Source organism: Drancourtella sp. An12, from assembly GCF_002160935.1.
GTDB lineage: Bacteria > Bacillota > Clostridia > Lachnospirales > Lachnospiraceae > Sellimonas > Sellimonas catena.
Genome location: NZ_NFLO01000006.1, coordinates 1 through 115,343 on the forward strand (window position 1 = coordinate 1; position 115,343 = coordinate 115,343).

Consider the following 115,343-nt stretch of genomic DNA (forward strand, 5'->3'; position numbering starts at 1 on the left):
GTGGTTTGCCTCCGGCTTCCTTCAGACCCCACCTCACGGTGACGCCCTTGCCTTTGGCTGCACCCTTCCCACTGCCGGGCGGGTCAGGGACTTTCACCCCTTAGAACGTGTGCCCGCCGGGCGCACATCGAAAAGAGAAGAAAGGCTGATGCCCTTCTTCTCTTTGTTCCTTATGCTGTATGGTACACGATCTTTTCAAGCTTTCCGACCCTCTCCTGCAGATCAGATACATTTTCTACAAGAAGGTGAATCGTCCCCGTCTCCATCTGAATTCCATTTACTAATTTTGTTAGATTGTCGATCTTCATATCCAGACGGTTGTAATGCTTCGTACTGATTTCCTGGACACGATCCACCTCTTCCAGGATACTATTTTCCAACTCCCGTCCCTTTATATCCATTCTGGCTATCAGGTCATCCCGAAGCTTTTGGTTCTGTTCATCCATTCTGGTTGTCAGGTCATCCCGAAGCTTTTGGTTCTGTTCATCCATTCTGATTGTCAGGTCATCCCGAAGCTTTTGATTCTGTTCATCCATTCTGGTTGTCAGGTCATCCCGAAGCTTTTGATTCTGTTCATCCATTCTTACTACAAGTTCGTCTCTGAGTTTCTGATTCTGCTCGTCCATTCTTGCTACGAGTCGATCTTCCAGATTTCGATTCTGCTCGTCCATTCTTGCCACGAGCCGGTCTTCCAGATTCCGGTTCTGCTCATCCATTCGGGCCACAAGCCGGCTTTCCAGATTCCGGTTCTGCTCATCCATTCGGGCCACAAGCCGGCTTTCCAGATTCTGGTTCTGCTCATCCATTCGGGCCACAAGCCGGCTTTCCAGATTCTGGTTCTGCTCATCCATTCGAGCCACAAGCCGGTCTTCCATACCAAACATCAAGTTTTGAATACTTTGTAAATCTTCCTGTGTTAATGCCATTTTTCTCTCCCCTTTCTCCCCCTCTACTAGTTATTAAGTATAGCATACTGTTTGATACCTGTCTATTTTCCTTCATTATAATTTTTTCATCATCCAGTATGCATCCGCATAGGTTCCGTCCAAATATTTCATATTATCAGGCAGCTTTCCGTACATCTGAAAGCCAATGCTTTCATAAAGACGAATTGCTCTTTGATTGTCAGCAACTACTTCCAGTTCCATCTGTTCGTATCCTTTTTCCTTTGCAATCTCCAGAAGTTTTTCGATCATGGCACGTCCGATTCCCATGCCTGTGTATTTCTGGTAAAGCGCAATTCCCATCGTTGCGCGGTGCTGATAGCGGGATGTCGATACACCGGTAAAGGAGCAGTTTCCTATATAGGTTCCATTCAAAAAAGCAAGAAGCATCAGATCTGTTTGGGAATCATTGGTTCTTTTTATAAATTGTTCTTCCTGCTCTACTGTCATCTGAATTTCCTCCGGTTCTTTTGCAAGAAATCTGGTTTCCGCACAGGTCTTTTTCAGATAGTCAATCAGCATCTGTGCATCCTGCTCCGTGGCAGTCCGTAAAATAATCGCTTGCCCTTTTGCACGAATTGTCATTTCTGGAACTCTCATTTTTCTACGCTCCTTCCCTTTCCTGTCTAAGAAGCGGAAATCTCCGCCATTTTTTCTTCGATCTCTTTCTCACCAGCCTGCATGGCACGAAGTGTTTTATCGAACAGATCGTTTAATTCCCATCCAAGCTGCTCTGCTCCTGTCCGGATAATTTCTCTGGAGCATCCGGCCGCAAACCGTTTGTCTTTAAATTTCTTCTTCACACTGGATACTTCCATATCTGACACACTTTTCGATGGACGCATCAGAGCTGCCGCCCAAATCAGTCCGGTCAATTCATCTGCTGCAAAAAGCACTTTTTCCATCTCATGCACCGGCTCCACATCACTGCACACACCATATCCGTGGGAGCAGACCGAATGAATCAGCTCCTTACTTGCTCCTCCCTTTTCCAGAAGTTCCGGCGCTTTCTTACAGTGTTCTTCCGGAAACTGTTCAAAATCAATATCGTGAAGCAGACCGACGATTCCCCAGTATTCTTTCTCCTCTCCATATCCGAGTTCCTCTGCATACCAGCGCATAACAGTCTCCACGGTAACCGCATGACGGAGATGAAACTCCTCCTGATTATAAGTTTTTAAAAGATTCCACGCTTCTTCTCTTGTAAGATTGCTTTCCATTTCTTTTTCCTCCCTTTTACTTTCTGACTTATTATATTCTAAATTTCAAATTAAACATTACTATCGTCCAGATACCATTTTAACTCCTTTGCCGGAACAATCGTATATTGCTCCGGTCCTTCTCCGGTTCTCATAATGACATTCCGCATCCCTGCCTGAATGATACTTCTGGCGCACATCGGGCATGGATTCGCCTTATGAATCGAATTATCTTCCGGATTGACACCGGCTTCCCTTTTTCCGGTTTTACCATGCGAATACACCCCCTTTACTTTCGTAATGCAAAATCGCTGGCTTCCTTTATCCAGTCCATTAATTCGTCATCCACTTCCTCCACACTGGAAATCAGCACATGATGTGTCCATCTGTTCGGATATGGTTCCGTAGCTGCATCAATTCTTGACGACTCCACTTTGTACTCCAGACCAAAAGTCACAACAAGCCATGGATCCGGCCTGTCCTTTACCTTTCGCACTTTTACAAACGAAACACAAGCAAAAAAGTGCTTATTAATAAAAGAAATCTGTGTCTTTTGCACTTTCATCTGCACACCCGGAATTTCATCCAGAATCCGTTCTTTGAGTTTCTCATATAATGGAAGCGCATTCGGATATTTCTCAAAAAACAAAAGTTCTGCATCATTCATGTTTTTCTCTCCTCCCGCCTAAAGGATCATATCTATAAAATTCAAATACATCTTGTTTTTTATAACACTGAAATCCCGTTTTCTGATAAACATACTTTGCCGGATTTGTTTGAATTACGGTTAGAAATACTGGCATTGACATTTGTTCCGATAATTCTTTCAACTCATTTAAGAACCATGTGCCAATCCCGTTTTTCTGCGCTTTTGGAATGATTCGAATAAATACATTGTCTATCATATGTTCCTTCAAATCATATCCTAAAAACCCGATATTTTCCCCATTCCACTCTAATTTTTTGAAATATTTCGTATGCATTTTATCTATAAATGAATTTTGCAAAATCGTTTCATTCCATTCGCCAAAAAAGTCTTTGTGCATCGCTACATACTGGTAGTGTGACTCTCTCTCAACTCTGATAAAATCCACTAAATCTTCTGTTTCTACTTTACAAATATCAAATCCTTTTTCTTTCAGCTTGACTGGCAATTCCATTCTTTTCCTTCCCCTCTTCCGTTTCTCTATATTATAATCCAATTTTTGTTTTCTGTATATGAAAAAGAACTGATCTGCTACCAGCTATCTTTTCTTTTAGCATGCATGTATTCACTTTCCATACACGAAAAAAAGCACAGAAAGCCTTAGGCCTTCCATGCTTTTTCTTTCAATTCATTTTTAATCATCTGTTGAAGTTTGTGTGCCAATCAAATGATGTTCCATATCTTCAAACATCTCCCTTACTGTCATTGGCTTCTGCCCGGTAAGTGTTTCAAAATCATTCGTGAAGGTAGACATCTGTCCCAAACGGATTGCTCTTCCAAATGTCACCATTCCGTCTGAGCAGAATGGGAAGTTGCTTGCCGTCTGTTCCCACATTTCTTCCGTTGTTCTTGGAACACCGATGGAATCGAAAAACGCATACTGCTCTTCATCGCTGATATAGACATATTTTACATCATGACCGGTCACTTCGTTGGCGATAGCAATATATTCTCCAATGGACAGCATCTCCGGTCCGTTGACATCGATAACACGATCCTGCCAGTCGCTCATTGCTGCACATGCTGCCGCAAGAGCACAGTCATCTCTGGAAATGAACGCCATCTTTCCATCGCCCATATTATTGGCAAGAACATTGTCTGTATTTTCATATGCGTTCACATAATTGGAAACCATCGCCTCCGCATACTGGGAGTCCCGCAGGAACAGGTAATGGATCGGCTGTTCTTTTACATATGCTTCAAACCATACATGGTCATTGACTTCATATGTATCAATATCTTTTTCTCCTGCACCAACGATCGACGTATAAACAAGACGGTTAACCCCTGCCTTTACCGCTGCGTCCAGCGCCGTTTTCTGAGCAGCTCTTCTTTTTGGTCCGACAAACGGCATGGAGATTAAAATCATCGTATCCGCGCCCCAAAAGGCGTCTGACAAATTTTCGCTGTTAAAATCTGCGATTCTTGTCTCAATCCCCATCTCTTTGTACTGCTCCAGCCCTTTCTGTGTCGGAGCAGTAAAGATCAGATCTTCATGAGGCCATCTTTCAAGCAGCACTTTCGCCGCTCTTGCACCAAAATTTCCATCCACTCCGTTTAACAAAATTTTCTTCATGTTCGTCCTCCTCCATCTGGTTTCTCTTTGCTTCTTTCTGGTTTTATTATATGTTAAAAAACAACAAAAGAAACTGACGAAAAAGTACTCTTTTTCCATAACTTTAAGTTATGGAGTGAAAATAGGAAAGTGTTTCTTGTATCAATTTCTGAATCTCAAGATTTTTCAATTCTTTCTTATAGGCAATCACATAGTTGCTGGAATGATGACTGTTTTTTAGATCGAGAATTCTAACCTCTTCTTCGCGAACCACATTTTTGGAAACAATGGCAATTCCCTCACCTACAGAAACATTAAAAATCAGTTCATCCAGTGTATCTACTTCTTTTCGAACATTCGGACTGATTCTGTCCCGTTCAAACGATTCCATAAAATCCCGGTAAAATCCTTTTCCAAATTTTCGGGACAGACAGATCAAATTCTCGTTCCGGATTTCCTTTACATCAATCTCTTTCCTTTTTGCCAAGGGATGATCAAAGGAGGTAATTACACACATCTCATATGAATGAAGGAACTCATACTCAATCTCACTGGAAAATTTGTAAGTGGATTCAATACCAAAGCTTACATCCACCCTGTCCTCCAGAAGATCTGTGAGGCACTCCTCAAAACTATTTTTTACGAACGTAACGGAAACCTGTTCCTTCTGTTTGAAATGATTCAGCAGTGTCAGAATCTCCCTGTTTTCGAAGGAACCGGTAAACCCTACTCTTATCGTGCTTCCAGCTCTCTCATGAAGCTGCCGGATCACCGACTGGCATTTTCTCTCCAGCTTGACACACTCCTGATAAAAAATCTTCCCCTCCTCTGTCAGTTCCGCCCGGTATCCGCTCCGGTCAAACAACCGCACTCCGATCTCTTCTTCCAGCCTTGTCATTTGTTTTGACAAAGTCGGCTGTGTAATATAGAGTGCTCTTGCCGCAGCGGAAAAAGAGCCCGTATCTGCCACTTTCAGGAAAAACCTGACTTTTTTATCCAGCATCCTTATTCCTCCCATTGATTCACTTCTGCTGCTTTTCTATCTATTATACTGGAAAGTAAAACTTCTGTATAGCAAAAGAACCCTGACATTGCAGGATTCTTTTCGTTGCTTATTGTAATTTTGCGAGTGTCTTCTTAAATCGGAAGTAAAACAGTATTGCTGTAAATGTAACGGCAATGATATCGGCAATCGGTTCTGCCATGTAGACTGCTTTTACCGGATCGGATGACAGAAGCACCGGCATCAGATAGATCAGCGGAATCAGCAGTATGAATTTTCTTACTACCGCAACTACGATAGATTCCACTGCATTTCCCAGCGCATTAAAGGTCATCTGACATGCAATCTGTATTCCGAAAATCAATGTCGCCGCCATATAAATACGAAGTGCGGTTTTTGTAAATTCCATCAGTTCCGGATCTGTTGTAAACATTGCGGCAAATGCCTGCGGGAACAGCATAATCAGAAGCCACAAAAGCGCAGAATATGCCAGACTGACTTTCAGAAGCAGCTTATACGTTGCCCGTACCCTGTTCACGTTTTTGGATCCGTAGTTATAACTGATAATCGGCTGTGCGCCCTGTCCAAGACCCTGAAGCGGGAGCATTGCAAACTGCATAACACTGGTCAGAATGGTCATCGCTCCAACTGCAATGTCTCCTCCGTATTTCTGGAGGGAAGAGTTAAAGCACACAGAAATAACACTTTCACTTGCCTGCATTACGAAAACCGAGGTACCAAGCGCAAGACATGGAAGCACAATTTTAGGCTGTATGCCGATATTTTTCCGGCGGATTTTCAGTGTTGTTTTCTTTCCGCAGAGGAAATGTACGACCCAGATACAGGAAAGTGCCTGAGAAATAATTGTCGCAAGGGCAGCTCCCCGGACATCCATATTAAATCCGAAAATAAAGACCGGATCCAGGATAATATTGGTAACTGCACCGATCAGTACAGAAAGCATTCCCGTCTTTGCAAATCCCTGAGCAGTGATAAAGGAATTCATTCCCAGTGTTACTTCTACAAACAGGGTTCCAAGTGCGTAGATATTCATATAGCTTACACCATAGTCAATCGTATTCTCACTTGCGCCGAATGCCATCAGGAAGTCTCTGTTCCAGATCAGAAGAACCACTGTCAGGATAATGGAAATAATAATCTGAAGCGTAAAGCAGTTTCCCAGGATCTTTTCTGCTGCTTCATTATCTTTTCTTCCCATTGCGATAGATGCTCTGGGAGCACCGCCGTAACCTACAAGTGCCGCAAAAGCAGACACAATCAGAATCAGCGGCATGCATACCCCGACTCCCGTCAGAGCTGTCGCTCCGATCTCCGGAATATGTCCGATGTACATTCGGTCTACGATATTGTAAAGCATATTGATCAGCTGGGCAGCAACCGTGGGAAGTGCCAGTCTTAACAGAAGCTTCCCGACCGGTTCCCTGCCTAGAAATTCTTTCTCGTCATTCATGGTCATACCCTCTTTCTTCTCCGATTTTCACATTTTCAAGAATACGCCCTTTCAGGTGAATATAAGTTTCATATTCTTCTTCTGAAAATCCATCCAACAGTTGAGCCGCATAGGACTCCTGCACTTGTTGAACATCATACATAATCGGCTGCGCATCTTCTGTTAAAATCAGATGTACTTTCCGCCTGTCTTTTTGATCCGGATTTCGTTCCAGAAGCCCTTTTTGAATCAAAAGTTCCGCTCCTTTTGAAACAGCTGCTTTAGAAAGCATCCTGAATTCTACAATATCCGCCGCCGTATCTTTCATGGGATGATTTTTCAGAAAAGCTATAATATCTACCTCTACCATCGATAAGCCATATTTTCTGCATACATTTTTCATCATTTTTTCATATAGCCGCAACATACTTCGAAGTCCGTTCCATAGTTCTCCGAATTTATACATGATTTCACCTCCCGGTTCATTTTTAGCGAAAATAATAGTTCACTAAGAAACCGTTTCTTAGTGAACTATTATAGTACGGTAATTTCATTTGTCAACAGACTCTGTCAGATTTTTTCAAAATCTTCCGCCCCATGCTTGCAAATCGGACAGATAAAATCTGCCGGAAGTTCCTCTCCTTCATAAATATATCCGCATATCCGGCATCTCCATCCGGTCTTTTTTGTTGTTTCCGTTTTTGGTTTTATCACATTTTGATAATATGCATAGGTTGCAGACGGGCTTTCCGATATTACTTCGCCATCTTCCACCTCTGCAAGAAAAAGCGTATGCGATCCCAGATCTATCGACTGAATTACTTTAGCTGAAAGCCATGCATTCGTTCCTTCGGTAATCACATACAGTCCATTTTCTTTCCGTTGAACATTTTGAAAATCTTCGAATTTATCCTTGTCTTTTCCACTTTGAAACCCAAAATGCCGGAACAGATCAAATGAAGCCTGTTCAGAAATCACGGAAACACTAAATTTTCCTGTATGAAGAATCATATCATGTGTGTAGTTTTCCTTGTTCACTGCGAGAGAAATTCTATTTGGTGATGAGGTCACCTGCATTACCGTATTGGTAATACATCCATTATCCTTTTCCCCCTCCTTTGCAGTTACAACAAAGAGTCCATAGCTTAATCGATACATTGCCTTTTTATCCATTTTTCCTCCTTATCTCCCGGCAGTTTCCGGGTACTTCTGCATAAATACTGCTGCAGCTCCGGCCAGATTGGCATCTTTCCGATAACTGCATACTCTTACATCCGGAACAATAACTTTTGTCCCTGCAGCTTTTTCCACCTCCTTCGCAAGATCCTGAAGATATTTCTGCACTTCATCCGAAAAGTTTTCGCGGCTACTGATTCCTCCGCCAGCAAAATTCTCTCAGGATCATAAACATGCTGAATATTATAAATTCCTTCGGCAAGCTTTCTGTAAAAGCAGGAAACGGCAGCCCGGCAGACGGAATCATTCTTTTCCGCTTCCTCAAACACCCGTCTTCCATCCCATTCCTGATCTGGATAAACCTTCCGGACTCTTCGCACAAGTGACATTGTAGAAGCCTGTAAAGAAAACGTACTAAGCTTTCCCTCGTCATCTCTCATCACCATACAACCAAATTCCCCGCCATACAAATGTGAACCATGACAGATTTTTCCATCTATCACGACTGCTCCGCCAATCCCCGTACCGCATACTACAAAAGCCAGATTTTTACATCCTCTCCCGTTTCCAAAAGTTACTTCGGCCATAGCGGCACAATTTGCATCATTTTCAATACTTGCCGGCAGTCCGAAGCATTTCTGAAGTTCCTCAATCCAGGCTGGCCCGTGAATACCTGAAACCGCACTTTTTCCTCCAATCACTCCTGTTGATACATCAACTGCTCCCGGGGCACTCACTGCAATTCCCAGAATCCTGCCTTTCCTTTCCGACTTTTTAACAAATGCCTGAATTTCCTTCATCAATGCTGCAAACTCCTGATGAATCGGGAGAATTTCCTGACCTGTAATCCTTCCTTCCATATCACAGACTCCAGCTTTCATGGAAGTTCCTCCAATATCAATACATACCAGTAAATTTTTCATTCTTTCCTCCCTTGTTTCCTTACTTTTATGGTTAAATTGTACCACATTTTCGTTTTCTTATCTATCCGCAACGTTTCTTTTCAACTTTTGAGTTTCCCCTTTTTATTTGCATATTTATGCTCTTTTTCTACGTTTTTTCAAATGTGTCTTCCTTCATCAATCGTCTTTTTTCCCCTTTTTATCAGTTTTCGTCAAATTAAAACATTGACGCGCGAAATCGAAAATGATAATATATTTGTTGTAGTGTAAAAATATACAAAACAGGAGGTATATGCATGTTAAAAGGATTTAAGAATTCACCAGAATTGGATTTTTCGATTCCAGAAAACAAAGAAGCAATGCTCAAAGCATTTGAACAGGTAGATAAAGAAAAAGGCCAGGATTATCCTTTGATTATCGGCGGCGAACGCATTATGACAGACAAAAAGATTGTTTCTATCGCGCCATCAACGAAAGAAGTCCTCGGACAGGTCAGTTCCTGTGATCAGGAGCTTGCAGATAAAGCGATTCAGACAGCACATAAAGCATTTCAGACATGGAGCAGAACTCCTGCCGAGGAACGGATCTGCTGTGTTCGCAGACTGGTGGACCTCATGAAGAAAAACCGTTTTCTCATCGATGCCTGGAGCATTGAAGAAAGCGGCAAAAACTGGGGCGAAGCAGATGGAGAGCTCTGTGAAGCTCTGGACTTTTTCAACTCCTACATCATGCATATGCGTGAGCTTGATAAAGGCCTGGAACTGGTAGACACAGAAGAAGAATGTAAATGCATCTACATTCCGATCGGAGTCGGTGTAGCTGTTCCACCGTGGAACTTCCCGCTTTCTCTTCTTGCAGGCATGGTTGTTTCTGCCGTCATCACAGGCAACACTATTGTTTGCAAGCCGTCTTCCGACACACCGATCGTAGCTTATAAATTCGTAGAACTCTGCGAAAAAGCAGGTTTCCCGGACGGCGTTATCAATTTCATTCCTGGATCCGGTTCCGTCATCGGGGATTATATTGTACAGCATCCGCTGACACGCTTCGTAAACTTTACCGGTTCGAAAGAAGTGGGACTGCGCATCAGCCAGAAGGCAGCAGAAGTTTCCGAAGGCCAGATCTGGATCAAACGTGTCGTAGCAGAAATGGGTGGAAAGAATGCGATTATCGTAGATTCTTCCGCAGACCTGAAACGTGCCGCTGCCGGAATCGCAAATTCAGCATTCTCTTTCCAGGGACAGAAATGCTCCGCATGCTCCAGAGCAGTCGTATTAAGCGATGTATATGATGCATTTGTAGAAGAAATCGTTGCCTGCGCAAAAGAACTCAAAGAAAATCAGGGAAGCGGACGTGATGATCTTCCGATGGGCCCGGTCATCAACCAGAACGCATTTGACCGGATCTCCGGCTACATCGAAACAGCACGCAAGGAAGGCACGATTGTCTTTGGCGGAAATTATGACGATTCCAAAGGCTTTTACATCGAACCAACCGTTGTCCGTGACATTACAAAAGACGCTGTCATCGCAAAAGAAGAAATCTTCGGACCGGTACTTGCTGTGATCCGTGTGGATTCCTTTGACGAAGCACTGGAAGTTGCAAACGGAACCGAGTATGGTCTGACCGGATCGGTATATACAGAGGACAGAGAACATATCCAGAAAGCAAAAGTAGAATTCCATGTTGGAAATCTCTACTTCAACAGAAAGTCCACCGGAGCTGTTGTTCTGCAGCATCCATTCGGCGGCTTCAATATGTCCGGTACGGACGCAAAAACAGGAACCAGAGATTACCTCACCAACTTCCTGAATCTGAAATCCGTATGCGAGGATCTGACATATTAAATTCATATCAAGACAGACATATGGCAGGAAAATTAGATTTTCCTGCCATATCTGCGTTTTGTCATTCTATGTATTTTTATAAAAATGTTTTGTAGTCTTCATAGTTCCGTTTCAAAAGCTCCGGTGTATTCAGACCGTACGGACACTTCTTCATACAGCTGCCGCAGTGGAGACAGTTCTCGATCTTTTTCATCTTTTCCTGCCACTCCTCAGACAGCCACGCTTCCTGTGGCGCACGTCTTAACATCAGACTCATTCTTGCGCAGTTATTGATCTCGATTCCTGCCGGACACGGCATACAGTAACCGCATCCGCGACAGAACTCTCCCGCCAGCTGATCTTTATCTTTCTGTATTTCCGCCAGAAGCGCTTCATTTAATTCCGGAGCCTGTTCCTGATAGGAAAGGAATTCATCCAGTTCCCATTCTCTTTGGATCCCCCAGATCGGCTCTACATGGGCAAACTGCGGCTGGCACATAAATGCATAAGCAGAAGCAGAATTGTGGATCAGGCCTCCGGCAAGTCCTTTCATCGCGATAAATCCGACTTCTTTCTGACGGCAAAGTTCTACAAGTTCCACCTCTTCCTCAGATGCAAGATAAGAAAATGGAAACTGCAGCGTCTCATAAAGACCGGACAGAACCGCTTCTTTTGCCACAGCGATCCGGTGGTTGGTAATTCCGATATGCCGGATCTTTCCCTGTTCCTTTGCCTCCAGTGCCGCCTCATAAAGGCCGGAACCATCCCCCGGCTTCGGGCAGAATGACGGATTGTGGAACTGGTACAGATCAATATAGTCGGTCTGGAGCTTTTCCAGACTCATTTCCAGATCCTTCCAGAAGTCCTCCCCATTCTGAGCCGCCGTTTTGGTACTGATAATGATCTGATCCCGCACCTCATGAAGTGCTGCTCCCATCTTTTCCTCACTGTCGGAATAAGCCCTTGCTGTGTCAAAATAGTTGATGCCATTCTGGAATGCCTTCTGCAGTAAAACAACTGCGTCCTCTTTGGAAATCCGCTGAATCGGCAGCGCGCCAAATCCATTTTTGTTGACTTTCAGGCCTGTCTTCCCTAATACTACACGTTCCATGTTTCTTCCTCCTTTTACCATGCTGTAAACTCATCTTCATGCTCTTTAAAAAACTGATAATACGCCCTCACATTTTCCAGCTGCGTCCATTTTTTCACATCCACGGGATCCTCATCCAGGTCATAGATTCTGGCCCCCTTCATGGACAGTAAAAATGGTGAGTGCGTAGAAATCACAAACTGACATCCGAAAAAACGTACCGCATTTTCAAGAAACTGCACCAGTTCCTGCTGTTTGACCGGTGACAGACTGTTCTCCGGCTCATCCAGCAAAAACAGTGCATTTTCCGTAATCTTCTCTGAAAAATACAAAAAAGCACTCTCTCCGTTGGAATACTCCCGGATATTGTCCATCAGCTCCGACCTTACAAACCGGGACTGGGTTTTGCTTCTTGCTTTATTCACCCGTTTCAGCTGCTCATAATCATCCAGTGAATTCATCCGGAAATGAGAATATTTCACATCCAGATAATCTTCAAACAACTCTTCCTTCTTCCGGTCGATTCCCTCGTTCATACTCCGGATATTGAGCATATAGTCAAATACATCGTCACTTGTAATGATCCGGCTTCCCTTCGGAACCGGTATCTGTGTATCATAATCACAGAAATCCAGATAGTCTCCAAAAAAACTGGATTTATTAAAGACCGAATCCCTCTCCAGATTCAGTTTTTCCGCAATGACATTGATAGCTGTCGTTTTTCCGCTCCCGTTTCCTCCATAGAGAATGGTAACCGGTGCAAAATCAATTCTCCGGAAATGATGCCTGGACAAAATCTGAAACGGATAGTAGGAATCATAACAGGTACGTTTCTGCTTCAGAAAAAAGTCAAATTCCTTTTCACTGTCCGGAAATGTAAACCACTCCAGATAGATCATTATCCTTCCCGCCTTTCCATATCTTTTTCACTCATTTGGCCCATCAAATTCCTTCTGTCTTTCTCAATTTTCTATAAAATCTGCCTGCGACAATCAGGGAGATAGTATCCACAATCGGCTGAACCCACATACATCCATTCAGCCCCAAAAGCGCATTCATCAAAAACAGAAGCGGAATATCCAGAACTCCTTTTCTCAAAATGGAGCAGACCATAGACTCCTTGAATTTTCCCATCGCCTGAAACTGGATAATCATTGGATAGCAGACCGACATCATCGGCATGGCAGTCACCATTCTGCGTAAAAATCCTGCGCTGTACTGAATTGTAACCGGATCCTTGATAAACAGACCCGAAAGCTGCGGTGCAAAAATCTCGTAAACAACCAGGCACAGAAGCGAAAAGGCAAGAGAAATTGTACTTCCCAGCCGAAATACACCCCTTCTTCGCTCCTGATTGCCTGCCGAATAATTGTATGCCAGAAGCGGAAGAATCCCGTTTGACACTCCGATCGAGAAATATAAAGGAAGCTGATCCAGTTTCTTGACTATTCCAAGTCCTGCCACCGCTTCCGTGGTGTACTGTGCCACAAACCGGGACTGTGCCGCAATGGCAACCACCGTCAGGGCATACTGCACAGCCGACGGGAATCCTGTTGCCAGTATCGGCCCAAGGAACTGTCGCCAGTATCGAAGTTCCGCCGGTGAAATGCTGATCACAGATTTTCCTTTGTTCCTTGCAATATAGACGAGAAAATAAATCGTTGCCGCCACATTAGAGACAGCCGTGGCAAGCCCCGCTCCTGCTGCTCCCATGGAAAGGAATCCCGGAAGTACAAAAAAAGGATCCAGAATGATATTCAAAATTCCTCCCATGGATACGCCGATGGCAGCCTGCGCTGCACTTCCCTCCGCACGTACCAGATTCGCCAGCAGTGTATTTAAAATCGTCCAAGGTCCTCCAATCACAACAACCCATCTAGCATAGGCAAATGCAGTCTCATATGTTGCCCGGGTTGCTCCGCAGAGAAACAGGACCGGACGGGCCAAAATCAAAAATACAATCGCAAACAAGATACCGCATCCCAGTCCTCCCCAAAAGGAAATTGACGCAATCCTTCTGGCATCCTCCGTCTTTTTCCCGCCAAGCGCTCTTGAAAGGGCACTTGCACCTCCCACTCCAAACAGATTTGAAATAGCAGTCAGCATCACGAAAGATGAATACACAATCGTGATGGCTGCTGTCTCATTGGGATCATTCAGCATCCCTACAAAATATGTGTCCGCAAGATTGTAGATTAACGCGATCATCTGGCTTGCGATTGCCGGTACGATCTGCTTTCTCACTGCCTGTGCAACCGGCATTGACTCCAATACCGCTGTGTTCTGGTTCATGCTGTCTTCTTACCTCCTCTGATTTTCTCTACTCTGACCAGTTTTCACAGTCCTTATCCTTTCAGTACAATCTGCTCAAGTTCTCTTCTTTTCTGTTCCTCTTCCGTATGAAGCTGTTCCTGCATCTTCCTTAGCTGTTCCAAAATACCCTGTATCTGGCTGTATGTCTGCTCAGCCCGTTCCTTTGACACTTTGATCTTGTCATAGACCATCCAGTCTGTAAAAATCCCGTCGAAAAAGTAGTCTGCAAAATGAAGGAACTCTCCAACCTCTACCTGAATCGGCCCTTCAATCCGGCTTGAAACATCTGAAAGTTCTGTCCGGAACGTACGCAATGCCATTTGGAGCGCACTTGTTCTGTCCTTTACCGATTTCAGTTTATCATATTTGATAACATCCGACATAATACCACCGCCGATGAGATCCACCATTCCCCAGTTTTTAGCACTTTGCAGACCTTCCAGCGTCTCTTCTGCAATGGAACGTGCTCTTTCCCCGGCGCTGATCGCTTCCTTCACTTCTTTTCTGCGATTTTCTATAGCGGCAATCTGTCTTTCCATTTCCAGGATTTTCTCAGCTTCTATATTGCCCGATTCTTTGATCTCTTCCTTTTTCGCCTCAAGCATCCTTTCGTATTGGAGCTTGCAGTCCGGAAGACCTGATGCCTGTTTTTCATAATATGCAATATCTTCTTCGACAGCCTGCAGCTCCTTTGCGGCAGCATCGTATTTTACAGCAGCCGCAAAGGCCTCCTCTTCTTCCTTCGAAAGCTTTTCTCCCATCTTTCCGGATGCCCGGTATAAAAACGCAGTAAGACTTTTTCGGTTCAGCCGGTCCACATCCTCCTGCTCATCTTCCATGATCTTCTTTAGATCTGCCGCCTTCTTCTCCAGCTCATTCTGCTGGATATAAAGATCCGCCAGCTTTGCATCTGCTCTTTCTTTTTCCATCATCTCCTGCTGGAGACGCTGAAGTTCCTCGTCATAATAGTTCATACTTTTCCCTCCTTTACTTCTCTTTCCTCTGTTTTCTGTTTCTACTGCTAAGCCCGGAAATTCATTCGCTTAATATTCTCACCAGATTTTTATATCGCTCAGAGTTCTCTTCCACATCTTTTCTGGTAACACTATAATACCTGTAAAGGTCTTTGACGATCTCCTCTCCCTGTTTCCATGTTTTCCGGTTACCCTGATGAGAAATGTTCAGGATATTCCAATAAAAATCAACCGCCATTTCAATTTCTTCATTTCCCTTCCGTATTTTATATAAATGGAAATCCATCGGTAGTTCATCCTCTGGATCGGGTCTTTTCAGAAATACAAGTCCTTCTTTGTGCGACCTGCGTACCTCTATAAAATTCCTTGCATCAGAGGTTAACTCCACTGCATGATACTTTGCCTTGGCATATCGTATCACTTCTTCCATGCTATGCGGATTTACCGTAATTGTTTTTTTGATCTTTTTCTGCTTTCTTTGATTTCGCCAGTCTCTGAACCATTCTATCAACGACAGCCTTTTTCTTTTTTCTGCAAGGAAGATACTTGTAGGTCCGTCCGCTCCGCTCAGAATTACCACATTTTTTCTTCTTTTGGTCTTCATCTCTCCTCCCTGCTTTCCTACCGGATTTAAAGTTCAAGATTTTTTAATTTATTCACTGTACTCCCTGTTTTCAGTACAGATTCCAGATATTGCAAATCATTTTCTGCAATATCTATATAGGTATTTTTTATCTTTCTATCACCTCCAAAATTAATTTTTTATCTTTCTCTACTTCTCTTTGAAAAACCTGACTGGACAGACATCCTTCTTCATAAGTAAACAGCACATCCGTCCTTACACCATCCAAGTCCTCGTCTAATGTCCATCGAACATCTGCCTTCAATGACCTGTCCATGAGCTGAGTTTTCGTTACAATCAGGAGGTCGATATCACTGCTACTTCGAACTTCCCCTCTGGCGCAGCTTCCAAAAAGATATATTTTTTTCAATCCTGGGATTTCCGCATTTATCAGGTAGTTCAGGTCGCTTTCCAGTTTCTTTTGAAACCTTACTGGAAGTTTTTCATATTCTTTTTTGTATACTTTTACCTGTTTCAAAAAACAACCTCCGATCCATCATACTATCAACTGACGTTTCTAATATTATATCATCCAGGCTTCGGACTGTCATTTCTTTTTGCCAAATCAAAAGCACAAAAGGAACGCCCCGACGAAGCGTTCCTTAATGACTATAAAATAATTTTCTTCTCAAGCTCTCATATTCTTCCAAATTCTATTGCCGCACAATTCGGATTCCTTTTCTGGAAAACAGGTTTTCTCCAATCTTCATGCTCCCTTTTTCCCTGTTGATTCGAAACTCCTGAATCGGAAATGTTCTGTAATAGCTTCCGTTTTTTGTAATAACCTGAATCGAACAGGATTCCTCTGTTTCTGACAAATGCACAGCCGGAATGACAGCCATGCTCCCGTCTTCTCCCTGACACCGAAAATACCATCCGTAAAAATAATTATTCATATTGAATTCCCTCCTGCGCCGGCCCGTCTAACAGATTTCCTCTAACATCAAACCTGGAACCGTGGCACGGGCAGTCCCAGGACTGTTCATCCGGATTCCACGTCAATTCACATCCCAGGTGCGGACAGACAATATCTACCTTGAACAGTTCTCCTTCTTCTGATTTGTACACTCCCATCTTCCCTTGAGATGTCTCTACTACAGCCCCGTGTCCTCTCTCCAGCATATTTGCAGTCTCTTCCGGCACGTGAAAAAAGCGTTTTGCCAATCCTTTCACTGCATGTCCGCTGTCTCTTGCTATCTGCGGGATCTCTTCTGTCGAAAATCTCGATGACACAAAGGTTTCAGCATACGGATTTTCGATGTTACAGATCTTGTCCCGAAGAAGCATTGCCGATACCATCGACGAGCTCATACCCCATTTCTGAAATCCAGATGCCACAAGCCATCCGGGTCTGTCAGACGCATACGCTCCGATAAACGGAATACTGTCCGCCGTAATACAATCCTGAGCAGACCAGCAGGCCGCCACGCGGCTGTCCGGGTAATATGCCTGCGCGGCTTCTTTCAGCTTTTGATAGCATCCTCCACTTTTATTTTCTCCGGTCCGGTGCCCCTGTCCGCCAAGCAGAAGATAACGATCATACTGCCGGAATGAAAGCTTCTCTTCTCCGTCCCCAATGTACATTCCCTCTATTCTTCCGGTATTCTCCAGCGCAAGTACATAGGAGCGCTCCTGATGCATTCTTGTAAAATACATACCCGGGAAATTAATGAATGGAAAATGTGCAGCAAAAACGATGTAATCTGCTTTCACGCTCCCAAGGGAGGTTTTCACCAGATGGTCTTCCACTTCTTTTACCTGAGAGTCTTCGTACACTTTCAGTGTATCTGCCAGTGCATAAAGGAATTTTAATGGATGAAATTCCGCCTGGTTTGGAAAACAGACTGCCCCTGCGCAAGGGACGGGAATTTCGATCTGTTCTTTTAGATCTGCACGGATTCCCAGTCTCTGCGCCGCTTTCGTTTCCTGTCTTAATTTTTCTCTGTCCGAGGAATAAACAAATGAATCTGCTTCTGTCAGGTCGCAGTTAATTCCTTCTTCCTTTATGATTCTTTTGTACTCTTTCACCGCCTCCTGATTGGCCTGCACATAGTTTCTGGCTGTCTCTTCTCCTTTTTTCTCAAGAAATGTATGACAGAACAATCCATGCTGAACCGTAATTTTAGCAGTGGTATTTTTCGTCTGTCCCTGACCGATCTGATCTGCCTCCAGAACAACGGTACGGACTCCGGCCTGTTCCAGCTGCCATGCAGTCAGAATCCCCGCCATTCCTCCGCCGATTACAGCCACATCCGTCTCTATCTGCCTGTCCAAAGCCGGCCTTTTTTCTCGATGATTACAGGTCTGAGTCCATATCGATTCCATCATTCGCCTCCTGAATCCTTTTACTCATAAGATTTCCAGGAGGAAAAGATTTCATACTTGTTCTTTATTTTTCCTACCAGAAATTCCGGCTTAAGAACAAAAAAGAACATGGTACAGATATCATCCTGCATCCATGTTCTCTTTCCATCCTATTTCCCACTATTCATTCCAAAAGCATCACACAGTATTGCGCTTTTTATATATGATAATTTCAGGATCTGTACCATTGCAGCCGTATTCACATACAAGCAGATAAGATTCATCCGCGACAATTCCATAGCAGCGGTCCGAACCAGGCCTTTCGATCTGATTTCCCAAATAGATTTTCTTATCTTCAAGCAATTTTACAGACTGACCATTTGCGAGCGGGTATTCCAAATTCACAAAAAAGCCATTCAATAAATGAAGCTCTTTTACTTCAAGCCCCTCTATTCCTAATGCATGGAATTCCGAGATCAGTGTATCTTTTAACTTCAAAAACTCTTCCTGTCCACCACGTTTAATACATTCAGCAGCAATGCATGTTCCGCCAAAAGGATGTCCGTCTACTTTTTGGCATCCGCCACATTCTTCTCTTCTGCTGCATTCCTTGCAACAGTCCAAACCACAAATTGAACACATAAAATGCCTCCATCTATACTCATTTCATCTGACTTACTTTTTCCGCCATTCACATGTGCCATATAATTGATCAGTATCCCCATGTGAGTAATTCCCAGTCTTCCTTTCCACTTCTTGCCAGATACCATTGCCATCCTGTATAATCCTGATCCGGATTCCATGCACCACTATCTTTCTTTGGGGAATGAAAAACAGATTCAAAAACAATACACTCACTAAAATCCGCACCATCTTTTAATTCATTACAATAAGAAAGTTCTTCTTCTGCCCGTTTATCATCCGTATATGACACCGAAAGAAGCTTTGCTCCTTTCCAGGTTTTGAATTCTTCTTTTATTTTTTGAATTGCAGAATCCATATCTTCCCGCGAATATATCGAAGATTGTCCATAATCAATCTGTACTTTACTTACATCCCCTCCGTTACTGCATCCCTGCAAAAGCAACAGGATCAAAAAAACAATCCCAAATCTTTTTCTCTTAAATAGCATTGTCTTTCTCCTTTCAGTTTGCCTGCTTAGCGGTCACTTTTTCCTGTTCTTCTACATACCTGATAAATTCCGGTGTTTTTGACCAGTACCTGATTTCCCAGTTTTCAAAGTTCCACTCTTCCATATAGGCATTACATTCGTAATCTACATAGTACAGAATCCCATCCTGCAGGATAAAATTAGTCGGGAAATAATCAATATTGGTTTCTTTTTTATAGAGAAGCCCGCACATCTTTTTCACCTGTTCCAGACAAGTGTCTGGCAGACAGTCTTTTCGCACCATTTCAAATACTGTATCTCCGGCAATATATTCTTTTACAATTCTCTCTTTCTCTCTGTCAACATCCAGCATTTCAGGAATCGTTATTCCAATTTCCTTCAACCGCTTATAGTCCCTAATCTCCGCTTCCAGTTTATCGCCAAACCTATAATAGGAACACGGCTCATGATGAATCTGTTTTACCACTACTTCCTGTTTCCCGTCTGATGCCAGGTAGGAATATCCGCCTTTACCTTTTCCCAGAAGTTTGATCACTTCATATGTTTTTTCATTTACATCCAGTATTTTGTCCATACACTTTTGCTCTCCTTTTTAGGGGCCCATCCTGTCTAAATTTCCTTGAGCAGAAACAGCTCCATCGGCTGTGCATAAGCAGGAATATCAATCACAAACCCTCCACAGTCTTTGTATCCAAGTTTCCGGTAAAAGTGCTGTGCCGTTTCGTCCACCTGTGTAGATGTAAGCAGCATGCCATATCCCTGCCGTTTCATATCCTGCTCCCAGTACTCCATCAGCTGTTTTCCATATCCTTTTCTCTGATATTCTTCTTCGATAAAAAGAAGCGTACAAAACGGCGTATTGTCCCAGAACAGATTATATCTTAAAAGTCCGGTCGGTTTATCGTTCAAGTATAGAATATAGGCCCTCTTTGTCTGCACTTTATATTCAAATTCCGATTCCGGCATATGCTGGTCAACACTAAACCAATATTCTTTATCGGAGTATTCCGCGTATCTGATTTTCACCATCCTTATCCCTCCTGCTTTCTGTTCCCGTTCTTATCAAACATATTCTTCAGCGCCCTTTCCGTCGGCCAGATCGGTTCCACCAGAAAAATCATCTGGATCACACAGAGAATCCCTCCGGCTGTTCCAATTGTATCTTCTGATTTTCCAATTACGAACAGCATGACAAGAATGGAAGGTAGCAGTAATATACTTCCGCAAATATACCAGAGTTTTCCAAAATAGTTGTGGGCAAATGTCCATGTATCTCTGTTTTTCATAGACCGCTTTGTACGATAGCCAAACGCCGCATTGATCTCTTTCGGCGCCTTTTTCTGAAAATATCTTCCAAACCCAATCATGGTAAGAGGTATCCACAGAGTCATCAGAAACATAAAAATCCAGAATCCCATACAACTTTATTCCTTTCGTTTCCATTCATAAGAAGGATGATATAATCCGGTTGGTTCATAAAATTCATCCCCGGTATATTGAAAGCCAAGTTTTCCAAGAACTTTTTGGGAGGCTTTGTTATCCGGATGATGTCCTGCAAACAATCTTTCCGCTCCAAGTCTGGTACACGCATACTCCATCACTGCCATCGCCGCTTCGGCTGCAAACCCCTGCCCCCAGAACTTTGGACGTAAATGGAAGCCAATTTCATATGTCTTTTCCTTATAGGGCCTCAAACCGCAACATCCAATCAGTTCCTTCGATGCGAGTTCAAAGATTGGCCAATACTGAACATGGTAGATACTGTTACGTTCTATCTCACTCTTCAGGCGGTTTTCTATTTCCTCCTGACGAAATATCCCGCTGGCACAGATAAACCTTGTCACCGTAGGGTCACCCCATAACAGTTTCGCCAGTTCGATATGTTCCTCTTTCCATTCTGAAAAGCCGATTCTCTTTGTCTTCATGAAAAATTCTCTTTCCATCTTCCCTCTCCAAACTACTTATTAAAACTGACACTCGATCGTTTTCATCATCTCACGAAAGCCGTTCCGTTCATAAAACCGGATTCCATCTGTATTTTGAGGGAAAACCTGTGTTCTGATAAAATCTGCACCGTACTTTTTCCCATACTCCTTACTTGCATTCATAAGAAGTGTTCCAATTCCCCTGCTTCTCTCACTCTCCATGACATCCAGGTCCTGTATGTATACAACTGTCTGCGGCCTTAAACACGCCACTTCTTTCTGTTTCAGAATCATGACATGAGAAAATCCAATCACTGCTCCCTCTTCTTCTGCCACAAGAATATCCTGATTCCCGCTCTCGAAAATCTCTTGAAAAAATTCATCACTCCGATATCCAACAACAAAATGTTCCGGCTGATACTTTACCCCGTCAGCCTCCAGTTCCCGGTACAGCCTCCTTAATGACTCCACGTCATTTTCATTTGCAATTCTGATCTGCATCAATTTTTCCCTCCGAAGATATACGCCAATATGTTTCTATAATTACTTTTGCATTCTTTTCCAGTGAATCTTCTCCATTGAGTTTCAGCACCGGGCACCCTATCTGATTCAACCATAACTCATGCTGGCTTTTGTTACAGGATGCCGCATTCCCGTCATAATTTGATGCATCATTCAGAAACTGCTGATGTTCCTCATACATATCTCCGCCAGGCAGAATCCGCTCTCCAAACTCTTCTTGTTCTCTTTCATGAATACGTTTTACACGGACTTTTGCATCTGCGGTCAGGTAAACTGCCAGAAGAAACATGGGATCGAAGTACTCATGAAAACTGTTCATGGAACCGGCCATAACAAATTCCTTCGCTTTTTGTACCGCTTCCATAAGATTACGGATTTTTTCCTCTTTTGAATACATGACCGAATATGGCTTTTCCGTATCATTCCGCCAAATATATTCATCAATATCCAAAAAAGCAATCTCCATTTTGTCGGCAACAAACTTGCCCAACGTCGTTTTCCCCGATCCTGCGGGGCCAAGAATAATCATTCCATGCATAATAATAATCCGCCTTTCAGTTCATCTATTTCTTCCCTTTTCCGTTGAAATCCGGCATACATCCAAACGCTACACCCAGGCATAACCCTAGTGCCAGATTGTCGAATAACAGGCCAAATGAAAGTCCAAGGCAAAGTCCAATGGCGAGTTTATTATTCTCTTTATTATCATCGGATTTTTTATTCTTCACAGATTTTCCCTCCTTCACTTCTGCCACTGTTCCGCATCTTTTCTTCCAGTTCTATTTTTTATTATTCTTCCTGCTGTCCTTCTCTTTGGAAAGATAGATATCTTGTTCCCTGAAAAGAGAGCTTTCCCTGATCCCCTTCCACCAGCATTCCATATTCGCTTCCGCTGACCGAAAACTCCATTCTGTCTCCGCTCTCCACTTGAAAAGTGACGTAATAGATCGTGTTGGAAGCAACATGAGCGGTATGGTTTACATTTGCATGATGATGATAAGACACATCAGAACGTTTTGCGACCACAACAGCCGACACTGTCAGTCTGGGAGAGTTGTTATTTTTATTCCAGGTGCTGAGTCCTTTTACTGCCATGACAACAAATGATCCAATCACCAGAATAAAAACAATAGCAAACATGCCTTCAAATAATCCATATGCTGTATCAAATTCTGTATACATCTTCTTCCCTCTTTCTGTATAAATAAACTTTTCCCTGTTACCGTTTTCCCACCCACTCAAGGAGGAATTCATCTACATACTCATGCATAAACCTGTCCCGGTGCTCTGCAATTTCTTTTGCAGTCGAGGTATTCAAAAGCTCTTTTAAGCGAAAAAGCTTCTCATAAAAATGGTTTATGGTTGTTGAGATATGCTTTCTGTATTCGTCTCTTGTCATATTCAGAGACGGTTCTATCTCAGGATCATAAATGGCTCTATTATGATTTCCGCCATAGGAAAAGGCACGTGCAATACCGATTGCCCCGATAGCATCAATTCTGTCTGCATCTTGCACACACTTTCCTTCCAAACTCTGTGGTGTCATGGAATTTCCCTCATAAGAAACATCTTCAATGATGGTACAGACATCAGAAATAATTCTGTCATCTATGCCGCATTGTTTCATAAAAGAAACTGCGTTTTCCTTTCCTTCATAAGTATCGGGAGAAATTTTTCTGTCATCTACATCATGCAAAAGTGCCGCGAGGCGGACAACAACAAGATTCGCATGCTCTTTCCTAGCAATTTCTTCTGCCAGTTTATAGACCCTGAACGAATGCCAGTAATCATGTCCGCTGTAGTCATCAGCAAAATATTCTTTGATATACTGAATTGCTTTCTGAATCACAGCCTCTTCCATAAGCGGGCCTCCTTTTTCAATCAGCCTGTGTAGGCATCGCTGGCATCATTTTTGAAATTCTGTTTTTCAAGCCATTCCTTTTCTTCTTCCGTTTCCGGAATGTCAATTCTTTCAATCTTGAAGATCACCGGTCTTGTACCGTCGTTACAGCAGGCAATCATCATTCTGTCATCATTTGTCCAGTTGTGCATGATGGAGCCTCCCTGTAATGCGGTATAGACATATCTGCTGATCGCATCCCACGCTTCACCACAGAATTTTCCATTCATCAAATGGTAAAAATCATCCTGTTCATTTGTTCTTTTTAAAACAAAAGTATCCCCTTTCTTGAAAAACGGGCAAGGGCCTGATTTCGGATCAGCAAGATACTTCTCCTGATACTCAGGGAATACTTTTGTTTCTAATACTGTAATTTTACATTCATGCTGCATCGCTTTTATCTCCTGTTCTTTATAAATTTGGATTTCCTTTTCTGATTTATATTCACTATTATACCATCCATCATGCAGATAAACATCCTCTTTTTACAACAGAAAGCAAGAGAGCAGACCAGACTGTCCGCTCCCTTATAATGTTTCTATTCTTCTTTTTTTATGTTCTATCCGGCCCACTGCTCTGCAGTGCGGAGCATCTGCTGTCCGGTTTTCTCCTGTCCGATTTGAAGCAGTACATATTCCTCCGGATTCAAGGCTTTCTCTTTTGACCCCAGATACGCAAAAGTCTGATCCATCACTTTTTGCGAACATGGACGATTTAATTTTTCCCATGTTTTTCCAAGGAACTCCTGAAACCACGAAACCGAATCCTCACCTTCAGGAAAATCTGCATCTGTAACAGGAATTATCCATACATTTTCCAGAGTAGAACAAATCATTTCAACGCTTCCGCACCGTCCGGCGTCGGATAGACCGGAACCGGCTGCATCGTACTGTCAAGCCCTGCCACGATCGGGATCTCTTTCCCCACAGTCCTGCAGACTGCGTCAGCAACCGCCGCCCGTTTTTCCGGCTCACCACAGACCGTTGTGATCCCAATCAGATCACACTGCGGCTCTTTCAATAAGTAGGCAAGGCATATCGCATCATCGATATCTCCACCAATATCTGTATCCAGTAAAATTTTTTCCATTTTTTAATCTTCTCCTGTATTTTAATCATTGATACAAGAGTGTACTGAAATTCCCATGAGCCCCCTCCTTAAATATTATTTTTAATGACCGGCAATGTTTCTGCCAAGCATGTAAACCCCAACCAGCATCTCTCCCACGGCTAATCCCAGGAGAATCCCGGAGAGAAAGTCTTTTATATCGGTTCCTCCCAACGTATAGGAACAGGCCTGCAGGGCAATTCCCATTACAATCAGCAGAATCCCATATAACAGCTTTTGCTGTTTCTCCAACTCCTGTGTCCGCCTCAGCAGATCCATAATCTGATCCTCATCATAGGAACGAACACTTTTCTCTTCTGCTTCTTCTCCGTCCATCAACTCCGCCACGGTGATTCCCAGTTCCTCGCATAAGCTTTTCACAACAGAATAATCCGGCATACATTTTCCGTTCTCCCATTTTGAAATCGTTTTATTCGATACACCGATCTTCTCAGCCAGCTGTTCCTGCGTCAGAGTTTTCTCTTTCCTTTTTCGCGCCAGAAATTTTCCTGTAGTAAGTTGATTCATCCGATCTACCTCCATTTTCTATCAATCTTAATGGAAGAATATCCTTTTTCCACTCAAAACACGACCTCTTGTTTGGAGAATTTACGTGGAATTGCGGATTCTGATCAGACACCCGATCCTACTCCCAATCCCAGCGTTCTATTAATTATTATACCATCCGGTAAATATTCTGTCATTGATTTCCTTCCATCTGAACAGGAGCGGAACCAAAAAGAAAAACCGCCACTATGGTGTTCCCATACAGCGGCGTTTATGGTTTTAGATCAGGAATGCTCCAGTGAAATGCTGAAAAGCCAGTATGCTTAATATAATTCCAACTCCAACAATGGTCCATGAACATTTTCTGCTACTTATAAAAATTCCAAGTTTCATCTGTCATACCTGCTCTGATCCAACTTTCCATTTACTATTGCACAAAATATTTTTCTTCTATTTTATGATAATACCAAACAACGAAACCGATCCCCACAGTACAAGTCAGCACTAAAATTAAAATCGAAGAAATTGGTAAAATAAATTCCACAATTCCACCTACAAACATAGGTATAGAAAATACACACCACATCTTCCCTATTGCTCGATTATACGCTTTCACGTCATTGATGTTCGATTCAGAAATTGGGGAACCGGACCAAAGCCACATCGGTTTTTTTCTGTTCATTGCATAGATACCAATGATAATAAATAGTATTGCTGCTATCCACATTACAATTAAATACATAAGATTATCCATAACCATTCCTCCAATCTCCAATATTTAGTTTGACATTTTTAAATTTACAGAACTATTTTTATATATTATAAAGCCAGATTATTATTTTGTCACTTTATTCATCCGCTTTCCAGATAGAAGAGCAACATATTATGCATTTGTTCTTATGATCTCTTTTTACAAATGGTACTTGAAAGAACCATAATAACAAAAACGTCGACGCAAATGATTCCGATTGCAACATATGCAAATTCTACAGGCAACTTCTCTTCATACATGCCCATCACAAACAGGAGAACCGTGATCACTGCCATCCCGCCTCCCATTGTTCTGCATAGTCTCTTCTCATGATATTTTGCTTTTTCCTCTTTTGTCGCTGTATTATATCCTGCAATCATCCAGCTTCCATGCCCGGAAAGCAGTGTAACCGATATTGCGAAAAGCGCCACAATCAAAATCCAGATCAGCCAGTCAGGTCCCGAAGAAACATCTGATAATTTCATAAATTCTTCTCCCCAGAAAATTGAAACAAGTTTATTAATACTACAATACCTTCAATGTCCCATCTTCAAAGTAATAAATATTTTCCCACTTATAACCGAACATGGAATCCGGTCTTGCGATATGCGGCTCAAAAGTGAAGTATTCTTTATCAATCAGTTTCGTCTGATTACCTTTTTCTATGTATATCCGATCTTCACTTTTTTTCTCAATCGAGTGACCTAAATTTCCCAGGAAATCAAGGTTGATAAAGTGCGCTTCTGTAATCTTCCTGTTCATATGGTAATATAGTTCTTCAAATGTTGTGGCATCGTTTACGAAGTCTATGAGCTCCTGATGAAGCATCTGCTCCAGAGCCAGGCCTTCTCTCCATTCCTCATTTTGAACAGCATCCAATGATTCAATGACTTTGCCTTCTTCAATGATGATTGTTCTGGCATAGTCTCCCCAAATATGATTGCGTTGAGGGCTCAGATCAATGGTCACTATGTCAGTCTCTTCTATATATTTGTCAGCAGTCTCATATTCTTTTCCTGAAACAGATTTTGTTGTTTCATCGCCCGAAAAAATAAATGCTCCAATATCCCAATACCAAAAAGAATCTGCACCCAGTTCCAGCATTTTCTCTTCACACATTTCCCTTACTTGCGTCAGTTTCATTCCAGGCATTATGACATTTTTGATATAGTCCATGGTCTGTTTTGCAATGAACTGCATTTCTTGATTAGTCATATTATACCTCCCGTAATATATGATTGACTCTATTCATAAGTAGTGATTATAGAAAAACTTATTTAAACCAAATTACATATTGGTCAAAATCAGCATCGCTATAAACGCAGTTAAGACGATTGCGCAACTGATGCTGACTATATTAATTATTTTTATCCAGTGTTTTGCTGATAGTTTCGAAATAATGACTGCAATAATGATTCCGATCATTCCTCCCAGAGAATTTGCGATCACATCCGTAATATCCGTTGCTCCGACAGCAAAAAGGAATTGAATGATTTCATATAAGAGGCTTACAGCAACAACAGGGGCCATCTGCTTTATCATGGACTTTTCTTCCCAAAGCACATGCATCAATACGCCAAAAGGTATAAATGCCAACGCATTTTGAATAATTTCGCCGAAGTCCATTTTCCCGTTTATAATGACAGATTCGCCAAATGGAATTAAGTTTATATTTCTTATGTGCGGCAAATTTTCAAAGGAAAACTGTAACTTAAAAATGATGATCCATGTCAAAACAATTAAATAAAATATCAGCAGTCCCATAGTAAATTTTTTGGATTTCATTCTGATTCCACCTTTCTTTTTATATTAAAAATAGCAAAAAGTATTTGGTTTCCCTTTAATGATTTCCAAATAATTTATAAAGATCCGCTCTCCATCATGTTTTTAACTGTGCAATCCCCTGTTCACCTGCAAGGCGGCTCTAACGATCCAGTTCTTCCTTTACTAATTTCAGAACAAAATCACCGAAATCCTCTGCCAACGTTTCAATGTGGATATATTCCACTCCATTATATTCCATCATCACAATACACGGTTCCCCTCCATCTCATCAAGATGATCAGGATCTGCGCCGAAAATCTCATTTCCATAGAAAGACAAGTAACCATATTTCGCATTAAAATCCCAAAACTGATTAGAAAATTTTACACCCAGCAGTTTTTCAGCATTTTGAATTTCTGCTGTCGTTTTTCCAGATGCAGTCGTATAAAATCTGCATTTTTAGCCAATTCCATTGCATTTTCATAGTTTTCCCAACTCATCCTTCTCTTCCTCCCCCTCATCTCATCTGACAGTCATTTTTTCTTTATTATATCACCCGCCATTCTTCCTGTCATATCCCTTACGTGAAAAAAGAGAGCAGATCCTGATTTGTCTGCTCTCCCTTTGCATCTATTTTCTCCTATTGTTCTCTATTGCATTCGCAATGGCGATCACCGCCGGGAATAATACGGCAGCTATCACCCAGACAATCCATCCTTCTTTCCAGCTTTCTGTCGGAAGACTAAATGACAGATAAATTGCTGTTGCGACCAACCAGTATACGGTTGTAATTACTGATTGGAAAGAACGATGCTCTTTCTTCGTTCTTGTGTAATCTCCTTCCTGAAGCAGTTTTTTAAAGCTTTCCCAAATAATCCCGACTGTGATGAAGAAAACAACACCAATTCCGGCGATTACAAATGAAATACAAAGCATCAAAGCCATAAGCAGGTCGTTGTCTTCATTAATAACTACACCGCCAAACAACGGGATCAAAGCCGTTACGCAAAGACATGCACCGATCATATTGCTTCTCACATAATCACTTTTAAACTGGTCTCTACGCTCTTTTACCATCCCGGTCACGCCGTACTCTGTCTCAAATACTTCCTTTTCCAGATATTCATACGGCGCCGTTTTGCTGCCGCTGTGTATAAATATTGCCACAGCGATTGCAACCATGACCAACATAACAATCATACCGATACCGCCTGCAGTATTCTCCGACACATTCAGGCTTGCGATTTCACTGGCAGCTCCTAATAGAAGGAGGCACACCGGTGAAAGAATACATAAAAATGTAGCCCCGGCAATCGTCTTTGAAGTTTCTGCCTTTACTGAAAGAAACGCGTTGGCTTCTTCCATGGACACATTTCTTACCGATGTTTCTTCCATATCAGTAAGAATCGCTCCCGTCTCTTCGATCTCGTCTTTCAATAAGTAATCTGTGCTGACACCGAAAAGTCTTGACAGGCGTATCATTTTCTCCAGGTCAGGAACCGACTGGGCTCCTTCCCATTTCGAAACGGATTGTCTCGATACATTCATCTGTTCTGCCAGTTCTTCCTGTGACCATCCTGCTTTTTTACGAAGCCGGACCAATTTTTCTGCAAAAATCATATAGAATCCTCCCATGCATTATTTTTTATAGCCTGATTTTAGATTTTTTTGCAGTTGCATGCTACCAATCGGTGCTTTTCAATGTGTCAACTGGCAGTTGCATCTTCTGTAAACCCGCTTTTTTCGCTTTCTTTCATCTCTTCTTTATTTGATTGTGCACATGGCGGATTCCCGTGCCGATTCCCATTCCGATCAGAGAAACCATTGTACCTATTGGTATCATAATAAATTCCGGCAGATTGATTTTTTGAAACGTAATCATATTGGCCGCACTGAATGTCCCATATTCCGCAAGCATATACATCAGTCCAAATCCGAAGGCAATAAGCCATTTTTTCTGTCCCCAATAATCGTTCTTTCCGATGATCAGCGAAAGAATAAATGTAGTTACCGGGAGCAGTATCCACAGATACATAATACTGTACCCCAGCGCATCCGATCCGCTGCCGAACAACCAGAATGAAATCAGCGAAACCGCCCAGATCCCAAGATATACGCCAGCTAAAATCATCATCGACAGCTTATTTCTGCTTTTTACGATGTTCGTGCTCTCTTCCTGATAATTCAGATAGTTTGACATCGGTTTTTCCTCCTTTCTAAAGAAAAACCCCACGTTTACAATACTTTTACTCTATAGAAATTGTATCATAAACGTGGGCGTGTTATCAATGATGGACTAACCTAAGTCTACACCGAAATGACCGTCCGTCCCGCATATCCGCAAGGCCGGAAATCACCTGATAATCCCCCTATTTCCACGCTCCCGGAATTGTGATAAAATGGAACCATAATAAAAAAGGGGCTAGATAGTGGAATAAACCATTTAAACCGGCGGACTTTAACGACACCATTGCGTAAGAACTAAAATGGGATTTAACTGAAGTTGCCAAATTCAAGGGCAGCCGTTTAGAACGTGGAGGAGGGACATCAATATGGCAAACATAAAACGCAAATGCGTTCTGATAGTCGTGATGCTTTTAGCGCTTGTTTTAGGTGCTTGTAATAGCAATACTGCGAAATCAGATCCTTATTCAGAGGTAGTGGAAATTGATGGACAATCTCTGACTATCACATTGGATGAAAATAACTTATCTGCCGGAACAATTACTTCGGAAAACGGAACGTATACATTTGAGTATGGAGTTTCCGGAAATAGCATTGTTTTTACAGTTAACTACCCCGATGGATATGTATTTTCCCAAACAGAAATTAACGGAGGATTTGCCACGCCGGCAGAGTATAATTCGATTGAAAGAAAAAACAAAGGCTATATTGACCTGTTCTCCCTCAATTATAGTATCGAGGGAGTAATGGACAATGCACGAGGAACCAGTAATAACGGTTCACCATCCATACTTCTTGCATTAGCACTAATTGGCGTTGGAGCGTGGAACTTTTTTGGAGCAAGAAGCGTATGGTATCTCTTTCGTGGTTGGTGGTATAAAAACGCAGAACCTTCGGATCTGGCACTCATGTTGTACCGCCTAGCAGGAGTATTTTTAATCTTCTCAGGTATAATATGTGCAATTGCGTCATTTTAATAAGCGATCGTATGGCAAAGCACGTTGCAAATTTGCCATTTACATAGGCCGCAAAAATCTGTGTCGCGCGGTTCAGTTCAAGATACCAAAAATACCGTCCATACGCATTGAGCAAAAATTTATTATTTAAATACCAGTCAAAATGCATCCCTGTAATTGCAAATTGTATCGCTTTTTTATAGTCCTTTTTTCGCAAGTCTCTGATTTCTATTCTCAAAACTTTCCCCCGCTTATGTCTCAATTTTTAAGCCGTTTTCCTTATTATATCATTCACTAGGTATCCTGTCATTTTCTTCTATAACATAACTTTTACCAGCCTAACTGAAATCGGTATGAAATCATTTTTCAATTTCTACGTTTTCATTTTCAGTTCCTGGATTTTTTTGAATAACCGTATAAAATAATGTTTTATGTTCGACTATATCTTCTCCATAGGATTTCTCATAGCTGAACCGTGGAACCTGATGAAATTGTGAAACTGCAATATAATCTGAAACTGTAAATATTCCAAATAACACAACAGCGCATCCGGCAATACATACTATTCGCAAACTTCTTTTCAGCAGCACGGGTTTCAGTCTAAAATAAATTCCTGCTGTTAGTATCATTCCGCCAATTATTGCATAAATGCTTCCCCAACTACTTTCACTTGGAAAGATTGCAAAAGAAGATATCATAATAAATGCCCCAAATGTCATGAGAAAAACACTTATTATTTTCATTTTTTCTGTATTAAGCTCATTTTTACTGTATTCTGCCATTTTTATTGCTGTATCTTTTGTTTCCTGCTCCACTTTCTCACTTTTCCTTTCTCCGTCAATGATTTCAGGTATACTAACTTGATAGAACTCTGCTAGTTCGACAAGCAAACTGATATCCGGCATATTGCTTCCTGTTTCCCATCTGGATACTGTTCTGCTGGATACATTTAAAGCTTCTGCCAGCACTTCTTGCGTGATATTTTTTTCTTTACGCAGCGTTTTCAAAAACTGACCTGTCTTTTTCTGATCCATTCACCATACCTCCTTGAGTAACAGAGTATGTCAAAAGTCCGATTATTTACACGACACAAAGTGAGAAAATGCCGTATTTTCAACCCGACACGCTTGTCTGGATGTCTCAAATCCGTTTTCTATAGAATATCTTTCCTATTGTATTTCATATAGCCTGCAGCAATCCCGCATGCTCCATAGAGCATTCCCAGCACTACCATTACTCCGTCCAGGCTTATATTTGTTACAATTTCTGCACCTTCTGCGTAACCGTACGGAGAAATATACTTCAGAAATTCAGCGGATTCAGATATATTTGCAATAATATTAAGAAAATAGAGTATAATCGCAAGTCCAAGACCGACTCCCAGACTTCCTTTCCGCAGAAAGGCTGAAATACCGAAACATATAGAAGCAATCTCTATCTGCAATAGAGCATAGGCCAGATGAAGCAGGAGAATCTCTTTCCAGGGAATATCTTCTCCCACCGCATAAATGGAGATTATTGAGATGAGCAGTACAAAGGCATTGAGGACCATAATCTGAAAAAATAACGCCGCAAGTTTTCCGCTCATGATTCGTCTCCGGCTGACCGGGTGGGTCAAAAGGAATTCTGCCGTATGCCCCTTTTCTTCTTTAGACAGCATTGAGATCCCGCACATGGCGGCATACAAAGCTCCTCCAAGTCCAAGGATATTTCCACATTCAATAGCGTAGAAACCGGTCAAGGTACCAAAGCTTACCTGATCCATGCCAAAGGCAGCACTGAAATTCCCCATGGTCGAAAAAACGTCACTGACCTGATCCATTTCCCCCTTCATCTCCGGAAATAAAAAAACACATACCGCAAAAAGAAATGCGATGGATACAGTCCATATAATCAGAGCTGTCCGGCCCTGACGCAGTTCATGTCTGAAGATTGTCATACCTGTTCCTCTCCTTCCGTATAATAATGAAGAAAAATCTCTTCCAGATCCGGTTCGGATATGCTAAGATCCATAATTCGCTGCCGGCTAAGTCTGTCCAGAAGCAGATTGATATCACCACCGTACAGAAAACTGGTGGAGTCATCAGCCTTCTGCAGATCCCGTACATCCGGCAGACCGGAAGGGTCAAAATTTCCCCGGACAGAAATCCGTTTTGCGTTTGTACGTGCCAGTTCCTCCACACTTCCGGAAGCTATAATTCTGCCCTCCCGTATAATCGCAGCCCGGCCGCAAAAGCGCTGGACTTCGGAGAGGATATGTGAGGAAAGGAATACTGTCATGCCCTTCTTGTTTCTTTCCTTCAGTATTTCAAAGAATTCCCGCTGCATCAGAGGATCCAGCCCTCCGGTTGGTTCATCCAGAATGCAGAGTCTTGGATCATGCTGCAGGGCACAGATAACAGCCAGTTTCTTCCTGTTTCCAAACGAAAGCTCGCCGATCCGGCGAGAAGGATCCAGCTGCAGACGCTCGCACAGATCAGCGGATACTTTCCGGCAGTCTTTCCGGTGCAGCTCCGCCGAAAGGCGGATCAGATCCCGGCCTCGCATATCTGGATAGAAAACCGCTTCTGAGGGAAGATAACCGATCTCAGACAGAATCTGTTCTTTTTCTTTGGAAATATCCTTTTCCAGTACCCAGGCGCTGCCATGAGTTTTCTGTATCAGTCCCATCAGAATACGGATCGTCGTACTTTTTCCGGCTCCATTTGGACCAATAAATCCAAAGAATTCACCCTCACATACCTCCAGATCAAGATCAACAATTCCCCGGGACCTTCCATAATATTTCGTAAGCCCCTCTGTTCGTATTGCGTTCATCATTTAACCCTTCTTTCTCAGATATATCTTTTTCCAGAATGCAATCATTTCCCGGAAGTCCGCTTCTATTTTTTCGATGTCCTCTTCTGTCTGCAGAGAACCATTCTTCTGTAGTTCCCACAGATATCCCTCTGAGACAAGATACATTTCCCTGAGAATTCTCTCAGGCTCCACGCCCTCAACAAACTGATCCGGCTCCAGATTAGCCCACGACGGGGCAGCTTTCATAGAAATCAATCTGGCATAGCTCTTCTCGATTTCCGTTTGAATAGAAGGATCGGTTTCATAAAAGGCACGGATCACAAAGTTTCCCATAAAGGGATATTTTTTCATAATATGCATTTTTGCCCTCAATCCCCGTTCCATCATTTCAAACAGATCTCTGCGGTCATAACATCCATAAGCCGTCATTGTAGAAATAGAAATTCTGCCGCAGGTCGTCCAGAGAAACATATAAAATTTTTTCTTATTTTGAAAATAGTGAAAAAGAAGCGACTTACTGATTCCTGCTGCATCAGCGACCTCCTGCATCGGACTCTTTTTATAACTGTTCTGTGAGAATACCCGATAGCCGGCATTGATAATTGCCTGTTGCTTTTCCTTTGGCAGACTATAAAACTTTTCGTTCATGAATCCTCCTTTTGACCAACTTGGTTAATTTTTATTATATATAGTTGACCATTTTTGAGAAGACCTTATTCTGTATTTTTTCAAAGAAATATAAAAGATACCATCCTCTGCGCATACAAAAAAGAGCAGAACATTACCTGTCCACTCTCTTCTAAACTGCGTCTTAAGATCCACTCCTTCAAATTACAGCCACCTCTATATTCAAGATTTCTTTTTGCCATCTGTTATCCGTGTTTCCTTTTTGCTCTTTCTTTCTCTAATATTGTAATCGCAAATATCGCTATGGAAAATCCAAGAATGCAGATTGCTGTTCCGCTAAATGAAATAGCAGAATTTATAAATCCCGTAATCCCATTTACCACAGATAAAATAATTAAACCTATACATATTGCTAATGCCGCCTTCGATATTGTTGTATAATTCTTCATTTCCATCACCTTTCAATTAGCAAACTAACTCTCGCACAAAAATCTTAGTTCTTAACAGACACTATTCTTTACTCTGTATCACCTATATTTATCCTTGGTAAAAGTAATAGTAAAACATTAATACAACCAGTGCCATTATAAAAGGAACAATAATTATCAGCCAATACGAAAAATGCTTCTTTTCAGCTTCATTGATTGTATATTTGTACTCATCTTCCGTGACTTCCGATTTTAATTTTTGTAACTCAATATTCGTCAACCAAAAGTTGCGTATAATAAATTTCAACCTTCGTTTAGACAACTTAGTATTTATCAAATCAGCTTAAACACCATTTTGTAATATTTTCAATCAATTTTGCAGGCAGCTCTCTGTCATAAGGAAAATATATTGCATTTTTCTTAGTAACAACTTCTTTTAATTCCAACGCAAATTTTTCAATAGCTTCAACCCCCACATAAAAACTGATGTGATTTTTACAAGCGGAAAAGGAAATGGATTTTCCTTCTTTCTCATAATACGGCATACTCCATAATATACGTTCATTTACGCCCGGAACACTATTTTGTAATATAGTCATCATTTCTGTTAAATGGGTGCGTGTCTCTATGGGTTGCGAATCTATATAATCTATTACTGTTTCAGGTGCTTTCCCACAATAATGACCTTGATTTGTTCTTTTAAATTCTCTTCCACATTTTGGGCATATCCACATACTTCGTTTCCTCCATAAACCAGAATTTATCTCAACATTGTATCAACCTTTTCTCTCAACTTCCTCTTTGGTTTAAAGAAGAAGCGTGTAGAATACTGTGCGTTATTCACCAATAGCTCTCAGGCCTTATCAAGCCGAAAGCTACTACGCTAAATATAAGTATTTCTCTTCTTCAACACCCACGGAATATCCGCGGAAAAATCAAGTTGGATAGCCGGTAATGGAAATCCCTTTTCTAACAATACTATATCTCTATGAAAAGATACGTGGAAATTGGGAGATATGGCAAATGCCTCATCATCATCCCAATATGCAGTTTTATCATTTATGTTCTTCCAGGCACTCTTGCCTTCTGCCAAAATGCCACAGAGATGATAAAATCCACCATATAACAGCGTTCCGTCATCATTTACATGGTTTACATAACATTCACAGGCCTTTCTCATATCCACACCTATGTCACCAAAGAATTTATGTACTGAATGCGGAAGTTCACCAACAGCTTTTTCAAAATTCAGGCCCCCGTCACACGAACAGGATTTGCTGACAGGCTCTGCATTCTCATAAAAATTTTTTATTTTTTCTACATCAATATCAACTTTATATTGTCCAAATTTAAAAATCATATGTTTGGTCTCTTCATTTCTTACTTTGTCAATCAGGGGACATTAATTTAAAATATTGAATTATCATTCGTTTGTTCAAGATAAAAAGTGCTGAGCTGCTCTTCTTGGTTGTCATTCTCAAAATATTGCATTTTTACTGTTTTTATGATATTCAGGGCTTGTTCGCATTCGGTTTTATTTGTGCCGTATACATTGATAGATAATAGTTTCCCTGCAGAATAATATCCGATATAAATAACATAAACTGTTTTGTTCTCTTCGATCAATGTACCCTCGTACATTCTTACCGAAAATCCATCCGGAGTAAGTAAATGTGCATCTCGCAATTTTGCTGACATTGGAATTGTGCTGATATACGCATTTTCCATCACCTCGATTGGGGCAGGCACACCATCTCTTTCTGCATGAAACGGCGTTATACGAATTGTCAAATCGCTGTTATCAGGATAAAACACGCATTGACCATCCTCTTTATCATATTCTCCCTGCCAGTTATCGGGTATAGAGATTTGCCAATCACAAGGCAGCTTATAAGTCTTCATACTCATCTCTCCAAATCAGGACTTGTTGTTCTCTCTAACTTGCTTGAAAACGAAATCATATTTAATCATAAGGATATTTTTAATGTAATTCTATTCTCTCCTTAAATTATTAATTGTCAATCTACTTTAGTCTATTATAACATCCCGGTATTTCCCTGTCATTTTTATTTCTCACCCATACAAAAAACGGTTGATCTCCAGAGGAGTAACCGTTTTTTATCAAAATTAGACAAAATCAATTCGACATTTCTGTATATGTCCGAACATTTAAAATCCATTGCATGTTGAAGACATAGTAAGCCACTCGTATTCTAATACTGCTTTTGTTCCGCAAGTCATGCACCGTTCCTCAACAACTCGAAGTTTTTGAAATCCACGATCACAACCCTTTTTGCCATGTTTACATGACACATCTACGTAACGCGAATCTATATATTCCTGCATTTTTGACATTCTCCATTTGATATCTCTTTCATTGAGATTTCCACCTCTCACACTTTGAATTTTTAAATCGTCTGGAACTATTCTTTTACTTGAGTTTCATACAGCTTCTGGGCTTTTTCCGCAATTTCTGCCCCTGTCTTATCACACGCATCCCAATCATTTGTTTTTTCCCAGCGTCCTTCGTGGACTGCATTCTCAACTGCTTCATGCAAATAGCTCTCTACATTCGTTGCAAAATATGCACAATTTAATCCTTGATAGGCTTTTAATGTCATCTTCAATGTTTCTTCTGATACCTTAAAGCCCCGCTCAAATTGCATCTGATATTTATCGGGATCCGTCGGAATTCCACGGCCGCCAATTCCTTGCCACAGAAGATCCGTTTCATGATTTAAAAACAACATTAGGAACTCATATGCTTCTTCTTTTCTTTCACATGACATTCCTACCGCTCCGTATCCTTGTATAGACGCAACACGATTACCCGTTATATCAGGAATAAATTCAATTCTTTTCAATCCATCCCTTACACTCGTCCAAGATGTATCTTGACTCCAATTTGCGCTTTGCTCAATGTTAAGAGAAAAGAATTTCATGTTAGAGACAAAGAACTCTTTCCACCTCTCCTTATCATATTGAACTTCTCGCTTCTGATAATTAATCGCGGGCTGATACCAATTTGGGGACATGAAAATATGATGGATAAAAGCACCTTTTAAATCAGTATCTTCTGATCTTTCCGCATATTTCAGCCATTCTACAAGATTATCAGCCTCTGGCTTCTGAATCCAGTCACTTTCCGAAAGCAACAGTTCACCAGTGAATGTAAGGGGGAGAATATACTGTTTGTCATTATATTTCCCTGTTTCCAGAAAAGCTGAATTATATGAACTTTTATCCCAGTAATCATCTTGCTTCATATAACTGTCAAGTGGAGCAAATAGGCCACTTTCCATTGCTTTATAAGGATTTGCAATAAGTGGCATCGTATCAGTTGGTTGAGCATCACCATATCTTAAATTGTTAAGTAGATAAATATCATACCCCTTTCCGGCCATGATCTGTGTTATTAATTTTTGAATTTCAATTTCTCTTGTACTAGGATTTGTAGATAGTGTTTTAATTTGTATATCCACATTAGTTGATTGCTCTGCTAAATAATTTCGGGCTATTTTTATCTGACTTTCAAACTCCTGTTCTGTTAAAATTGTTAGTGTATATTTATTAGCTTTTTGTTGGTCTTTACAACCGCTACATGGCAGGCTCAATAATATTGGAATTAATACAATACATACATATTTTTTTATCTTCATAAAATCACCTGCTTATTCTTAAAGAGTTGCCTATCTTGGAGACAACTCTTTAGTCTCACTCTATGTACCGTTTCTGTTAATTATTACCGCAACAACTGCAACCATTTTTTCGTCTTTTTCTCTCCTTCCTTTAAAAAGAATTCCGATTAACTTTTTCCGATTACTTCCTTTCCCATTGGAATTCCCGCCTCTCTTTTATTTAATATGTTATATTCATCATACCTATAACTGTCTATTTTGTCAATTATTTAACTTTATACTTCTTAATATTATGACTTTTTTTGCAATTCTGCCATTATTTTCCAAATAAAAAGAACGATTATGATCCTTTTTTGTTCATAATTATCTTTTCTATTTTCGCCCTTTATAATATAGACGCGCGACACCGAAAAATATTTCTATTTTTCTGAATAATTCTTCTTTATTTTAACGGTAACCTTGTATTCACTACAGGAAAAAAGTTAATCACATCACAACAGGCGCAGTGAGAACCACTGCGCCTACATACTTTAATTATTCTTTTTTTGCCAACCCTACGGAAGAACCCTCTTAAAGTTTGATGATCCTTAAAATGTGAAGTATAGGTTTGTCATAACCATGTCGGACGGATCAACTTCCGAATTTCATCCGGAATCCCCTCCATATCCAGCGGAACATTATCTATGCCGATCTCTTTCAAGTCCTTCAGCCCGGAAAGATCTGGCAGACTCTTTATCCACTTCAGGTCAATAAGCTTCAGTATCTGCAGACCGGTCAATGTACTGATAAAAGAAATATCCTCCAGTTTCATTATCCGCCAAAGTTCCAGTTTCCGCAGCTGTTCAAACCCGCTCAGCGAACTCAGGTCGTTCATCCCGTTCCAGCGGATAGAAAGTTCAGAAAGGCAGGAGCTGTCTCTCAGGAATTCATAGTCCTTCACCTTGATCCCCTGAAGTGTAAGGGATGTCAGTTTCGGGATCAGACCGATTTTCTGAATATTCTTTTTTGCTTTTTTTCCAAGATAAAGTTTTGACAGGTGCGGGTAATCCAGCAGCCATTCGCAGTCAAAGTCAATGCTTTTCCCTGACGTCTCCGCCGAAACGCTGAGGCTCTCGAGACAAGGGGACAGCTCCCTTAGAAAACTATAATCTCTTAATTCATACAGGTTCAGCCCCAGTCCCCGCAGCCCCTTCAGCTTACTGAGAATATGAAAATCAAACATCTCCTGCCGCTCACGCAGATATCCATCCAACTGAAGGTTCTTCAGATGTTCCATTTCACGCAGGCAGTTCAGATCTACAGGCTCTTTTTCTCCCATGCTGTAAATACGAAAATACATATCTTCCCGCTCTTCCAAAATCCTGTCAATCATTTTATATGCATTTTCCGGAAGATTTTCCGTAATCTGGATATGCCTGATTCCAGGCGACGCGATAATATTTCTGACGAACTCCTCCGTCAGTTCTTCGTATCCGTATATCTGCATTGCCCCATTGCTCCATGACCAATTCCCTATTTCTATTCGGTTCGAAAAATCAACCCATGCTCCCATATGCATCTCCTCTGCTAAAATGCAATTTTCCGTTCAACAATTCAGGATTTATCTATATGTTATCCTTCACTTTTTAGCTTTCCTGAAAAATCAATTTCATAAAAATTTCCTTCAAAATCATGTAGCTTAATAGAATTCTCACATAACTCAAATGCCTTTTTCTCTGACATAAATACAAATGTATCTTTACCCGAAAAAGACCATTTCTTATTGAAATTAAAGTCTAACATGATTATTTCTATTTCCCCATAAATGATATAACCGTTCTGTACCCTGTATATTCCGTAATTGCAGCCAAAGCAATCAAATTCTTTGAAATATATCATAGTACCATCATTTATATTCAACTGAACAATAGCATTATTTTGTAAGATGGTTAAAATTTCATCCTCAAGCACTGCACAATCTTTGTCATAGCTATAAAAATCACCTATCAATGCAATGCTGATTGTTTTGCTGAACAAATCTATTTGTATAGAGAAAGTCTTATACATATCATTGTGTCTTAAGTGCCTTGGATTTATCACCAAATCATATGGTTTATTGTCCGTTGATTCAACAGTGTATGTTGTATCTATGGAGATATTTACCTTACATATATCATTCTGTAATACCATATTATTTCCCCTGCTATAAATTGGAAGTTGGCAATTTAAGTTTCATCCAAATATATTTCTACTTTGATGTATTCGTTATTTTTTGCGTAGGCAAAAACTTCTGATCTTCTAATGTAGTCAAATATATTTTCACTTAAATCTTCATCCCATGTTGCTTCACTAAATATTTTATTTTCACTGGTAGGCTTATATAAAATGTCTACATGGATTTGATAAAATTCTTCCTCACCATTTGGAAATTGCCTAACTAGCGAAATTTCAAACACTGGCTCGGACGCAGAAGTAATAAATGTTCCTGTTTCAAATAAAATCATATCTTCTTCAAGCGGTATACTGCACATCTGCTCAAATACATCTACAATTTCTTCCAGTGGTATTTTATCAGTAATTTTATTCTTCAGAAATTTAATTAAACTGTCCATTGATTTTCCTCCTCCAGCTTTCAATTCGTGAATTTGAAGGTTAAAACTCATATCTTATTCCATGTGAAAGCAACACTCCATCCGTTAATTCCACACATAAAATTATAGTGTTTTCATCATCAAAATTGTTATGCCCATTATCAATCCATTCGGTAAAAACGCTTTTCAGTTTCTCGGCAATTATACGATTTTCTTCTTTTCCAAAATACCCTAAATTGTTACCCTTTCCGTGTGCCGTAAACCAGTCCCCCGCTATTGCAACATTTGGATTTTTTTCTATTTGCTTTATTTTGTTAGAAAGCGCATATGTAATAATATAAAATGAACCATCCTCATAATAAGCATTTACTTTCCGCACATACGGTACTCCATGTTCCACCGTTGCTAATGCAATTACTGTATCTTTTCCAAAACGTTCCATCATAATTTTTTCAGCTTCTGAACCTAATTCTCTCATAAGGATATCTCCTTCACAAATTCTAATTTGTTTTAAATATTATATGTCGAACACGCTATTAATTTTTAAAAACTCATAATCTGTTCTTCGTCAAGTCTTTTAAGAATCTCGCATGCCAGCTTAACAGCGTTATCAAAGTCGGCGTAAGCTGAAATTCCATAATGCGTATGCGCATAGCGAACCGGAACGCCAATAACGATAACCGGAACCGCTTTTTCAGTCAAGTGTATAGCTGCACCATTAGTTGAGCCAGCACCACGAACTGAATCCTGAACCGGGATACCAAGCTTTTCTGCCAAATCCAGCGCATATCTTTGATAACGTGGATTCGTGATCATACGGGAATCAATGTGACGCAGCATCGGTCCACGCTTGATAGCTGTCTGAACCATATACGACTCAACGCAAGTATCATCTGCCGGGCATCCTTCAAAAACAATTGCGATATCCGGCTTAATTACCTGTGCTGTCACGGTGGCACCGCGTACACCAACCTCTTCCTGTGCTGCGCAAGCGCCAACAATATCAACATTCAGATCCTCGCCAGCCAGTGTATGCATAGTCTTAAGAATTGCCGCACATCCCAAACGACAGTCAAAGCTCTTGCCCACCATCAGATCTGTATTTTCTGAATATGTAAATGTCACATCCGGCACTACCGGTTCACCGATACGAATGCCGAACTTTTCAATTGCCTCTTCTTTAGAAACAGCGCCAACATCTACCGTGATATCTTTCATATCCAGAGGTGCTTTACGCTCCTGCTCCGTCATGAAATGTGGAGGCTTACTGGCAGTAAGACCCGGAATATATTCTCCGAATCGGTTGCGAACCCAGACTTTATGTGCCGGAATATTATGGTTGACCCAACCTCCGACCTGAATAATGCGAAGTGTTCCGTTCGGGCAGATAGCCTGCACCATAAAACCAACCTCATCACTATGTGCGTCAAGCTGAACAACCGGACGTTTGCCATTATTTTCTTTACGGCGGATATACAGGTTGCGCATGCGATCTTCTGTAATTTCTCCAAGTCCTTCTGCATAAGGACGAATCGCTGCAACCACTTCATCTTCGAAACCGGATGTACCGTTTGCATTTGAAATTGCTGCAATCATTTCCAGCGTCGTTTTTTTATCCATTTTAATACCCCTTTATGAAAGTTCTACTTTCTTGAATTCTTCCATGAAATCAACAATATAGTTTGCTGTAGTCTCAAGCATCTCCTTGCCCCACTCTTCTGTAGCGGTGCTCGGATGATCTGGTCCGATCCAGCCGCTGTCTGTTACGTTTTGAGTATGACGTACAATATCAACGTTAACTCCCTTGAACTCAACAGAACGGAAACCTGTTGTCTTCAGATTATCAGTCAGGTGCTTAAACTTAAGTTCCCCACCGATCTCACTCTTATCAACTAAAGATGGATCGATTCCAAGAATTGCCGCTGTTTCCTCACCACCGCCATGGCCGCCTTTCCATGCTGGGTTCATATCCCAAGCCATCAGCCACCAGTTAAGCATAGCAACCAGACAACCCTTATCTTCAAATTCCATACCAAGGCGATCGATCATCTTGACATTTCCGCCATGTCCGTTCAGGAAAACGAATTTTCTTGCGCCATGACGATACAGGCTCAGGAAAATCTGACGGCAAAACTGATAGAGTACCTCGCCGTCAATATCAATTGTACCCGGATACGGAGCTAAACACTCGCAGGAACCATATGGAATAGTCGGAGCAATCAAAACATCACTCTTCTTCTCAATTTTCTCCAATAAATGATCTGGAATCAGTGTATCGGTTCCAAGTGGCATGTGACGTCCGTGACACTCAATACTACCGATAGAAATAAGTACCATATCATTTTTTTCAAAATATTCTTGGGCTTTCGGCCAAGTCAAATCTGTAAGTCTCATAGTTTTCTTTCCTTTCACATATAATAATTATTCTCTTCTGAAAAATCGGACTATCCGGGAACCGGACAGTCCGACATCCGTTCGTTACTGTGCTACTTTAACTTTATCCAGGCTGTAGTGTTCATTATTATCCCCATTTCGTAATATCTGAACAGATACGCCTATAATTTTCGAGCCGCTCTTGATAAAATAAGTATAGTTTAGGCAAATAGGATTGTCAACAATTTCGAATTGATGTTAACAACGAAAAAATGTCAGTATTTTTGTAGATTTTCACCATATTTTTTTCTCTAAACAGTATTTTCAAAACTTTTTACAACTGCATAACATATTTTTTTATGCTTTTGTACCAATTTTTCAAAACAATAATTGTTAATAATGTTATTGTGTGACTTTTTTGGCATTTTCTTGCAAAAAAATAATACTTTCGCTTTTGTTAACAATCCACTATAATTGTAATTAGTTTTTAGGTAACGGACAAAAGACACCCGTATAACTTTTCTATTAGTAAGGAGGAAATAAAACATGCGAAAAATTGGCGGTTTGTTCAACTATGAACCAAGCAAACCTATCGAAAACGGATACTTTTCACGTATCTGCTCACCTAGTGATGATCTGGCATTTAACATGTCTGGACGATGCGCTATGTATTATTGTTTACAGGATATTGCACTGCACGATACGCGTAAAGTCGCATATGTGCCTTTGTATACCTGCGAGACAGTCCTTGCTCCTTTTGAGAAAGCTGGATATCAGCTGAAATTTTATGAGCTGGACAAAGATTTACACAGCATTTTCGATACTTCTGTTATCGATGAAATCAGTGTTTTATCTCTTTGCGGCTACTATGGCTTCTGCAACTATGATCACGACTTCGTTAAAGCCTGCAAAGAAAAAGGAGTTGTAATTTTTGAAGATGTAACTCATTCCATGCTCTCAGCCGACGGTATCGACCCTCTCTGTGATTATTTTGCAGGAAGCTTCCGAAAATGGATGGGGGTTGATTGTGGTGGATTCGCTGTTAAAAGAAACGGAACCTTTGAAACACCTCTTTTGCCAGTAGAATCAACACATCTTGAACAGAGAAAAGAATACTACAAGACAGGAGACGGCGATGTTTTCTGGGAAGGAGAGATGCGACTTCGTCAAATGTTTGACAGCTTTGCCAGTGATGATAATTCAGAATATCTCCTTCGCCATGCTGACTTTGATTCCATTTGCAAAGCAAGACGTGAAAACTATGCTGCACTTTTAGACGCTCTTACAGCACCTCTTCATGGCGTGCAGGTAGTCTTTCCTGAACTTCCAGAGGCTACTGTCCCAAGCCATTTCTGCTTGTATGCCGAAAATCGTGACGAATTTCAGCAATACCTGACAGATCACCAGATTCGCTCAATTGTCTACTGGCCAGTGGGACCACTGGTTCATCCACTGCCAGATTCATCAGAGCAATACATTTATGACCATATTGTATCCATTCCTTGCGATCAACGCTTCACACCTTCTGATATGCAGTATGTTGCGCAAGTTTTAATGGATTATTCTAAAAGTTAGATGAGGTAACTATGCAGGAACAACGAAAAGCATCAAATACTACTACATCAGACATTGTTCTTGAATCTCTGCGGGAACAGATTATTAACGGAACCCTTCAGCCTCAGGAAAAACTGGTAGAGGCTGAAATTGCGCAGAAATTCGGACTCAGCCGAGGCCCTGTGCGCGAAGCACTGCGACAGCTTGCCGTTGAAGGTTTAGTCGATTACTGTCCTAACAAAGGATGTACAGTCGCACTGCTTTCTCCACAAGATGCGTATGAAGTTTTCTTTTTACGCGGCAGCCTCGAAAAACTGGCAATTCAAAAAAGCAACTGTCGACTTAGTGATTATAGTCTCATGATAATGGAAACCAGCGTTGAGGAATTTCGAAAGGCTGTTCTCGAAGGTAATACCATGAAGGCCGTTCATGCAGATGAAACATTTCACCAGCAGATCATTCGCTCTGCCCAGCTTGACCGATTGACCAAAATGTGGGAGCTTCTAAGCCCCCTGAATGGTGCCATGTTTCTCTCGGTTCAAAATGCCAATCACTTTGGACAGTTAAGCGGAGATGCTGAAACGCTTCAGAATGCTAAAAGCTTATAAAAAATAGGCTACGCCTATTCAACTCCCCTGCCCCTCAATCATGAGGGGGTTGGGGCTTTCTTTTTGTTACATTTTCGTTCATAATAGTTTTATGAATATCTTACAAAAAATTTTTACTGACTATTATGAAGAAATTAAATATACTCTTCATCCCAGAAAATCTGAGATGGAAAATATTGATAAGATGATCAACTGTGGTGATTCTTCTTTTGGTGGTGCCATGTACTCATGCCCTTCTTGCGGAAATCTTAAATTTGTCCCTTTCCGCTGCCACAGTCGTTTTTGCCCCACTTGCGGAAACAAATATTCCATGGAACGCTCTACCAGTATGTCCTTTAAGTTGATTCATGTTCAACATCGCCACTGTGTTTTCACCATCGATGAAAACCTTCGGGATTTTTTTCTCAAAGACCGCTCTTTACTTAACTGCCTCTTCCATTCTGTTTCCAGCGTTGTTTCCAGGATGTTTTTCAAATTAAATAAATCTAAAAATTTTACACCTGGATTCATTATGGTTTTACATACTTTTGGTCGTGACCTCAAATGGAATCCTCACATCCACTGTCTAATCTCCGAAGGTGGTTACAGCAACGACGGTTTCTGGCGTCATGTCAAATATTTCAACTATACTTTTCTGCGTAACGCTTTTCGCACGGCATTGCTTAATGAATTAGAATCTTGCTTAGATTCTTCTTTTAAAAAGGTAAAATCAAAATGTTATTCTGATCACAAGCATGGTTTCTATGTCTATGCAAAACCTAACAAATGCGACTCGCAAAACGTTATCAAGTATATCGGTCGTTATCTTGGTCGCCCTGTTATTGCCACTTCCAGAATTGATAAGTACGATGGTGAACTCGTTACTTTTCATTACAATCGCCATGAAGACGAAAAATATGTAGAAGAAACCATCCCTGCCATTGATTTCATCAAACGCCTCATCCGACACATCCCTGAAAAACACTTTAAAATGATTCGATATGGCGGTCTTTATGCAAGGCACCGAAAAATAGATTCCAAACTTCATCGGTCGATACACCGATCCAAACACCGCATCTATCGGAGTTTCAACCAATGGAGAACCGCTATCCTTTCTTCCTTTGGTTACGATCCTTTAAAATGTCCTGAATGCAACCATCAAATGGAGTTTTTAGAACTCTATTACAACCACCAACGCGTATCCCTCCAAGAACTTTACGAGAAAGCCATGTCCAAATCTCGTGGAAAGCGTTCTTCTGCATGATTCTTTTTCGATAATCTGTGTTATAATCCTCCTAAAGGAGGAACATTGTCATGAAATCTAACATTGAGGAATTACGCAAAAAATATATACATAATCCACCTGAAGGAATGACATCTATGGACATTCGCAACATGAGCGAAGATGATCTTCTTGATATGGATTATTTCTTAAATGAAGATAATTTGTTTGATGACGAGGCTGGCGTAGAAGGTTTTTATATCTTCTAACTCAGTGTCGTCCTATCTGCATGCCCGCCTTTGTGCGGGCTATTTTCATTCAATAAATCGTCAAAAATCGAACTTTCCTATAAAGTAAAAAAAGGATTTTATGCAGTTTCTGCTTATCTCAGCTCCTGCATAAAATTCAAATTTGAATATCAGTAAATTATGACCTCTCAACAGAGGTTACAGTGTTTTAATAAAATCCTCCAAAAGCCTTGAAAATAAAGGATTTATCGCAATGTGTCTGCCTTATCTCTTTATACGGTTACACACAAGTTTACTCTTTCCCTCATTGCTCATAAGGGCAAATACAAGGGCAAGAAAATCTCATAACAAGATATAACAAAGTGTGGCAATCGGAGAACTGTGATGTATGTGCGAATATATTATAACGGAGGATTTTTCAATGGACAAGTACATTTACGATGATAAAAATGGTCTGTGGTATGAACTGCAAGGAGATTATTATATCCCATGTCTTATCTTACCAGCCGAAAAAGAACAGCCTATTGGTTTGTGGGGACAGCGGCACTTGCGGTATCTGAAAGAATACCGCCGAGCCACCTACATAACCTTGTTCACAAGCGGCAGACTGAACAATTACCTTGCTGACATCGACAGGCAGGCGCAGGAACGCATGGAAAGGCTCACAGAGCAGATGAAACGGGTGCAGGGTATTACGGAGCAGTTAAAGGCGGAAAACGCTTTGGAATGGACACAGAGAATGAATAACATACGGGCGTGTGCAAAGGAGATTGTGGAAAAAGAAATCATCTTTGCATAAGAAGACAGCGGTAGGATTTAGTTTTCCTACCGCTGTTTCACTTAAATCAAAAAAATATATTGACATTTTTCTATGTGTTGCATATAATAACACATAGACATTTATCTATAGGAGGTGATTGAGAGAGATGGATGAAAAAAGAATTGCGGCAATTTTCAAAGCGTTTTGTGATGAAAACCGCATTAGGATTATAAAACTGCTGCGTTCAGGTGAAAAATGTGCTTGCAAGTTGCTAGAAGAAATCAATGTCACGCAGCCTACGCTTTCCCACCATATGAAAATTCTTTGTGACGCTGAAATAGTTGTCGGGCGCAAAGAGGGAAAATGGACACACTATTCTATTTCAGAAAAAGGTGTGGAGCAGGCAAAAGAATGTTTGCGGCAGTTGACAACACTTGATGTTGAAAGCGAAAACAAGTCGTGCTGTGAAAAGTGAGGAAGTTTATTGATTGCTTTTCCGCACGGCTTATATTCGGGACGATAAATCGACATATTTCAATATAACTATATGAAAGGGGCTTTTTATGGAGACACTAAAAACAATTTGGGACTTTTTTCAAAATGAAGTCCTTGGTATGAACTGGCTGAATCGCCTCATTGAAACATTTTTGAACGCTTGCGGTTTAGATACCACGGGTAAAATAGGAGCGAGTATTCAGTTTTTCATCTATGATACCATAAAAATTATGGTACTGCTCGGCGTTTTGATTTTGATTATCTCGTATATTCAAAGTTATTTCCCGCCCGAAAGAGCTAAAAAGATACTCGGCAGATTTCACGGAATATGGGCGAATATCATCGCCGCTCTGCTCGGTACGGTAACACCGTTTTGCTCGTGTTCTTCCATTCCGTTGTTTATCGGGTTTACAAGCGCAGGTTTGCCGCTTGGCGTTACATTCTCCTTTTTGATTTCTTCGCCGATGGTTGACCTCGGAAGCCTTGTCTTACTGATGAGTATTTTCGGCTGGAAAGTTGCTGTTTTATATGTAATATTCGGTTTGGTAATCGCTGTGGCTGGCGGAACGCTAATTGAAAAGTTGCACCTCGATAATCAAGTGGAAGAATATATCCGAAACGGTCACTCGATTGATGTTCCGCAGGAGGAACTGCATTTCAAAGACCGTATGAAATTTGCGTGGGAACAGGTTGTTGAAACCGCTAAAAAGGTTGCTCCTTATGTTCTGATCGGCGTGGGCATTGGTGCTTTCATTCACAACTGGATTCCTGAAGAATTTATTGTCAAAGCACTTGGCGAAAATAATCCGTTTGGCGTAATTCTTGCTACGATAGTCGGTATTCCGATGTATGCGGATATTTTCGGTACAATTCCGATTGCAGAAGCCCTGCTTGCAAAAGGTGCTTTGCTCGGCGTTGTCCTTTCCTTTATGATGGGCGTTACTACGCTTTCGCTCCCTTCAATGATTATGCTTCGCAAGGCGGTCAAACCGAAACTGCTTGGTATTTTCATTGGAATATGTGCTGCTGGTATTATTATTGTAGGCTATCTTTTCAACGCAATACAATATTTAATTGTTTAATTTTAGGAGGTTATTATTATGGCATTATTTAACTTTGGAAAGAAAAAGGAAGAAGAAAAGAAAACACCTGCTTGCGCTTGTAGCTGCGGTTGTGCTGCCAGCGAAGCAGAAAGCATTACAAACGATTGCTGTCCTGATTTGAAAGAGGGAGAAATCTGCTGTATCAAAGTGTTGGCAGGTTGTAAATCCTGTCACGAACAATTTGAATACACAAAGCAGGCGGTAAAGGATATGGGACTTTCCGTAGAGGTCGAATACATTACCGATATGCAGAAAGTAATGGAATACGGTGTTATGAGTATGCCTGCCCTTGTTGTCAACGAAAAGGTTGTTGCTATGGGTAAGGTTTTGAAAGCTGCTGATGTGGTTGCTCTGCTGCACAAGCTGGGGTTTTAACGATGGATAAGAAAAAGGTAGCCTTTATTTGTGTGCATAACTCCTGCCGCAGTCAGATTGCAGAAGCACTTGGAAAACATTTGGCGGGAGATAAGTTTGATTTCTATTCTGCCGGAACAGAAACAAAATCACAAATCAATCAGGACGCTGTGCGGCTTATGAAACAGCTTTATGGGATAGATATGGAGCAAAGCCAGTATAGCAAGACGATTGATAAAATCCCTACGCCCGATATTGCGATTTCAATGGGGTGTGATGTCGGTTGTCCCTATATCGGTAGAGCGTTTGATGATAATTGGGGACTTCCCGATCCGACGGGCAAAAGTGATGAATGTTTTATACAGGTCATTGAGAGAATATCTCAAAAAATAAAAGACTTGAAATTAGAAAAGTAACATGAAAGCCACAGAATGGATATATTGCCCTATCTGCGGCAATAAAACTCGCACAATGATACGGGAAGATACAGAATTAAGAAACTTCCCTCTCTACTGTCCGAAGTGCAAAAAGGAAACAAGCATCAATGCTCAGGATATGAAAGTCACGCTTGCAGAACACAAATAAGATTTTTATGTATGCCGCCGCATGGGTGATACCATAGCGGCGGTTTTTCGTGCCTATCGGCTGTCTCTGTCAAAGGATTTCTTTCTCTGTCTCGGCTGGTTTCTCTGCTTACCCTCCGCCTGAAGCTGACGCAGGCGTTTCAGCACGCTCTCTCGTTCAGGCGGCTTTGCCTGCTCTTTTTTGGCGGGTTTCTGTTTTTCCCTGACCTGTTGCTCCCATGCGGCAAGGTCACGATTGAACTGCTCCACAACAGCCTCCGCCTTACGGTAGGTTGCCATGTACGCCTGCACATCGGGATAACCGTCCTCTTTCAGAACATCGGGCAGTTTATCCAGCTTTTCAGCGATTTCCTTTTCTGTCCGCTGTATCTGCTCTGTGAGCGCCTTGCGCTCCTTACCCTTGAAAATCCCTTTTGTATCGGCAAGCTGTTGTTTCAGCTTCGGAAGTACCGTATCCTGCAAATGCCGGATTTCTTTCGCCTTATCCTGCGCCTTTATCATCAGCTTTTGCATGGTACGGAACTCTGCCATATCTATTTCAAGGACAGGCTTCGGCGGCATATCGTGTTCACGGATTAAGTTTTGCAGGAAGTCCTTAGCCTTGTTTACGATACTGCGGAACAGACCCGGCAGCCAGCCCTTGCTTTTGATAGACTGGCTCGCCTTTTCGTGTATCTCTGTCCGCTTGACCTCTAAAATCTTCGCTTCGGAGATACCCGATAATAACGCCATATCCGCTGTCCTGTTCCATTCCTGTCTTGCGGCATTGTCGGCTTTGATTTCGTCCGCTTTGGGATTGTTCTTGCCGATTTTCTTGGTCGGCAGATAGACGCTGTTTTTATCAAATACCTTTAAGTGCTGCTCAGGATCAGAGATATGGCGGTTAATAAGTTCCGTATACACTTCCTTTATCTCCCGTAGAAAAGGCTCTCCCTTAAAGCGTGTATCTTTGGTAGTAAACAGATGGCTTTCGTATACCTCGCCTTTTTTGATGACGGTACAGCCTTTCCGTATCTGCCCGTCCTCCCCCGTGATTTCCTTTTTGGTGCGGACACGCTTTCCATTCTCGTCAAAGAACACGCTGCGGGAAGCAATCTTCACATCAGGTTCGGGGAGCAGCCTCCTCTCGCTGAAAATCAGATGGATATGATAATTCGTCTTGCGCTTGTTGTGGTGGAGGGCGGACACGCACTCCACACCGCACCGCCTGCGGAACTCCTCTGTAAAGTCCGTGAGTACCTGCTGCGGCTCGTATTGCGTATAGATTTCGGGCAAGGCGATAATCAGTTCCCTTGCTTCGATACATTTGCCCTCTGTGCCGCTGCGCTGAAACTCCTGCTGGCTTTCCCTTGCAAGGTTGCTCCAAAAGGTGCTGTCGGCGGTGCGGTAGGTGGCATAGAGATTTTCCTGCCTTGCATGGCTTGTAATATATGATATTCGCCCTTTGACATTGGGCAGCTTTGACATCTGGATAAAACTGTGTCTCGGCATACATCATCTCCGTTTTCTGCTGTCAAGGTGCGTCCTTTTTTGCAACCGTTTACGGTTGCCGGCTGTCGCTGCGGCAGCGGTGACAGCCCCGTATCATACGCCGCAGGCGGTTGATACGGAAGCCCCCTGCAAGGGCGAAATACCCGGAGTACAAATCGAAGATTTGTGCGAGGGGTGTATTTCGCTCTCAAACGCCGAGGGCTTAGGGTTACTTTCCGAAAAGAGAATGGATTGTCATTCCACTCTGCGGACATCATCGGGCTTCAGAAGATTTCTTCCCTGATTGACCGTCAAAAACCGTTCCAGCGTGTCCCTGCGGATAATGGTCTTGCGTCCCACTTTGAGGACGGGCAGCTTTCCCCATTCCACCAGCTTCCGCATGGTGTTCCTGCCGATACCCGTACATTCTGCGGCTTCCTCTATGGTAAGTCCCATTTTGACTGCGCTCATTCTATCAACCTCCTTTTAGAATACTCATTTTGCAACTACTGTTTTATCATTATACTTATTCTGCCATCTCTTGTCAACCTATTTTGCAACCATTCATAGTTTATTTACAACTTTTATTGAGATAAAGGTTGCAAAATAAGTATCAGCGTGTTATACTGATACCAGTCAGGAGGTGAACACCTTGAAAAAAGAAACCACATTCACCGCAAAACAGGTCGGTGGACGGATTAAGGAACGCCGCACAGAGTTAAACATTACCATGCCGGAACTCGGCAGGCGTGTAGGCGTGAACAAATCCACCATTCAGCGGTACGAAGCGGACGGAGTTGATCCGAAGCGCACAATGGTTATCAACGGTCTTGCGGAAGCGTTGCTCACAACTCCCGAATGGCTGACAGGTCTTTCCGATGATAAGGAATATGACACCTATACTCTCTACCAGCGGGATATTGAGGAACACATCAAGAAGTATCTGGACACAGTTTCCCATACGGTAAAGGGCGAGCCGCACCAGCAGCTTCTCACGACATTTCTCGGCAAGATGGTTGACCTGTATACGGTTATGACCTGCTACTTTGCTGACGCTATGGAGGAAGTTGACCGTGTGGCGGAGGACAAAGGGCTGAAAGAGTCTCTTGGACGGTACGCCATAGAGTCCGGGGCAATCATGGAGCAGGTATACCGCAAGAAGATGGAAATACCGATTGAGGATATGAAACGGTTTTTAGACGGGATTTTACATATCCACGATGAGGGGCGCACAAGAATGTCGATGGGCGCACTTTTCGGGATAGTGGAGGAAGCCGAAGAAAGGCTTTCCGAAAAAGAAAATTCCGTGGCACCTTGACAAGTAAAGACGCCAGTTGACTTTCACTGGCGGAAGTGACACAATTACTTTACGCACACCATATGTCACAGTCCCGATTGCCACGGATAGAAAGGAGTTTTTTATCTATGGCAAAAGGTTCTGTAAGAAAGAAAGGCAAAAAGTGGTACGGACGCTTTTATATTGAAGATGAAAGCGGCAGAAAAGTGCAGAAAGAGTTTGCAGGCACAGAGAGCAAGGCGGAAACAGAAGCCATGCTCCGCAAAGCGATAGCGGACTATGAGGAAAAGCAGTTTGTCGGGAAAGCGGAAAACATCACGGTAGGCGATATGCTGGATATGTGGGTAGAGGAAGAACTGAAACCCGGCAACTTAAGCAACGGGACGGTCATGTCCTATCAGGGAACGGTCAACCGTATCAAGCAATATCCCATTGGCAAACGCAAGCTGAAAACCGTGACCGCCGACCATTTGCAGGCGTTCATTGATTTTCTGAGCTACGGTGGGACAAACCCGGACGGGACAACTTCAAAGCCCATGAGCAAAGGATATATGCTCCTGTTCTCGGCGGTGTTGCAAAATTCCTTCCGCTTTGCGGTTTTCCCGAAAAAACTGATTACCTTTAACCCTATGCAGTATGTGAAGCTGAGGGGCAGGAAGCAGGAAACGGATATTTTCTCGGACAGTGAGGAAGATACTTCCAGTATTCCTACTATCACCCATGAACAGTTCCAAAAGCTGGAGGAATTTCTCAAGGCAAAAGATAATCCCGCCTTGCTGCCTGTGCAGATAGCGTACTACACGGGGCTTCGTATCGGGGAAGTATGCGGCTTGACTTGGCAGGATATTAACCTTGAGGAACAATATCTCACGGTACGCCGAAGCATGCGCTATAACGGAACAAGGCACACAACCGAAGTGGGAACGACAAAACGGAGCAAAGTCCGCACCGTTGATTTCTGCGACACGCTGGCGGCAATCCTGCGGGCGGCGAGAACAGAACAGCGCAAAAACCGTTTCCGCTACGGGGAGTTTTATCACCTGAACTACTACAAAGAAGTAAAGGAAAAAGGGCGCACCTATTATGAGGTTTACAGCCTGCAAAGGACAGAGGAAGTCCCGGAGGATTACAAGGAAATCTCCTTTGTCTGCCTGAGAGCAGACGGGGCGTATGAAGCGCCGAGTACGGTAGGGATTATGTGCAGGGCGGCAAAGAAGAAAGTGAAAGGGCTTGAAGATTTCCATTTCCACACGCTCCGTCACACCTACACAAGCAATCTGCTTTCCGGCGGCGCAAAGCCGAAAGATGTGCAGGAACTTCTCGGACACTCCGATGTCAGTACCACAATGAACATCTACGCTCACTCTACAAGGGAAGCGAAGCGCACTTCCGCAAGGCTGCTGGATAAGGTGGTCGGCGGGGAATAAAAAGTTGCCCTTGTTTCGGCTCGTAAGGGCAAAAACAAGGGCAAACAGATAAGGTTTGAATGAAAAACAGGCGTGAAGCCTTGAAAAATCAATGGTTTTTGAGGATTAGATAGTTAAATCCAAATTTATCGTTTCTTATAGATTTTAAGCTTTTTACATCTTCCGGCGAGTATATAAAGCTAGCGTTCTGATTTTAACAATGCATAATAGCAGGCGTCGCAAATGCCTTGATTATTCCAATCAGCACTACGTAAAGTCCCCTCATATTTCATCCCACATTTTTTCATCACTTTCCCCGAATTTGGATTTCTCGGGTCATGTCTTGATTCAATCCGATTTACACCTACTACATCAAACAAAAAATCCATAACCGCCTTTAATGCTTCTGACGTAATTCCTTTATGCCACCATGCTCTTCCAATACAATAACCAATATGTACCATTGAAATTTCTTCTTTTATATTTACTACAGCAATATCGCCAATCGGCTCATCTCCATTTTCTTTCAAAACAATAGCCCAATGATAATAATTTTCATGAGAATATTGATTTACCCAATCTTCTATTACACTTTGGCTTACTTCTTGATTCGGATGAGCCGGCCACATCAGAAATTTTGTAACCTCTTTATCTGACGCCCAGTTTTTATACATCGCTGCAGCATCTTCATTCGCATACCTTCTTAAAATCAATCTATTTGTCTCTAACCTTTTCGTTCCACAATGTTTCATAAATTTGTCCTTCCTTTTCAAATTTCTTTCCAGCCCACTCAAATTATTCGTATCTATCCCCCAATTTCATTACCGAAAAAAGACAGATACCCATATTTCTCATTAAAATCTCGATATTGTTTAGAAAATTTTATACCGAGTAATTTTTCTGCTTCTTCTATTTCTTGTATTGATTTTCCACTGCGGTAGTGTAGAACCCACATTATTTTAATGTATGCTGTTAAATTCTACAAACTTGTCCCACAATTCATCATAATTCTTGAATTCGTAATAAGTGTCTCCAATCTTAAAATAATGTCCCGGACTAATCGTCAGTGTTTCTCCGTCCGTATAATAGAGGGTATAATAAGAAACTGATCCGTTTGACAATGCGTCTCTTTCATTCACAACATTCCCGAGTTCCACTTTATTCAGCAGCTTAATAAATCCGTTGCTTTCGCTTTCTGAAAAAGAGTATGAATATCCACCATTCTGTCCGCCTGTAGTTCCTGTATGTTCAACGCTATCGATATCGGATATGTCAATACTCGCCAGGTCAATGTTCGGCCCTTGCTTTCCACAGCTTGATAATATGATTGCAATTAAGGATGATATACACAAAATTATTTTGATTTTTCTCATTTTGAAACACCTCAATATTTCTTCAACCTGGTCAATCAGGACTTCTTGCTCATAAATTCCAATCTGCCGCCTAATCTTTTCTTCATTATACCATTCGTTTATTTCCCTGTCATTTTCTTTCTTACATATGCAAAAAAGGAGCAGAACAACCTCTGTCCACTCCTTTTCCAAATACTTTACATGCCTTATTACTTCCCACCATATCACACCCAAGTGCGAAAACCGCACTTATTTGTGATATGGTTCTCCATTTATAATCCGGTATCCTCTGTATATCTGTTCCAGCAGTACCACCCGCATGAGCTGATGCGGAAATGTCATCTTCGAGAAACTTAATGCAAAGTCTGAACGCTTCAGAACTTCTTTTCCCAGTCCGATAGAGCCTCCGATCACAAAGGCGATGCTGCTGGTTCCCTGTACACCGAGCTGTTCGATCTTTTTTGCAAATTCTTCCGATGTCAGCATTTTCCCTGCAATTTCCAACGTAATCACATACATATCGTCCCGAATGTACTTTAAAATCCGCTCCCCTTCTTTATCACGGATGCTTTCTTCCACCGCTTCACTAGCCTGATCCGGTGTCTTCTCGTCAGCCACTTCAATGATCTCCAGCTTGCAGTATCGCGAAAGCCGCTTACTGTATTCTGCGATGGCATCTTTCAGATATTTCTCTTTGATTTTTCCTACAGTAATCAGTGTTATTTTCACGTTGTTCTCCTTTTTCTCTTTTACTCCAATGCTCCATTTACGGAACGATGTATTTCAATACCGGAATCTTTTTCAAAATCAATACCAGTACCACACAGATTCCATAGATCACAAACGGCATAACAAGCCGCCACCACCCGGACTCCATACTGAGGCCCGTCGCATCCTGGAGGATACGGAAAACGATCATATGCATCAGATAGACACCAAATCCGGTTCCGGCAAGAGTAGTGACAATCCGGCGGATCTTCGGAGTATTTTCCAGCTTGTCCCATGGTCCGTATTTCGCCGCTACAAAGACTCCGACAGCCAGAAAGACCGCCGGAAATTTCATGTATCCCCAGAAAGTCTGATCCAGTCCGGCGCTTTCTGATGATCCAAGAATCGTACTTCCAAACCGGATTCCTGCCCCTGCAAGGCCAAGGATATAGAAAAGAATTCTTGTCTTTCGTGTCATGTCAGTCGTTGCAAGCAGATACCCGAGAATGACATATAGAATATATCCGCCTGCCACAGGGATCTGTATTGATCCGTTCATCGGGATCTGAAACACAATACAGCAGACCGGGTAAACAGAATAAACCAAAAACGCCATCCCCGCCATATAAAGCAGAATATGCTTGTAATCTTTCAAAAGCGACAGTACCGGCATGGAAAGGTAAACCATAAACAGCGGAATGAAAAACCAGTACACATTCTCGGCTGTTGTATTGGTAAACAGGCTGACGATACTGGACAAACCCGGCTCGAATTCCATCTGTTGAAACTGGATTTTGTATGCCAGACTGATCAGCGTCCATGCGGCAAATGGAATCCCTGTCTTCAAAAACCTCTTTTTGAAGAAGACTCTGGTCAGATATTTATCCCGGTAGTCCAGAAGCGTCGCTCCGGATATCATAAAATAGACCGGAACCGCCCAGTATGCAATCGTTTCGATCACCATGCTCTGTCTCCATGCGGCTGTATCGGAATACTGGTGCGCAATCCCGTTGCAATGCATAAAAATCACGCACAGACATGCAAGTATATTTAAAATATCAATATACAATAATCGTTTTTTCTGTTGTGTTTTCCCCATTCCTTTTTCCTCCGTCCGGAATCAGACTCTGTACACGTAAAGCTCATGCAGTGCTCTCGTAGCGCAGATGTACTCTGCCTGTCTGGTCAGGCCCGTCTGCTCCTTACAAGCCGCAGTAAATACCTGATCAAATTCCAGACCTTTGGCCATGTAAAACGTTGTAACCGTCAGACCGCGTCCGAATCTGGAGCTGTCCCGGTCAATATAATGAACCTGATCTGTCTTTTCCCGGATGTTCTCATAAATCTCTTTTGCTTCCTGTTCTGTCATGGTAAGCACCGCCGCTGTCTCATAGCCGTCCGGTCCGGTTTTTACCTGTTTCAGAATCTGAGAGGTACGTTCTTCCCCGGATGAGAACTCTGCTTCTTCCACCGCCTTTCCATGCCGTTCCAGAAGCTCTGTCTCTTTGATGCCGCCGAGTGTTTCTGCATATCTGGCAATCTCCACGGTATTGCGGTAGCTTTTGTTCATCTCGATCTTTCTGAGATGTTTTCCCAGGATCTGCGGAAGAAATTGTGTCACATCATTTTGCTCTTCCTCCATCGTCTGCGCCCGGTCTCCCAGAATCGTCATCGGACAGGAAAATAGAAGGGAGAGAATCGTATACTGCAGGTAGGAATAGTCCTGCATTTCATCCACTACCAGATGCCGGATCTGGTCCTGTTTTCCGGCCCCTTCAAGTCGGTATTTTAAATACAGCATCGGATAGACATCCTCATAAGAAAGATATCTTCTGTCATACGGGACATCCGGAAGCAGAGGAAGTCCCTGTTCTTCCAGAAACCAATTATAGATCTTATAGACATCCACTGTCGTATACATGGCATTAAACTTCGTCCGCAGCTTCTCCACTTCTTCTTCCGACAGTTCCGTACTGTATCTGGTTTCGTATTCATCTACAAAATATTCCATGATTGCTCCCATCCTCGCAAGGACAGGAACTTCCTGGAATTTGAAATAAAAGAGGCGGATCATCTCTTCCTCTGTCTTTTCCAGACCACGGAAATGAACACCTTTCAGATTGACAAGCCATTCTTCCAGCTGTGCCAGAAATCCTTCCATCGCTCCAATACAGTCTCTGGACTGCTTCCACTGACAGCGTTTCCATTCTGCTTCGTCCATTCCTGCAAGCCGGTGCTCGATCTGATGATACCGGTCTTCACAGTCCGGAACAATCTTTTTCAGCTCCCGGTACGCAAACAGATCCAGACTCATTTCCCGGATATTCTCTTCTCCGAGTTCCGGAAGGATATGGGAAATGTAATCGGAAAATACACTGTTCGGTGAAAGCACCAGTATACTTGACGATTTCAGGTGCTTCCGGTCATGGTATAAAAGATAGGCGATCCGGTGGAGAGCCACCGACGTTTTCCCGCTGCCGGCTGCTCCCTGAATCACAAGGATCTTGTCGTTGGTATTCCGGATAATCGCATTCTGCTCTTTCTGAATCGTCCGGACAATATTTTTCAGCTGTACATCGCTGTTTGTTCCAAGCTCCTGCTTTAGAATCTCATCATCGATTTTGACATCGCTTTCAAATCCATAGACCAGTTTTCCTCTTCGGATCTTATACTGCCACTTGGATGTGATTTCTCCCTCCAGCTTTCCTGCCGGTGCTTCGTAAAAGGCCGGTCCTTTATCATAATCATAAAACAGGCCGCTTACCGGAGCTCTCCAGTCATAAATCAACGGAACTTTTCCTGCTTCTTCTGCAAAATTCCCGATTCCGATGTAAAATACTTCCGGCTCGTCGTCTCCGTCATAGCAGAAATCCACTCTGCCGAAAAAAGGAGAATCCAACATTTTTTCGTATCTCGCCTTCAGACGCAGAGAATCCTGATTCGCATTGACACGCTGAAGAAGAGCCTGCTGATTATCATAATCTTCGTAGCCATACTGGTCCATCTCTGTATAATTTTCCCAGTAATATTCATGCATACTCTCGATGTCTTTCTGCCCGGCTGTAATCTCCTCGTTCATCTGTGCAATTTTCTTTGTCAGTTTTTCTTTGATTTCATCTAAAAAGTTCATGCCTTCCAATGTTGTTTTCTTCTTTGCTGTCACGTTTCCTACCTCATTTTCTAATTTCAGTCTCTAGTCTGCCTTCCCTTTTATTTTTTCTTTTAAACCATCATAAAACTGTTCTGAAAGCGGAACCGGCACTCCAAGCTCTTTTGCCGTCTTAATCAGGTATCCTCCGAATGTCTCAAATTCGGATGGGCGTCCCGCTTCCACATCCCGCTTCAGGGAACTGGTAGATCCTTCATTCAACCCCAGAAATCTCGTATATTCTTCATCAATATAATGTTCCCTGATGTGAACTCCGGCTGCTTCTGCCACAGCCAGTGCCTCCTCAAGTAATGTATGAAATTCTCTTCTTCTGTCTTCGTGGTCACGGATATTCTCCACAGTTTCCAGATAATACGCCGTAATGACGTTGTAAGCACAATTAAAAATATACTTCTCCCACACCGCCTGTCTGACATCCTCATATACTTCGCAGTCGATTCCTGCCGTCCGGAGAACTCTGAAAACCTCCTGTGCTGCTTCCTTCTCCTGCGGATCAGACGCTCCAAGGATAATTTTTGTATATTGTCCAAGCTGTGTGATGGAATAATCTTTATTTGCGGCGGCAGTCGTGTAGATTACGGAATCTACGACCAGTCCTTTTCCCAGATACTCCCGCACCCTCTGTGCGGTGTCCGCGCCGTTCATCACAGGCACAATGATCGTATGTTCATCCACACAGGAAGCAAGAGTGCTGCATACTTCCTCCAGCGCATAGGTCTTGACACAGAGAAAAATCAGATCCTGTACCGCTCCTGCTTCTGACGCGCTCTCCAGGACGGCTGCGGCTCTGGTTACCATTTCCCCGTTATAATCACTGTGAAGCACTACTCCATGCTCTCTGAGAGCCTCTCCACGTTTTCCTCTTGCAATCAGTGTCAGGTTACTATATTTCTGTCCGGTCATCCCGGCGAGGTATCCGCCTACGCCTCCAATACCGACGATCATCATCTTTTTTTCTTCCATCATTCAAGCCACCTCTTGTATTATATGTATCTTATTATTATACCCTATTTTCTTTCTCTTTCCAAGAAAAAAGGCCGAAACTTCCGGTCCTTTGCAGAATAACAAGAAAGACACGGAAGTTTGCAGCTGTTCTCAAAGCTTCCGTGTCTCCTTTTACATCTCATTCTGTTTTTCCTGCTACAGTGCCTCCAGATAAATCCGGCGTACCTCTTCCTCGGTAAATACTTTCGGATGATTCTGAATGCCGGCTGCGGAAACTTTAAATGCATTTTTAGTCATCCATTCCACGTCTTCCGCAAGCACTCCTTCTCTGGAAAGGGTCGTGCGAAGATCGAGGCAATCCAGAAGATGTTCAATCACACTCACACAGTCATTCTCGTTTGTTCCTCCCAGGCATTTGGAAATCACTGCAAATTTCTCCGGCGCCGCATCGATTGTCCTGCGGTAAATGACAGGAGTCAGAGCAGCAAGTCCTCTTCCATGGGTGATATTGCGCATACCGCTTGCCGGATGTTCCAGGCCATGCGGTGCCGTTACTCCTGCCTGATGAATCACCATGCCTCCATAGGTACTTGCAAGAGAAACAGCGCTCCATGCCTCCATATTCATTTTGGACGGTTCTGTCATCCCCTGCTTTTTCTCCTCGTAAATTGTCAGCAGGTTATTCCCGATCAGTCGGATACCTTCCAGTGCAGTAATTTCCGTGATCGGGTCACAGATCTTGCTCAGATAAGCTTCCATACAATGGCAGAGTGCATCAAATCCAACGGATGCCAGAACAGAAGCCGGCATTGTCGTCATCAGTTCCGGATCAATGATGGATGCCTTTGCAATAACCGCGTTATCCCGAAGAGACTTCTTGTCTTTTGTCTCATCCTCTGTCAGAACCGCAAAGCAGTTTCCTTCGCTTCCGGTTCCGCATGTCGTCGGAACAAGAATCAGCGGAAGGGCTTTGTCTCCTTTTTTTATCCCGTAAATATAGTCAAAAATATTTCCTTCATTGCAGGCGGCAAATGCCACTGCCTTACTGCAGTCCATAATGCTTCCGCCTCCCAGGCCGACAATCACATCACAACCTTCTTCTTTCGCAACAGCTGCACCCTTCATGGCTGTAGAGGCAAGGGGATTTGGCTCCGCCTTGTCAAAGATCACGACTTCCAGGCCCTCTTTTTCCAGAAGCGCCTTTGCCCGGTCCAGAAGCCCGGTTCGCTTTGTACTGTTCTGTCCTGTAACAATCATTGCCTTGCGCCCGTATTTTGCAGTCTCCTTTCCCAGCTCTTCTGTCTTTCCGGCACCAAAAATCAGATTGACCGGAAGATAATGGTTAAATTGTGTCAGCATCTCGTTTCCTCCTGTTTTCCGCGCAGAAGATAAAATGGGACCGCAGATTCATATCTACAGCCCCATTGCTATCTTCGCTTCTCTATTTCTGTCGGTTTTATTTGTCTTTTAAGTATTCGTGGATACCTTTTGCTCCGGCTTTTCCTGCACCCATGGCAAGGATAACCGTTGCCGCACCTGTTACAGCATCTCCACCGGCATAAACACCTTCTTTAGATGTCTTACCGAACTCTTCGTCTGCAACGATGCACTGCCACTTGTTGACTTCCAGGCCTTCTGTTGTAGAAGAAATCAGCGGGTTCGGGGAAGTTCCAAGAGACATGATGACAGTATCAACATCCATCTCAAACTCAGATCCTTCAATGACAACCGGGCGTCTTCTTCCGGATGCGTCCGGCTCACCGAGTTCCATTCTTACACACTTCATACCTTTTACCCATCCGTCTTCTGTCACGATTTCAGTCGGGTTTGTCAGAAGGTCAAAGATGACTCCTTCTTCTTTTGCATGATGAACTTCTTCCACACGGGCTGGAAGCTCTTCTTCACTTCTTCTGTACACAATGTGTACTTCTGCTCCAAGACGAAGTGCTGTTCTCGCTGCATCCATTGCAACGTTTCCACCACCGATTACGGCTACTTTCTTTCCTGCAACAATCGGAGTATCGTAGCTGTCATCGAAAGCTTTCATCAGGTTGCTTCTTGTCAGGTACTCATTTGCGGAGAAGACACCGTTTGCTGTCTCACCCGGAATACCCATAAATTTCGGAAGTCCTGCACCGGACCCGATAAATACGGCCTCAAATCCTTCTTCTTCGATCAGCATATCAATCGTTGTGGATTTACCGATTACAACGTTTGTTTCAAATTTAACACCGAGTTCTTTTACTTTCTCGATCTCTTTTGCAACAACTTTCTGTTTTGGAAGACGGAATTCCGGAATACCGTATACAAGTACACCACCCAGTTCATGGAGTGCTTCAAATACAGTCACATCGTATCCCATCTTAGCAAGGTCGCCTGCGCATGTCAGGCCGGCCGGGCCGGAACCGATTACGGCAACTTTGTGTCCGTTTTTCACTTCTGCTCCAACCGGTTTGATGTCATGTTCCAGAGCGTAGTCCGCAACAAATCTCTCCAGTTTACCGATGGAAATCGGCTCGCCTTTAATACCGCGGATACATTTTCCTTCGCACTGTGTCTCCTGAGGACATACACGTCCGCAGATAGCCGGAAGTGCCGATGAAAGACCGATTGTCTTATATGCGCCCTCAAAATCGCCTTCTTTTACTTCTTTGATGAATGCCGGGATATTGATTGCTACCGGGCATCCCTGAATACATTTCGCATTTTTGCAGTTGATGCAGCGGGAAGCTTCTTCCATGGCTTCTTCTGCATTATATCCTAAACATACTTCTTCAAAGTTTGTAGCTCTCACCTTTGGATCCTGTTCACGGACCGGTACTTTCTTTAATACGTCTCCCATTTTAATTGTCACCTCCACAATTTCCACATCCGCCGTGATGTGTATTGCCTTCCTGCAGTCTCAGCATTGCTCTTCCTTCTTCTGTTCTGTACATCTGCTGTCTCTTCATCGCTTCGTCAAAGTCTACAAGATGACCATCAAATTCCGGACCGTCTACGCATGCGAACTTCACTTCGTCGCCTACGTGCAGACGGCATGCACCGCACATTCCAGTACCGTCAACCATGATCGGGTTCATGCTGACGATCGTCGGAATTCCCAGATCCTTTGTCATGAGGCATGTGAATTTCATCATGATCATCGGTCCGATTGCAACACAGACATCATAATGCTTTCCTTCCTCTTTTACAAGCTTCTCCACCATGGAAGTAACCATGCCGGCATGTCCGTAGCTTCCATCGTCTGTGCAGACATAAACGTTACCTGCTACTGCCTTCATCTCTTCTTCCATGATTACAAGATCTTTTGTCTTTGCACCGATGATGACATCTGCGTCAACGCCGTGCTCATGCAGCCATTTTACCTGCGGGTATACAGGCGCAGTTCCAAGACCGCCTGCCACGAACAGGATTTTTTTATTCTTTAATGTTTCCGGATCTTCGGAAATGAACTCGGACGGACGTCCAAGCGGTCCTGTAAAATCACGGAAATATTCTCCTTCTTTATACTCTGCCATTTTCTTAGTGGATGCTCCAACCACCTGTACTACAATTGTGATCGTTCCCTTTTCTCTATCGTAGTCACAAATTGTAAGCGGGATTCTCTCACCTTTTTCATCCATTTTTACAATGACAAACTGCCCCGGCTCGCAATGGCGCGCAACACGAGGAGCTTCCACATCCATGAGAAAAATATTTTCTGCAAGGTCTTTTGCTTTTAAAATTTTGTACATCTCCCATGCCTCCTAATTGTTATACTTTAATTATCATAAGATATTGTTCATAAAATATCAAGTAAATTCTTACAGGGAAACTGTTTTTTTCGATAAGGAATTCACAATTTCGCCAAAAGGAAACCGCCGCTTCCGAAAAGCGGCGGTCATACGGTATTTAGAAGTCTACCTCTGTTCCGTAATATGTACATGTGAGAAGTTTTTCCATCTCTGCAGGTGTGATGCTTCTCGGGTTGGATCCTGTACATGCATCGCCGACTGCAAGTTCTGCGATACTGGAAAGTTTTTCTTTAAATTCTTCTTCGTTGATTCCGAATTCTTTTAATGTTTTCGGGATTCCGAGTTCTACATTGAATGCATCAATCTTTGCAACGAGGCTGTTGATTAATGCTTTTTCAGATGTTCCCGGAAGTCCCATCCTGCGTGCGATCTCTGCGTAACGTTTTGCTGCTACAGGATCTTTTGCATTGTATTTGATAACATATGGAAGATAAATTGCATTCGCGCATCCGTGCGGAATATGTCCTGTGGAGAATGCAGCTCCTGTCTTATGAGCCATAGAGTGTACAATACCAAGCAGTGCATTGGAGAATGCCATTCCGGCCAGGCACTGTGCGTAGTGCATCTGCTCTCTTGCGTCCATATCACAATGGTAGGATGCCGGCAGATAATCCAGTACCATCTCGATTGCCTGCAGTGCAAGCGGATCTGTAAATGGTCCATTCAGTGTGGAAACATAAGCCTCAATCGCATGAGTAAGAGCGTCCATTCCTGTGTAGGCAACCTGTTTTACCGGAAGTCCTGCAACAAGATCCGGGTCTACAATGGCGATATCCGGTGTGATGTTGAAGTCAGCAAGCGGATATTTTACTCCTGTCTGATAGTTTGTGATAACGGAGAATGCAGTCACCTCTGTAGCTGTACCGGATGTAGACGGAATTGCTGCAAATTTCGCTTTCTGTCTTAATTCCGGGAAGTTAAACGGTGTGCACAGATCTTCGAATGTTGTATCCGGATATTCATAGAATGCCCACATTGCTTTTGCAGCATCGATCGGTGATCCGCCGCCCATAGCAACGATCCAGTCAGGCTCGAATGCTCTCATGGCTTCTGCACCTTTCATAACTGTTTCAACAGACGGGTCCGGCTCAACTCCTTCAAAGAGCTGTACTTCCATGCCTGCCTCTTTCAGATAATTCACTGCTCTGTCGAGGAATCCCTGGCGTTTCATGGAGCCTCCTCCGACTACCAGAATGGCTTTCTTTCCTTTCAGGTTTTTCAGCTCTTCCAAACAGCCCTTACCATGGTAAATATCTCTTGGTAAACAAAATCTGCTCATTGCTTGTCTCTCCTTTTCTTCCATTGATAATTTTTTAACTATCGTTAGTATACTCCTACTTTTAAAATTTTTCAAGTTCTTTCACTTGTTTTTAACAATTTTTATGTCCGGATTTTTAATTGATTGAATATTTCTCTGATTTGGAACAATTATCTTATCCAAGGAGTACCCTGAAAAAAGAAAAGAGAGGAAGAACCCTCTGAATTCTTCCTCTCTTTCTCCTGTTTTCCCGGCAGATCATTTTCTGTTTTCAGGTCATATTCATAAAATCTACGGCCATCAGGAACTGAATCTGTATTTTCTCGTTGTAACTTCACTTTTCTTTCCGTTTCCATCAATCAGTACAACATTCAGTTCCGTATCTTCGTAAACCGCGAATGCGCCGGTATACTGAATAGACTGATCCGACGGTTCGGTTCCGTCCAGTGTATAGTATGCAGTGTAACCGTCCGGCACCTGTATTTCAACGCTGACCGCCTCGGAATACTGTCCCGTTGTCGGTGATACTGCAGGCGCGTCCGCTACCGGAAACTGGATCGTATATGTTTTTTGTACCTCAACACTTGCAATTCCTTTTTTATTGACAAAAATGGCCCGGACTGTCGTCTCTCCTTCCTGATTCAGCTGGATCGGTTCTTTGTATTCTGTACTGTCTGTTGTCGCCTCGCTGCCGTCAAGAGTATAATAGATAGTCCCTTCATCTTCACTGCTCAGTGTCAACTCCTGCACATTATCGTAGACCTTGTCGTCGTCCAGACTGAATTCCGGAATTTTGGCCACATAATCCTTGAGTTCTGTGAGGATCTGCTCATTGGTACAGGTGCTCATGATATAGGCGATTTTTTCCGTCTGCTCTGTGTCTTCATAAAACTCTACCGCAGCGCGGTATACGCCTGTGCTGTCCGGATAGGTATTCACCGCTTCCTGCAGAAGAGTATCTGCCTTATCATCCTGATCCCGGCCGTGATAAAGCTTTGCAAGACTCACGTAGGCATCCTCTTTTTCGCCGTTTTTTTCAATTGCCCTCAGATAGAGGTCTTCCGCTTTTGTAGTATTGCCGCCTGCTTCGGCTCTTTTCCCCTGATTTACCACACCGGTATATGTATTCCGATAGATCAAAACTCCGATTCCGATGATCGCTGCAAGAAACAGGATCATTCCCAGAATCAGAATCCGTCTCAGCCTTCTCTTGCGGCGCATCCGCTCCGCTTTTGCTCTTCTCCTCCGCCTTCTGATCTCTTCCTCTGACAGTCTGTCTCCTGGATTTGTCATTCTTTGCATGGTACCCTTATTCTCTCCTCTTTTTCCGTGCCGCCTCCACACAGTTATTCATCAACATTGCAATTGTCATCGGTCCTACTCCCCCGGGTACCGGTGTGATTGCTTCTGCCTTTTCTTTCACATGTTCAAAATCCACATCTCCGCACAGCTTTCCGTTTTCATCCCGGTTCATCCCGACATCAATGACAACGGCTCCCTCTTTGACATCGTCCGCCTGAATCAGCTTCGGATTTCCGACTGCAACTACAAGAATATCAGCCCGCCTGGTAATCTCACTGAGGTTTTTTGTTCTTGAGTGTGCGATTGTTACCGTTCCATTCTGCTCAAGCAGGAGAAGCGCCATCGGTTTCCCGACGTGGTTGCTCCGTCCAACTACTACACACTCTTTTCCCTCGATTGTATAGCCGGACCGTTTAATTAACTCGAGCACTCCGGCAGGAGTACAGGACCGGAATCCTTCCGATCCAATACAAAGCGCGCCAATGCTTTCCGGAAGGAATCCGTCCACATCTTTTTTCGGAGAAATCATTCCGGTAATTTTTTCTTCGTCAATCTGCTCCGGAAGAGGCAGCTGAACAAGGATGCCGTCCACGGTTTCATCTTCATTAAGCTCTCTTACCAGTTTTTCCAGCTCCTGTTCGGTAGTCTCCTTTGGGAGTTCATAAGAACGAGATTCAATTCCGATATATTCACATGCTCTCTTTTTGTTTCTTACGTAGATGGCAGATGCGCTATCGTCTCCCACCAGTATGACAGCCAGGCACGGGGTGAGCCCCTGTGCCTTCAATTCTGCCACTTCCTGTTTCAGTTCCTCTTTGATTTCCGAGGAAATTGCTTTTCCGTCTATCAATACTGCCATTTTTCGTCTCCTTTTTTAGAACAATCCCGTAATCTTTCCATCGTCTGTCACATCAATATTATTTGCCGCAGGCACTTTCGGAAGTCCCGGCATCGTCATTACTGCTCCTGTAAGCACGACTACAAATCCCGCTCCCGCACTTACGTAAACTTCTCTTACATGAATGCGGAATCCTTCCGGACGGCCAAGAAGTGTCTGATCATCGGAAAGGGAATACTGGGTCTTTGCCATGCAGACCGGAACATTGGCGAATCCGAGCTCTTCGATCTTGGCCAGCTGTTTCAATGCGGCCTTATCGTAATCAACGCCGTCTGCCCCGTAAATTTCCTTTGCTACTGTCTCAATCTTATCTTTCAGCGGCATCTCATCCGGATAAAGCGGGTGAAAATGACTTTCTTTTGTCTCCAGTGTCTTCAAAACTTTATTTGCAAGCTCAACACCGCCTTCTCCGCCTTTTGCCCATACATCCGCGATTGCAAATTCACAGTCTCTCTCTTCGCAGAATGTTTTGACAAATTCTTTTTCCGCGTCTGTATCTGCTGAAAAAGCATTCAGTGTAACGACAACCGGCACACCGAACTTCTGCAGATTTTCAATGTGTTTTTCCAGGTTGACAATTCCCTTTTTCAGGGCATCCAGATTTTCCTCATTTAATTCATTTTTCGGTACGCCGCCGTTATATTTCAGTGCACGGATCGTTGCAACCAGAACAACTGCATCCGGTTTCAGTCCGCTCATCCGGCATTTGATGTCCATAAATTTTTCAGCACCCAGATCCGCACCGAATCCGGCCTCGGTGATGGTGATATCGCTCATCTTCAACGCCATTTTTGTTGCCTGTACACTGTTGCATCCATGCGCAATATTTGCAAATGGTCCGCCGTGTACAAGAGCCGGTGTATGCTCCAGAGTCTGGATCATATTCGGCTTGATCGCATCCTTCAAAAGCGCTGCCATGGCACCTGTCGCCTGCAGATCATCTGCTGTCACCGGTTTTCCGTCAAAGGTATAGGCAACGATAATCTTTCCAAGACGTCTTTTGAGGTCTGCAAGGTTGTCAGCAAGACAGAGAATCGCCATAATCTCGGATGCCACAGTGATAACGAAATGATCTTCCCTTACCATACCGTCCATCTTGTTTCCAAGGCCCACAACGATATTTCTGAGAACACGGTCATTCATATCCTCGCAGCGTTTCCATACGACCTGTCTTGGATCAATTCCCAGCTGGTTTCCCTGCTGAATATGATTGTCAAGCAGAGCCGCCAGCAGGTTGTTTGCAGATGTGATTGCGTGAAAATCACCGGTAAAATGAAGATTCAGATCTTCCATTGGAACAACCTGGGCATATCCGCCGCCAGCTGCTCCTCCTTTGATTCCGAAACATGGACCCAGGGATGGTTCACGAAGGGCAATCAATGCTTTCTTTCCGATTTTTGCCATGGCTTCTCCGAGTCCTACCGTCACGGTGGTCTTACCTTCTCCGGCCGGTGTCGGATTGATCGCCGTTACAAGGACAAGTTTTCCATTTGGACGGTCTTTCACCTTATCCCACAGTTCTGCGGATAATTTTGCTTTGTATTTACCGTAGAACTCCAGATCCTCTTCTTCAATCCCGATTGAAGCGGCCACATTTTTGATTGGCTCCATTGTTGCTTCCTGTGCAATCTGAATGTCTGTTTTCATTTTCCTTCCTCCATTTCTTCCCCTAAACATGTTCCTCTATGTACTGGTCAAACTGTTCCTTTGACATCAGAACCTTTCTCGGTTTGGTGCCTTCTTCTTCCCCGACGACACCTGCTTCATAAAGCTGGTCCATGATCCTTGCCGCCCGGTTGAATCCGATTTTGAGTACCCTCTGCAGCATGCCGATCGACGCTTTATCCTTTTCAATAATAAAGTATCCGGCGTCTTTAAAATAGACATCTCTTTCCTCGCCGGATCCTCCCGGTCCGGAAGCAGAAGTGCCACTTGCCGCATTGGTCATGTGCGTCTGGACCGCTTCATCATAAGAAGCATTTCCATTATTTTTTACGAGATAATCTACAACCGCCTGAACTTCCTTGTCGGATACAAATGCTCCCTGCACCCGGACCGGCTTCTGATAGCCTGCCGGGTAGAACAGCATATCTCCCTTTCCAAGGAGCTTTTCCGCGCCGTTCATATCGATGATCGTCCTGGAGTCGACACCGGATGACACGGAAAAGGCAATTCTGGACGGCATGTTTGCCTTAATCAGCCCTGTAATGACGTTTACAGACGGCCTCTGAGTTGCAAGCACCAGATGAATTCCTGCCGCTCTCGCAAGCTGCGCAAGACGGCAGATCGACTCTTCCACATCACCGGGTGCAACCATCATCAGATCCGCAAGCTCGTCTACGATAATAACGATCTGTGGCATCTTTTCCGGTTTTTCCTCATTTGTTTCAATATGCCGGACACTCTCTACCTTTGCGTTGAATCCTTCCATATCCCGCACTTTATACTGTTCAAAGAGCTGATAACGCTTCATCATCTCCGCCACGGCCCAGTTCAGTGCTCCGGCCGCCTTTTTCGGATCTGTCACAACCGGAATCAGAAGATGCGGAATCCCATTATAAACACTGAGCTCCACAACCTTCGGGTCGATCATGATTAACTTGACTTCCTGCGGAGAAGCCTTGAACAAAATACTCATAATCAGTGTGTTGATGCAGACGGACTTTCCGGATCCGGTCGCGCCCGCCACGAGAAGATGCGGCATTTTTGCGATATCCGACACCACCGTCCGTCCGCTGATATCTTTTCCGACCGCAAAACTGATTTTAGACTTTGCGGTCCGGAATTCCTCGGTTTCAAGAAGATCCCTGAGCTGTACTGTTGAATTTCCTTTATTTGGCACTTCGATACCGACCGCTGCTTTCCCCGGTATCGGCGCTTCGATCCGGATGTCCGCCGCCGCCAGATTCAGTTTCAGGTCGTCTGCAAGTCCTACAATCTTGCTGACCTTGACGCCCATTTCCGGCTGTACCTCATAACGGGTCACTGACGGTCCGCAGCTGACGTTCGTCACCGTCACATTGACGCCAAATGTCTTTAATGTCTGCTGAAGCTTTGCCGCGGTCTCACGAAGATGGGCATCCGAATCTCCGGCTCCCTTTGTGCCGTGCTTTAACAGACTCATCGGCGGAGCATGGTAGACCGGAGCCGGTTTTGCAATCGACTTCTCAATCTCTGCTGTTACGTTCTTACGGGTCTCTGCCTCCAGTGCTTTCTCGGCAGCTCTGTTCTTCTGTTCCTCCGCCTGAAATACAGATGCATCCGGTGCCGCAGCCTGTGCAGAAGCAGTCCTGGATGATGCAGCCGGTTCTTTCATAAAGGTAATTCCCTCCTCCGGAAGTTCGGAAAGATCAGGAACTGCCTCATAAGCCTCTGCCGAAACGCCGTCTTCTGTCCCATACGTTTCTTCTCTTGTAATGGTAAGCTCCTCTTCCGGTGCCCTGACAGATTCTGCTTCTGCTTTTTTATTTTTCTCAGCTTTCGCTGCTCTTTTCTTTTCTTTTTTATCCTCTTTGATCACAAGTTCCTGGATCTCCGGATTGCGTCCTTCCAGTGTTGTGTCAAAAGAAACACCTTCCACTTTGTGTTCCTGGCGTTTTACCGCCTTTTCCTTTTTCTTCTCCTCACGCTGTGCCTTTCGGTGCTCCCTTCCGGATTTTGCCTTTGTCTGAATGTTCTGTCCGGCTCTCTGCATACTCTTCAGAAGAGAACGCTGTGTAATCAGAATCAGACAGATCAGCATCAGAATTACAATTACTACATAGGAACCTACAATTCCAAGCGCCGGTACCATCAGCCCCGCAATCACCTCGCCGATGCTTCCTCCTGCCCGGTTGACAAGTTCCAGAAATGAGCAGATCAATATGACAAGCACCACTGCTGCTCCCAGTTTCGTATATGCCTTTGTGTTCCCTCTGTTGGAAATAACAAATGCGATGCCCGCGAAGAAAAGGAACGGGAAAATATAGGAGAGCTGTCCAAAAATTCCTTCCATAAAATCCGCAATAACTCTGCCTACAGCCCCTCCAAGTCCAAAGTTACTGATCAGCAGAAGAATCGAAAGTGCCAGTGCCACCAGTATAACGATCTCTTCTCTGACAATCGCCTCTCTTTCCAGTTCGGCCTTTGTAGGACGGCCGGAACGGCTGGATTTTGCCCTTGTCCGGGTGGATTTTGCCCCTGTTCTCTTTGTTGTTGTTTTTTTCTTCTTTTTCTGTGGCGTCTTCTGGGCCATGAAAGATCCCCCTTGCTGCTTTCCCGCTTTTTGCGGGTTTTTCGCTTATGTTTCATTATAGCATTTTTAAAATATGATGTCATTATCTATTTTCAACGGCATTCCCGCTGTGTTTTTCTGTTTTCTTTTCATCTGAACGCTTCTCGATCAGTTCATAGATTTTTGCAAATGCTTCCCGTATTCCCCCGACTTCATCAATAATGCCCTCTCTGACGGCATCTTCTCCCTCGAGGAGTGTTCCTACATCTTTGACAAGCTGTGAAGAATCCAGCATCAGTTCCTCAAGCCTTTCCTGTGTGATTCTGGAATGTCCGGAAATAAATCTGGTAATCCTGTCCTGGGTTCGTTCCATATTGCGGTAACTCTGAATCACTCCGATAAACATACCGTTGGACCGGACAGGATGCACGATCATCGTTCCGCTCGGCACAATAAAGGAATAGTCTGCCGATACGGCAAGCGGTCCTCCGATCGAGTGACTTCCTCCAAGAACAAGGGATACGGTCGGTTTGCTCAAAGATGAAATCATCTCCGCAATGGCAAGTCCGGCCTCCACGTCCCCTCCCAGAGTATTGAGCAGGATCAGTACTCCTTCAATCTCGTCATTTGACTCAATCTCCGCAAGTTTCGGAAGAAGATGCTCATACTTGGTTGCTTTCGTATTTCCGGATACCGCTTCATGCCCTTCAATCTCACCGATAATAGTAAGCAGATAGACCTTGTAGTTTCCGTGTCTGCCTTCCAGTTCCAGGCTTCCGGTTTCTTTGATCTGTTCGGTTTCTTTTTCCTGTTTTTCCTGATTTTCCATAAAAAACACCTCCACATTTTCTGCTTAGTATGCGGAGGTGTTTTTTGAAATATGCATTAAACGAGCGCAAGTGCCTGTTCCAGATCCGCAATAATATCGTCAGCATTTTCAATGCCAACGCTGAAACGGATCAGATCCGGCTGTACTCCTGCTTCCAGTAGTTCCTGATCATTCATCTGCCGGTGTGTATGACTTGCCGGGTGAAGTACGCATGTTCTGGCATCTGCCACATGGGTAACGATGGCCGCAAGCTTCAGATTGTCCATCATTTTTACAGACGCATCTCTTCCGCCTTTTAAACCGAACGTAATCACACCGCAGGTACCGTTTGGCATGTATTTCGCTGCCAGATCATGGTATTTATCCCCTTCCAGCATCGCGCAGTTTACCCAGGCAACTTTATCATGTCCTTTCAGATAAGAAGCGACTTTCTTTGCATTCTCGCAGTGGCGCGGCATTCTCAGGTGCAGAGTCTCCAGACCGATATTTAAAAGGAATGCATTCTGAGGAGACTGAATCGATCCCAGGTCACGCATCAGCTGTGCTGTCGCCTTGGTGATGTATGCTCCTTTTCCGAATTTTTCCGTATAGACAATTCCATGGTATGTTTCGTCCGGCTGTGTCAGTCCCGGGAATTTATCCGCATGGGCACTCCAGTCGAAGTTTCCGCTGTCTACGATTGCCCCGCCGACTGTCATGGCATGTCCATCCATGTATTTTGTTGTAGAATGGGTGACAATGTCTGCTCCCCAATCAAACGGGCGGCAGTTGATCGGAGTCGCAAATGTATTATCCACAATCAGCGGAACACCGTGTGCATGCGCCGCCTTTGCAAATTTCTCAATGTCCAGTACTGTCAGTGCAGGATTGGCGATCGTCTCACCGACTACAGCTTTCGTATTTTCACGGAATGCTGCGTTTAACTCTTCTTCCGAACAGTCCGGATCCACAAAAGTAGCTTCCACACCCATTTTACGGATGGTGTGTGCATACAGATTATAGGTGCCTCCATAGAGAGCAGACGAACATACGATATGGTCTCCTTCCTCTGCAATGTTCATAACAGCATAAAAATTTGCTGCCTGTCCGGACGATGTCAGCATGGCGGCATAACCGCCTTCCAGTTCGCAGATCTTTTCCGCTACTGCATCATTTGTCGGATTCTGCAGTCTTGTGTAGAAATATCCGCTGTCTTCCAGGTCAAACAGACGTCCCATCTGTTCGCTTGTATCGTACTTAAATGTCGTACTCTGATAAATCGGAAGGATTCTCGGTTCTCCCTTTTTTGGTTTCCAGCCTGACTGGATACATTTTGTTTCGATATTAAACTGTTCACTCATACCCTTGCTCCTCCTGTATTTTCTTTACCGGATCAGGAAAACAAATATTCCCGTTCCAGTTCGTGTACCATCTTTGTATATACTTCTCTGCATTCTTCCATCTTACCGGTTTCGATCAGTCCGATGCACCGCTCCAGATATTCTTTCCAGATCTTTCGGTAAATCTCATCTGCATTTTTCTGCCGTTCGATTCTTTTTACAATCGTCGGTGCAATATTGTAATACTCGCGGATTGTCTCCCTGCCTCCCGGAGAAGATGCCAGATATCGATCCCGGTAGTCCCGAAGAGTTTTCAGCTCATAACACCCGTCCGGTTTATCCAGTGAACGGCAGACGGCTGTTGTCACATAACAAAGCCGGTTTCGGAATCCGCCGTTGATCTCTTCAAAAGTAGACTTTCCGATCTTCATGGTCACATTCTCAAGCTGATTCCAGTTCTTAATTGTCTGGTCTGCCACAGCTTCCAGTTCCGGTTCCCTGCTGTGTAACAGAAGCGGAATGAAAAAGGTTACAAGTGCAAGATTATAATCCATAACCTGATTCTCCCTTTTCCGTTTTCCTGCGATCTCTTCAAGCTTTTCATCCACATAATCCGGAACGCTTTTTCCGGCCCGGGCAATCAGCTCTTCCTGACTTTTTTCTTCCGTCCCCCGGATCTCGCTGAGGAGTTCTTCAAGATCAGTACTACGCCTCCTGAAAAACTCACGGAAGGCCGGTTCATATGTATTCTTTCGAAAGCGCCCCGACAGTTCCATGGCCTCGTTGAACATGGAAATCATCCGTTTTTCTGGTCCTGCCTGCATAGGACCCCTCCCTTACAGTATATTCCAAAACGCTTTACTCTTCCCAGTTATGGTATACTTCCTGCACATCATCATCGTCATCGAGAAGATCCAGTGTTTTCTGAATGTTTTTGATATCCGTCTCGTCTGTCAGCTCTACATAGGTCTGAGGAATCATGGTAACAGAGGCTTCCATCATAGGGATGCCTGCTGCTTCCAGCTTCTCACGTACCTCGGAAAAGCTGTCCGGATCTGTGATAATCTCAAAGCTGTCCTCCTCTTCCGCGAAATCCTCGGCTCCCGCGTCAAGCGCCAGCATCATCAGCTCATCCGCGTCCATCTCAAACTCTTCCCTGTCGATCAGAATCTGTCCCTTCTTGTCAAACATAAAGGATACGCATCCTGGTGTCCCGATATTTCCGTTTCCTTTTGTAAATGCACTTCTGACATTGGAAGCTGTACGGTTTTTATTGTCGGTCAGCGCCTCTACAATAATAGCTGTTCCGTTCGGCCCATATCCTTCATATACGACTCTTTCGTAATTGTTGGCATCCGCGTCTCCGGCTGCCTTTTTAATGCTTCGCTCAATATTGTCGTTTGGCATGTTGTTTGCTTTTGCCTTCGCAATCACATCGCGGAGTCTGCTGTTGTTCGCAGGATCCGCTCCGCCTCCTTCTTTAACTGCTACAGCGATCTCACGCCCGATCTTTGTGAAAATCTTTCCCTTTGCAGCATCATTTTTTTCCTTTTTATGCTTAATATTTGCGAATTTGGAATGTCCTGACATGTTCTCTACCTCTCTTCGTATGTAATCTCTCTTCCTTCTTCAGGAAAACTCATGTTCTTAATTTTATCATTCTTTCGATTCCGTGACAAGTTCCGTTTTTGTAATCTTCACCTTTTGGATAATATTGTTGTCCACTTCCTTGATCTCAAACAGATAGCCCTCGTAGGAAACACTGCACAGCTCGTCTTCTGCAGGAATCCTCTCAAGCTTTACAATCAGAAATCCATTTAATGTCTCATACTCATTGTCCTCGTCTTCATCCTGAAAAACAATACCAAGTACGTCCGAGAGTTCGGTAAGCCCGCACAGACCGTTCACCTCGTAGGAACCGTCCTCGTTTTTTCGGATCATCTCTTCTTCCTCATCGTATTCGTCCCGGATATTTCCCATAATTTCTTCAATAATATCTTCCATGGCGACGAGTCCTGCTGTCTGACCGTACTCGTCAATCACAACGCACAAATGGATCTGTTTTGCCTTCATCTGCATGAAAAGGCGGCTGATCTTCCTCGTTTCCGGAATAAAACATACCGGCATGAACGCGTCCCGGATTTCTCCAAGTTTCTTGCCCCTCATTTCGGGATTCAGATAGAGCTTCATAATATCCCGGATATGAATGATGCCAAGTATATTGTCGATTTCCTCTTCATAGACAGGAAATCTGGAATATTTTGCCCTGGATGCAAAAGCTGCCACCTCTTCCAAAATATCATTGCAGTTTAATGCGACAATATTTTTCCTGTGAGTCATGACTTCCTTTGCATCTTTATCCAGGAACGAAAAGACATTACGGATCATCCGGTACTCCATCTCCTGAATACTGCCGTCCTTTTCCCCTTCTTTGAGATTTTCCAGAACCTCTTTTCTAATTGTATCCCGTTGGTCCATATTTTCTCCTTCTATGTAGAAAGTGCAATACTGATCTTCAGTGCCTCATCCACTTTTTTCATGATTTCCTGATCCAGGTGGCACACACTTTCCTTTAATCTTTGTTTATCGATTGTACGGATCTGCTCCAGTAGAACAACCGAATTTTTTACTACACCATATCTTCTTGCGTCGATCTCCACGTGGGTCGGGAGCTTTGACTTATGCATCCGTGACGTGATCGCCGCGCAGATTACCGTCGGGCTGTGTTTGTTCCCCATCTCGTTCTGTATAACAAGAACCGGGCGGATGCCTCCCTGTTCGGAACCAACCACCGGACTTAAATCCGCATAAAAAATATCTCCACGATGAACCTGCTGCACTTTCTTCACACTCCATTTTCTAAGATATAGTGAGTATTTCCACCTTTACTTTGAAGTATTCCAAAAGCCGGCCGTCTTTTTTATGCAAAATAGTCAATCTGCTCAATGACTTTTCCGTCTTTGATATATTCTCTTGGTATCCTCTTGTCGAGATCGCAGAGAAACTCATAGTTAAACCTTCCGGACAGTGCACTTAAATCTTCCACTGCAATCTGTTCCCCGCCGCTTTTCCCTACCAGTACGACTTCATCCAGGAAATCTGCATCTTCGATCTCTGTCACATCTGCCATCATCTGATCCATGCAGACTCTGCCAAGAATCGGAGCCCTCTTTCCCCGGATCAGGACATAGCCCTTGTCCGAGAGACTCCTCGGGTATCCGTCCGCATATCCGACAGGGATCGTTGCCACGCGGGTCCGTTTCCCGGCCCGGAAGCACCCGCCGTAACTTACAACAGCTCCGGGCTCGATCCATTTGATATGTACAATACTGCTTACCAGCGACAGTGCCGGCTTCAGATCCAGACGGTCTTTCTTCACCTCGTCAGATGGATAGAGCCCGTAAAGAGCAATACCCGCCCGTACAAGATCCAGATTGGCCTCCGGATGATCGATAATTCCGGCACTGTTGGAGCAGTGGCGGTATTTCGGCTCGATGCCTCTATCCTTTAACCGGTCTGTCATCCAGATATATTGTTCCATCTGCTTGTTTGTAAAGGACTTATCTGCCTCGTCTGCTTTTGCAAAATGAGTAAAAATACCTTCCATCTCAAGATCCGGGAGATGAAAAATCCGTTCGATGGCATCCAGAGAATCTTCACCTGTCTGAAATCCGAGTCTTGACATCCCCGTGTCCAGCTTGACGTGAATCCATGCTTTTTTCTGCTTTGCGGATGCCAGGGCGGAGATCGCTTTCGCAGACTCTTCAGTGTAGACTGTCATGCGTATCTCGTTTTCCACCGCCTCCTCATACTGCTCCGGAAAGGTACATCCGAGAACAAGAACCGGTTTCTCAATTCCTGCCTTTCTCAGAAGCACCGCCTCGTCAAGCGTTGCGGTCGCGTATCCCCAGACGCAGTCCAGATTCTGAGTCTCTTTTGCGATCCGTGATGCCCCGTGGCCGTAACCGTCCGCTTTTACTACCAGAATCATCTTCGTATCCGGTGAGATATGTTTCCTCATCTGTTCTATATTATATGTAATATGATTCAAATTGATTTTTGCGCATACTCTGCTGTACTTTTTCATTTTGACTGAACCTTTCTTCGCTCGATTTCCTGTAAAACAGCTGATGCCATCTCGATCAGGTCCCCGGCAAGCACGCTGTGCGCCCCGAGTTTTTCCCTTGCCTCGTCTCCGCACAGCCCGTGTATAAATACACCAAGCGCCGCAGCGTCAAAGCGGTCCATTCCAAGGGCCAGGCAGCCTGTAATCATACCTGCAAGTACATCCCCGGAACCTGCTTTTGCCATCGCACCGTTCCCGGATGTATTCAGATATGGAATCCTGCCTTCTCCTGCCACAACTGTTCTGGCATCTTTTGCTGTTAGTATTATATTATAGGTTTTGGCATACTCTTGCGCAAGTCCAATCCTGTTTTTTTTCGTTTCTTCCGTCGTTTTCCCAAGAAGACGCGCGAATTCCCTGATGTGAGGCGTAAAGATCAGGCTGCTTCCCGCTGCTTTTAGATATGTGTTTCTTCTTTCTTCTTCCATTCCGGAAATTAGATTCAGGCCATCCGCATCCATCACGCAGTATTTTCTGTGCGTGCCCAGATACACGAGCAGATGTTCTATTATCATACCGGCCTGTATATCCGTCCCCAGTCCACATCCGGCGCAGATCACATCCGCCCAGTTCAGAAGTTCCTCCAGCTGGTTTTCCAGATCCTCTCCGTAAGGCGTTATGACTGCTTCCGGCAGGGTTGCCTGAAGTACTTCCCGGTTGGATTCCGGCGTCAGTATACGTACCAGTCCGCTTCCCATCCGGTATGCCGCCTTCGCGGAAAGAATCGCGGCGCCTGCCATGCCCTGGCTTCCGGTAATCATCAGCACTTTTCCGTAAGTTCCTTTATGTGCATCGTCTTTTCGCTGCGGACAGAGCCTTCCTACGTCCTTTCTTTCATAAGTCAGATACCGTGTTCCTTCCACGCCGCCGCGCAGATAAATTCCGATATCTTCCACACAGACCTTTCCGGCGCAGAAAGCTCCCGGATACAGAACCATCCCTGCCTTCTGGTATGCAAATGTCACCGTCAGATCCGCGCGAAATGCCGTCCCCAGAATCTCTCCGTTCCCCGCATCAATTCCGGAAGGAATGTCCACCGCAATCTTTGCGGCGTCCAGACTGTTCATCTGTTCCAGAATTCCGGCATACCTGCCCTCAACCGGCCTGCTCAGTCCGATTCCAAATACAGCATCAAATACAGCCGTGTACCTTCCCTCCGGGATTTCCCGTTTTACGGTTCCTCCGACCGCCTTGAAAATCTGAATCTGTGTCTTTGTCTCTTCGGTACAATGGTCCGGATTCCCAACCAGTACGGCAGTCACTCCGTATCCTTTTTCCAGAAGCAGTCTTCCCACTGCAAACCCGTCGCCCCCGTTGTTTCCGCTTCCGCACACAATCAGGCTTTTCGACAGGTTAAGCATCTCCCTTTCGGCTGCCTCTACCACTTTCAGAGCCGCCCGTTCCATCAGGACAAGAGACGGAATCCCGATCATCCCGATCGTGTATGCATCCGCTGCTTTCATTGTCCTGCCATCAATGATATATTTCATCTTTACCGCTCCTTTCCCCGCTTTCATTCCGGGATACAGAAAAAAGACGCGGAGTCCCGCATCTGTTGTACGAATCTCTCACGTCCTTCTTTTCTCTTATTTTTTCTTCTGATGTTTTTCCTCATAGCGGAGTACATTGTAGGAGAGCCGCATCAGACTCTCGGAAAGATGTACGTTTTCCACAACAACATTATCCGGAAGATTCAGATCCGTATGCGCAAAATTCCAGATTGCACGGATACCGTTTTCCACGAGCATATTGGCTACTGCCACCGCCTTCGTCTTCGGTATCGTCAGAATCGCAATTTCAATGTCATTATTCCTGATGAAACTTTTCAGCTCGTCCATCATACGGATCTCGATTCCGCGGACCGTAACACCTGCCAAAGTCGGGTTGACATCAAACAGACCCTTCAGCATAAATCCGCTGCGCTCAAAAGCGGTATAGTTTGCCAGCGCCTGTCCAAGGTTTCCGGCTCCGATAATAATCATATTATGTTCTCTGTCCAGCCCCAGGATCTTTCCAATCTCCGAGTGCAAATATTTCACATTATATCCATACCCCTGCTGTCCAAAACCGCCGAAATTATTCAAATCCTGGCGGATCTGGGAAGCAGTGACTTTCATGCGTTTGCTCAAGTCGTTGGAGGAAATGCGCTCTACACCGTCTTCCAGTAATTCTCCCAAGTATCTGTAGTATCGAGGCAGTCTTCTGATAACTGCCTGAGAAATTCCTCTTCCTTCCACTTTTAGCACCTTCCTGTTCTTTTCAATACTTTTATTATATGTAATACTTGAAATAAAGTCAAACTTATTATGGGATTTTATGTTGTATTTTGTACAAATTCCGTTATAATGAATACGGTACTTTTGTTTTATCAGAGGAGGATACTATGATACTTGCATGTCACAATCTGGAAAAATCGTTTGGGGACCAGGTCATTGTAAGACATGGCTCTTTTCATATAGAGGATCACGAGAAAGCGGCTCTGACAGGTTTAAACGGTGCCGGAAAATCTACCATTTTGAAAATGATTACCGGAGAGATTCCGGCAGATTCCGGGGATATTATTCTCGCAAAAGGGAAACAGCTCGGGTATCTTTCCCAGCATCCCATGACGGACAGCACACGTACAGTCTATGAGGAAATGCAGACTTCCAAACAGTATCTGATCGATATGGAAAGCCAGATCCGCAAAATTGAGGCTGAGCTTCAGACTTTATCCGGATCCCATCTGGAGGACAGGCTTGCCGCTTATCACAATCTGACTTCCCGGTTTGAACGGGAAAACGGCTATGCCTATCAAAGTGAAATCACCGGAGTCCTGAAGGGACTGGGATTTACAGAAGAAGATTTTGAAAAGCCGGTCGCTTCCCTTTCCGGAGGGCAGCGAACCCGTGTTTCTCTGGGAAAACTTCTGCTTACCAAACCGGATATTCTGCTTCTGGATGAGCCTACCAATCATCTTGATCTGCATTCGATTGCATGGCTTGAGACCTATCTTCTGAACTACCCCGGAGCGGTCCTGATTGTCTCCCACGACCGGTATTTTTTGAACAGGGTCGTTACAAAGATCATTGAAATCGAAGCCGGCACGCTCACTATGTATCTTGGTAACTATCAGGAGTTTGCGAAGAAAAAACAGATGCTCCGGGATGCAAGGCTGAAAGAATACCTTAACCAGCAGCAGGAAATCAAGCATCAGGAAGCGGTCATTGAAAAACTTCGTTCCTTCAACCGGGAAAAATCCATCAAACGGGCCGAGAGCCGGGAAAAGATGCTTGCAAAGATTGAGCGGATTGAAAAGCCGGTGGAACTTGCTGCTGATATGCATTTAAAGCTGGAGCCTTCTGTTGTCAGCGGAAATGATGTGCTCCGTGTTGATCACCTCAGCAAAGCTTTCCCGAATCAGACGCTCTTTGAAGACATCAGCTTTGAAATCAAACGTGGAGAACACGTTGCGATTATCGGGGACAATGGTACCGGAAAGACGACACTTCTGAAAATCCTGAATGAAGTCATTCCTGCGGATTCCGGAACTTTCACCCTTGGCTCCAATGTCACTATCGGTTACTACGACCAGGAACACCATGTCCTTCACATGGACAAAACGGTTTTTGATGAGATATCGGACGATTATCCGTCCCTTACGAATACCCAGATCCGGAATATGCTTGCAGCCTTTCTCTTCACCGGGGATGATGTCTACAAGCTGATTGGAGACTTGAGCGGCGGGGAACGTGGACGTGTCTCACTTGCAAAATTGATGCTTTCCGAGGCCAATTTCCTCATTCTCGACGAGCCGACCAACCATCTTGATGTTGCATCCAAAGAAATCCTGGAGCACGCATTGAATGATTACACCGGCACGGTACTTTATGTTTCCCATGACCGGTATTTTATCAATGAAACCGCCACAAGAATTCTGGAACTGGTCAATCAGAAATTTGTCAACTACATCGGAAATTATGATTATTATCTTGAAAAGAAAGAGGAACTTACCGCTGTTTACGCTGCTCCTGCCGCAGCAGATACACCGTCTCCCACAGACACTCAGGCTTCGGCCGGAAAGCTGGACTGGAAGGCTCAGAAGGAAGCGCAGGCGAAGGAGCGGAAACGCCAGAACGATCTGAAGCGGACCGAAGAGCGGATTGAGACTCTGGAAACCCGGTGCGGTGAGATCGATGAACTGATGACCCACGAAGATGTATATTCCAATTCCGTCCGGTGTCAGGAGCTGGCAAAAGAAAAGGACAACATCACAGCAGAGCTTGAGACTCTCTATGAGCAGTGGGAATCTCTCGCGGAATAAGAGCATCAGAAAAGAGGCCGAAGCCCGTTTACAACACGGGTCTGCCTCTTTTTCTATGCTCTCTTTGATTTTGACTCTTTTTTATGCAAGCCGTTTTGCGATGGCTTTGATAAAGTCTTCGCTGTTTAATACAACCGGATCTTTCAAAGTCGTTATCAGCGCCAGGTCTTTTGTCATTTCGCCCGCTTCGATGGTATCGATAGTCGCTTTTTCAAGCCGGTCCGCAAACTCCTGAAGCTCCTTGTTTCCATCCAGTTCTCCGCGCTTTCTGAGAGCCCCGCTCCATGCAAAGATCGTTGCCACGGAGTTGGTGGATGTCTCCTCCCCTTTCAGGTGTTTATAATAATGTCTCTGAACTGTTCCATGAGCTGCCTCGTACTCATAGTATCCATCCGGTGAGACAAGAACGGACGTCATCATGGCAAGGGAGCCGAATGCGGAGGAAATCATATCACTCATAACATCTCCGTCATAGTTTTTGCATGCCCAGATATATCCGCCTTCTGATTTCATTACACGTGCCACCGCGTCGTCAATCAGTGTGTAGAAATACGTAATTCCCGCCTGTTCAAACTGCTCTTTAAATTCCGCGTCAAAGATCTCCTGAAAGATATCCTTGAATGTATGGTCGTATTTCTTTGAAATCGTATCTTTCGTTGCAAACCAGAGATCCTGTTTCGTGTCCAGTGCATAGTGGAAACAGCTCCTTGCAAAACTTTCGATGGACTTGTTGATATTGTGCATTCCCTGAATGATGCCGGGTCCGTCAAACTCATGGATCAGTTCTCTTGTCTCGCTTCCGTCCTCAGCGGTGTAGACAAGCTCTGCCTTTCCTTTTCCAGGGATTTTCATTTCCGTTCCTTTATACACATCCCCGTAGGCATGTCTTGCAATGGTGATCGGTTTTTTCCAGTTTCTGACGCACGGCTCAATTCCTTTTACGACAATCGGTGCACGGAATACGGTTCCATCCAGAATCGCACGGATCGTCCCGTTCGGGCTCTTCCACATCTCTTTCAAATCATATTCTTCCATCCGCGATGCATTTGGGGTGATGGTCGCACATTTTACGGCCACTTTATACTTTTTCGTTGCAAGCGCACTGTCAATCGTCACCTGGTCATCAGTCTCATTACGGTGTTCCAGCCCAAGATCGTAATACTCCGTATTCAGATCAATAAAAGGCAGGAGCAGATGATCCTTGATCATCTTCCAGAGAATTCTTGTCATCTCGTCTCCATCCATCTCAACGATTGGTGTCTGCATCTGTATCTTTGCCATCATACCATCCCTTTCTTTTTCTTTCTTAGATTTCTTCCAGATGTAAATTCTGAACAACATGGCGGATATGCTCTTCCATCAGTTTCTCCGCCCTGTCTTCATCCTTGTCCCGGATTGCCGCGAGGATCTCCGAATGTTCCCTGATGGATTTTTCCGCACGGTTTTCCACTTTGACGGACATCCTCCTCGCCATCTGGACATAGCGGTGGAAATCCGTCAGTACATTTTTCAACATCCTGCTTCCGCAGGCTTCATAAAGGATAAAGTGGAACTTCCCGTCCAGAGTGGAAAGCTGTTCGGTCATCCCCTTTTTCAGATAAAATTCGGAGAGAAGAAGCATCTCTTCCATCTCGTCAATCTGCTCCTTTGTAATCCGTCTTGTCGCAAGCCGGGCCGCAAGCCCTTCCAGCCTGGACCGGATCATATAGATATCCTGAACGTCCTCCCTGGAAATGCCGTTGACATACGTGCCTTTGTTTGGAATACTGGTCACCAGTCCTTCCAGTTCCAGCTTCCTGAAGGCTTCTCTGACCGGAGTCCTGCTGACTCCCAGCTCTTTTCCCACGGTCACTTCCCGGAGTTCGTCTCCTTTTTGATATTTCCCGGAAAGGATCTGTTCACTCAGTGTCCGAAACACCTTTCCGCTCAAAGAATAATCTTGATATTCTTCCATGACTGTTACTTCCTTCTATTAAAGAATGATTGACTTCTCACGGCAGATTTCCGTGATCTTCTGAACCATTTCTTCGTCCGTCATCACGGTTACACGTCCGTCGTCATACTGCTTATCCACCCATTCCTTCACTGCCACAACCAGCTCGGAGTCTTTTCCGACTTTTCTGTCCTCCGGAAGCTTGTAGTAGGTATTGATCCAGTGGGCAATTCCTGCGATGCCGGATGTGTTGGACACTGATACTACGGCCGGCCGGTTCAGAAACTTTCCGGTGTCAAAAATATTGTAGATCTCTTCGTTTTTCAGAAGTCCGTCCGCATGGATTCCGGCTCTTGTCACATTAAAGTTCTTTCCCACAAACGGCGTGTGCTCCGGAATATGGTAGCCGATCTCCTTTTCATAGTACTCGGCAAGCTCTGTGATGACAGTCGTCTCCATGCCGTCCAGTGTTCCCCGAAGCTGCGCATATTCAAATACCATTGCTTCCAGTGGTGTATTTCCTGTACGTTCTCCGATTCCAAAGAGAGAACAGTTTACGCCGCTTGCTCCATAAAGCCATGCGGTCGTTGCATTGCTGACTGCCTTGTAAAAGTCATTGTGACCGTGAAACTCGATGAGTTCACTCGGTACTCCGGCATGGATCATCAATCCGTAGATGATACCCGGAATAGACCGCGGAATCACCGCTCCCGGATAGTTGACTCCGTATCCCATCGTGTCACAGACACGGATTTTAATCGGAATCTGATATTCTTCCATCAGATTCATCAGTTCCAGACAAAACGGAATCACGAAACCGTAAATGTCTGATCTTGTAATATCCTCCAGATGACATCTCGGGCTGATCCCGATTTCCAGACACTGACGGATAATCGAAAGATAATGGTTAAGCGCCTCCCGCCTTGTCATCTTGAGTTTATAGAAAATGTGATAATCGGAACAGCTTACAAGAATCCCTGTCTCTTTCAGTCCAATCTCTTTTACCAGCTCAAAGTCCTTCTTATTTGCCCGGATCCAGCTTGTAACTTCCGGAAACTCATATCCTTTCTCCAGACACTGGTAAACAGCATCCCTGTCTTTTTTACTGTAAAGGAAAAACTCACTCTGACGGATCTTTCCCTTTGGACCGCCCAGACGGTGCAGGTAGTCATAAATCGTCACAATCTGCTCTGTCGTATACGGCGCTCTGGACTGCTGCCCGTCACGGAATGTTGTATCCGTAATCCAGATCTCGTCCGGCATTGAATGCGGTACGATTCGATCGTTGAACGCGATTTTCGGAACTTCGTCATATGGAAACAGATTCCGGAATATATTCGGCTTATCTACGTCCACCAGCGGATACATATGTTCTTCGAGCTGCAGTAAATTATTGTGATGGTTCATGTAAACTTTTCTATTATCCATTTTATACACTCCTTTTCGCTTTGTATAATTGTATACAATTATACAAAGCATGTCAACCCGAAGTTTGATATTTTTATAACCAGCGAAGTTTTCTGATAAACAAAAAGGATCCTGCGCCATGCAGGATCTCTTTCCAGTTTAAAAGTAGTTACCTTCTCTTACGTTCATATTTGATTTTTGTCCGAAGATAGTTCTCAAAATCCAGAAACTGCATTTCTTCGCTTTCTCCGCTCAGGGCGTAGTCCATGCTCTGGGCGGCAGCCTCCAGCAGGTCTTCTGTTACTTCCGGACGGTTTTTCTGAAGAATCGAGAGCTTTTCTTCATTGGAATCTGCCTCCAGAAATCGGAGAAGCAGATCCGATGTATGCCCGTTTTCTGCTATTTGGAATTCTTTTGTAAAATCAGGAACCGGAACAGCATAGAGGGTCTTCTCTTCCTCCTCTTGAAAAATCAAAAGCTCTTCCATCGTCTGCCAGTGTCTGGACGTGCCGATGAAACGGTAGATCGTGCCCTGCTGATCGGTGTATAAGAAACCTGTTTCAGGCAGTTTTCCCGGCAATCTGCTCCCTCCTTTTCTTTAATACAGTTTTGTTGTAACCAGCTTCGGACGGAATCCGTTGTTTTCCAGAGCCTGCAGAATCTCATGTTTGTGCTCTGTTCCAAATGCTTCCATGGTTACTCTCAGCTCTACAGCCGCATTTCTGTTTGTGCTTACAAACTGGTTGTGTTCCAGCTTGATGACATTGCCCTGTGCGTCCGCGATAGTCTTTGCCACGCGTACCAGTTCGCCCGGCTTATCCGGAAGCAGAACAGAAACAGAAAAGATCCGGTCTCTCTGGATCAGTCCGTGCTGTACGATGGAAGCCATGGTGATCACATCCATGTTTCCTCCGCTCAGGATGCAGACTGCCTTTTTCCCTTCCAGATTCATCTGTCTGAGCGCTGCTACAGAAAGCAGACCGGAATTTTCCACAACCATCTTGTGATTCTCTACCATATCCAGGAAAACGCCGATCAGGTCATCATCATCGACTGTCAGTATCTGATCCACATTTTTCTGTACATACTCAAAGGTCTGGCTTCCCACGCGTTTTACCGCAGTACCGTCCGCAATCGTATTGGCGCTTGGAAGGGTTACCGGTTCTCCTGCTTTCAGAGCTGCTTTCATACTGGCTGCTTCTGAAGGCTCCACGCCGATGACTTTGATCTTCGGATTAAGCATCTTTGCAAGGGTTGCTACACCTGCAATCAGTCCGCCTCCTCCTACCGGGACAAAGATATAATCAACAGTCGGAAGCTCCTGAACGATCTCCATGGCGATACTTCCCTGGCCCGTCGCTACATCCAGGTCGTCGAACGGATGGACGAATGTGTATCCATGCTCTTCGGCAAGCTCGTAGGCCTTGTCACAGGCATCATCATAAACATCTCCGTAAAGAACGACATCCGCTCCCAGATTCTTTGTTCGGTTTACCTTGATCAGCGGCGTAACGGTCGGCATAACGATTGTTGCCTTGCATCCGAACATCTTTGCCGCGTAGGCAACGCCCTGGGCATGATTTCCTGCGGAAGCCGTGATCAGTCCTTTCTGCTTTTCCTCCTCGGACAGCGTACTGATCTTATAATAGGCGCCGCGGATTTTGTACGCGCCCGTATGCTGCATGTTTTCCGGCTTCAGATAAATCTTTCCTCCTGTTTCCTCGCTCAGGTATTCACTGTAGACCAGTTTTGTCGGATTTGTGACTTTTTTTACAAGCTCACTTGCTTCTTCAAATTTTTCCAATGTCATCATGGCTGTAACCTTCTTTCCTCTGTGTCATGTTTATTCTGTTTCTTCCTCCGGATGCTCCTCTGTCGTAAAAAGGGCATTGACAAAATCATCGGAATCAAATTTCTGCAGATCATCGATACTTTCTCCGACTCCGATATATTTGACCGGAATGCCAAGTTCCGACTGAATTGCTACCACAATTCCCCCTTTTGCGGTTCCATCCATTTTTGTCAGAACGATTCCCGTAATGTCTGCCGCCTCCGCAAACTGTTTTGCCTGCGAAAGTGCGTTCTGCCCTGTTGTTCCATCCAGAACCACCAGGGTTTCTCTGTACGCGTCAGCATACTCTCTCTCAATGACACGATTGATCTTTTTCAGCTCTTCCATCAGATTCTTTTTATTATGAAGACGCCCCGCCGTATCACACAGCAGAACATCCGCCTTCCTTGCCTTTGCGGCCGCAACCGCATCGTACACGACAGCTGCCGGATCAGAGCCTTCCTGTCCCCCGATAAACTCTGCATTTGCCCGGTCTGCCCATTCTTTCAGCTGTTCTCCCGCCGCGGCACGGAATGTGTCCGCCGCTGCGATCACAACTTTTTTCCCTTCACCGCGAAGCTTCCCTGCAAGCTTACCGATGGTCGTCGTTTTTCCTACCCCGTTAACTCCAATCACCAGTACTACGGATTTCTGATTTTCAAACTCATATGCTGTCTCCCCGATCTGCATCTGCTCCTTGATACTGTCAATCAGAAGCTGTTTGCAGTCAGCCGGATCCTTGATATGCTGTTCTTTCACCTTTTCTCTAAGGTCATCAAGGATCGAATAGGTCGCCTTGACGCCGAGATCTCCCATAATCAGGATCTCTTCCAGCTCTTCATAAAAGTCTTCATCAATTTTGGAAAACCCGCTGAACAGGCTGTCAAGGCCGGAAACGATATTCTGCCTTGTTTTTGTCAGGCCTGACACAAGCCGCCGGAAAAATCCCTTTTTTTCCTCTGCCATAGTCTCTTCTACTCCTTTATTTTTTATTTGCTGAGCTGGTTTTCAAGCAGATCTACTGAAACCAGCGTAGAAACTCCCTTCTCCTGCATCGTAATTCCATACAGTCTGTCCGCTGCTGTCATTGTTCCTCTCCGGTGGGTAATAACAATAAACTGCGTATTTTTCGTCAGTCTGTGAAGATACTGCGCAAACCTTGTAACATTGGAATCGTCCAGGGCCGCTTCGATCTCGTCCAGCAGACAAAACGGCGACGGTTTCAGATTCTGAATCGCAAAGAGAAGCGCGATCGCCGTCAGCGCTTTTTCTCCACCGGAGAGCTGCATCATATTCTGAAGCTTCTTTCCCGGCGGCTGTGCAATGATCCGGATTCCCGCTTCCAGAATATCCTCGTCCTCCAGAAGCTCGAGTGTCCCTTTTCCGCCTCCAAAGAGCTGGCGGAAAACATTATGGAACTCTTCTTTTATCCTTGCGAACTGTTCCTCAAACTGCCTTCTCATGGCGGTATCCAGTTCTTCAATAATCTGTTTTAAGGTTGCCTCCGCTTCAATCAGGTCTTCATGCTGGTTTTTCAAAAAGAGATACCGTTCTTCCAGATTTTTAAAATCTTCAATGGCATTGACATTGACATTGCCAAGGCTGCGGATCTCTGAGCGAAGCCGCTGAATCTCTTTCTTCATGAAGCCCAGATCTCCAATACTTTCATCCCGGTACTGCTGCGCATGATTATAGGTGATCTCGTATTCTTCCCACATATAATTCATCTGCTTTTCCATCGTCTCCTCCAGCCCGTCCTTCTTTCCGCCAAGCCGGAAGGTTTCTTTATCAAGATCGGAAATCTGTTCCGAGATGGCATCGCGCTTTCCAAGGAATTCCTTATGTCTGCGGGAAAGTGTTTCCTTTTCCCCGGCATACTGCCCGATCTCCTGTTCGATCTCTTCGATCAGTTCTCCGGCTTCCCGGATCTTTTGTCCGGCCCGTTCCATCTCCTGCTCTTTTTCAGCAATCGCTTTCTTATTGTCTCCCTGGTTTTCCTCCAGCAGTTTCTTTTCCTGTGTATACTTCGTATACTCCTGCCAGATACGTTCCTGATTTTCATTCAGGAAGATTTCTTTTTGTCCAAGTTCCGCAAAAACAAGATGTGCGTCCTCGGCACGTTTCTGTAAAATCTGTTCCTCTTCCTTCTTTTTCTCCAGCTCCTTCTGCTCTTCTTCCGTCTCCTTTTTCAGCCTTTCTTCCAGTTCTTCGGAAGTTCCCAGTTCGATTTCAATGGATTCCTGATTCTCCTGAAGTTCCCGGAGCTGGTTTTCATAGCTTTCGTTTTCTTTTAAAAGCTCTGCCTTTCGGTCAAGGATCGACTTCTGCCTGCTTTGTACCTGAGAAAGATTCATCTTTGCGGTATTCTGCCGGACGTATATCTTCTGCATCTCATCTTTGAGGCTGTCCATTTTCGCATAATATCCGGCACGCTCTTCTTTATGACGCTCCAAAGACTCCCTCGTCTGCTCCAGGTCCTTTTTGAGCATCTGTACGGTCTTTTCAAATTCCTCAATCTCACGCCGTCTGCTTAACAAACTGCTGGAATTTTTAAAAGCCCCTCCTGTCATGGATCCACCCGGATTGAGAAGCTCTCCCTCCGGTGTCACCATCCGGACAGTTTGGCGGTATTTCCTTGCAAGACGGATACCCACGTCAATATTTTCCACTACCACGGTACGGCCAAGAAGGTTCTTCATAAGACTTTTGAATTCTTCATCTGTCTCCACAAGCGTATGGGCAAGTCCGATGACGCCGTCTTCTCTGAGCACTTCCGGCTTTGGGAACTCGGAACCCTTCACGCTGGTCAGAGGAAGGAACGTTGCCCGCCCGAATTTATGCTGTTTCAGATAAGTAATCATTCTTTTCGCGGTCTCTTCATCCCTCGTTACGATATTCTGGATGCTTCCGCCGAGTGCAGTCTCCACCGCAGTCTCGTACTTTTTCTCTACACGGATCAGATCCGCCACAACTCCAAGGATGCCCTGCTCCCGGTTTTTCTGCTCCATGACTCTCCGGATACTGTTACCGTATCCTTCGTAGCGCTCGGTCATATTTTTCAAAGATTCCAGTCTGGACTGCTCTCTGTGATACGCACTCTGTCCAGTCTGAATCAGTCCATTTTCTTTTGTAATTTCTTCCTGAAGTCTTACAATTTCACTTTCATACTGCGCAATCGTTTCCGAACAGGTACGGATCTGGGCGGAAAGCTCTTTCCATTCACTTTCATACTTTTCATATTCTGTCCGGTATACTTCCGTTTCCTGGGTAATCGTTAAGAGCTGCTGCGCAAGTCCTGTCTTCTGAACCCTGATCTGCTCTTTCATCGTATGAAAGCGCTGCAGTTCAGCCTTTGTCGAAGCCCGCACGGAAAGAATCTTCATAATCTCGTTTTTCTTTTCCTCGCTGGAAAGACTGATCCTGGCCATCTCCTCCTGAAGGCTCGTCAGATTCTCTTTTTCTTTCTCGCTCTGCGCTTCCTTCTCCCTCATCTGGGCTTCCAGATCTGCGCGCCGGCTTTTCAGTTCTTCAAGCTCGGTCTCCCGTTTCCGGATCTCTTCCTCAACAGTCTTTTTCCGCTCCAGATAATGGGCGTCGTTCATCCGCACGCTGTTGATCTGCTCTTTGAGAAGGTCAATGCTGTTCTCATACTGCTGCCGGATCAGTCTTGTATCATTCAGCTGCTTTCTCGCGGTCTCCGTCTGAAGGTCAATCTCCCCGATCCGGTTTTCTACTTCGGCATACTCCTCTTTCATGGCGTCATACCGCTTTCTCGATTCATCAAGCTCTTCCTGCGCACGTGCCAGAGCCTCTTCTGTTTCCTTTTCTTCCGCTTTTAACTTTTCAGTCTGAACGAGGAACAGATTGACGTCCAGCTTTTTCATTTCTTCCCGTTTCTTCAGATACTCTCTCGCCGTCTCAGACTGCTTTTTAAGCGGTCCGTACTGCTTTTCCAGCTCCGAAAGGATGTCTGTTACACGTACCAGATTCTGCTGCTCTTCTTCCAGCTTCTTCAAGGATGTATTTTTTCTCCGCTTGAATTTGACAATTCCCGCAGCCTCATCGAACAACTCCCTCCGGTCTTCGGGTTTTCCGCTTAAGATCTTATCGATCTGACCCTGTCCGATGATTGAATATCCCTCTTTCCCGATTCCGGTATCATAAAACAGCTCGTTGATATCTTTCAATCTGCAGCTGCGTCCATTAATCAGGTACTCTGACTCACCGGAGCGATAAAGCTTTCTTGTCACAGTGACTTCCTCAAAATCAATCGGCAGCTTGTGGTCGGAGTTGTCCAGCGTGATCCCGACCGAGGCGTAGCTTAGAGGCTTTCGGTTCTCAGTTCCTGAAAAAATGACATCCTGCATGTTGCCTCCGCGAAGCTGCTTCGCCCTCTGCTCTCCTAATACCCACCGGACCGCGTCCGCGACGTTGCTCTTTCCACTTCCATTCGGCCCTACAATGCCGGTGATTCCATTATGAAACTGAAAGACGATTTTATTTGCAAAAGATTTAAATCCCTGTACTTCAATGCTTTTTAAATACATAGCTCTCCTATCGTTTCTCCTGTAATTTCAAAATCGCCTGATATGCAGCCTGCTGTTCAGATGCTTTTTTGGTCCTTCCTTCGCCTTCCCCGTAGATCTGTTCTCCGATCCTGACTGCCGTACAGAAACTTTTATTGTGGTCCGGTCCTTCCTCCCGGATCAGTTCATAGGAAACCTGATCATCAGAATTTCCCTGTACAATTTCCTGCAGGATAGTCTTGCTATCAAAAAAGAGCTTCTTGTTTTCCAGGTCATTGAGGATAAACCGGTGAATGAACTCTTTTGCGCTAGCAAACCCACCGTCCAGATAAATCGCTCCAATCAGCGCTTCCATCGCGTCAGATGTAACCGAATCCCGTTTTCTTCCGCCCGTTGCCTCTTCACCTTTTCCGAGCATCAGATATTCCCCCAGTTTGATATCTCTGGCACAAAAAGCAAGCGCCGGTTCACATACCATACTTGCCCTCTTTTTGGTCAGTTCACCTTCCGGCATTGTCTCATACTCAAAAAAAAGAAATTCGCTGGATACAACTTCAAGTACTGCATCGCCCAGAAACTCCAGCCGCTCATTACATTCATATTTCTTCATGTGCTTTTCGTTCACATAGGAGCTGTGTCTCAAAGCATGACGCAGAAGTTCCGGATTCCGGAACTGATAATCAATTGTTCTTTCTAGTTCTTTGATCTTTCTCATAAAACCCCCAATTAGCACGAAAAAGCCCTGACGGGCTTTTCCGCATTTATGTTTTAATTATTTGTTGCCGTTCTGATCTGCTCTACTGCGTCTCCCACTGTCACGATTTTTTCCGCATCATCATTATCAATCTCGATATCGAATTCTTCCTCGATTCCCATGATAATCTGGAAAATGTCCAAAGAATCTGCTCCCAAATCGTCTACAAATGTAGTCTCCATTGTGATGTCTGAGGCATCCACATTTAATACATCTGCGATAATCCCCTGTAATTTTTCAAATTCCATAGTTACATTCCTTCCTTAAAAGTTTATTCTTTCTCTTTCTGAATGCATTCTCTGATTTTCTCATTAATCTTCTGCTCTTTGAAGGTCACGCACTGAATAATGGAGTTGCAGACCTCACGTGCCTTTGAGTTGCCGTGTGTCTTTACAACCAGGCCATTGAGACCAAGCAGCGGTGCTCCGCCGTACTCGCTTGCGTCAAATCCCTTCATCGTCTCCTTCAGCGCCGGTTTTACAAGCAGTGCTCCGATTTTTGTCCTGAGGCTCTTCATCATGCCTTCCTTGATCTTATCAACCAGCACCCCTCCGACGCCCTCATAAAGTTTCAGGATAATATTGCCCGCGAAAGCCTCGCAGACAATGACATCCGCGTCACCATACGGAATATTGCGCGCCTCGATGCTCCCGGTAAAATTAATATCCGGGCATGCCTTCAGCATCGGGAACGTCTCTTTCACAAGGGCGTTGCCCTTCTCCTCCTCAGCACCGATATTGACAATCGCCACTTTCGGATTCTTCACGCCCATGACATGCTCCATATAGATCGAGCCCATTTTTGCAAACTGCACCAGATGGGACGGTCTGGCATCTACGTTTGCTCCGCAGTCGATCAAAAGCGAAAATCCCTTTTTGGTCGGTAAAAGCGGTGCAAGGGGCGGCCTCTCCACTCCTTTGATTCTCCCTACAATGACCTGTCCTCCAACGAGAATGGCTCCGGAGCTTCCTGCCGATACAAACGCGTCGGCCTCTCCTTTTTTAACCATATTCATCGCTACGACAATCGAAGAATCCTTTTTTCTGCGGATTGCCATTACCGGCGGCTCCGCGGTCTCAATCACTTCACTGGCGCCCTTGATCTCAATCTGCTCTTTGTCGTAAGTATATTTGGCAAGCTCTTCTTTTATGATGTCTTCTTTCCCGACAATCAATACCTGAATATCGCTGCGCTTATTTACTGCGTCAACAGCGCCTTTAATGATTTCCACCGGGGCATTATCCCCTCCCATGGCGTCGAGCGCCACTTTCGTGTATTCTGCCATGCTTCTACCTCCTGCATTCTATCAGTAATTCTACTAGACATTGTTATAAAAATCAATGCTTTTCTATCTTTTTAAGAACTCTTGCCGACGCGGTATTCCCGTTTCAGCGCGCTCATAATGACTCTGGATGCTACATCCACGATATTGAATCCAAAGGCAATCGCAAGACATGTGGTGGCTAGAAGGATTCCTTCACTGGAAATGAGCGCGGAATCATTGCTTACAAAACCGTACATCATATAGTACAGATTTGGTCCCGGAATCAAAGGAAATACAGATGCTGTCAGGAAAATCGTCGATGGTGCCTTATTGACTCTGGACATGATAAATGCATAAAATCCGACAAATACCGCTGCAATCAGTGTAGCAAGAAAGTTGCTCGGTTCAATGGCAAATACGAGAGCATAAATTCCCCATGTAATAAACGCACCAACTCCCGAGTAGAATACCTGACGTCCCCGGACTTTAAACCATATGGCAAAACCGATACAGGCAATCGTACAGGAAACAAGCTGCATCGGAACACTTGGTGTCAGCATAAATCCTTCCATGGATCTTGCATGAAAGACCATCATGGCAAGCGCGATCCCAAGAGCAATTCCTGTTGCCCCGAGAATGGAATTTAAAATATTAATGGACCCGGATATAAAGTCCCGCTGCAGTAACTCGCGGAATCCATTGGTCGTACCAAGTCCACTGATCAGCAGCATGACAATCCCGATCATGATTCTGTCGGGATGTGTTCCGATTCCATTTCTGGTCGCCAGGATAATAATGATCTCAGATAAAAAGGCAAGGATCAGATTATAAATCATCAGATTTCCTTCCCTTGTGCTCAGCCATTTTCCAACAAATACAATCATCAGTGAAACAACCACAGCAACAATCGCATCCATAAATCCGCACCCGAAGAATACGGCAAATCCGGCACCTCCCATGACTCCCGCCACATACCGGAGAATTTCCGGCTGTTCCGGCCGGTTCATCACTTCCTCAAACTTGATCTTCAGCTGATCCGCATCCGGCTTATGGGCACAGACATATCTGGAAAGATTGTTCAGATAGTCCAGCCGGTCAAAATCATTCTCCGATGTCTCGATATGCCTTACCTGAGTGATAAACTCTCCTTCCGGCGTCTTCGCTGTCACCTGAATGTTGCTCGGAATAACAAATACATCATATCTGACAAATCCATAACTTTTCAGCATTCTGTAAAGGGCATCCTCCAACCGGAAATTTTCCGCTCCGCTTTTCAGCATCTCTTCTCCGATATCCAGGATGCCTTCAATAATTCTGTTGTAGTCCATCCTTCTACCTCACTCCACTTTCTTTTTTCTTTCTTAAGCACTTTCCTATTCTAGCAAATAATAATCGATTTTTCATCCCTTTTCTAAAAGAATTCCTCTTCTTTTACAAATTTCTTACAATTGTGGTTGAGCCTGCCCGCACTCCACACAAAAAACAGCAACCGTTTCGATTGCTGTTTTTTACAGACAGATATTTTCTGCAAATAGCTATGCTTTTTTCCTTTTAGCAAGGAAATCTGTAATATTTTTCTTAATCATAAACAGAATTAACACTGCTCCGACATAACCATTCAGAACATAAATAACATTAACGAGTGTTCTGAATGGAAGGAACAGCCCGACGATCAGCCCTACAACCGCAAGAACAACTGTCAAAATTTTAAAACGGGAAGTTCCTTCTTTTGCGAAACGGGATGCCGGATTATAGAGCAGCGGAACAGCTGTCGTATAAATACCTGCAAATACAACAATTGCAAAAATAGCAGAAAACGGTTTCCAGATCTTCATGGCAAGAATCAGGTTCGGAATATCTGCATTCCATACATAAGCGCTTCCGTCCTCAAGCGGAGTATTGATATTGGCAATCTGGCCGAAAGAGATCAAAGCAATTGCAACACACACAGCAACCGTGCCGCCTACGATACCATAGTTAAGATCTTTTTTCTTGTTCTTGGATCCCAGCGCTGCCGTAAAACTTGCAAACCACAGAAGAACAAATCCTGCATAGGAAGCAGCTGAAATAAACCAGTTCGCACCTGCATTTTTGATCGTTTCTCCCTCTGCTGCTCCTGCATAGGCACCTGTCCGGATAACTTCCAGTCCTGCCGGAATATTGCCTGCATCCTGAATCACCGTAACAAGACCGATAAAAATACAAAGTACAACGATAATCGGCCCTACGACACCAATGGCATCAACGAGAGAATTCAGTCCGCCGACTACTGTAATTGTCGTAAGGATTGTAAGGATGACTGCACCTGCCCAGTTCGGAAGTCCGTACTCCTGATTCAATGTAGATGCCGCACCGCCGATCATAACCCAAAATGACATATAGCAGAAAATCGTAGAATAATAGTCACAAAATGTTCCTACATATTTTCCGCAAAAATATTTGTAAACATCATTTCCGTGTTCAAACTTCTGTTCAGCGCCTGCTTTCGCAAAGTTAAAATTGTAATACAGAAACATGACCGCAAAGCCAAGAATAACCAGAATTGACTGCCAGCCATATGCTGTATAGTATTGAATGATCTCCTGGCCTGTCGCAAATCCGGATCCGATGGTAAACGCGATTACCGCTCCTGCCAGAATCAGAACTCTCTTCCAGTTCACTGCGCCGTTCTCTTTGCCCATAGAGTCCCCTCCTATCCATCAAAAATTAAAAAACGGGTACAGTACAGATCTGTACTGTACCCGGATTCTGTTATTATTTTTTAGTTATCTTTCTTTAGAAATTGTCTTTTTCAAATACGGTCTGCTCGGTTACTTCAGTCTGAAGTGCTTTGAGCGCCCGGCGTACCATTCTCTTACGGATCTTCTTGGAATCCACTTCGCCCTGTGTTGGATCACCAAGCGGATACGGAATACCAACACCTGGGATAATTCTGTTGGCGCCGATTGTAAGGGAAATCGGAACTACCGTTGCCATATGTACTACCGGAACCCCATATTTTTCGATTCCTTTAACCATCGTTGCACCGCAACGAGTACAGGTACCTCATGTGCTGACGAGGATAACCCCGTCAACATGCTCCTGTTCTGTGAGGATCTTACCGATCTCATCACCAAATTTTGCTGCAGATCCTGTCGCAGTTCCTGTACCTGTTGTTGTACAGAAGAAGTTTACGAGTTCACCGAACTCTCCGTCTCTTTCCATTTCACGAAGTACATCAAGCGGAACTACCAGGTTCGGATTTGCCATAACGAACTGACGGTCATATCCACCATGGATTGTTGTAAACTCTTCCGGGCTCATAGAATCTTTTCCTTCGATGGAGTAGATTCCGAACTTCGTTGCGTTGGAAGATTCGATATGATCCGGGTTTCCAACCGGAACAACACCACCGGAAGTAACAACCGCGATCTTCGCATGTTTGATATCCTTGATTGCCGGTGCAGGCGGTACCCTGTCAAATTTCGGCATCGGAAGGTCTGTCTCAAATGGCTCGCCTTTCATCTTCTTTACAAGCATCTTGATGGCACGTTCGGATCCTCTTTCTTCCGCGAAGTAGTTGACACGGATTCCTCTTTCGTGATAATTTTCTTCATTCGGTCCAAGAATCTCTTCGCCTGTTGCCATCTTCTTGATCAGATTTACGATGGACGGAAGTACTTTTCTCATTGTAGCTGCGGAGTTTCCTGTCTTTACTGTGATCACGTCCTTGCGGAACATATCAACACCAGGGTTCTCCTCATAGGCTGCTGTCAGCACCGGAATACCGAGTCTTTCTTCCACTGCTTTACAGATCGTTCCACATGCAACGCCGTAACGTCCTGCGTTGAATGCCGGTCCTGCAAAGAATACGTCCGGTTCATATTTCTTTACCATGTCGATAATCGTATCGGTTGCTTCATCCAGATTTTCTCCGAAATAGTTGTCACCGCAGATTACTGTAGCTACGATTTCATAATCTTCACCAAGAGCCTGTGCAAGAGCTGCTCCTGGTCCAAGAGCCTCTTCTCTTACTTCCGGTTTGTAATCTGCCTTTTCCTCACCGCCGATACCGGCAAAGAACTGGTTAATATAATGAACAATTTTATATTTTGCCATTTTGGATCCTCCTTCCAAATCTTAATATCCCCTTGCTGCAAGGTGGTTAAAGCCGTTTGCGATCGTAGATGCAATGATGATCTGAAGCTCTGCCTCAAAGGAACCGTCTTCATTGACACATCCTGCCCATCCGCCGATCTGGCTTTCGATGTAATCCATAGTACCGATCACTTTGTCCATAGCCGGGAACTGTAATGTCGCATTTCCCTGTCCACAGGAGGAAAGTGCATCCGCCTCATCGCATGTATCTGCCAGAGACTGGGATTTTCCGTCTTTTCCCGGGAATTCGTCTGTGATCAGAACTACTTTCACGCCTTTGCGTTCTACTTTACGGCAGTTCATCATCAGGTCGGTATCCGGATTTCCGTATCCTTCCTCTGTGATCAGTACGCCATCAAGTCCCATCCATTCTGCCAGTTTTGCAACCATGTCAGAATGTCTCTCTTTATCAGCAAGGAATACGTTTTCATTCGTAAGGATGACACCCATAAAGTTGATGTCTTTTCCGTGATGCTTATAGCAGTCCTCGATAACCGGGTTGTGGAAGTGGTGATAGGTCGTAACCTTGTCACACGGAGCTACACAGTTTCCGGATACGATCGCGCCGTCCATGATCTCTGTCGGATACATGAATGTCGGTACGAACTGTTTTGCGTCAACTCCATAGTAATATGTATCGTGGAGGAGTCCCTGTGACTGAAGCATGTGGATATATCCTACTTTCGGAAGATCAGGATACATTGCGGCCTGCTCAAAAATCGGCTTCGTCTCATATGTTTCCAGTGTATCCGGTTCAATGTTTCTTCCTGCTTCTCCAAGGTAAGCTGCAACTTTCAGTCCTGCCATTCTTCCCGCTTTTTCATATACGTGGGTCTCAAGCCCTTCCTGAGGTTCGATTACAACACAGAGATTTACAGTCTTGGAAAACGGACAGTAATCTGCTGCCGGTCCGCTCATGTCGATAACACCTTCCTGGAAACCAACAATCCGTCCAACGGTAACTACGCAGCATCCGTCCAGCGCATGTGTTCTTCCCTCGCCTACTGTCGGTGTTACTTTCCCTACAACTCCAGGGAAAATCTCTCCGCCTGATACTTTTACTCTAGGTTCGATTACATCCTTCACCGGTGTAATACGTGTGCTGTCACCCGGACGGGCGATGTCAAGGCTGCAGCCGATCAATTTGTCATCTTCCAGAACAAGCGCTTCCACTTCTTCCTTATTGACATAGAGCACATGGTCTTTCACATATGTCTTTTCTGCAAATTGGATATCGTCGATCTTAATCTTCCCTAATTCCAATTTCATAGGTAAATCCCTCCTTCTTTGTAATCGCGATAACTTTAAGTCAAAAAAAAACTTTGTTATCTTTTTTCTTGTTCTTTATCCCTATTATATGATTTTGTCTTACAATTATCAAGTTTTTTATTCAATCTTTCTATACATTTTTTCGATAAGTTCTATAAGTTCAGCATTTCCACCAAAAAAAGACGCCTTCAGACAGTTTTCCCGTCTGAAGACGCCTCTTATTGAATTTGATATTCCTTATATCCTTTCAAGTCTTTCGCAAACATTCGAACCAGCTTTTCAATATCACGAATAAAGAGTCTTACCCTTCCGTTTACATCCTTTTCCTCAATTCCATCGTCACAGACCGTCTTGAAATATCCTTTGAACAGAAGGCAGACCATCCGGTTCAACGATACCGCATTATCGTATCCAATCGCATTGGAACGGATACACTTTCTGCACATTTCAAAATCACGCCCCATGAAGTCCCCTGTCTGAAGCATCTCGTGGAAGACCCTGTTGGAGAGCATCAGGTTTTCCGGAAACATCTTATAATACTCTCTGATGGAAACACGCAGCTTGTTATTGTTATTTTCGAAAAAGAGAAGATTATATGCCTCAGGCTTCCGGAATGCCTCCATGGAATAGCAGTACCATACCCCAACATAGATATCCCACACATTTTTCCAGTGCTTCTCCGCCGCGTTCAGACGCTGGATATAATAGTTCAGCTCCCCAAGCTCCGCATAGTAGAGCAGTTCGTCCCTGCTGTCAAAATAGCGGTACAAGCTTGCGGTGGAACAGTCCATCTCTTTTGCGATACGGCGGATCGTCACCGCACTGATTCCTTCCCGATGAATAATTTCATTTGCCTTTGCAATATAATCCCTTCTTGTCAGCCCTTTAAAGTACTTTTCATTCCTCTTCATATACTATTATCCTTACATCAGCCTCGGAACGATATTTTCGATTACCGAAAGGTCGATGGTTTTAAAATCTTCTTCTACATTTTTCTGGTAATGGTCCGGCGTCGGGGCAATCTCCTGCCACTGTTCAAAGGTCTCAATACATTTTTCAATCAACATGATGTCTTTCGTATTGTCCTCCTCCCCTTTCGGGTATACCATAACCGAACGAAACGGTGTCTGGTTCGGCTTCAGGCTCGATGCCTGCGGGTGGGTCAGAAGGATATGCCGGTCATACACAAGATCTCTCACCTTGATCAGTACGTCCCTGTATGATCCCAGAAGAACGACTTCCATGTCATCTTTATATTTTCGGTACACTCTATCGTTGTTCGTCACCAGAGTTACTTTCTCCAAATTCCACATCGTATCTCAGCCTCTTTTCTGATTGGTTTCTTTTCATCTTAACACAGTTCTTAATTTTTCTCCATAAATTGCTGCAAATTTGTGGTAAATTGGTTACTGTTCACACCGTCTCGGGAACGCGTCAGCGCGATGAGTGCGCATGCGGGCGGCGGTTCGGTGTGAACAGTAACGTAAGCCGGCATGAAAAAAGGGATCTGCATATTTGCAAATCCCCGTTTTTCGGTATTTCCATTAGTCTTCTACGGAAATGATTTCTTTCTTGTTATAGCTTCCGCAAGCTTTGCAAACTCTGTGAGGCATCATAAGTGCGCCGCATTTGCTGCATTTTACAAGATTCGGAGCGCTCATTTTCCAGTTTGCTCTTCTCTTGTCGCGTCTTGCTTTAGAAGTTTTATTCTTTGGACAAATTGACATCGGTTACACCTCCTTAAAATTCTTAAACAGATCGCGGATAACTGACATTCTTGGATCAAGACCCGGATCTTCACAATCGCAGGTACCCTCGTTTAGGTTCTGACCACATACACTGCAAAGTCCTTTGCAGTCTTCCCTGCACAGGGTTTTTGTCGGCCATCCTATCAAAATCTCATAATAGAGTAATTTGTCGACGTCAAGATGATATCCGTCAATATAATCTGATTCTTCGTCTGTCTCTGCAGTCTCTCCACCGACAACGGCATGTCTCTCAAAAGAAATCTCCATCGGAACTTTCACCGGACTGAGACAACGGTCGCACGGAATCACTGCAGTCAGACTGCAGGAACCGGAGACAGAAATCTCTTTTCCTTTTACATGCTCAATATGAATCTGCACGCTGCTCTTCTCCACAAGAGGGAAAGGACCGCCTGGCAGTTTCATCGCCTCCATCTCAAGCGGAAGGACGGCATCAATCGGTTTGTGCTGTTCGGACAGTACATCGGATAGGTTTAACAGCATATTCATTGCTCCTATTCATACCTTGACTATTATATCATGTCATTTCATTTTGTCAACAGTTTTTTTACTGTCTGAGGAGATTAAACCAGTGCTTTTGTCTCACGTGCAATCGCAAGCTCTTCGTTTGTCGGGATGACATATACTTTGACTTTGGAGTCTTCCGTAGAAATCTCGGATGCCACTCCGCGCGCCTGAGCGTTCTTTTCTTTATCAATCTTCACACCAAGGTATCCAAGGTATTCACAGATTTCTTCTCTCATCTGAGTATCGTTTTCGCCTACACCTGCAGTAAATGTGATTGCATCTACACCGTTCATTGCAGCTGTGTAGGAACCGATATATTTTGCCACACGGTATCTGTAAGCGTCAAGTGCCATGATCGCACGTTCATTTCCTTCGTCTGCTGCTGCTCTTACATCACGGAAATCGGAAGATACACCGCTCATTCCGAGAACACCGGATTTCTTGTTCAGGATGTTGAGCATTTCGTTGATATCGATATTCTCATGGTTGCAGATAAACTGCAGGACAGCCGGATCAAGGTCACCGCTTCTTGTTCCCATGATCAGTCCTTCAAGGGGTGTCAGACCCATACTTGTATCAACGCATTTTCCGCCGATGGAAGCTGAGATGCTGGCTCCGTTTCCAAGGTGGCATACGATTACTTTTGCATCGTCTTTTCCGAGGCATTTCAGTGTCTCGCCGGATACGAACATATGGCTTGTACCATGGAAACCGTATCTTCTGATGCTGTATTTCTCATAATATTCATATGGAATTGCGTACATTGCCGCTTTTTCCGGGATCTTCATACCGAAAGCGGTATCGAATACTGCAACGTTCGGTTTGCCCGGCATTGCTGCTTCACATGCTTCGATTCCGATCAGGTTTGCCGGATTGTGGAGCGGTCCAAGGTCGAAGCAGTCACGGATAACTTTCTTAACATCATCGTTGATCAAAGTTGCGTCGCTGTAGATCGTTCCGGCATGCAGTACGCGGTGTCCGATTGCTGTGATATCATCTGTGCTTTCGATAACACCGTGTTCTTTGTCCATCAGAGCGTCCAGCACAAGCTGTACAGCCACTTTGTGGTCTTCCATCGGAGTCTCTACACTGTAGTTTTCTTTTCCTGTCGGTTTGTGTGTCAGTTTGGATCCGTCGATCCCGATTCTCTCGCAAAGTCCTTTTGCAAGAACACTCTCATTTTCCATATCGATGAGCTGGTATTTTAATGAAGAGCTTCCGCAGTTAATAACTAAAATTTTCATTTTTCTTTTCTTCCTTTCTATTTTGACTGGCACTGCACTGCTGTAATTGCAACAACACCTTCGATATCTTTGGCGCTGCATCCTCTGGAAAGGTCATTTACAGGAGCCGCGATTCCCTGAGTCATTGGTCCGTATGCTTCTGCCTTTGCCAGTCTCTGCACTAACTTATAACCGATATTTCCTGCATCCAGGTCAGGGAAGATCAGGACATTTGCCTTTCCTGCAACCGGGCTGTCCGGAGCTTTTGAAGCTCCTACGGAAGGAACGATCGCCGCGTCTAACTGAAGTTCTCCATCCAGCATCAGATCCGGAGCCTGTTCTTTCGCGATCTTAACCGCCTCTACTACTTTTGTGACATCATCATGCTTTGCACTTCCCTTTGAGGAATGAGAAAGCATTGCCACTCTCGGCTCTGCTCCTACAAGCTGTTTGAAGCTCTCTGCGGAGGAAATTGCGATTGCTGCAAGCTCTTCCGGTGTCGGATTCTGATTCAGACCGCAGTCACCGAATACAAATGTTCCGTTTTCTCCCATATCACAGTCCGGTACTACCATGATAAAGAATGCGGATACAAGCTTTGTTCCAGGTTTCGTCTTGAGAATCTGCAGACACGGACGAAGTGTGTCAGCTGTAGAATGGCATGCTCCGGAAACCATTCCGTCTGCGTCGCCCATCTTTACCATCATTACTCCGTAATATGGATAGTTGGTCAGAAGAAGCTCTCTTGCCTGTTCCTCAGTCATACCTTTTTTCTGTCTTAATTCCACCAGCTTTGCAATATAGCTCTCTGTCTTTTCACTCTTTGCCGGATCTACAATCTGTGCACCGCTGATATCGAAGCTTCCCTTATTCTTCGCGATTTCTTCTTCACTTCCGATCAGAACCAGTCTGGCTGTCCCCTCTTTTAAAATTGCCTCGGCAGCCTCATAGGTCCGGGCATCTTCTGTCTCCGGAAGTACAATTGTCTTGAGATCTGCTTTGGCCTTTGCCTTGATTTCATCAATAAATCCCATGATTTAATGACTCCTTTCCATATATTCTCAGATATCACTATTATAACGTAAAGGGAAATTGTATACAAGAGATAATCTGTCTCTTTTTTAGTACAATTTCCCTTTTTAAGCGTTTATAATTCAAACATCATTGTGACAATCGCAAAATAAACAAGGATTGTCCCTGTGTCAAGAAGCGTGGAGATCAAAGGTGTCGCCATGAGAGCCGGATCCAGTCCGATTCTCTTTGCGATCAGCGGCAGGGTACATCCCACCACTTTTGCCATACAGACAATGGCTATGATCGTCACACCGATCACGATACCAAGCTTGATATCATTATACATAATATAAATCCTGATTCCATTCGCGACAGAAAGGACCGCGCCGACAATCAATGCAATCCGGAGTTCTTTGAAAATCACCCGGAAAATATCTTTAAAACGGATTTCCCCGACCGCAAGTCCGCGGATCATCAATGTGGAGCTCTGAGAGCCGCAGTTTCCGCCCGTTCCCATCAGCATCGGAATCAGCGTAATCAGAATCGGCATGGCTGACATGGCATTTTCATAGTAGGCAAGCAAAAGTCCGCTTGCCGTCGCAGAAAGCATTAAAAACAGCAGCCACGGGATACGGGAAAGGGCGTGGCGCCAGACGCTCGTTCCGAAGTACGAGTCATCGTTCGGACTGACACCGGCCATCATACTGATATCTTCCGTTGCTTCTTCCTGCAGGACAATCATCGCGTCGTCAACGGTAACGATACCGACCATGCACATCTCGTTATCCACAATCGGGATTGCCACAAGACCGTACTTCCGGATCATACTGGCTACGTCTTCCTGATCATCATGGGTATGCGCGTAAAGGACGTTCGTATCCATAATCTCTTCAATCGTCTTACTTTCACTGGATGTCAGAAGATCTTTGATATCCACCCATCCGATCAGCTTCTTCTTTTCTGTCACGTAACAGGTATAAATCGTCTCCCGGTTAATACCGACCTGGCGGATCTTCAAAATCGCCTCTTCTACCGTCATTTCTTTCCGGAAACTGACGTAGTCGATATTCATGACACTTCCGGCACTGTCCTCCGGATACTGCAAAAGCGCGTTGATCTGCTTTCTCGTCTCTTCATCAGTCGCCATCAGAAGCCTGTCTACCACATTGGCAGGCATTTCTTCCAGGACGTCGACTGTATCATCAAGGTACATCTCATCCATGACTTCTTCCAGCTCGGAATCCGTCAGCGCATTAATCAGGAATTCTCTTGTCTCGCTGCTCATATAGGTAAAGGTCTCTGCCGCTTCTTCCTTGCCGAGGAGACGGAAAATCAGAACAATCTGCCTTTCATCTACCTCCTCCAGCAGTGCGGCAATATCGACAGGATACATATTTCCAAGTTCTTCTTTCAGTTCTTTAAATTTTCGTTCATCCAAAAGCTCCAGCAGATTTGTTTCGTTCATGTGTATCCTCCTTTCCTGCCGCCATATTATTTTGCAAGCGGATTCCTTTTATAGTATAATCACAACAAGGAGGATATTACAAGAAAATTATGAAAATAGTTGGTTTAATTACAGAATACAATCCATTTCACAATGGGCACGAATATCATATACAGAAGTCAAAAGAAGTGACCGGAGCAGACGCTGTGATCGTCGTCATGAGCGGAAATTTTGTACAAAGAGGCGCTCCTGCCATCATGCCCAAACATCTCAGGGCTAAAGTGGCTCTGAAATCCGGGGCATCCCTTGTTCTGGAGCTTCCGGTCTGCTTTTCCACCGGGAGCGCCGAGTATTTTGCACAGGGTGCCGTTGCGCTTCTGGACAGTCTGGGCTGTGTTGATTCCCTTTGTTTTGGAAGCGAATGCGGAGAGATTGATTCTTTAACCCGGATTGCGCGGGTACTTGCGGATGAGCCTGAAGAGTACCGCACAATTCTGCGTTCTTACTTAAAAGAGGGGTTTGCGTTTCCTCTCGCCAGAGAAAAGGCATTGACCGATTATCTGCAGGACAGATCCCTTTCCCGGATTCTTTCCAGTCCGAATAATACGCTTGGGGTGGAGTACATCAAGGCTTTGATCCGTCTAAAAAGTTCCATACGGCCCTATACGATTCTTCGGAAAGATTCCCGGTATCATGCGGACACACTGGAGACGGACGGCGGTTTCAGCTCCGCTACCGCTATTCGGAAACTTCTTTTGTTCTCCGGCAGTTCCCTTCGGACAGACATGGATACTCCTTACGATGAGCCAAAGCTTTCCTCTGTTCTGACAAGACTGGAAGACCATGTGCCGCCGGAATGTGTCTCCCTGCTTGAGCGGACCCACCTGATCCGCTATCCGGTATACAGCAATGATTTTTCATTGCTCGTCAAATACCAGCTGATGCAGGAAAGCCGCGGAACCCTGACCCGCTATGCCGATATTTCCGAAGAGCTTGCCAACCGGATCATGAAACATCTGAATGACTTTCAGAATTTTGACCAGTTCTGCGACCTGTTAAAGACAAAAGAAGTGACGTATTCCAGGATCAGCCGGGCGCTTCTGCACGTCATCCTCGGAATCCGTTCCTCCCTCTTTGAACAGTTAAGAGAAGACCGGATGGTTCATTATGCCAGAATGCTTGGATTCGTACGGAAAGACAGGGAAGTCCTTTCCCTGATCAAAAATCGTTCGTCAGTTCCGCTGATTCCCAAACTCAGCGATATGGACGCACTGTCTGAACGCGGCGAACAGATGCTTCATCTGGATATTTTTGCATCCAACCTGTATGAATCTGTCATCAGCAACAAATTTAAAACTCCGTTCTGCAATGAATACAGTCATCCGCTTGTGATTGTATAGTCGTATAAAAAAGAGACTCTCTTTGGGAGCGTAGATGATTTCTTTTCATCTTCCGTCTCAAAAGAGAGTCTTTTTCTGATTTTAAAGTGTAATCACTTTGGAACATGCAATGGCCATCGCCCCCGGTCCAATGTGGCAGGCAACACTTAAGGAAAGGCGGTCCATCTCCACTTTATACTGAGGGAATCTGTCCTCAATCTCTTCTTTCCACTTCTGCGCTTCCTCATCAGAGCAGGTGTATGCTGCTTCGAGGTGTACCGGCTGATTTCCAAAACGGTGAAGCAGGTCTTTTTCCATGGCATCGAGCATTGTCTTCTTCGCCTGTTTCCATCCTCTGACCTTGGCATAGGCATCCAGCTTTTCTCCCTGGATCTGCAGAACCGGTTTCAGATTCAGGACTGTTCCGATTGCTGCAGCGGCCGGTGTGATTCTTCCGCCCTTTTTCAGATATTTCAGCGTGTCCACAGTAATGTAAATACTGGATTCAAATTTGTTTTTTTCCAGAATTTCCCGGATCCCGGCTGCGGATTTTCCTTCGGATGCAAGCCAGATGGCGTCCTTGACAGACTGCCGCTGCGTCACGGAAATCCTCTGGTTGTTGACTACCTGCACACGTCCGTCATAATCATCCGCCAGCATCATGGCAGTCTCGCAGGAACTGCTCAGCCCGCTGGACATCGGAATATAGACAATTTCATCGTACTCTTCCAGATATTTGTCCCACAATCCCATGACATCCCCCGGCGCAGGCTGGGAAGTTTTAATATCATGATTTGCTTTCAGGCGCTCGTAAAATTCTTCCTGGGATAAGGTAATTTCCTCAAAATATTCTTCCCCATCGATAAAAAACGGCATCGGAAGGATTCCGATTCCAAGTTCCTTCCCTTCTGCCTGTGTAATTCCACTGTTGCTGTCCGTCAAAACGGCAACACGACTCATACCATCCTCTCCTTTTCTTTGTTTTCTTCCTATACGGTAATGATATCCGATCTGGTGTCTCTTTTGGCAACCATAATCGGAATGTCCTCTCCTTTGTATGGATTATCCCCGAGAGTGACTTCCAGTTTCACTGTTTCATAGGCCAGCTCGGCATAATTATTCTCCTTGCTCAGATGTCCAAGCATCACGCATTTCAGATCATCGTGCAGGATGTCGCACAGCAGTCTGCCGGAAGATTCATTGGAAAGATGTCCCCGGTTTCCCATCACCCGCTGTTTCAGGTAATACGGGTAGACACCGACTTCCAGCATATGTATGTCATGATTGGCCTCCAGAAGAACCGCGTCCAGATTTTTCAGATTCTCCACAGTATAATCATCATAGATCCCCAGATCTGTCGCAACAGCGGCCGCTTTCTTTCCATTTTCGAAGCGGTATCCTGTCGGTTCATTTGCATCGTGTGAAATCCGAAATGGCCGGATTGTCAGCTCTTTTAAAGTAAACGGCTCATCCGCGCGAATCTCATGGAGCAGTCCCTCCGGCATTTTCCCAAGACTTTTATAATTCTGGATTCCTTCGATCGTTCCTTTTGTGGCGTAGATCGGAATGCCGTACTTTCTGCTGAAAACTCCAAGCCCCTGAATATGGTCGGCGTGCTCATGGGTAATAAAAATCCCGTCCAGCTCGTCCCCTTTCACATCCAGATCCTTCAGTCCTTCCTCGATCCGCTTCTTGCTGATCCCGGTATCGACCAGCACGTGTGTATGTTCATCTCCTACATAAATACAGTTTCCGCTGCTTCCGCTGGCTATACTGCAAATTCTCATGTTTTCCTTTCTCCTTCAAAGTTTCTAGTACGATTCTAACGCTTCTTTGATCTGGATGCAAGTCTCTTTAAAATCCTCTCCGTTTTCAATCACTACGCTGCATGCGTTCCGGAACTGTTTTTCCGATTTCTGGTTCTTCATGATTCCGTCTATCCTTTCGTCCGTATATCCCCGGCTTTCTTTCAGCCGCTTTCTGCGGACTTCATCCGGCGTATGGATATACCAGAATTCATCACAGATCTCCTCATAGTGATCCTCGATCAGAAGCGCTGCCTCGACGACAAAAATCCGCGTACCAGCCTCTTTTTCTTCCTCTTTTTTCTTTCGGATGTATTCCTTGACCCGGGGGTGTACAATCCGGTTCAGCCTTTGAAGCTTTTTTTCATCAGCAAACACAATGTTTCCCAGCTTTTTCCGGTCAATCTTTCCATCCCCGTCAAGAATTCCGCATCCAAACTTCTCTATAATTTCCTCATAGCAGACCTCTCCAGGCTCCTGAAGCTTATGCGCCACCTTGTCCGCTTCGCAGACAACTGCCTGAAAGTCTGTCTCCAGGAAGCCGAGGACCGTGCTTTTTCCGGCCCCGACTCCTCCTGTTATTCCTATTGTTTTCATCTGAATTCCTGACTTTTCTCTATTTGGCCTCATACCAGTTTGATCCGACGCTCATATCTGCAATCAGCGGAACCTTCAGATCTGCGGCATGTTCCATCTCTTCTTTCAGTATCTCTTTAACTTTCTCTACTTCATCGATTCTGGCCTCTACCAGAAGCTCATCGTGTACCTGAATGACAATACGGGACTCCATCTGTTCCTCACGAAGCCGCTGATTGACACGGATCATCGCAATCTTCATGATGTCTGCCGCTGCCCCCTGAATCGGGGAATTCATTGCCACACGTTCTCCAAAACTTCTCTGCATGAAGTTGCTGGAAGAAAGCTCCGGAACCGGTCTTCTTCTTCCAAAAATCGTTGTCACATATCCGTGTTCTTTTGCGAAAGCCACTTCTCCGTCCAGATATGCTTTGACCCCCGGATAGGTTTCAAAATAGCGGTCAATATATTCTGCCGCTTCTTTTCTTGTAATGCTCAAGTCCTGACTAAGCCCAAAGGAACTGATCCCGTAGACAATCCCGAAATTGACCGCCTTCGCATTTCTTCTCTGCAGATCTGTCACCTCGTCAAACGGTGTATGGAATACCTGGGATGCCGTCGTCCTGTGGATGTCTTTTGCCTCCTTATATGCCTGAATCAGCGCCTCATCATCTGAACAGTGCGCCAGAATCCGAAGCTCAATCTGGGAATAATCCGCATCCACAAACACGAATCCTTCCTCCGGCACAAAGACTTTCCGGATCTGTCTTCCCAGTTCCATCCGGATCGGGATATTCTGAAGATTCGGCTCCGTACTGCTGATCCGGCCGGTCGCCGTAACAGTCTGGTTAAAAGTACCGTGAATCCGGTGATCCTCCGAAATAAAATTCACTAGGCCGTCCGCGTAGGTGGATTTCAGCTTTGCCAGCTGCCTGTATTCCAGAATCTTCGATACGACCGGATAGTCCGGCGCCAGCTTTTCCAGAATATCTGCCGCTGTGGAATATCCTGTCTTCGTCTTCTTTCCATGAGGGAGCTCCAGGTGTTCAAAAAGAACGACTCCCAGCTGTTTCGGAGAATTGATATTAAAGGTTTCCCCTGCCAGTTCAAAAATCTCCGCCTCCAGTCTTTCGATCTGGACGCCAAGATCCTGTCCGTATTCTTTCAGGGCTTCCGCTTCCACTTTCACGCCTGCCTGCTCCATATCAAAAAGCGCAAACACAAGCGGCATCTCGATTTCATCAAAAAGTGCTTCCATGCCGTATTCTTTCAGCTTTTCCCGGAGTACGTCTGCTGCCCGGTACATCGTATACGCCTCATAACAGCTCTTTTTCTCTTCAGAAAGCTTCGCATCAATCGTAAGATCCAGATATTCTCTTGCCACATCGTCAGGCTCATAGGAGCTCTTGAGCGGATTTAACAGGTAGGCGGCCACATGAACATCAAAGAAATTCTCCCGTCTGCATGTCCGGACATGCGGCAGTTCTTTTTTTACGTCAAACATGGAAATCTGCGCCCGGCTTTCTGTCAGAGCGGACAGACGTTCCATAAGAGCATCCGCGGAAATCCCGTTTCCGGTCTGAATGGAAACGATCTCGTCCTTCCCGTCTGCTGAAAAGGCAAGCACCGCTCCGGAAATACCGCTCATTGCGGCAAATAACGGAAGAACATTCTCCGTATTCCGCTCCAGAACAACACCTACAGTCCCGGCCCCTGCCGCCTTTTCAAATACAGCATCCATGCCGGCAGGGTCTGTTACGGTCACAAAACTGTCCTCAATTTCGGAAGCCGGAGCCTGAATCTCAAACTTTCCAAGCAGATTTTTAAATTCCAGCTTCTGGAACCACTCATATGCTTCAGCAGTAAAGAGTTCTCCAATCTTTCCTTCTTCCACTTCATACGGAAAATCCGCATGGACATTGATCGTCGCAAGTTCCTTGCTCATCTGTGCCAGATCGTAATGCTCTTTCAATGCTTTTGCCGCCCTCGGAGGCTTAAGTTCGTCCACATGGGCATATGCATTCTCGATCGTCTGATACTCCACGATAATCTTCGTCGCTGTCTTCTCTCCGATGCTCGGAACGCCCGGAATATTGTCAGAAGCATCTCCCATCAGCGCCTTGACATCGATAAACTCTTTCGGCGTCACCTGGTACTTTTCTTTTACATCCTCTTCCAGATAATCTTCCACTTCAGTCCGTCCCTGCTTCGTCTTCGGGATACGGATTTTTACTTTCTTTGTGGCAAGCTGAAGAAGATCCCGGTCTCCGGAAAGGACAACGACCTGCATGCCCGCCTCCTCGCAGCGTCTGGAAAGTGTCCCGATCAGGTCGTCCGCCTCGAGTCCTGCCTGTTCAATCAGTCGGATCCCCATCGCTTTCAGAACCTCTTTGATCACCGGAACCTGCTGCCGGAGCTCTTCCGCCATCGGCTTTCTCGTGCCTTTATACTCCTTGTACATCTCATGCCGGAATGTCGGCGCATGAACATCAAAGGCAACCGTCAGATATTCCGGCTTTTCCTCCTCGAGTATTTTAAAAAGAATATTTAAAAATCCATAAACTGCATTCGTATGAAGTCCTTCGGCATTGGTCAGATCCGGAAGTCCGTAAAATGCCCTGTTCAGAATACTGTGTCCGTCAATCAGGACAATTTTCTGGTCTTGAAATTGTTTTTCATTCATTGTCAAACCCCGTTCCATGTCAAAATACTTCTTTTATTTTACTTCGTTTTGCCCTCTTTTACAATGCTAAAATATGCCAAGATGCTCCAGAAGAATTTTGAGTCCGATCAGAATCAGGACAATTCCGCCGAAACATTCCGCTTTATTTCTGTATTTTGTTCCGAATACCGTACCGATTTTCAGGCCGGCTGCTGAAATCACAAATGTCAGGCAGCCGATAAACGCTGCTGCCGGGGCAATATTGACATCCAGAAACGCAAATGTCACGCCGACTGCCAGAGCATCGATACTGGTCGCCACTGCCAGCGCAGTCATTTCCTTCACGTCAAACCGTGCACCCACGCATTCCTCTTCTCCTCTGGACTCCCGGATCATATTTCCTCCGATGATGGCCAGCAGAATAAATGCGATCCAGTGATCCACACTCTGAATAGCTCCCTTAAAATTCACACCTACAAAATATCCGATGGTCGGCATCAATGCCTGAAAGCCTCCGAAATAAAGTCCCACACACAGTATGTACTTCGGCTTCGCCACTCCCACAGAGAGCCCTTTACAGATAGATACTGCAAATGCGTCCATGGCAAGGCCCACTGCTATGAAAAACAGTTCCAAAAATCCCATTTCTTTTTCCTCCTGGTTGTTTTTTCTTCCCTTAAAATCTGCGCAGAACTTCCGTAAAAAGAGCAAAAAAAAATCGAGTCCTACCCATATCATCTTCTGATACAGATAAGTCTCGTTGTTTCATACAAAGCCAGGATCGCTCCAATATGTTGACTTTGTCACACCGAAAGTGCCAACTACTCCCTTATGCTCATTCTTTCTTTGTCATTTCCGCGCCAGCGTTCATCGCTGTTTTGTATTATAACCGACATTCTGCCTTCTTTCAACATTTTTTTCATGATCTGAGCACTTTCTTTCTCACTGCGTCAAAAACGGCAGTCCTCCTCACCCGGGTAACTGCCGTTTTTTCTTATTTGACAGAAAACTGTTAAATAAAAATGCTCCGCGGAATGCGCACTCGCGCAAAGCAGAAGTTTGCCGCTAAAGCGACCGCGCCCGGCGCGAGAGTTCCGCAAGCGGAACTCTTTGTTATAATTTGGAATATCCGTAACTGTTTACCAGCGCCTCAACACGCTTTCCTTCCCTGCACATCGGGCAGCTCTGCGGAGTGTATACTTTGTAGTCCGGCAGATCCGCGCTAGTAAAAATGGATTTCACTTCCATATCCGCAATCCTGGACACAGCACTGAAAATTCCTGCAACGCCGCACACCTTCCCGCCGTAATACAGTACAGACTCCGCTGCCTTTAAGATCGTCTTTCCTGTTGTAATCGAAGCCGCCAGAATCAGTACCTGCTTGTTTTCAATCATCCGGATCTTATTATCACGGAACAAAATCTGTCCCATCGTATCAAACTCCGGCGTCACAACAGAAATATTGTTGTCGTGGCTCATGGACATATTTGTCTCGTCCGCCAGAATCTCTGCCATAAATGTACCGATCACTTCCGTTTCATCCAGGCATACGATCGTGTCAATGTACGTATGCGTGTATTCCTCCGCCAGAACCCTGGCTGTCTCCCGCGCATTGTGGTGTCTTGTTTTGACTGTGGACATATCGATATAGGTATTGATATGAGAATTACTTGTGGCAAAATGACCTTTCAGAATCTTAATCCGCGCCTTCGGATTCTTCCCGGAACGCAGATTGGTTAAACGTTCATCCATAGGACTGTCCCTCCTTTTTCATTTCTTTCTGATACGGTAACGGTTTTGATAAAGTCATTATACCACATTTTCCCTGACAGGAGTATCTTATGAAACAGACTGCCAGATGACCTTTCCATCAATCATTGTTTTACACACGCTGGCATCCGTATCGAGTCCCGGCCTTCCTTTCACCAGGATCAGGTCCGCGTCCTTCCCCTCCCGGAGTGTTCCGACCCGGTCTTCCACTCCAAGGACGTGCGCCGGATTGATGGTCACCATGCGAAGGGCCCGCAGATACGGTACGCCCTCCCTGACAGCTTCCCCGATATGATGATACAAAGACTCTTCGCTGAGAATCGGCGAATCGGTGATCAGCGCCACATTCACGCCACGCTCATCCAGCGTTTTGACCGCTTCGATGTCTACTTTCCGCCGCTCTCCTGCCGCCCGGTATGTTCCGATCGGCCCGTAGCAGACATCGCATCCGCTTTCCACAATCTCATCGATATAATCGGATGCGCCCCAGGCGTGTTCCAGCGAGAACCGGACTCCATATGCGTTTGCCACTTCGATAGCGGTCAGCATATCATGCTGGGTACAGTGAATCTTGCATGGAATCTCCCTTTTCAGCGCCGGGATCATCGCCTCCATGTCCGCATCATATGCCGGATGATCTCCGGATTCTTTTGCTTCCATGTAATCTTTTGCTTTTCGGAAGGTGTCCCACAGCACCTGAGCCACACCCATCCGGGTCATCGGAAGCTGGTTTCTCTCTCCATAGGTTCCTTTCGGATTTCCTCCAAGAGCTATTTTTACGGCACACGGAGCCTTAATTGACATGTCAAACACATTATTTCCATATGTCTTCAGCGCAAACGGAAGTCCGCAGAACACATTTCCACTTCCAGGAGTCAAAAGCATCGTCGTAATTCCGTGGGAATACGCTGCCTTGAATTCTCTTGCCTGCGGATTTACGCTGTATCTTGCATCTATGGACAACGTCACCGGATTTGTCATCTCATTTGCGTCATCCACGGAGGATTCTCCGTTAAAATCAAATAATCCGATATGAGAATGCGCCTCGATCAGCCCCGGCATGACATTGAGTCCTGCCGCATCGATCACTTCCACATCCCCGGAAAGTTCCTCTTCCGGAATACGGGTGCCGATCTTCTTGATCTTTCCGTCCTCCACCAGAATCTCACCTGTGAAAACAGTATCTCCATCTTCCATTGTGTAAATCGTTCCATTTTGAATCAGAGTCTGTGCCATCAGAATACCACCTCCCCATTGATCATGCTGGTTCTGACTCTTGCCGCATAAGTTTTCACCGGATGTCCGGTATAGATGGAAAGATCCGCATCCTTTCCGGTCTCCAGTGTCCCGATTCTGTCAGATACGCCCAGCATTTTTGCCGGATTCAGCGTCATCATCTTCACCACTTCTTCCGCGTCCGCTCCTGCCCGGTACACTTCAATGGCGGTCCACAGGAACACTTCTCTTCCCTCTGAAAAACCTCCGTTGGAAGCGGTAAACGCAACCAGATTTCCATTCTCATTCAGATCGCAG

Annotated in this window: 127 protein-coding genes (1 of these 127 running past the window's edge); 16 read left to right on the top strand and 111 right to left on the bottom strand. The window is 44.3% G+C overall.

The window, feature by feature from the left end:
• Window positions 1–170: 170 nt before the first annotated feature.
• From B5E64_RS07655 to B5E64_RS07710, 12 genes are all read right to left on the bottom strand, one after another.
• On the bottom strand, window positions 171–926 hold the full coding sequence (locus B5E64_RS07655) for a hypothetical protein (RefSeq protein WP_087167941.1): 756 nt from the start codon (window positions 924–926) through the stop codon (window positions 171–173).
• Between the two features lie 75 nt (window positions 927–1,001).
• On the bottom strand, window positions 1,002–1,544 hold the full coding sequence (locus B5E64_RS07660; RefSeq protein WP_087167942.1) for a GNAT family N-acetyltransferase: 543 nt from the start codon (window positions 1,542–1,544) through the stop codon (window positions 1,002–1,004).
• Window positions 1,545–1,570: 26 nt separating this feature from the next.
• A complete protein-coding gene (locus tag B5E64_RS07665; protein WP_087167943.1) occupies window positions 1,571–2,164 on the bottom strand; it encodes an HD domain-containing protein in 594 nt (197 codons plus the stop codon).
• Window positions 2,165–2,214: 50 nt separating this feature from the next.
• On the bottom strand, window positions 2,215–2,427 hold the full coding sequence (locus tag B5E64_RS07670) for a hypothetical protein (protein ID WP_087167944.1): 213 nt from the start codon (window positions 2,425–2,427) through the stop codon (window positions 2,215–2,217).
• Window positions 2,428–2,432: 5 nt separating this feature from the next.
• Entirely contained in the window at window positions 2,433–2,810 is a 378-nt protein-coding gene (locus B5E64_RS07675; protein ID WP_087167945.1) for a DUF5655 domain-containing protein, read from the bottom strand.
• Complete coding sequence (locus tag B5E64_RS07680) at window positions 2,803–3,303, bottom strand: GNAT family N-acetyltransferase (RefSeq protein WP_087167946.1); 501 nt, start codon at window positions 3,301–3,303, stop codon at window positions 2,803–2,805. The genes B5E64_RS07675 and B5E64_RS07680 overlap by 8 nt, the downstream gene beginning before the upstream one ends.
• Before the next feature lie 180 nt (window positions 3,304–3,483).
• Window positions 3,484–4,425, bottom strand: a complete 942-nt coding sequence (locus B5E64_RS07685) for an NmrA family NAD(P)-binding protein (RefSeq protein ID WP_087167947.1) — start codon at window positions 4,423–4,425, stop codon at window positions 3,484–3,486.
• 103 nt (window positions 4,426–4,528) lie between these two features.
• Window positions 4,529–5,407 (bottom strand): LysR family transcriptional regulator, encoded by an 879-nt coding sequence (locus B5E64_RS07690; RefSeq protein WP_162610161.1) that lies wholly within the window; start codon window positions 5,405–5,407, stop codon window positions 4,529–4,531.
• Between the two features lie 109 nt (window positions 5,408–5,516).
• Window positions 5,517–6,878 carry an MATE family efflux transporter gene (locus B5E64_RS07695; RefSeq protein WP_087167949.1) on the bottom strand — a complete coding sequence of 454 codons (1,362 nt, stop codon included), beginning with the start codon at window positions 6,876–6,878 and terminating at the stop codon, window positions 5,517–5,519.
• Window positions 6,871–7,323 carry a MarR family transcriptional regulator gene (locus tag B5E64_RS07700; protein ID WP_087167950.1) on the bottom strand — a complete coding sequence of 151 codons (453 nt, stop codon included), beginning with the start codon at window positions 7,321–7,323 and terminating at the stop codon, window positions 6,871–6,873. Before B5E64_RS07700 ends, B5E64_RS07695 begins: the two co-directional genes overlap by 8 nt.
• A gap of 104 nt (window positions 7,324–7,427) precedes the next feature.
• The gene (locus B5E64_RS07705; protein WP_087167951.1) at window positions 7,428–8,030 is read right to left on the bottom strand and encodes a flavin reductase; all 603 of its coding nucleotides are present in this window, start codon (window positions 8,028–8,030) and stop codon (window positions 7,428–7,430) included.
• 95 nt (window positions 8,031–8,125) lie between these two features.
• Window positions 8,126–8,956, bottom strand: coding sequence for an ROK family protein (locus B5E64_RS07710; RefSeq protein ID WP_087167952.1), 831 nt, complete (start codon window positions 8,954–8,956; stop codon window positions 8,126–8,128).
• A gap of 275 nt (window positions 8,957–9,231) precedes the next feature.
• Here B5E64_RS07710 and B5E64_RS07715 point away from each other — a divergent pair, with 275 nt between their 5' ends.
• Window positions 9,232–10,782: an L-glutamate gamma-semialdehyde dehydrogenase gene (locus B5E64_RS07715; RefSeq protein WP_087167953.1), complete on the top strand. Its 1,551-nt coding sequence runs from the start codon at window positions 9,232–9,234 to the stop codon at window positions 10,780–10,782.
• Between the two features lie 76 nt (window positions 10,783–10,858).
• On the opposite strand, the gene B5E64_RS07720 is transcribed toward B5E64_RS07715, so the two are convergent.
• From B5E64_RS07720 to B5E64_RS07855, 30 genes are all read right to left on the bottom strand, one after another.
• A complete protein-coding gene (locus B5E64_RS07720) occupies window positions 10,859–11,872 on the bottom strand; it encodes an aldo/keto reductase (RefSeq protein WP_087168060.1) in 1,014 nt (337 codons plus the stop codon).
• A 14-nt stretch (window positions 11,873–11,886) separates the two neighbouring features.
• Window positions 11,887–12,750, bottom strand: a complete 864-nt coding sequence (locus B5E64_RS07725; protein ID WP_087167954.1) for an AAA family ATPase — start codon at window positions 12,748–12,750, stop codon at window positions 11,887–11,889.
• A 43-nt stretch (window positions 12,751–12,793) separates the two neighbouring features.
• The gene (locus B5E64_RS07730) at window positions 12,794–14,143 is read right to left on the bottom strand and encodes an MATE family efflux transporter (protein WP_087167955.1); all 1,350 of its coding nucleotides are present in this window, start codon (window positions 14,141–14,143) and stop codon (window positions 12,794–12,796) included.
• A gap of 53 nt (window positions 14,144–14,196) precedes the next feature.
• Complete coding sequence (locus B5E64_RS07735; protein WP_087167956.1) at window positions 14,197–15,138, bottom strand: hypothetical protein; 942 nt, start codon at window positions 15,136–15,138, stop codon at window positions 14,197–14,199.
• A 61-nt stretch (window positions 15,139–15,199) separates the two neighbouring features.
• Entirely contained in the window at window positions 15,200–15,568 is a 369-nt protein-coding gene (locus tag B5E64_RS07740) for a hypothetical protein (RefSeq protein ID WP_140398846.1), read from the bottom strand.
• Window positions 15,569–15,869: 301 nt separating this feature from the next.
• Window positions 15,870–16,238, bottom strand: coding sequence for a nucleotidyltransferase domain-containing protein (locus B5E64_RS07745; RefSeq protein WP_087167958.1), 369 nt, complete (start codon window positions 16,236–16,238; stop codon window positions 15,870–15,872).
• A 175-nt stretch (window positions 16,239–16,413) separates the two neighbouring features.
• Window positions 16,414–16,656, bottom strand: a complete 243-nt coding sequence (locus tag B5E64_RS07750; protein WP_087167959.1) for a hypothetical protein — start codon at window positions 16,654–16,656, stop codon at window positions 16,414–16,416.
• The gene (locus B5E64_RS07755; RefSeq protein ID WP_087167960.1) at window positions 16,649–18,085 is read right to left on the bottom strand and encodes an FAD-dependent oxidoreductase; all 1,437 of its coding nucleotides are present in this window, start codon (window positions 18,083–18,085) and stop codon (window positions 16,649–16,651) included. The genes B5E64_RS07750 and B5E64_RS07755 overlap by 8 nt, the downstream gene beginning before the upstream one ends.
• Window positions 18,086–18,262: 177 nt before the next feature.
• Window positions 18,263–18,562, bottom strand: coding sequence for a hypothetical protein (locus B5E64_RS07760; RefSeq protein ID WP_242960122.1), 300 nt, complete (start codon window positions 18,560–18,562; stop codon window positions 18,263–18,265).
• Between the two features lie 68 nt (window positions 18,563–18,630).
• A complete protein-coding gene (locus B5E64_RS18030; protein WP_162610160.1) occupies window positions 18,631–18,789 on the bottom strand; it encodes a hypothetical protein in 159 nt (52 codons plus the stop codon).
• Window positions 18,777–19,196: a hypothetical protein gene (locus B5E64_RS07765; protein ID WP_087167962.1), complete on the bottom strand. Its 420-nt coding sequence runs from the start codon at window positions 19,194–19,196 to the stop codon at window positions 18,777–18,779. The genes B5E64_RS18030 and B5E64_RS07765 overlap by 13 nt, the downstream gene beginning before the upstream one ends.
• Before the next feature lie 13 nt (window positions 19,197–19,209).
• Entirely contained in the window at window positions 19,210–19,770 is a 561-nt protein-coding gene (locus tag B5E64_RS07770; RefSeq protein ID WP_087167963.1) for a serine/threonine-protein kinase, read from the bottom strand.
• Window positions 19,771–19,805: 35 nt separating this feature from the next.
• A complete protein-coding gene (locus B5E64_RS07775; protein WP_087167964.1) occupies window positions 19,806–20,225 on the bottom strand; it encodes a GNAT family N-acetyltransferase in 420 nt (139 codons plus the stop codon).
• Window positions 20,226–20,227: 2 nt separating this feature from the next.
• Window positions 20,228–20,614 carry an SdpI family protein gene (locus B5E64_RS07780; protein ID WP_087167965.1) on the bottom strand — a complete coding sequence of 129 codons (387 nt, stop codon included), beginning with the start codon at window positions 20,612–20,614 and terminating at the stop codon, window positions 20,228–20,230.
• 6 nt (window positions 20,615–20,620) lie between these two features.
• Complete coding sequence (locus B5E64_RS07785; RefSeq protein WP_087167966.1) at window positions 20,621–21,139, bottom strand: GNAT family N-acetyltransferase; 519 nt, start codon at window positions 21,137–21,139, stop codon at window positions 20,621–20,623.
• Window positions 21,140–21,160: 21 nt separating this feature from the next.
• A complete protein-coding gene (locus B5E64_RS07790) occupies window positions 21,161–21,622 on the bottom strand; it encodes a GNAT family N-acetyltransferase (RefSeq protein WP_087167967.1) in 462 nt (153 codons plus the stop codon).
• Entirely contained in the window at window positions 21,600–22,181 is a 582-nt protein-coding gene (locus B5E64_RS07795) for an AAA family ATPase (protein WP_242960123.1), read from the bottom strand. Before B5E64_RS07795 ends, B5E64_RS07790 begins: the two co-directional genes overlap by 23 nt.
• 25 nt (window positions 22,182–22,206) lie before the next feature.
• Window positions 22,207–22,398, bottom strand: coding sequence for a hypothetical protein (locus B5E64_RS17835; RefSeq protein WP_140398847.1), 192 nt, complete (start codon window positions 22,396–22,398; stop codon window positions 22,207–22,209).
• A gap of 34 nt (window positions 22,399–22,432) precedes the next feature.
• Entirely contained in the window at window positions 22,433–22,825 is a 393-nt protein-coding gene (locus B5E64_RS07800; protein ID WP_087167969.1) for a DUF2500 domain-containing protein, read from the bottom strand.
• A 37-nt stretch (window positions 22,826–22,862) separates the two neighbouring features.
• Complete coding sequence (locus B5E64_RS07805; RefSeq protein WP_087167970.1) at window positions 22,863–23,504, bottom strand: HD domain-containing protein; 642 nt, start codon at window positions 23,502–23,504, stop codon at window positions 22,863–22,865.
• Between the two features lie 20 nt (window positions 23,505–23,524).
• Complete coding sequence (locus B5E64_RS07810) at window positions 23,525–23,935, bottom strand: TIGR04076 family protein (RefSeq protein WP_087167971.1); 411 nt, start codon at window positions 23,933–23,935, stop codon at window positions 23,525–23,527.
• Between the two features lie 167 nt (window positions 23,936–24,102).
• Window positions 24,103–24,378 carry a hypothetical protein gene (locus B5E64_RS07815; protein WP_087167972.1) on the bottom strand — a complete coding sequence of 92 codons (276 nt, stop codon included), beginning with the start codon at window positions 24,376–24,378 and terminating at the stop codon, window positions 24,103–24,105.
• The gene (locus B5E64_RS07820; RefSeq protein ID WP_087167973.1) at window positions 24,375–24,632 is read right to left on the bottom strand and encodes a nucleoside hydrolase; all 258 of its coding nucleotides are present in this window, start codon (window positions 24,630–24,632) and stop codon (window positions 24,375–24,377) included. Before B5E64_RS07820 ends, B5E64_RS07815 begins: the two co-directional genes overlap by 4 nt.
• An 81-nt stretch (window positions 24,633–24,713) precedes the next feature.
• Window positions 24,714–25,178, bottom strand: a complete 465-nt coding sequence (locus B5E64_RS07825; RefSeq protein WP_087167974.1) for a helix-turn-helix transcriptional regulator — start codon at window positions 25,176–25,178, stop codon at window positions 24,714–24,716.
• Between the two features lie 406 nt (window positions 25,179–25,584).
• Complete coding sequence (locus tag B5E64_RS07830; protein ID WP_087167975.1) at window positions 25,585–25,911, bottom strand: DUF3784 domain-containing protein; 327 nt, start codon at window positions 25,909–25,911, stop codon at window positions 25,585–25,587.
• 143 nt (window positions 25,912–26,054) lie between these two features.
• Complete coding sequence (locus B5E64_RS07835) at window positions 26,055–26,393, bottom strand: DUF3784 domain-containing protein (protein WP_087167976.1); 339 nt, start codon at window positions 26,391–26,393, stop codon at window positions 26,055–26,057.
• A 40-nt stretch (window positions 26,394–26,433) separates the two neighbouring features.
• A complete protein-coding gene (locus B5E64_RS07840; RefSeq protein WP_087167977.1) occupies window positions 26,434–27,123 on the bottom strand; it encodes a M24 family metallopeptidase in 690 nt (229 codons plus the stop codon).
• Between the two features lie 72 nt (window positions 27,124–27,195).
• Window positions 27,196–27,693 carry a VanZ family protein gene (locus tag B5E64_RS07845; protein WP_087167978.1) on the bottom strand — a complete coding sequence of 166 codons (498 nt, stop codon included), beginning with the start codon at window positions 27,691–27,693 and terminating at the stop codon, window positions 27,196–27,198.
• Between the two features lie 609 nt (window positions 27,694–28,302).
• Window positions 28,303–29,292, bottom strand: coding sequence for a helix-turn-helix transcriptional regulator (locus tag B5E64_RS07850; RefSeq protein ID WP_087167979.1), 990 nt, complete (start codon window positions 29,290–29,292; stop codon window positions 28,303–28,305).
• Window positions 29,293–29,425: 133 nt separating this feature from the next.
• On the bottom strand, window positions 29,426–29,872 hold the full coding sequence (locus B5E64_RS07855) for a hypothetical protein (RefSeq protein ID WP_242960125.1): 447 nt from the start codon (window positions 29,870–29,872) through the stop codon (window positions 29,426–29,428).
• 352 nt (window positions 29,873–30,224) lie between these two features.
• Here B5E64_RS07855 and B5E64_RS07860 point away from each other — a divergent pair, with 352 nt between their 5' ends.
• Window positions 30,225–30,833, top strand: a complete 609-nt coding sequence (locus tag B5E64_RS07860; RefSeq protein ID WP_087167980.1) for a hypothetical protein — start codon at window positions 30,225–30,227, stop codon at window positions 30,831–30,833.
• 338 nt (window positions 30,834–31,171) lie between these two features.
• On the opposite strand, the gene B5E64_RS07870 is transcribed toward B5E64_RS07860, so the two are convergent.
• The 15 genes from B5E64_RS07870 to B5E64_RS07940 all read right to left on the bottom strand — a co-directional run bounded on the left by B5E64_RS07870 (window position 31,172) and on the right by B5E64_RS07940 (window position 43,268).
• On the bottom strand, window positions 31,172–31,846 hold the full coding sequence (locus B5E64_RS07870) for a helix-turn-helix transcriptional regulator (protein ID WP_087167981.1): 675 nt from the start codon (window positions 31,844–31,846) through the stop codon (window positions 31,172–31,174).
• A 119-nt stretch (window positions 31,847–31,965) separates the two neighbouring features.
• The gene (locus tag B5E64_RS07875; protein WP_087167982.1) at window positions 31,966–32,751 is read right to left on the bottom strand and encodes an ABC transporter permease subunit; all 786 of its coding nucleotides are present in this window, start codon (window positions 32,749–32,751) and stop codon (window positions 31,966–31,968) included.
• On the bottom strand, window positions 32,748–33,629 hold the full coding sequence (locus tag B5E64_RS07880) for an ABC transporter ATP-binding protein (protein WP_087168062.1): 882 nt from the start codon (window positions 33,627–33,629) through the stop codon (window positions 32,748–32,750). Before B5E64_RS07880 ends, B5E64_RS07875 begins: the two co-directional genes overlap by 4 nt.
• Before the next feature lie 3 nt (window positions 33,630–33,632).
• Entirely contained in the window at window positions 33,633–34,259 is a 627-nt protein-coding gene (locus B5E64_RS07885) for a TetR/AcrR family transcriptional regulator (protein WP_087167983.1), read from the bottom strand.
• Between the two features lie 224 nt (window positions 34,260–34,483).
• Window positions 34,484–34,687, bottom strand: a complete 204-nt coding sequence (locus tag B5E64_RS17845) for a hypothetical protein (RefSeq protein ID WP_140398848.1) — start codon at window positions 34,685–34,687, stop codon at window positions 34,484–34,486.
• A gap of 317 nt (window positions 34,688–35,004) precedes the next feature.
• Complete coding sequence (locus tag B5E64_RS07895; protein ID WP_087167984.1) at window positions 35,005–35,400, bottom strand: DUF1801 domain-containing protein; 396 nt, start codon at window positions 35,398–35,400, stop codon at window positions 35,005–35,007.
• A 149-nt stretch (window positions 35,401–35,549) separates the two neighbouring features.
• Complete coding sequence (locus tag B5E64_RS07900; RefSeq protein WP_087167985.1) at window positions 35,550–36,026, bottom strand: hypothetical protein; 477 nt, start codon at window positions 36,024–36,026, stop codon at window positions 35,550–35,552.
• Window positions 36,027–36,073: 47 nt separating this feature from the next.
• Entirely contained in the window at window positions 36,074–36,568 is a 495-nt protein-coding gene (locus B5E64_RS07905; protein WP_242960126.1) for a hypothetical protein, read from the bottom strand.
• Window positions 36,569–37,089: 521 nt separating this feature from the next.
• A complete protein-coding gene (locus tag B5E64_RS07910; RefSeq protein WP_087167986.1) occupies window positions 37,090–38,325 on the bottom strand; it encodes a hypothetical protein in 1,236 nt (411 codons plus the stop codon).
• Window positions 38,326–38,914: 589 nt separating this feature from the next.
• Window positions 38,915–39,790, bottom strand: coding sequence for a hypothetical protein (locus B5E64_RS07915; protein WP_087167987.1), 876 nt, complete (start codon window positions 39,788–39,790; stop codon window positions 38,915–38,917).
• Between the two features lie 125 nt (window positions 39,791–39,915).
• Window positions 39,916–40,473: a hypothetical protein gene (locus tag B5E64_RS07920; RefSeq protein WP_087167988.1), complete on the bottom strand. Its 558-nt coding sequence runs from the start codon at window positions 40,471–40,473 to the stop codon at window positions 39,916–39,918.
• Between the two features lie 35 nt (window positions 40,474–40,508).
• Complete coding sequence (locus tag B5E64_RS07925) at window positions 40,509–40,895, bottom strand: hypothetical protein (protein WP_087167989.1); 387 nt, start codon at window positions 40,893–40,895, stop codon at window positions 40,509–40,511.
• 40 nt (window positions 40,896–40,935) lie between these two features.
• On the bottom strand, window positions 40,936–41,352 hold the full coding sequence (locus B5E64_RS07930) for a pyridoxamine 5'-phosphate oxidase family protein (RefSeq protein ID WP_087167990.1): 417 nt from the start codon (window positions 41,350–41,352) through the stop codon (window positions 40,936–40,938).
• A 65-nt stretch (window positions 41,353–41,417) separates the two neighbouring features.
• The gene (locus B5E64_RS07935) at window positions 41,418–42,494 is read right to left on the bottom strand and encodes a M42 family peptidase (RefSeq protein WP_087167991.1); all 1,077 of its coding nucleotides are present in this window, start codon (window positions 42,492–42,494) and stop codon (window positions 41,418–41,420) included.
• A gap of 12 nt (window positions 42,495–42,506) precedes the next feature.
• Window positions 42,507–43,268, bottom strand: a complete 762-nt coding sequence (locus B5E64_RS07940) for a creatininase family protein (RefSeq protein ID WP_087167992.1) — start codon at window positions 43,266–43,268, stop codon at window positions 42,507–42,509.
• 525 nt (window positions 43,269–43,793) lie between these two features.
• Here B5E64_RS07940 and B5E64_RS07945 point away from each other — a divergent pair.
• From B5E64_RS07945 to B5E64_RS07985, 10 genes are all read left to right on the top strand, one after another.
• Entirely contained in the window at window positions 43,794–44,822 is a 1,029-nt protein-coding gene (locus B5E64_RS07945; RefSeq protein ID WP_087167993.1) for a DegT/DnrJ/EryC1/StrS aminotransferase, read from the top strand.
• Window positions 44,823–44,833: 11 nt separating this feature from the next.
• A complete protein-coding gene (locus B5E64_RS07950) occupies window positions 44,834–45,409 on the top strand; it encodes a GntR family transcriptional regulator (RefSeq protein ID WP_087167994.1) in 576 nt (191 codons plus the stop codon).
• 166 nt (window positions 45,410–45,575) lie between these two features.
• A complete protein-coding gene (locus B5E64_RS07955; protein ID WP_242960127.1) occupies window positions 45,576–46,652 on the top strand; it encodes a transposase in 1,077 nt (358 codons plus the stop codon).
• Window positions 46,653–46,702: 50 nt separating this feature from the next.
• Window positions 46,703–46,879 carry a hypothetical protein gene (locus tag B5E64_RS18145; protein ID WP_182466551.1) on the top strand — a complete coding sequence of 59 codons (177 nt, stop codon included), beginning with the start codon at window positions 46,703–46,705 and terminating at the stop codon, window positions 46,877–46,879.
• A gap of 400 nt (window positions 46,880–47,279) precedes the next feature.
• Window positions 47,280–47,657: a TnpV protein gene (locus B5E64_RS07960; RefSeq protein WP_002586617.1), complete on the top strand. Its 378-nt coding sequence runs from the start codon at window positions 47,280–47,282 to the stop codon at window positions 47,655–47,657.
• A 127-nt stretch (window positions 47,658–47,784) separates the two neighbouring features.
• A complete protein-coding gene (locus B5E64_RS07965) occupies window positions 47,785–48,093 on the top strand; it encodes a metalloregulator ArsR/SmtB family transcription factor (protein ID WP_002586618.1) in 309 nt (102 codons plus the stop codon).
• 88 nt (window positions 48,094–48,181) lie between these two features.
• Complete coding sequence (locus B5E64_RS07970) at window positions 48,182–49,195, top strand: permease (RefSeq protein WP_002586619.1); 1,014 nt, start codon at window positions 48,182–48,184, stop codon at window positions 49,193–49,195.
• 18 nt (window positions 49,196–49,213) lie between these two features.
• A complete protein-coding gene (locus B5E64_RS07975) occupies window positions 49,214–49,591 on the top strand; it encodes a thioredoxin family protein (protein WP_002586620.1) in 378 nt (125 codons plus the stop codon).
• A gap of 2 nt (window positions 49,592–49,593) precedes the next feature.
• On the top strand, window positions 49,594–49,986 hold the full coding sequence (locus tag B5E64_RS07980; RefSeq protein WP_002586621.1) for an arsenate reductase ArsC: 393 nt from the start codon (window positions 49,594–49,596) through the stop codon (window positions 49,984–49,986).
• 1 nt (window position 49,987) lies between these two features.
• Window positions 49,988–50,155 carry a cysteine-rich KTR domain-containing protein gene (locus B5E64_RS07985; RefSeq protein WP_074141147.1) on the top strand — a complete coding sequence of 56 codons (168 nt, stop codon included), beginning with the start codon at window positions 49,988–49,990 and terminating at the stop codon, window positions 50,153–50,155.
• 53 nt (window positions 50,156–50,208) lie between these two features.
• Here B5E64_RS07985 and B5E64_RS07990 read toward each other — a convergent pair whose 3' ends face one another.
• Window positions 50,209–51,645, bottom strand: a complete 1,437-nt coding sequence (locus B5E64_RS07990; protein WP_087167995.1) for a MobA/MobL family protein — start codon at window positions 51,643–51,645, stop codon at window positions 50,209–50,211.
• A 234-nt stretch (window positions 51,646–51,879) separates the two neighbouring features.
• Window positions 51,880–52,095, bottom strand: coding sequence for a helix-turn-helix domain-containing protein (locus B5E64_RS07995; protein WP_002586623.1), 216 nt, complete (start codon window positions 52,093–52,095; stop codon window positions 51,880–51,882).
• A 172-nt stretch (window positions 52,096–52,267) separates the two neighbouring features.
• On the opposite strand from B5E64_RS07995, the gene B5E64_RS08000 reads away from it, so the two are divergent.
• Window positions 52,268–52,942, top strand: coding sequence for a helix-turn-helix domain-containing protein (locus B5E64_RS08000; protein ID WP_242960128.1), 675 nt, complete (start codon window positions 52,268–52,270; stop codon window positions 52,940–52,942).
• Between the two features lie 107 nt (window positions 52,943–53,049).
• On the top strand, window positions 53,050–54,348 hold the full coding sequence (locus B5E64_RS08005) for a tyrosine-type recombinase/integrase (protein WP_002586625.1): 1,299 nt from the start codon (window positions 53,050–53,052) through the stop codon (window positions 54,346–54,348).
• A 179-nt stretch (window positions 54,349–54,527) separates the two neighbouring features.
• Here the strand turns inward: B5E64_RS08005 and B5E64_RS08010 are convergent, their stop codons facing one another.
• The 23 genes from B5E64_RS08010 to B5E64_RS08125 form a co-directional block, all read right to left on the bottom strand.
• Window positions 54,528–55,079 (bottom strand): GNAT family N-acetyltransferase, encoded by a 552-nt coding sequence (locus B5E64_RS08010; RefSeq protein WP_087167996.1) that lies wholly within the window; start codon window positions 55,077–55,079, stop codon window positions 54,528–54,530.
• Window positions 55,080–55,286: 207 nt separating this feature from the next.
• On the bottom strand, window positions 55,287–55,913 hold the full coding sequence (locus tag B5E64_RS08020) for a hypothetical protein (protein ID WP_242960129.1): 627 nt from the start codon (window positions 55,911–55,913) through the stop codon (window positions 55,287–55,289).
• A gap of 15 nt (window positions 55,914–55,928) precedes the next feature.
• Window positions 55,929–56,408: a 23S rRNA (pseudouridine(1915)-N(3))-methyltransferase RlmH gene (gene rlmH, locus B5E64_RS08025; RefSeq protein WP_087167998.1), complete on the bottom strand. Its 480-nt coding sequence runs from the start codon at window positions 56,406–56,408 to the stop codon at window positions 55,929–55,931.
• Window positions 56,409–56,445: 37 nt separating this feature from the next.
• Window positions 56,446–57,486, bottom strand: a complete 1,041-nt coding sequence (locus B5E64_RS08030) for an acyltransferase (RefSeq protein WP_087167999.1) — start codon at window positions 57,484–57,486, stop codon at window positions 56,446–56,448.
• A gap of 21 nt (window positions 57,487–57,507) precedes the next feature.
• Window positions 57,508–59,550: a UvrD-helicase domain-containing protein gene (locus tag B5E64_RS08035; RefSeq protein ID WP_343284054.1), complete on the bottom strand. Its 2,043-nt coding sequence runs from the start codon at window positions 59,548–59,550 to the stop codon at window positions 57,508–57,510.
• 30 nt (window positions 59,551–59,580) lie between these two features.
• A complete protein-coding gene (locus tag B5E64_RS08040; RefSeq protein ID WP_087168000.1) occupies window positions 59,581–60,522 on the bottom strand; it encodes a 2-dehydropantoate 2-reductase in 942 nt (313 codons plus the stop codon).
• Between the two features lie 174 nt (window positions 60,523–60,696).
• Window positions 60,697–61,860, bottom strand: coding sequence for an iron-containing alcohol dehydrogenase (locus B5E64_RS08045; RefSeq protein ID WP_087168001.1), 1,164 nt, complete (start codon window positions 61,858–61,860; stop codon window positions 60,697–60,699).
• 97 nt (window positions 61,861–61,957) lie between these two features.
• Window positions 61,958–63,343 carry an NADPH-dependent glutamate synthase gene (gene gltA / locus B5E64_RS08050; RefSeq protein WP_087168002.1) on the bottom strand — a complete coding sequence of 462 codons (1,386 nt, stop codon included), beginning with the start codon at window positions 63,341–63,343 and terminating at the stop codon, window positions 61,958–61,960.
• A gap of 1 nt (window position 63,344) precedes the next feature.
• Entirely contained in the window at window positions 63,345–64,235 is an 891-nt protein-coding gene (locus B5E64_RS08055; protein ID WP_087168003.1) for a sulfide/dihydroorotate dehydrogenase-like FAD/NAD-binding protein, read from the bottom strand.
• 157 nt (window positions 64,236–64,392) lie between these two features.
• The gene (locus tag B5E64_RS08060) at window positions 64,393–65,574 is read right to left on the bottom strand and encodes an iron-containing alcohol dehydrogenase (RefSeq protein ID WP_087168004.1); all 1,182 of its coding nucleotides are present in this window, start codon (window positions 65,572–65,574) and stop codon (window positions 64,393–64,395) included.
• 279 nt (window positions 65,575–65,853) lie between these two features.
• Window positions 65,854–66,846, bottom strand: a complete 993-nt coding sequence (locus tag B5E64_RS08065; protein ID WP_158099188.1) for a chitobiase/beta-hexosaminidase C-terminal domain-containing protein — start codon at window positions 66,844–66,846, stop codon at window positions 65,854–65,856.
• A 16-nt stretch (window positions 66,847–66,862) separates the two neighbouring features.
• The gene (gene folD / locus B5E64_RS08070; RefSeq protein ID WP_087168006.1) at window positions 66,863–67,714 is read right to left on the bottom strand and encodes a bifunctional methylenetetrahydrofolate dehydrogenase/methenyltetrahydrofolate cyclohydrolase FolD; all 852 of its coding nucleotides are present in this window, start codon (window positions 67,712–67,714) and stop codon (window positions 66,863–66,865) included.
• A 15-nt stretch (window positions 67,715–67,729) separates the two neighbouring features.
• Window positions 67,730–69,400, bottom strand: coding sequence for a formate--tetrahydrofolate ligase (locus B5E64_RS08075; protein WP_087168007.1), 1,671 nt, complete (start codon window positions 69,398–69,400; stop codon window positions 67,730–67,732).
• Between the two features lie 22 nt (window positions 69,401–69,422).
• The gene (locus tag B5E64_RS08080) at window positions 69,423–71,987 is read right to left on the bottom strand and encodes a DNA translocase FtsK (protein ID WP_087168008.1); all 2,565 of its coding nucleotides are present in this window, start codon (window positions 71,985–71,987) and stop codon (window positions 69,423–69,425) included.
• A gap of 82 nt (window positions 71,988–72,069) precedes the next feature.
• A complete protein-coding gene (locus B5E64_RS08085; RefSeq protein WP_087168009.1) occupies window positions 72,070–72,795 on the bottom strand; it encodes an ATP-dependent Clp protease proteolytic subunit in 726 nt (241 codons plus the stop codon).
• A 56-nt stretch (window positions 72,796–72,851) separates the two neighbouring features.
• The gene (locus B5E64_RS08090) at window positions 72,852–74,135 is read right to left on the bottom strand and encodes an O-acetylhomoserine aminocarboxypropyltransferase/cysteine synthase family protein (protein ID WP_087168010.1); all 1,284 of its coding nucleotides are present in this window, start codon (window positions 74,133–74,135) and stop codon (window positions 72,852–72,854) included.
• 32 nt (window positions 74,136–74,167) lie between these two features.
• A complete protein-coding gene (locus tag B5E64_RS08095) occupies window positions 74,168–74,938 on the bottom strand; it encodes a CFI-box-CTERM domain-containing protein (protein ID WP_087168011.1) in 771 nt (256 codons plus the stop codon).
• Between the two features lie 34 nt (window positions 74,939–74,972).
• A complete protein-coding gene (locus B5E64_RS08100; RefSeq protein WP_087168012.1) occupies window positions 74,973–75,704 on the bottom strand; it encodes a YebC/PmpR family DNA-binding transcriptional regulator in 732 nt (243 codons plus the stop codon).
• A 66-nt stretch (window positions 75,705–75,770) separates the two neighbouring features.
• Entirely contained in the window at window positions 75,771–76,592 is an 822-nt protein-coding gene (locus B5E64_RS08105) for a hemolysin family protein (protein WP_087168013.1), read from the bottom strand.
• Window positions 76,593–76,603: 11 nt separating this feature from the next.
• Window positions 76,604–76,963, bottom strand: a complete 360-nt coding sequence (locus tag B5E64_RS08110; protein WP_275532791.1) for a type II toxin-antitoxin system PemK/MazF family toxin — start codon at window positions 76,961–76,963, stop codon at window positions 76,604–76,606.
• 71 nt (window positions 76,964–77,034) lie between these two features.
• Window positions 77,035–78,201 (bottom strand): alanine racemase, encoded by a 1,167-nt coding sequence (gene alr / locus B5E64_RS08115; protein ID WP_087168014.1) that lies wholly within the window; start codon window positions 78,199–78,201, stop codon window positions 77,035–77,037.
• On the bottom strand, window positions 78,198–79,730 hold the full coding sequence (locus tag B5E64_RS08120) for an NAD(P)H-hydrate dehydratase (protein WP_087168015.1): 1,533 nt from the start codon (window positions 79,728–79,730) through the stop codon (window positions 78,198–78,200). The genes alr and B5E64_RS08120 overlap by 4 nt, the downstream gene beginning before the upstream one ends.
• 96 nt (window positions 79,731–79,826) lie before the next feature.
• Window positions 79,827–80,477: a redox-sensing transcriptional repressor Rex gene (locus B5E64_RS08125; RefSeq protein ID WP_087168016.1), complete on the bottom strand. Its 651-nt coding sequence runs from the start codon at window positions 80,475–80,477 to the stop codon at window positions 79,827–79,829.
• A gap of 146 nt (window positions 80,478–80,623) precedes the next feature.
• On the opposite strand from B5E64_RS08125, the gene abc-f reads away from it, so the two are divergent.
• Window positions 80,624–82,543 carry a ribosomal protection-like ABC-F family protein gene (gene abc-f, locus B5E64_RS08130; RefSeq protein ID WP_087168017.1) on the top strand — a complete coding sequence of 640 codons (1,920 nt, stop codon included), beginning with the start codon at window positions 80,624–80,626 and terminating at the stop codon, window positions 82,541–82,543.
• Window positions 82,544–82,624: 81 nt separating this feature from the next.
• On the opposite strand, the gene B5E64_RS08135 is transcribed toward abc-f, so the two are convergent.
• The 21 genes from B5E64_RS08135 to mgtE form a co-directional block, all read right to left on the bottom strand.
• Entirely contained in the window at window positions 82,625–83,824 is a 1,200-nt protein-coding gene (locus B5E64_RS08135) for an NADP-dependent isocitrate dehydrogenase (RefSeq protein ID WP_087168068.1), read from the bottom strand.
• Between the two features lie 25 nt (window positions 83,825–83,849).
• The gene (locus B5E64_RS08140) at window positions 83,850–84,497 is read right to left on the bottom strand and encodes a GntR family transcriptional regulator (RefSeq protein WP_087168018.1); all 648 of its coding nucleotides are present in this window, start codon (window positions 84,495–84,497) and stop codon (window positions 83,850–83,852) included.
• Window positions 84,498–84,515: 18 nt separating this feature from the next.
• Window positions 84,516–85,904 (bottom strand): 2-isopropylmalate synthase, encoded by a 1,389-nt coding sequence (locus B5E64_RS08145; RefSeq protein ID WP_087168019.1) that lies wholly within the window; start codon window positions 85,902–85,904, stop codon window positions 84,516–84,518.
• Window positions 85,905–86,052: 148 nt separating this feature from the next.
• Window positions 86,053–86,463, bottom strand: coding sequence for a hypothetical protein (locus tag B5E64_RS08150; RefSeq protein WP_087168020.1), 411 nt, complete (start codon window positions 86,461–86,463; stop codon window positions 86,053–86,055).
• A gap of 18 nt (window positions 86,464–86,481) precedes the next feature.
• The gene (gene ilvA / locus B5E64_RS08155) at window positions 86,482–87,696 is read right to left on the bottom strand and encodes a threonine ammonia-lyase (protein ID WP_087168021.1); all 1,215 of its coding nucleotides are present in this window, start codon (window positions 87,694–87,696) and stop codon (window positions 86,482–86,484) included.
• A 30-nt stretch (window positions 87,697–87,726) separates the two neighbouring features.
• Window positions 87,727–88,680 (bottom strand): signal recognition particle-docking protein FtsY, encoded by a 954-nt coding sequence (ftsY, locus tag B5E64_RS08160; protein ID WP_087168022.1) that lies wholly within the window; start codon window positions 88,678–88,680, stop codon window positions 87,727–87,729.
• Between the two features lie 23 nt (window positions 88,681–88,703).
• Window positions 88,704–92,261, bottom strand: a complete 3,558-nt coding sequence (gene smc / locus B5E64_RS08165; protein ID WP_087168023.1) for a chromosome segregation protein SMC — start codon at window positions 92,259–92,261, stop codon at window positions 88,704–88,706.
• A gap of 7 nt (window positions 92,262–92,268) precedes the next feature.
• Complete coding sequence (rnc, locus tag B5E64_RS08170; RefSeq protein ID WP_087168024.1) at window positions 92,269–92,955, bottom strand: ribonuclease III; 687 nt, start codon at window positions 92,953–92,955, stop codon at window positions 92,269–92,271.
• A gap of 53 nt (window positions 92,956–93,008) precedes the next feature.
• Entirely contained in the window at window positions 93,009–93,242 is a 234-nt protein-coding gene (gene acpP / locus B5E64_RS08175; protein ID WP_087168025.1) for an acyl carrier protein, read from the bottom strand.
• Window positions 93,243–93,265: 23 nt separating this feature from the next.
• Window positions 93,266–94,279 carry a phosphate acyltransferase PlsX gene (gene plsX, locus B5E64_RS08180; protein ID WP_087168026.1) on the bottom strand — a complete coding sequence of 338 codons (1,014 nt, stop codon included), beginning with the start codon at window positions 94,277–94,279 and terminating at the stop codon, window positions 93,266–93,268.
• A gap of 71 nt (window positions 94,280–94,350) precedes the next feature.
• Entirely contained in the window at window positions 94,351–95,586 is a 1,236-nt protein-coding gene (locus B5E64_RS08185; protein ID WP_087168027.1) for a threonine/serine exporter family protein, read from the bottom strand.
• Window positions 95,587–95,793: 207 nt separating this feature from the next.
• Complete coding sequence (locus tag B5E64_RS08190; protein ID WP_087168028.1) at window positions 95,794–96,939, bottom strand: hypothetical protein; 1,146 nt, start codon at window positions 96,937–96,939, stop codon at window positions 95,794–95,796.
• A gap of 94 nt (window positions 96,940–97,033) precedes the next feature.
• Window positions 97,034–98,356 carry a sarcosine reductase complex component B subunit beta gene (gene grdF / locus B5E64_RS08195; RefSeq protein ID WP_087168029.1) on the bottom strand — a complete coding sequence of 441 codons (1,323 nt, stop codon included), beginning with the start codon at window positions 98,354–98,356 and terminating at the stop codon, window positions 97,034–97,036.
• A 21-nt stretch (window positions 98,357–98,377) separates the two neighbouring features.
• Complete coding sequence (gene grdG, locus B5E64_RS08200; RefSeq protein ID WP_087168030.1) at window positions 98,378–99,664, bottom strand: sarcosine reductase complex component B subunit alpha; 1,287 nt, start codon at window positions 99,662–99,664, stop codon at window positions 98,378–98,380.
• A 218-nt stretch (window positions 99,665–99,882) separates the two neighbouring features.
• Complete coding sequence (locus B5E64_RS08205) at window positions 99,883–100,575, bottom strand: TetR/AcrR family transcriptional regulator (protein WP_087168031.1); 693 nt, start codon at window positions 100,573–100,575, stop codon at window positions 99,883–99,885.
• A gap of 12 nt (window positions 100,576–100,587) precedes the next feature.
• A complete protein-coding gene (locus B5E64_RS08210; RefSeq protein WP_087168032.1) occupies window positions 100,588–100,977 on the bottom strand; it encodes a GrdX family protein in 390 nt (129 codons plus the stop codon).
• Between the two features lie 231 nt (window positions 100,978–101,208).
• Window positions 101,209–101,391, bottom strand: coding sequence for a 50S ribosomal protein L32 (rpmF, locus tag B5E64_RS08215; protein ID WP_087168033.1), 183 nt, complete (start codon window positions 101,389–101,391; stop codon window positions 101,209–101,211).
• 3 nt (window positions 101,392–101,394) lie between these two features.
• Window positions 101,395–101,913, bottom strand: coding sequence for a DUF177 domain-containing protein (locus B5E64_RS08220; protein ID WP_087168034.1), 519 nt, complete (start codon window positions 101,911–101,913; stop codon window positions 101,395–101,397).
• Window positions 101,914–101,993: 80 nt separating this feature from the next.
• Window positions 101,994–103,181 (bottom strand): acetate kinase, encoded by a 1,188-nt coding sequence (locus B5E64_RS08225; RefSeq protein WP_087168035.1) that lies wholly within the window; start codon window positions 103,179–103,181, stop codon window positions 101,994–101,996.
• Window positions 103,182–103,198: 17 nt separating this feature from the next.
• Entirely contained in the window at window positions 103,199–104,194 is a 996-nt protein-coding gene (gene pta / locus B5E64_RS08230; protein ID WP_087168036.1) for a phosphate acetyltransferase, read from the bottom strand.
• Between the two features lie 113 nt (window positions 104,195–104,307).
• Window positions 104,308–105,639, bottom strand: coding sequence for a magnesium transporter (gene mgtE, locus B5E64_RS08235; protein ID WP_087168037.1), 1,332 nt, complete (start codon window positions 105,637–105,639; stop codon window positions 104,308–104,310).
• An 89-nt stretch (window positions 105,640–105,728) separates the two neighbouring features.
• Between mgtE and B5E64_RS08240 the strand changes: the two genes are divergently transcribed.
• Window positions 105,729–107,018: a nucleotidyltransferase gene (locus B5E64_RS08240; RefSeq protein ID WP_087168038.1), complete on the top strand. Its 1,290-nt coding sequence runs from the start codon at window positions 105,729–105,731 to the stop codon at window positions 107,016–107,018.
• Window positions 107,019–107,099: 81 nt separating this feature from the next.
• Here the strand turns inward: B5E64_RS08240 and B5E64_RS08245 are convergent, their stop codons facing one another.
• From B5E64_RS08245 to B5E64_RS08280, 8 genes are all read right to left on the bottom strand, one after another.
• Complete coding sequence (locus tag B5E64_RS08245; RefSeq protein ID WP_087168039.1) at window positions 107,100–107,957, bottom strand: DegV family protein; 858 nt, start codon at window positions 107,955–107,957, stop codon at window positions 107,100–107,102.
• Window positions 107,958–107,986: 29 nt separating this feature from the next.
• A complete protein-coding gene (locus tag B5E64_RS08250) occupies window positions 107,987–108,784 on the bottom strand; it encodes an MBL fold metallo-hydrolase (RefSeq protein ID WP_087168040.1) in 798 nt (265 codons plus the stop codon).
• A 24-nt stretch (window positions 108,785–108,808) separates the two neighbouring features.
• Window positions 108,809–109,399 carry a dephospho-CoA kinase gene (gene coaE, locus B5E64_RS08255; RefSeq protein WP_087168041.1) on the bottom strand — a complete coding sequence of 197 codons (591 nt, stop codon included), beginning with the start codon at window positions 109,397–109,399 and terminating at the stop codon, window positions 108,809–108,811.
• 19 nt (window positions 109,400–109,418) lie between these two features.
• Window positions 109,419–112,079, bottom strand: a complete 2,661-nt coding sequence (gene polA, locus B5E64_RS08260) for a DNA polymerase I (protein WP_242960130.1) — start codon at window positions 112,077–112,079, stop codon at window positions 109,419–109,421.
• A 48-nt stretch (window positions 112,080–112,127) separates the two neighbouring features.
• Window positions 112,128–112,685 (bottom strand): manganese efflux pump MntP family protein, encoded by a 558-nt coding sequence (locus B5E64_RS08265; protein WP_087168042.1) that lies wholly within the window; start codon window positions 112,683–112,685, stop codon window positions 112,128–112,130.
• Window positions 112,686–113,153: 468 nt separating this feature from the next.
• A complete protein-coding gene (locus tag B5E64_RS08270; protein WP_087168043.1) occupies window positions 113,154–113,792 on the bottom strand; it encodes an orotate phosphoribosyltransferase in 639 nt (212 codons plus the stop codon).
• Between the two features lie 87 nt (window positions 113,793–113,879).
• Window positions 113,880–115,046 (bottom strand): amidohydrolase family protein, encoded by a 1,167-nt coding sequence (locus tag B5E64_RS08275; protein ID WP_087168044.1) that lies wholly within the window; start codon window positions 115,044–115,046, stop codon window positions 113,880–113,882.
• Window positions 115,046–115,343 carry the 3' end of an amidohydrolase family protein gene (locus B5E64_RS08280; RefSeq protein WP_087168045.1) on the bottom strand. 809 nt of this gene lie beyond the right edge of the window, so 298 of the gene's 1,107 nt are visible here — the last part of the coding sequence; the start codon falls outside the window, past its right edge; the stop codon is at window positions 115,046–115,048. The genes B5E64_RS08275 and B5E64_RS08280 overlap by 1 nt, the downstream gene beginning before the upstream one ends.

Coding starts and splice junctions, on each gene's coding strand:
- B5E64_RS07775 (WP_087167964.1), bottom strand. CDS start 20,225: ATGGTGAAAATCAGATACGCGGAATACTCCGATAAAGAATATTGGTTT.
- B5E64_RS07870 (WP_087167981.1), bottom strand. CDS start 31,846: ATGGATCAGAAAAAGACAGGTCAGTTTTTGAAAACGCTGCGTAAAGAA.
- B5E64_RS07655 (WP_087167941.1), bottom strand. CDS start 926: ATGGCATTAACACAGGAAGATTTACAAAGTATTCAAAACTTGATGTTT.
- B5E64_RS07935 (WP_087167991.1), bottom strand. CDS start 42,494: ATGGATAAAAAAACGACGCTGGAAATGATTGCAGCAATTTCAAATGCA.
- B5E64_RS07840 (WP_087167977.1), bottom strand. CDS start 27,123: ATGACTAATCAAGAAATGCAGTTCATTGCAAAACAGACCATGGACTAT.
- B5E64_RS08065 (WP_158099188.1), bottom strand. CDS start 66,846: ATGACAAATCCAGGAGACAGACTGTCAGAGGAAGAGATCAGAAGGCGG.
- B5E64_RS07800 (WP_087167969.1), bottom strand. CDS start 22,825: ATGTATACAGAATTTGATACAGCATATGGATTATTTGAAGGCATGTTT.
- B5E64_RS07695 (WP_087167949.1), bottom strand. CDS start 6,878: ATGAATGACGAGAAAGAATTTCTAGGCAGGGAACCGGTCGGGAAGCTT.
- B5E64_RS07920 (WP_087167988.1), bottom strand. CDS start 40,473: ATGGTATTACAGAATGATATATGTAAGGTAAATATCTCCATAGATACA.
- rpmF (WP_087168033.1), bottom strand. CDS start 101,391: ATGTCAATTTGTCCAAAGAATAAAACTTCTAAAGCAAGACGCGACAAG.
- B5E64_RS18030 (WP_162610160.1), bottom strand. CDS start 18,789: ATGGGGATACTGATCAATTATATGGCACATGTGAATGGCGGAAAAAGT.
- B5E64_RS07750 (WP_087167959.1), bottom strand. CDS start 16,656: ATGAATAATTATTTTTACGGATGGTATTTTCGGTGTCAGGGAGAAGAC.
- B5E64_RS07705 (WP_087167951.1), bottom strand. CDS start 8,030: ATGGATAAAAAGGCAATGTATCGATTAAGCTATGGACTCTTTGTTGTA.
- B5E64_RS08090 (WP_087168010.1), bottom strand. CDS start 74,135: ATGAGTGAACAGTTTAATATCGAAACAAAATGTATCCAGTCAGGCTGG.
- B5E64_RS08040 (WP_087168000.1), bottom strand. CDS start 60,522: ATGATGGAAGAAAAAAAGATGATGATCGTCGGTATTGGAGGCGTAGGC.
- B5E64_RS08045 (WP_087168001.1), bottom strand. CDS start 61,860: ATGCTGACACAATTTAACCATTATCTTCCGGTCAATCTGATTTTTGGT.
- B5E64_RS07960 (WP_002586617.1), top strand. CDS start 47,280: ATGGACAAGTACATTTACGATGATAAAAATGGTCTGTGGTATGAACTG.
- B5E64_RS07780 (WP_087167965.1), bottom strand. CDS start 20,614: ATGGGATTCTGGATTTTTATGTTTCTGATGACTCTGTGGATACCTCTT.
- B5E64_RS07845 (WP_087167978.1), bottom strand. CDS start 27,693: ATGAAATCCAAAAAATTTACTATGGGACTGCTGATATTTTATTTAATT.
- B5E64_RS08060 (WP_087168004.1), bottom strand. CDS start 65,574: ATGAGCAGATTTTGTTTACCAAGAGATATTTACCATGGTAAGGGCTGT.
- alr (WP_087168014.1), bottom strand. CDS start 78,201: ATGAAAAAGTACAGCAGAGTATGCGCAAAAATCAATTTGAATCATATT.
- B5E64_RS07740 (WP_140398846.1), bottom strand. CDS start 15,568: ATGGAAGAAGTGATACGATATGCCAAGGCAAAGTATCATGCAGTGGAG.
- B5E64_RS08005 (WP_002586625.1), top strand. CDS start 53,050: ATGGCAAAAGGTTCTGTAAGAAAGAAAGGCAAAAAGTGGTACGGACGC.
- B5E64_RS07770 (WP_087167963.1), bottom strand. CDS start 19,770: ATGGACAAAATACTGGATGTAAATGAAAAAACATATGAAGTGATCAAA.
- B5E64_RS07710 (WP_087167952.1), bottom strand. CDS start 8,956: ATGAAAAATTTACTGGTATGTATTGATATTGGAGGAACTTCCATGAAA.
- B5E64_RS07965 (WP_002586618.1), top strand. CDS start 47,785: ATGGATGAAAAAAGAATTGCGGCAATTTTCAAAGCGTTTTGTGATGAA.
- B5E64_RS07995 (WP_002586623.1), bottom strand. CDS start 52,095: ATGAGCGCAGTCAAAATGGGACTTACCATAGAGGAAGCCGCAGAATGT.
- B5E64_RS08190 (WP_087168028.1), bottom strand. CDS start 96,939: ATGGGCAAAGAGAACGGCGCAGTGAACTGGAAGAGAGTTCTGATTCTG.
- B5E64_RS07825 (WP_087167974.1), bottom strand. CDS start 25,178: ATGAATCAACTTACTACAGGAAAATTTCTGGCGCGAAAAAGGAAAGAG.
- B5E64_RS08120 (WP_087168015.1), bottom strand. CDS start 79,730: ATGAAATATATCATTGATGGCAGGACAATGAAAGCAGCGGATGCATAC.
- B5E64_RS08010 (WP_087167996.1), bottom strand. CDS start 55,079: ATGAAACATTGTGGAACGAAAAGGTTAGAGACAAATAGATTGATTTTA.
- B5E64_RS08240 (WP_087168038.1), top strand. CDS start 105,729: ATGAAAATAGTTGGTTTAATTACAGAATACAATCCATTTCACAATGGG.
- B5E64_RS08275 (WP_087168044.1), bottom strand. CDS start 115,046: ATGGCACAGACTCTGATTCAAAATGGAACGATTTACACAATGGAAGAT.
- B5E64_RS07830 (WP_087167975.1), bottom strand. CDS start 25,911: ATGGATAATCTTATGTATTTAATTGTAATGTGGATAGCAGCAATACTA.
- B5E64_RS08225 (WP_087168035.1), bottom strand. CDS start 103,181: ATGAAAATTTTAGTTATTAACTGCGGAAGCTCTTCATTAAAATACCAG.
- B5E64_RS07970 (WP_002586619.1), top strand. CDS start 48,182: ATGGAGACACTAAAAACAATTTGGGACTTTTTTCAAAATGAAGTCCTT.
- B5E64_RS07905 (WP_242960126.1), bottom strand. CDS start 36,568: ATGAAGACTTATAAGCTGCCTTGTGATTGGCAAATCTCTATACCCGAT.
- B5E64_RS07730 (WP_087167955.1), bottom strand. CDS start 14,143: ATGAACCAGAACACAGCGGTATTGGAGTCAATGCCGGTTGCACAGGCA.
- B5E64_RS07755 (WP_087167960.1), bottom strand. CDS start 18,085: ATGGAATCGATATGGACTCAGACCTGTAATCATCGAGAAAAAAGGCCG.
- ilvA (WP_087168021.1), bottom strand. CDS start 87,696: ATGATGACATTGGAAAAATTTGAAGAAGCAAGTGAGCTTGTAAAAAAA.
- B5E64_RS08100 (WP_087168012.1), bottom strand. CDS start 75,704: ATGTCAGGACATTCCAAATTCGCAAATATTAAGCATAAAAAGGAAAAA.
- B5E64_RS08205 (WP_087168031.1), bottom strand. CDS start 100,575: ATGAAGAGGAATGAAAAGTACTTTAAAGGGCTGACAAGAAGGGATTAT.
- B5E64_RS07950 (WP_087167994.1), top strand. CDS start 44,834: ATGCAGGAACAACGAAAAGCATCAAATACTACTACATCAGACATTGTT.
- folD (WP_087168006.1), bottom strand. CDS start 67,714: ATGGCAGTATTGATAGACGGAAAAGCAATTTCCTCGGAAATCAAAGAG.
- B5E64_RS07685 (WP_087167947.1), bottom strand. CDS start 4,425: ATGAAGAAAATTTTGTTAAACGGAGTGGATGGAAATTTTGGTGCAAGA.
- B5E64_RS07805 (WP_087167970.1), bottom strand. CDS start 23,504: ATGGAAGAGGCTGTGATTCAGAAAGCAATTCAGTATATCAAAGAATAT.
- B5E64_RS07795 (WP_242960123.1), bottom strand. CDS start 22,181: ATGCATGGAATGATTATTCTTGGCCCCGCAGGATCGGGGAAAACGACG.
- B5E64_RS08105 (WP_087168013.1), bottom strand. CDS start 76,592: ATGGACCAACGGGATACAATTAGAAAAGAGGTTCTGGAAAATCTCAAA.
- B5E64_RS08270 (WP_087168043.1), bottom strand. CDS start 113,792: ATGGATGAACGTTTAACCAATCTGCGTTCCGGGAAGAATCCGAAGGCG.
- B5E64_RS08210 (WP_087168032.1), bottom strand. CDS start 100,977: ATGTGGAATTTGGAGAAAGTAACTCTGGTGACGAACAACGATAGAGTG.
- B5E64_RS07765 (WP_087167962.1), bottom strand. CDS start 19,196: ATGCTATTTAAGAGAAAAAGATTTGGGATTGTTTTTTTGATCCTGTTG.
- B5E64_RS07885 (WP_087167983.1), bottom strand. CDS start 34,259: ATGAACGAAAAGTTTTATAGTCTGCCAAAGGAAAAGCAACAGGCAATT.
- B5E64_RS07810 (WP_087167971.1), bottom strand. CDS start 23,935: ATGCAGCATGAATGTAAAATTACAGTATTAGAAACAAAAGTATTCCCT.
- B5E64_RS07675 (WP_087167945.1), bottom strand. CDS start 2,810: ATGAATGATGCAGAACTTTTGTTTTTTGAGAAATATCCGAATGCGCTT.
- B5E64_RS07880 (WP_087168062.1), bottom strand. CDS start 33,629: ATGAACGCAATACGAACAGAGGGGCTTACGAAATATTATGGAAGGTCC.
- B5E64_RS07700 (WP_087167950.1), bottom strand. CDS start 7,323: ATGTATAAATTCGGAGAACTATGGAACGGACTTCGAAGTATGTTGCGG.
- B5E64_RS07665 (WP_087167943.1), bottom strand. CDS start 2,164: ATGGAAAGCAATCTTACAAGAGAAGAAGCGTGGAATCTTTTAAAAACT.
- plsX (WP_087168026.1), bottom strand. CDS start 94,279: ATGGCAGAATACACGAAAGTGGCGCTCGACGCCATGGGAGGGGATAAT.
- B5E64_RS07735 (WP_087167956.1), bottom strand. CDS start 15,138: ATGAACTATTATGACGAGGAACTTCAGCGTCTCCAGCAGGAGATGATG.
- B5E64_RS07915 (WP_087167987.1), bottom strand. CDS start 39,790: ATGCAGATATACGGATACGAAGAACTGACGGAGGAGTTCGTCAGAAAT.
- mgtE (WP_087168037.1), bottom strand. CDS start 105,639: ATGAACGAAACAAATCTGCTGGAGCTTTTGGATGAACGAAAATTTAAA.
- B5E64_RS08095 (WP_087168011.1), bottom strand. CDS start 74,938: ATGCAGGCAGGACCAGAAAAACGGATGATTTCCATGTTCAACGAGGCC.
- polA (WP_242960130.1), bottom strand. CDS start 112,079: ATGGAACGGGGTTTGACAATGAATGAAAAACAATTTCAAGACCAGAAA.
- B5E64_RS08250 (WP_087168040.1), bottom strand. CDS start 108,784: ATGAGAATTTGCAGTATAGCCAGCGGAAGCAGCGGAAACTGTATTTAT.
- B5E64_RS08245 (WP_087168039.1), bottom strand. CDS start 107,957: ATGAGTCGTGTTGCCGTTTTGACGGACAGCAACAGTGGAATTACACAG.
- B5E64_RS08220 (WP_087168034.1), bottom strand. CDS start 101,913: ATGCTGTTAAACCTATCCGATGTACTGTCCGAACAGCACAAACCGATT.
- B5E64_RS08265 (WP_087168042.1), bottom strand. CDS start 112,685: ATGGGATTTTTGGAACTGTTTTTCATAGCAGTGGGCCTTGCCATGGAC.
- B5E64_RS17845 (WP_140398848.1), bottom strand. CDS start 34,687: ATGAAGAATTATACAACAATATCGAAGGCGGCATTAGCAATATGTATA.
- ftsY (WP_087168022.1), bottom strand. CDS start 88,680: ATGGCAGAGGAAAAAAAGGGATTTTTCCGGCGGCTTGTGTCAGGCCTG.
- gltA (WP_087168002.1), bottom strand. CDS start 63,343: ATGGGAGACGTATTAAAGAAAGTACCGGTCCGTGAACAGGATCCAAAG.
- B5E64_RS07980 (WP_002586621.1), top strand. CDS start 49,594: ATGGATAAGAAAAAGGTAGCCTTTATTTGTGTGCATAACTCCTGCCGC.
- coaE (WP_087168041.1), bottom strand. CDS start 109,399: ATGAAAACAATAGGAATAACAGGAGGAGTCGGGGCCGGAAAAAGCACG.
- B5E64_RS07990 (WP_087167995.1), bottom strand. CDS start 51,645: ATGCCGAGACACAGTTTTATCCAGATGTCAAAGCTGCCCAATGTCAAA.
- B5E64_RS08075 (WP_087168007.1), bottom strand. CDS start 69,400: ATGAAAACAGACATTCAGATTGCACAGGAAGCAACAATGGAGCCAATC.
- B5E64_RS07855 (WP_242960125.1), bottom strand. CDS start 29,872: ATGTCAAACTATCTGAATTATCAGGAAGAGAGCACGAACATCGTAAAA.
- B5E64_RS07900 (WP_087167985.1), bottom strand. CDS start 36,026: ATGATTTTTAAATTTGGACAATATAAAGTTGATATTGATGTAGAAAAA.
- B5E64_RS07895 (WP_087167984.1), bottom strand. CDS start 35,400: ATGTGGATATGCCCAAAATGTGGAAGAGAATTTAAAAGAACAAATCAA.
- B5E64_RS07820 (WP_087167973.1), bottom strand. CDS start 24,632: ATGGAAAAAATTTTACTGGATACAGATATTGGTGGAGATATCGATGAT.
- rnc (WP_087168024.1), bottom strand. CDS start 92,955: ATGAGAAAGATCAAAGAACTAGAAAGAACAATTGATTATCAGTTCCGG.
- B5E64_RS07945 (WP_087167993.1), top strand. CDS start 43,794: ATGCGAAAAATTGGCGGTTTGTTCAACTATGAACCAAGCAAACCTATC.
- pta (WP_087168036.1), bottom strand. CDS start 104,194: ATGGGATTTATTGATGAAATCAAGGCAAAGGCCAAAGCAGATCTCAAG.
- B5E64_RS07725 (WP_087167954.1), bottom strand. CDS start 12,750: ATGATCTATCTGGAGTGGTTTACATTTCCGGACAGTGAAAAGGAATTT.
- acpP (WP_087168025.1), bottom strand. CDS start 93,242: ATGGAATTTGAAAAATTACAGGGGATTATCGCAGATGTATTAAATGTG.
- B5E64_RS07955 (WP_242960127.1), top strand. CDS start 45,576: ATGGAAAATATTGATAAGATGATCAACTGTGGTGATTCTTCTTTTGGT.
- B5E64_RS08185 (WP_087168027.1), bottom strand. CDS start 95,586: ATGGACTACAACAGAATTATTGAAGGCATCCTGGATATCGGAGAAGAG.
- smc (WP_087168023.1), bottom strand. CDS start 92,261: ATGTATTTAAAAAGCATTGAAGTACAGGGATTTAAATCTTTTGCAAAT.
- grdG (WP_087168030.1), bottom strand. CDS start 99,664: ATGAAATTGGAATTAGGGAAGATTAAGATCGACGATATCCAATTTGCA.
- B5E64_RS07925 (WP_087167989.1), bottom strand. CDS start 40,895: ATGGACAGTTTAATTAAATTTCTGAAGAATAAAATTACTGATAAAATA.
- B5E64_RS07790 (WP_087167967.1), bottom strand. CDS start 21,622: ATGCAGATCAGAATTGCAAATGAAAATGACGTGGAGTCATTAAGGAGG.
- B5E64_RS08030 (WP_087167999.1), bottom strand. CDS start 57,486: ATGGGGAAAACACAACAGAAAAAACGATTATTGTATATTGATATTTTA.
- B5E64_RS07720 (WP_087168060.1), bottom strand. CDS start 11,872: ATGGAACGTGTAGTATTAGGGAAGACAGGCCTGAAAGTCAACAAAAAT.
- abc-f (WP_087168017.1), top strand. CDS start 80,624: ATGATACTTGCATGTCACAATCTGGAAAAATCGTTTGGGGACCAGGTC.
- B5E64_RS07875 (WP_087167982.1), bottom strand. CDS start 32,751: ATGACAATCTTCAGACATGAACTGCGTCAGGGCCGGACAGCTCTGATT.
- B5E64_RS07785 (WP_087167966.1), bottom strand. CDS start 21,139: ATGGAAAGAGAATTTTTCATGAAGACAAAGAGAATCGGCTTTTCAGAA.
- B5E64_RS07940 (WP_087167992.1), bottom strand. CDS start 43,268: ATGAGACTTACAGATTTGACTTGGCCGAAAGCCCAAGAATATTTTGAA.
- B5E64_RS07910 (WP_087167986.1), bottom strand. CDS start 38,325: ATGAAGATAAAAAAATATGTATGTATTGTATTAATTCCAATATTATTG.
- B5E64_RS07660 (WP_087167942.1), bottom strand. CDS start 1,544: ATGAGAGTTCCAGAAATGACAATTCGTGCAAAAGGGCAAGCGATTATT.
- B5E64_RS08055 (WP_087168003.1), bottom strand. CDS start 64,235: ATGTACAAAATTTTAAAAGCAAAAGACCTTGCAGAAAATATTTTTCTC.
- B5E64_RS07715 (WP_087167953.1), top strand. CDS start 9,232: ATGTTAAAAGGATTTAAGAATTCACCAGAATTGGATTTTTCGATTCCA.
- B5E64_RS07835 (WP_087167976.1), bottom strand. CDS start 26,393: ATGAAATTATCAGATGTTTCTTCGGGACCTGACTGGCTGATCTGGATT.
- B5E64_RS07680 (WP_087167946.1), bottom strand. CDS start 3,303: ATGGAATTGCCAGTCAAGCTGAAAGAAAAAGGATTTGATATTTGTAAA.
- B5E64_RS08145 (WP_087168019.1), bottom strand. CDS start 85,904: ATGGATAATAGAAAAGTTTACATGAACCATCACAATAATTTACTGCAG.
- B5E64_RS07815 (WP_087167972.1), bottom strand. CDS start 24,378: ATGATTTGTTCTACTCTGGAAAATGTATGGATAATTCCTGTTACAGAT.
- B5E64_RS08140 (WP_087168018.1), bottom strand. CDS start 84,497: ATGGAAGAATATCAAGATTATTCTTTGAGCGGAAAGGTGTTTCGGACA.
- B5E64_RS07975 (WP_002586620.1), top strand. CDS start 49,214: ATGGCATTATTTAACTTTGGAAAGAAAAAGGAAGAAGAAAAGAAAACA.
- B5E64_RS07850 (WP_087167979.1), bottom strand. CDS start 29,292: ATGATTTTTGCAGAAAAATTGGTCCGGCTTCGTAAAAAAGCAGGATGG.
- B5E64_RS07690 (WP_162610161.1), bottom strand. CDS start 5,407: ATGCTGGATAAAAAAGTCAGGTTTTTCCTGAAAGTGGCAGATACGGGC.
- B5E64_RS07985 (WP_074141147.1), top strand. CDS start 49,988: ATGAAAGCCACAGAATGGATATATTGCCCTATCTGCGGCAATAAAACT.
- B5E64_RS18145 (WP_182466551.1), top strand. CDS start 46,703: ATGAAATCTAACATTGAGGAATTACGCAAAAAATATATACATAATCCA.
- B5E64_RS08135 (WP_087168068.1), bottom strand. CDS start 83,824: ATGGCAAAGATACAGATGCAGACACCAATCGTTGAGATGGATGGAGAC.
- B5E64_RS08085 (WP_087168009.1), bottom strand. CDS start 72,795: ATGGAAAATCAGGAAAAACAGGAAAAAGAAACCGAACAGATCAAAGAA.
- B5E64_RS07930 (WP_087167990.1), bottom strand. CDS start 41,352: ATGAGAGAATTAGGTTCAGAAGCTGAAAAAATTATGATGGAACGTTTT.
- B5E64_RS08080 (WP_087168008.1), bottom strand. CDS start 71,987: ATGGCCCAGAAGACGCCACAGAAAAAGAAGAAAAAAACAACAACAAAG.
- B5E64_RS07860 (WP_087167980.1), top strand. CDS start 30,225: ATGGCAAACATAAAACGCAAATGCGTTCTGATAGTCGTGATGCTTTTA.